Below are 114,521 nucleotides of genomic sequence, written 5' to 3'. Positions count from 1 at the left end.
GGTGAAGTTCGAGCCCGACCAGATCTTCACCCGCGACGGCAATGTCTGGACGTCGGCGGGCATCAGCGCCGGCATCGATCTCGCGCTCGCGATGGTCACGGAAGACCATGGCGAGGAGATCGCGCAACAGACCGCGCGACAGCTCGTGCTCTACCACCGCCGCAGCGGCGGTCAGTCGCAATTCTCCTCGCTGCTGGAACTGAAGACGCCGAACGGCCGCTTCAGCACGCTCTTGTCCTGGGCGCGCGAAAATCTCGACGCGCCACTGACGGTGGAGGATCTCGCCGATCGCGCCGGGATGAGCGCGCGGCACTTCGCCCGCGCCTTTGCCGCCGAGACCGGCGCGACGCCTTCCAAGGCGATCGAACGGTTGCGGCTCGAGGTTGCGCGCGAGCGCGTGCAGTCCTCGCGCGAGGCAATCGAGCTCGTTGCGGAGACGACGGGATTTCGCGACCCCGAGCGGATGCGGCGCGCCTTCATCCGCGCCTTCGGCCAGCCGCCGCAGGCGCTGCGACGCGCGGCGCGGGCGGGATAGGGACTGTCACTTGCCACGCGACGGAGGCAACGACGATGAGCGGGATGGAGTACAGCAATGAGAACGCGAGGCGGCTCCAGAGACTTTATCTCACCAGCGATGTGAAGGCCCAGCGCGCCGAGACGATCCGGCTGCTCAATCTGTCTGCCGGCGAGCGCGTTCTCGATATTGGATGCGGTCCGGGCTATCTCTGTGAAAGCATGGCGCGGCTCGTCGGGCCTGACGGTGCTGTCGTCGGCATCGATGTGTCGACCGACCTGATCGCCGTCTGCAACCGGCAGAAGGCTTCGGAGTGGATTTCATATGCGATCGGCAACGCGACCGAACTGGGCCAGTCCGATGCATCGTTTGACGCCGTCGTGTGCACTCAGGTCGCCGAGTACGTCCCTGACGTCGACCGCGTCCTCATGGAATCATTTCGCGTCCTGAAGCCGGGCGGACGGACGATTTTTGTCGCAACCGATTGGGATGCCGTGGTGTGGCATTCTGAAAACCGGGAGCGTATGGCCTCGGTCATGAAATCATGGGAAGCACATTGTGCCCATCCGCGGCTCCCCAGGTCGATGGCCTCCAGACTGATCAATGCGGGATTTCATCTGGACGGAGCATCCGTCTTTGCGATTCTGAATTTGCGGTACGATGACGACACCTACAGCAAGGGATTGGCGCAGGGAATCCGGGATTTCGTCAGCCGCAGGAACGACGTTTCGGCCGACGATCTCAACGCCTGGCACGGCGAGTTCGAGCGCCTGACCGGAGCGGGCCAATATTTCTTCAGCACCAGCCGCTACATCTTCAGTGCGTCGAAACCTGCGGGATAGCCGATATGAGAATGCGCCCTAAAGCGCGACGAGATTAGGATGAATCATCATCGCGCTTTAGGTAGTTGTTTGAGCATGATCTTTTCGGAAAACCGCTGCGCACTTTTCCGGATCATGCTTTAACTCGTGCTGTTTGCGGCCGCCGCGCCGGACGCCTCTGCCCGTGCCGTCAATCGCCGCGCGATCGGCGTCAGCAGATAGGGCGCAAGGTGAATCGGAAACTGCGTCAGCGCGAAGTAGAGCCAGGTCGTGGCCGGCAGCGCGCCCGCGGTCGCGGCCAGCATCAGGCCGAGATTGCGCTGTGACACCATCAGGCCGACCGCGAAGGCGCGCTCATAGCCGGCGCGGCGGAAGATCAGCGTCGTCACGGCGAGCAGGCTGAAATAGACCGCGAAGGCCAGCAGCGCGACGCCGATCGTGAACAGCGGATCGGCGACGAAGTCATGCGCGACGTCGCCCATCACCGCGGATGCGAACACCAGCAGGATGAGGATGTTGAAGCCGTCGATCGGCCGCTTGTGGCGCTGGATCGCCTCAGTGCCGAACGTCCAGCGGATCGCGGTCGCGCCGACCAGCGAGACCGCGAGGATGGCGAGCAGCTTGGTGCCGAGCACGAACGGGGAGATGCTGAGCATGCCGCCGAGAAACAGGCTGGCGAACAGCGAGGCCGTGAACGGCACCAGCGCGGTGGCGGTGACGAGCGTGACCAGCGGCAGCGTGGCATCGAGGCCGATCAGCGCTGCGAGCGCGGGGGCTGCCATCATCGGCGAGGCCATGCCCTGCAGCATCAGCGCGAGGAGGAGGCCGGGCGAGCGTGTGTCGAGCCCGGTGGCATGGGCGAGCAGCCCGACGATCAACGGCACGGCGATCGTGGTCCAGACCGTGGCGCTTGCGATCAGTGCCGGCCGGCGGAGATGGCCGTGGAGCGCGACGAGATCGACCCGCATGAAGGAGATGCAGAGCAGGCAGAGGATCGCCTCGGTGACGTAGGGGCGCAGCAACGCGCCGAGCGGCGGCACCGCGACCGCGATGAAGGCGATCGCCGCCACGGCGCGCGTGCCCTGGTCGCCGAGCGATGTCAGGGCGCGCAAGGGAATGGCGAAGACGGTTTTGAGGATGGACAGCATAGCGGTGAAGCGTCGGGTTACGTGACTATCGCAATCCCTTCAACCATGCGCCGATCTCGCCGATGGCGACGTCGGCCTGGCGGAGCAGCTTGCCCATGGTGACGAAGCCGTGGAACTGGCCGGGGAAGTGCCTGGTGGTGACGGGCACGCCGGCCTGCTTGAGGCGCGCGGCATAGCCAGCGCCTTCATCGCGGAGCGGATCGGCGCCGGCGGTGAGCACATAGGTCGGCGGCAGGCCGGCAAGGTTCTGCGCGCGCGCCGGCGAAGCGCGCCAGTCGTGGATGTCGGCGGCGCCATTGAGGTAATGGTCGCGAAACCAGCGGATCACCGAATGTGTCAGCAGCACGCTGGTCTCGGGCTCGCGGTGGGAGCCATGCGTCATGGCGAAGTCGGTTGCCGGGTAGATCAGCACCTGGCCCGCAATCGCGGGGCCGTCACCGTCGCGTGCGGTGAGTGCGACGACCGCGGCGAGATTGCCGCCGGCGCTGTCGCCGCCGATCGACAGGCGCGAGGCGTCGACGCCGAGCGCGTGCGCGTTGGCGGCAATCCATTGGGTCGCCGCGATCGCGTCATCGACGGCGGCGGGAAATTTGTGCTCGGGGGCCAGGCGATAGTCGACCGAGATCACGATCATCGCGCCTTCGATCGCGAGCTGGCGGCAGACGACGTCGTGGGACTCGAGATCGCCGATCACCCAGCCGCCGCCGTGGAAGAACACCAGGGCCGGCGAGACGCCGTTCTGCAGACGCGGCTCCTTCGGCACATAGAGCCGGGCCGGGATCGCCCCGTGCGGCGCCGGGATCGAAAGCGGCGCGACGCGGGCAAGCTCGGGCGGTTCGGGGTTGGTGGCAAAGCGGGCCTGCGCGTAAGAGGCGCGCGCCTCCGGCGCCGTCAGGGTCTCGTAAGCGGGGCGGTCGGCCTCCAGGAACGCCTTGTAGACGGCGGCGGCATCGGGATCGAGCACAACGGGCATGGCGGAGCGGCCTTGCGGTTTCGGGTGAGGGGCGGGCGTCGGTTATCGGGGAAATGCCCGTTTCGGCCCTGGAGAGACCCGTTCGGACTATTCCATCCGGGGGGAGGTCTGGCCAGCGGGTGGCGGGCAGGGCTGGGATGCCGCCCTTTCCGCGCCGCATTCGGCGTGTTAACCGGATGGCCTGCGAGCGGCGGTATCCCCTGTAGAATGTCCAACAAGCCCGATTCGCTGTTGAAGCCGCACGAGATGTTTAAAACCTTTACCCTGACAGGCCTTGCGGCGCTGCTGGCCGCCACCGCGCTGACGGTTGCGCCGCCGGCGCAGGCGCAGATCGGCACGATCTTCTCGGATCCGCCGCCGCGTCCGCCGGGTGCGATTCCGCGCGGCCAGCCACAGCCGCCACCTCAGGATGACGACGATGAGGAAGTGCCCGCGCTGCCGCCGCAGGGCCGCGTGCTGCCGTCGCGCCCGATGCCGCCGCCGCAGGGACGGCAGGGTAACGTGATGCCGGGACCGGTCGAGAGCCAGCCGCTGGCGCCGCCGCCGGGCTCGGCCGCCGCGCCGCCCAACCAGCCGCCCGTGGCGGTCGCTCCGCCCAATGCCCCGGGAGCCGTCCCGCCGGGCGCCCCCGGTCAGCGCCAGCCCCAGCAGAAGGGCGTGCCGGGCGGCCCTGTCCCGCAGACGCCGGCGAGCCTGCAGCCGGGCGACGAGGTCGTGACCGAGCCGCCGGCCCAGAAGATCGTGAACAAGAAGGCGACCTTCTCGGGCCTCGACAAGATCACCGGGCGCATCATCAATTTCGACGAGGATATCGGCGAGACCGTCCAGTTCGGCGCGCTCAGGGTCAAGACCGACGCCTGCTACACGCGGCCGGCGACGGAAGCCGCCAACACCGATGCCTTCGTCGAGGTCGACGAGATCACCTTGCAGGGCGAGGTGAAGCGGATCTTCTCGGGCTGGATGTACGCGGCAAGCCCCGGCCTGCACGGCGTCGAGCATCCGATCTACGACATCTGGCTCACCGACTGCAAAGAGCCGCAGCAGACCATCGCGACCGCTGCGCCCGATCCGGCGAACAAGCCCGCGCCTCCGCCGCCGCCTCCCGCGCAGAAGAAGGCCGCGCCGAAACAGGCCGTGCAGCAGCGTCCGCCGCAGCCTCTGCCGCCTCCGCCGCAGCAGCAGCCGGCGCCGCCACCGCCGCAGCAGGAGCAGCGGGGCCTGTTCGGTTTGCCGGGCTTCGGCGGCCGCTAAAGCGCGATCATCATCGCGCTTTAGCTCCTTGTTTGAGCATGATCTTTTCGGAAAACCGCTTCACACTTTTCCGGATCATGCTCTAGCCTCGTTTGCCTATTGCCGTGAGGCGATGATCTCGAGCGCGCGTGCGCCCGGGATCGCATCGCCGGGCGAGAGTCGCAGGAAATCGCCGGGACCGCCGGCGAGCGCCTTGTCGAGCAGCGCGGTGTAGCGCCGCCGCGAAATCTCGACCGCGCCAAAGCTCTTCAGATGCTCGGTGACATATTGCGTGTCGAGCAGCTCGAAGCCGCCATGGATCAGCCGCGCGACGAGGTGCACCAGGGCGACCTTGGAGGCATCGCGCGCGGTGTGAAACATGCTCTCGCCGAAGAAGGCGCGCCCGAGGCTCACGCCATAGAGTCCGCCGACGAGGTCGTCGCCCTGCCAGGCCTCGACGCTGTGGCAATGGCCGAGCTCGTAGAGGCCGCCATAGAGGTCGCGGATGCGCTTGTTGATCCAGGTGTCCTCGCGCCCTTCCTGCGGCGCGGCGCAGCCGGCGATCGTCGCCTTGAACGCGGTGTTGACGGTGACGCGAAACGTGTCCGAACGCACGGTACGCGCGAGTCGCGAGGCGACGCGAAAGCCCTCGAGCGGGATGACGCCGCGCAATTCCGGCTCGACCCAGAACAGGGTCGGATCGTCGGCGCTCTCGGCCATCGGGAAGATGCCGCAGGCATAGGCGCGCAGCAGCACGGCGGGCGTGATTTCAGACGAAGCGGAGTCGCGCGAAGTCATGGTGCGACAATAGCAGGATTGCATCGCGGTTGCGATGGCGGCGCGGATCAGCTTGCGGCGGCGTTGTTGGCCTTGCCCGGCGCCGTCGGCAAACGCCGGAACCTCAGGATGACGCGGGTTCCGTCGTGGGCCGGGTCGCGCTCTACGGTGGCATCCAGCTTGGTGGCCATCGCCGCGACGATGCGCTGGCCCATGCCGGTGGAACGCGGATCGGCCTTGACGTTGTCGCCGACGCCGTCGTCGGCGATCGACAGCTGGAGATCCTCGCCCTGCGAGGTCAGCTCGACATGGATGGGACCTGCGCCATCGGGATAGGCGTATTTCACCGCGTTCATCACCAGCTCGTTGACGATGATGCCGACGGCGACCGCGCGGTCCGGATCGATCTCGATCGGCTCGGCCTTCAGCGTCAGGCGTGACATCCGGTCACCTTCCGCCGAGCGGCGGAGATCCTCGAGCAGCGAGTCCAGGTACTGGTTCAGCACCACGCTCTTGAGGTCCTGCGAGGTGTAGAGGCGGCGATGCACCTGCGCGACCGCGGCGACGCGGCCCATGGCGTTGGTCAGCGCGGCCTTGACCTCGTCCTGCCCGGCGGAGCTCGCCTGCAGATGCAGCAGCGAGGCGATGATCTGGAGCGAGTTGCCGACGCGGTGGTTGACCTCGCGCAGCAGGAGCTCGCGCTCGGCGGCCAGCGCCGCATAGCGGTCGCGCGAGGCGTGGATCTCGGCCTCGGCTTCCTCGCGCGCCTTCTGCAATTCGGCCTGGCGTAGCGCACCGTCGGCGGCGACGTGGAGCAGGGGGATGAAGTCGCCCTTGACGTCCTTGACCAGATAATCGGCCGCGCCCGCCTTCAGCGCGGTGACCGCGATGCTGGAATCCTGCGAGGCCGTGACGAACACGACCGGGGGCGCGCCCGGGATCGCCATGATCTGCTCGAGCGTCTCCAGGCCATCGAGGCCCGGCATGTACTGGTCGAGCGCAACGACATCGATGCCGCCTTCGGTGCAGCTTTCGTTACTGCCTTGGGCGCAAGCCCGGCGGATGTGCTCGAGGCCTTCCTCGCCGCTGGCGGCATGAATGACCTTGTAGCCGCGCCGCGTCAGGCCGCGGTCGACCAGGCGCGCAAGCGCGTCGTCGTCGTCGATGTAGAGCAGCGTCGGCGTTGTCTGGTTCATGGGGCGGCAGGCGGGACCTGGATGACCGAGAAGAACAGCCCGAGTTGCCGGATGGCGTTGGCGAAATTCTCGTAGTTGACGGGCTTGGTGATGTAGACGTTGCAGCCGAGCTCGTAGCAGCGCTTGATTTCCTGGCTGTCGTCGGTGGTGGTCAGCACCACCACGGGCGACGCCTTCAGGTATTTGTTTTCCTTGATCTGCTTGAGAATGTCGATCCCGGTCATGTCGGGCAGGTTGAGATCGAGCAGGATCAGCAGCGCATTGCCCTTCTGGACGAGACCGCTGCCGTCGGCACCGAACAGGTGCCTGATCGCGTCGGTGCCGTTGGCGAAGGGGATGATCTCGTTGTTGACGCCGGACCTGCGGATGTTGCGCTCGATCAGACGCGCATGTCCCTCGTCGTCCTCGATCATGATGATGCTGACAGGCTGGGTCATCGATCTGCGTTCCGGTTGCTGGCGTTCCAGGCGATGGGCAGCGTGATGGTGAAGGTGCTGCCCGTGTTCAGTTCCGATGATACCGACATGGTGCCGCCGAGGCGGCGCACAAGTGCACGTACATGCGCAAGACCGATGCCCTGTCCGGGCTTGTCCTGGGTTCCCGCGCGGCGGAACAGGTCGAAAATCCGCTGATGATCCTTGGGATCGATACCGCGGCCGTTATCGCTGATCTCGAAGATGGCGTAGCCGAGCTTGGTGCGCCCGCGAATTCTGATCTCGCCGGGCACGCCGATCTTCAGATATTTGATCGCGTTGTCGATCAGGTTGGAGAAGATCTGCTCCAGCGCAAGGCGGTCGCTGACGACATTCGGCAGCGGCTCGATGTGGATCTCGGCCTGCGCTTCCGCCGCCTGATGCGCCAGCGTCGATACGATCGCCTCAACGAAGTCGCGCGTCTCGATCTTTTCCGGCTGGAACTCGCGCCGGCCCTCGCGGGTGAGGTTGAGGATCGCCGAGATCAGCCGGTCCATCTTGGCGATCGACGATTTGATGAAGCCGAGCGCCTCGGAGAAATCCGTTGAAAGCTGCTTGTCGGGGCCTTCGAGCGTGACCTCGCCCGATGGCAGCGGCGGCCCATTGGCCAGAACATGGGTGAGGCCGCCGATCCGGCGGAAGATGTCGCCGCCGAGCTCTTCGAGCTCGCTGGTGAAGCCCATGATGTTGACGAGCGGCGAGCGCAGGTCGTGGCTCACGATATAGGCAAAGCGCTGAATCTCGTTGTTGGCCTCGCGCAAATCCGCCGTGCGCTCGTCGACGACGGCCTCCAGATTGACGTTGGCATCGCGCAGCCGCGCTTCGGCATCGTCGCGCGCCTGCGCCGAGCGCCGCACCAGCCAGATCGAGATCATGGCGAGCAGGACGACCAGGCCGGAGCCGATGCCCGTCATCGATGCGGCTAAGGTCTGGCTGCTGTCGGCATTCGTCGAGCGCAACCGGAACAGCCGTTCCTCCTCCTGGATCATCGCGTTCGCCACGCTGCCGATGGTGGCCGTAGTATTGGCCGCGGCGGCCTCGCGAACCAGGGCTGTGGCCTTGTCGACCTGGCCCTGGGCGACGAAGTCCATTTCTCGGGAGAACTGGTCGAGCCGGGTCTCGATAGCTGCGCTCAGCTTTTCAACCCCCTCGCGCTGCGCCGGGTTGTCGCCGGAGAGGCGCGTCACCCGATCAAGCGCGGGGATGATCGCGGCGACCGCCTTCTCATGGTCGGCCTTGAAGGTCTCGTCCTGCGTCAGAAGGTAGCCGCGCGCACCGCTCTCGGCGCGCCGGATTTCGAGCAGCAGGGCGTTGACCTGGTTCTCCACCTCGATGGTGTGAAGCACCCATTTGCTGTCGTCGCGCGCCTTGTTGACGAGGTAGACCGAACCGGCACTGATCACGGTCAGCACCAGAAGCCCCGCTGCGAACAGCAGGATTTGCCAGAATGCGCGCCGTCGCTGCGCCTCGGCCGTCACGACGGATCCGCCTTGTCAGGCTGCTTGTCAGACTTCGTGGAGTTCAAAACGGCCCCTTGGAACTAACCCCAAGGTCGAGAACGCGATTGGGGCCAAGGGGTTCCATGGAGCGCGTGGATTATTTGGCGGCGGGCTCCGCCTTGCCGGCCAGGTACTGTTCCAGCCAGTGGATGTGGTAGTCGCCGTTGATGATGTCGTCCTGGCGGACGAGGTCGCGGAACAGCGGCAGCGTGGTCTCGATGCCGTCGACCACCATTTCGTCCAGCGCCCGGCGCAAGCGCATCAGGCATTCGGTACGGGTCTTGCCGTGGACGATCAGCTTGCCGACCAGCGAGTCGTAATAAGGCGGGATCTGGTAGCCCTGATAGACCGCGGAATCGATGCGCACGCCCAGGCCGCCGGGCGGATGGTACTGCGTGATGCGGCCCGGCGAAGGGCGGAAGGTCTGCGGGTTCTCGGCGTTGATGCGGCACTCGATGGCGTGGCCTATGATCTGCACCTCGCTCTGCTTGGCCGGCAGCTCGCCGCCGGCGGCGATGCGGATCTGCTCCAGCACGAGGTCGATGTCGGTGATGCTCTCGGTGACGGGATGCTCGACCTGGATGCGGGTGTTCATCTCGATGAAGTAGAACTCGCCGTCTTCGAACAGGAATTCGATGGTGCCGACGCCGAGATATTTCATCTCGCGCATCGCTTTCGCGCAGGTCTCGCCGATCTTGGCGCGCGCGGCTGCGGCCAGCACGGGCGAGGGGCCTTCCTCCCAGACCTTCTGGTGGCGGCGCTGCAGCGAGCAGTCGCGTTCGCCGAGATGGATCGCGCCGCCGCGGCCGTCGCCGAGGATCTGGATCTCGATGTGGCGCGGCTTCTGGAGATATTTTTCCAGATAGACCGAGGCGTCGCCGAAGGCGGACTTGGCCTCGTTGGCAGCGGTCGAGAGCGCGAGCTGCAGGTCGGCCTCGCTCTGGGCGACCTTCATGCCGCGGCCGCCACCGCCGGCTGCCGCCTTCACCAGGACGGGGAAGCCGATCTTCTTGGCGATCGCCATCGCATCGTCCTCGGGGCCGACGCCGCCGTCGGAGCCGGGCACGACGGGAATGCCGAGCCGCTTGGCGGTCTTCTTGGCCTCGATCTTGTCGCCCATCAGGCGGATGTGCTCGGCCTTGGGGCCGATGAAATGCAGATTGTGCTCGGCAAGGATCTCCGCGAAGCGCGCGTTCTCCGACAGGAAGCCGTAGCCGGGATGCACGGCGTCGGCGCCGGTGATCTCGCAGGCCGCGAGCAGCGCGGGCACGTTGAGATAGCTGTCCTTGGACGCCGGCGGGCCGATGCAGACGCTCTCGTCCGACAGCCGCACATGCATGGCGTCGGCGTCGGCGGTGGAGTGCACGGCGACGGTCGCGATCCCGAGCTCCTTGCAGGCGCGCAGGATGCGAAGGGCGATCTCGCCGCGATTGGCTATGAGGATCTTGTCGAACATGGTGCCTCAGCGGGCGAATAGAAAGGTGCGAATGGCGAGTGGCGAATAGCGAGTAGAGAACGGTGACGCCATTCGCTATTCGCTACTTCCCATTCGCCTACTCAATGATGACGAGCGGCTCGCCGTACTCAACCGGCTGGCCGTCCTCGACCAGGATCTGCGTCACCGTGCCTGATCGAGGCGAGGGGATCTGGTTCATGGTCTTCATGGCTTCGATGATCAGCAGCGTCTGGCCGACCGAGACCTTGCTGCCGACTTCGATGAACGGCTTTGCGCCGGGCTCCGGCGCCCAATAGGCGGTGCCGACCATCGGCGAGGTCACCGCGCCCGGATGCTTCGAGAGATCGGCTGCGGCCGCGGCGGGCGCAGCAGCAGCGGCGGCCGCGGGCAGCGCAACGGGAGCGGCCGCGACCGGCATCGGCATGGTCGCAGCGACGCTGATGTTGCGGGCGACGCGCAGGCGCAGGCCGGCGCGTTCGATCTCGATCTCGGTGAGGCTGGTCTCATCGAGCAGGAGAGCGAGCTCGCGAACGAGCGCGGAATCCTCGCTGGAAAACTTTGCGGCTGCTTTGTCGTCTGGCTGGCGCGCCATGTTGTTTGATCCGAATGTTCTGTTGAAGGGGAGCGTCAGGCTTTGGGCTTGATGGCAAGCTTGGCGGCAAGGCCCTGGATGGCGAGGCGGTAGCCCTCGATGCCGAAACCGCAGAGCGAGGCGAAGGCCGCGCGTGCGGTGTAGGAGTGGTGACGAAAACTCTCGCGGGCGTGGATGTTGGTGACATGCACTTCGACGGTCGGGATCTGCACCGCGAGCAGCGCGTCGTGCAGCGCGATCGAGGTGTGCGAATAGCCGCCGGCGTTGATGATGATGCCCTTCATCTTGCGCGCGTGCGCCTCGTGGATGAAGTCGATCAGCTCGCCTTCGCGGTTGGATTGGCGGCAGTCGGCCTTGAGGCCGTACGTCGCTGCAGTCTCCCGGCACAGCGCCTCGACGTCGGCCAGTGTCGCGTGGCCATACTTCTCGGGCTCGCGCGTCCCCAGCATGTTGAGGTTCGGCCCGTTGAGGACGAGGATCGTGTCGGTTGCAGGTTCGGCCATTCCAATCCCGGAAGAGGTGCTTCGGCGTGGCGGGGTTATAGGTAACAAAGCGCGTTAGGGGAAGCCTTGAAGGGCCTCCGGGGGTGGTTCAGGCACCTCATCCAGTGCGCAAAAACCTGTGCGGAAACTACGGAAATTGCTTGTTAACCAGTCCAAAGGATGGCTGACGGCCGAACGGCAAAGGGCGGGCATTGCTGCCCGCCCCGCAAGGTTGCCGTCATCCGGCCTTTAGGCGTTCAGGACCGCCACGATCTCGTAGGTGTCCGGATTGATGATCACGATCTCGTCCTTGACCAGGACGTACTTGTAGGTCCGCCACTCCGGATAGATCGTCACGACCCGAGACGGGAGGGCGTGCAGCTCGATACCCTCGCGCGGAATGCGGGTACCGACCGAGATCGAGAAGTTCACGTTGCTCACCGGACGCACGTGCTCCTCGCGGATCACAGAGGTGATCTGGGTGCGCTGCTCGGTCGAGAGCTTGGCGCCGGCGCCGGCCTGGCCGACCGTCGTGTTGGTGCTGCTCTGACCCTGCGCGTTCTGGTTGGTGCTGGTGCCGGTCTGGCCCTGAGCGTTCTGATTGGTGCGCTCGGTGCCCTTCTGGTTCTCGGCATTGTTGGTCGAGGTGCCGCTCTTGCCGCCCTCAGCCTTCATGTCCTTTTGCTCCTTGGCGCCGGACTTGGTGCTGTCCTGGCTCATGCTCTTGGACTTGTCCTGCTGACCCTGCGCACGTTCGTCGGTGCGCTGGCCCTTGGTGGCGCCGGACTTGTCTTCAGCCGCGTTCTTGTTCATCTCGCGGCCGGAATGCTCGTCCTTGGTTGCGCCCGAGGACTTCTCCTCGGCCGAGGTGCCGGACTTCATGCTGCTGGAGCCGCCAGCCTGGCCGACGGTGCCCTTCTCCTGGGTTGATTCCTTGCCCATCGAGCCGCCGCGCTCAGCCGCGCCGCCCTGGGGCTGCGAGTGCTGCATCTGCGCGCCACCGGCGCTGCCACCGCTGTCGCGGTTCATATTGCCCTGTGCGTTCGCCAGACCGGTGCCCGCCACGAGCGCAACTGCGGCAACCGAGATCATAAAGCGGTTCAACATCTACATTCTCCTCACGTGTTTTTACGTCATTGCCCGCGCCATCAACGAAAGGAGTTTTCAGTTGTTCCTGAACATGAAAGGAGTTTTCAGCTGTTCCTGAACATTGGGAGGTTCCGAGCTATTTGTTTCTTAAACGCGGGATGAACGCGCGCGCCGGATTCGCGCCGATATTCCGCCAACGAAAAAGGCCGGCTTTTCAGCCGGCCTCGTTGCATGCGTGAGTTGCGAGATGCGCGATCAGCAAGTCGCCTTGTCAGCAAGTCGCTTTGCCGCAGCGGGCAACGCCGATCTTTTCCTTGAGGCCTTCGAGGCCGACGGCGCCGATCACGATCTGCTTGCCGATGACGTAGCTCGGCGTGCCGTTCATGCCCATCGCCTCGGCGAGCTTGAAGTTCTCCTCGATGGTGGCGCGCACCTCGGGGCTGGCGATGTCCTTCTCGATCTTCGCGGTGTCGAGGCCGGCTTCCTTGGCCGCCTGCATCGCGCGCGCCTTGTCGGCCGCGCCGCGGCCGCCGAGCAGCTTCTGATGGAAGTCGAGATATTTCTTGCCGGTGGGATCCTGCATGCGCACGGCGACCGCGACCTGGGCGGCTTCGACCGAGCCCTGGCTCAGCACCGGAAACTCCTTCAGCACGACCTTCAGCTTCGAATCGCCCTTCATCAGGTTGAGCATGTCGTCCATGGCGCGCTTGCAGTAGCCGCAATTGTAATCGAAGAACTCGACGAACGTGACGTCGCCGTCCTTGTTGCCGAGCACGACCTGGCGCGGCGAGTTGAAGATCGCATCCGAATTCTGCGTGATGCTGGCCTCGTGCTTCTTCGTCTCCGCATCAGCCTGGCGCTTGCTGAGCTCGGTCATCGCTTCCTCGAGCACCTCGGGATGGGTGACGAGGTAGTTCTTGATGATCGCCTCGATGTCGGTGCGCTGGGCATCGGAGAAGCTGTCGGCCGACGCGGGGGCGGCTGCGCCGAACATGGCGAGCGCAACCAGCGCGGGGGCAAGCAGACGCAGCGAAGGCATAGGCAAATCCTCTTATCCAAAGCAGGTTTCGGAAAACGTCCCGGCGGACTTAAAGCTCGGTGTCGTGACGTCGTGGTGTCAGGCGTCGTTCTCGTTAGTTGCGCGGCGGCTTCGCCGCGACGATGTCGTCGGCCTTGACCCAACCGGGCGTGCCGACGGCAAAACGGGTTTTCGCGCGCGTGGCGAGCTCGCGGGCGGTCTTGTTGTCGCCGCGCAAGTAAGCGGCCTGCGCCGAAGCGAGATCCGCCTCGGCATAATCGCCCTTCCGGCCATAGGCCATCGCGAGCTGGCTGTAACCGAGGATGGCCTCGGGCTCCCGGGCCACCGCGGCGCGGAGAATCCGAACGGCGTCTTCCGTGTAGGCCTTATTATCGGTTCCAACCAGAGCCTGCCCAAGTAACATCTCGATGAGGGGGGCGCTGTTGGAGAGTACGACAGCCTTGCGCAGGGGCGCGATCGCCTCGGCGGCCTTGCCGCTCTCGAGCAGGGCCTGGCCGCGCACCTCGTAGAAGTACGGGTTGTTCGGCTGGACCGCGATCAGCGCGTCGATCTGGGTGAGCGCGCTGCGCAGATCGCCGTGCAGATAGGTGCTGATGGCGCGGGCATAGCGCGCCGGCAGGCTGTCGTTGGTCTGCGGATAGCGGCGATACACCAGCTCCGGGCGCTCCATGAAGGCGGAGATCTTGGCGCGCACCATGTCGTGGCGGAGCTGCAGCGCGGGATCGTCTTTCTTGTCCCAATAGGGGCTCGTGCTGGCGAATTCCTGGAGCGCGGCGACGCGCTCGGCGGGCATCGGGTGCGACTGCAGATAGGGATCGGCGCCGCGCGCGGCGAACAGGCTCTCGCTGGTGAAGCGCTTGAAGGTCTCGTACATGCCCTTCGGCGACTGCTGGGTCGCGGTCAGGAATTTCACGCCGGCACGGTCGGCGTTCTCCTCCTGCTGGCGCTGATAGGACAAGAGCGAGCGGCGGATCATTTCCTGCGGACCGGCGATCGCGGCCGCACCGGCGTTGGCAAGGCCATTGTTGCCGGCGCTGCTCGAGCCGCGGGTGCTGCCGACGGCGATCGCACCGGCGCCGAGCAGCATCGCGATGATCATCTGGGTCTGCGCGTTGGCGAGCTGCTCGCGGAGCTTGGACAGATGGCCGCCGGCCAGATGCCCGGTCTCGTGTGCGAGCACGCCGATGATCTGGTTCGGCGTCTCCGACTGGAGGATCGCGCCGTAATTGACGAAGATGCGGCGACCGTCCGCGACGAAGGCGTTGAACGAGGCCTCGTTGACGATCACCATCTGGATGTTCTGCTTTTCCAGACCGGCGACGCGCAGGATCGGACGGGTGTATTCGCGCAGCAGCTGCTCGGTCTCGGTGTCGCGCAGGACAGGCGGTCCCTTGGACTGCGCATGCGCGGCCGGGACCGGCAACAATGCGATGGCCGCGGCCGTGACCAGGGCGGTGAGGGCGGAGGCCTTCTTGCGCAATGCGATCTGAAGCAACATCAGGCGGTCTGGGTCAAACGGGCTTGATCAAGCAGTTTCGTGATTGGTTTTTGGCGATTGGCGGCGGACCGGATACGCGATATGCCCTATGAGCCGTACCCCTTATGAGCCGTACAATGCGGCCAGTCTGGGGCGCAAGCGCCCCGTTTCCCGGACCGGACGAACCGGTCCGCCAGCGAATAGCAGAAATCGATGCACGATGCGACCTTGAGGAACCGGTTGGGGCAGTGGCTCGAGCCCTCCCGCCGCAGTGATGTTCCCCCGTTCATGGTGATGGACGTTATGGCCGCGGCGGCCCGAATCGAGGCGGCCGGCGGCCATGTCATCCACATGGAGGTCGGCCAGCCCGCAGCCGGCGCGCCGAAGACCGCGATTGCGGCGGCCCATGCGGCGCTCGAGGCGGGGCGGATCGATTATACCTCGGCACTCGGCATCCCTTCCTTGCGCGCGCGGATCGCGCGGCATTATCGCGATGCCTATGCCTGTGACGTCAGCCCTGAGCGGATCGTGGTGACGACGGGCTCTTCGGGCGGCTTCATCCTGGCCTTCCTGGCGATGTTCGAGCCCGGCGACCGCGTCGCCGTAACGGTGCCGGGCTATCCGCCGTACCGTCACATCCTCACCGCGCTCGGCTGCGAGCCGGTGCTGATCGAGACCACCAACGACACGCGCCATGCACTGACCGGCGAGGCACTGCTTGCGGCGCATCGCAAGGCGCCGCTGAAGGGTGTGCTGGTCGGCAGCCCCGCCAATCCGACGGGGACGATGATGTCCCGCGAGGCGCTCGCCAGCCTTATGACGGCGGCGGAAGACGCCGGCATCCGCTTCATCTCGGACGAGATCTATCACGGGCTCGACTACGCGTTTCCCGCGGTGACCGCGGCGGCGCTGTCCGAGCACGCACTCGTGATCAACTCGTTCTCGAAGTATTTTTGCATGACAGGCTGGCGCGTCGGCTGGATGGTCGTGCCTGATATCCTGGTGCGCCCGATCGAGCGGCTGCAGCAAAATCTTTCGATCTCGGTGCCGTCGCTGTCGCAGATCGCGGCAGAGGCCGCCTTCGACGGCGCGGCCGAGATGGAGGAGATCAAGCACGGCTATCAGGAAAACCGGCGCATCCTGATCGAAGGATTGCCGAAGGCGGGCCTCAGCAAGTTCCTGCCGGCCGATGGTGCATTCTATCTCTATGCCGATGTCTCGGACTTCACCTCCGACAGTTTCGAGTTCGCCAAGCAGATGCTGGAACAGGCCCATGTTGCGGCCACACCGGGCGTCGATTTCGATCCCATCCATGGGCGCTCGTTCATACGATTCTCCTATGCACGCTCAGCTGACGAGATGCGGCAGGCAGTTGACCGGATCGCTCACTGGCTTAAATAGCCGCCAGTTTTCGACAGAATTCTGGAGTGCAACTTGTCTGACCGTTCCATCCCAACCGCCGCCACGCATTCTCCTCTCGCCGCACTGATGTGGCCGACTCGGCCGGGCGAAAAAGTCGGCGCATTGCGCGCCGTGGTGCTGATCGCGCTCGGCACCGCGCTGATGACGCTGTCGGCCAAGGTGAACCTGCCGCTGCCTTACGTGCCCATGACCTTGCAGACGCTGGTGGTGCTGATGATCGGCGCCGCCTATGGCTGGCGCCTTGGCAGCGCAACCATGATTGCGTACCTCGCTGAAGGCGCGATGGGCCTGCCGGTGTTCGCGGGTCCCGTCGGTGGAATTGCACCGCTGGTCGGCCCGACCGCGGGCTATCTGTTCGGCTTCATCGGTGCAGCCTTCGTCACCGGCTGGCTCGCCGAGCGCGGCTGGGATCGCAGCGTCGTGCTGCTGTTTGCGGCAATGGCCGTCGGCCACATCCTCATTCTCGCCGCCGGCTTCGGCTGGCTGGCCTTCGGCCTCGGTCTTGGCGCCGCCAAGGCCTGGCAGGTCGGCCTTGCGCCGTTCATCGCGGCTTCGCTGGTCAAGAACGCACTGGGCGCGACGCTGATGCCGGCCGCCCGCCGGATCGTCGATCGCCGCGGGTAAAGCACCAAGAACGAGCAGTTCCAATTGACAGAGCCGGCCAAGTTGATCTTGGCTGGCTCTGAGTTTGAGGGGGAGTGAAACAATGACGACGACAACGATGGCGGCGGCGCCTGTCGCGCCGGCCGCAGCAAAGCCGTGGTACAAGGTTCTCTACGTCCAGGTGCTGATCGCCATCGTGCTCGGCGCCATCGTCGGCTGGCTCTGGCCGACCGTTGCCACCAATGACTGGATCAAGGCGCTCGGCGACGGCTTCATCAAGCTGATCAAGATGGTGATCGCCCCGATCATCTTCTGCACCGTGGTCTCCGGCATCGCTCACATCCAGGACGCCAAGAAGGTCGGGCGCATCGGCGTCAAGGCGCTGGTCTATTTCGAGGTCGTCTCGACCTTCGCGCTGGTGATCGGCCTTCTCGTCGGCAATCTCGTCAGGCCGGGCGCGGGCTTCGGCAATGCCGCCGCCAACGCGCAGGCGGTCGCCAACTACGCCAAGCAGGCCGAGGCGCAGAGGTCGGTCGACTTCGTCCTGCACATCATTCCGGACACCGTGGTCGGTGCGTTCGCGCAAGGCGAGATCCTGCAGGTGCTGCTGTTCTCGGTGCTGTTCGGCTTCGCGATCATGGGCCTCGGCGAGCGCGGCCATGTGATCCGCAGCTTCATCGACGACGCCGCGCATGCCGTGTTCGGCGTCATCTCCATCGTGATGCGTGCGGCGCCGATCGGCGCGTTCGGCGCGATGGCTTTCACCATCGGCAAGTTCGGCACCGGTGCAATCCTCAACCTGATGGGCCTGATTGCGACGTTCTACCTGACCGCCGCGCTGTTCGTCTTCGTGGTGCTCGGGACCATCGCGCGGCTGGCAGGGTTCTCGATCTTCAAGTTCCTGGCCTACATCAAGGACGAATTGCTGATCGTGCTCGGCACCTCGTCGTCGGAAAGCGCGCTGCCGTCCTTGATGGAGAAGCTGGAACGTCTCGGCTGCTCCAAGTCGGTGGTCGGCCTCGTGGTGCCCACGGGCTATTCGTTCAACCTCGACGGCACCAACATCTACATGACGCTGGCGACGCTGTTCATCGCGCAGGCGCTGGGCTTCGATCTCACCTTCGGCCAGCAGCTCACCATCCTGGTCGTGGCGATGCTGACCTCGAAGGGCGCCTCCGGCATCACTGGTGCGGGCTTCATCACGCTGGCGGCGACGTTGGCCGTGGTCGACCCGCGTCTCGTGCCGGGCATGGCGATCGTGCTCGGCATCGACAAGTTCATGAGCGAGTGCCGCGCGCTGACCAATCTGTGCGGCAACGGCGTGGCCTGCGTGATCGTGGCCTGGTGGGAAGGCGAGCTCGACCGCGACAAGCTCAAGGCCAACCTCTCCAGGCAGATCGATCCGACGGACCTGGAAACCGCGATCACGACGGACTGATGCGGATCTAACGGCGCGGTGCGCCGTTAGACCTTGAAGTAATAGGGCTGGTCGAGATCCTCGATCAGCCCTTTTTCTTTCGGCTCCCAGCCGAGAGCCGCCCGCGTCTTCGCGCTCGAGGTCGGAACGTCGACGGCGGCAAAGCGCGCGAACCAGCCGAAATGCTGCTCGGCCTCCTCAGTGGATTTCGAGACCACGGGCACGCCGAGCCGTTTGCCGATTACTTCCGCGATCACCTTGAACGGCACGCCTTCCTCGGCGATGGCGTGATAGCGGCCGCTCGATGCGCCTTGCTCCAGTGCGAGGCGGTAGACGCGCGCGGCGTCGACGCGGTGCGCGGCGGGCCAGCGGTTCATGCCGTCGCCGATATAGGCGGCAGTGCCTTTCTCGCGCGCGATCGCGATCAGGCGCGGGACAAAGCCGTGATCGCCCTCGCCATGGGTCGTGGGCGGCAGCCGCACGATGCCGGCGCGGACGCCTTGCTGCATGAGATCTTCGGCGGTGGCTTCCGAGACGCGCGGGAAGTGGCGGGCCGCGGCGTCGTCCTCGGTCGCGAGGCGTCCGGGCGCGAGCAGCGCCACGCCTGATGTGACGATGAGCGGGCGCTCGGAGCCTTTCAGCTCCTCGCCGAGCGCGAGGATGGCCTGGCGGTCGAGCTCGCAATTGTCGGCGAACTTCGAGAAATCGTGGTTGAAGGCGAGGTGGAGCACGCCGTCGGACGCGGCAGCGCCGCTGCGCAGGGAGGCGTGGTCCTCCAGGGAGCCGCGATGGACCTCGGCGCCCAGCGCAGTGATTGCGGCCGCGCCTTCATCGGTGCGGGCAAGGCCGGTGACGCGGTGGCCGGCGGCAATCAGGTCGCGGACGACGGCAGAGCCGACAAAGCCGGTGGCGCCGGTGACGAATACACGCATGAGATATCTCCAGGGGGCGTCGAGAGGTTGGTGGAGACGAGCATCTGCGCTAGACTTATCCGGGTAAAGTAGTGACCTTATCAGGGTATAATGGCTAACAGGATGAGCGAGACCGCGACAGCCGAAAACCTGCTCGGCGCCTATCTGAAGGACCGCCGCACCCGGCTCGATGCCGCTGCGTTCGGCCTCAGCGGCAGCCGCAGGCGTACGCCTGGGCTGCGGCGCGAGGAGGTGGCGCAACGCGCCAATATCAGCCCGACCTGGTACACCTGGCTGGAGCAGGGCCGGGGCGGGGCGCCGTCGGCCGACGTGCTCGATCGCATCGCCGGCGCCCTGATGCTGACCGATGTCGAGCGCGAGCACCTGTTCCTGATCGGCCTCGGCCGCCCGCCCGAGGTGCGCTACCAGGCAACCGAAGGCGTCTCGCCGCGGCTGCAGCGGGTGCTCGATGCGCTCGCCTTCAGCCCGGCCTTGGTGCGGACCGCGACCTGGGACGTCGTTGCCTGGAACCGCGCCGCAACCGCGGTGCTGACGGATTATGGCGCGATCCCGCCGGGACAGCGCAACATCCTGCGCTTCATCTTCTGCGATCCGCGCGTGCGCGCCGCGCAATATGATTGGGACAGCGTGGCGCGTTTCGTGGTGGCGGCGTTCCGCGCTGATGCCGCGCGCGCCGGCGCGGTCTCGCATGTCGCCGATTTCGTCGATGAGCTCTGCCGCACCAGCCCGGAATTCGCGGCGCTCTGGCGCGACAACGACGTGCGCCATCATGGCGACGGCACCAAGCGGCTGAAGCACCCCGTGCACGGCACGATGTCGTTCGAATATTCGAGCTTCAACGTCGAGGGCCGCTCCGATCTCAGCATGATCGTCTACAACCCGGCAACGCCGGAGGACGCCGAGCGCATCAGGATGTTGCTGGCCGAACGCGCCGACTGACGGAATTTGCGAGCTCGCGCGTTTAACCCCCATCTCGGACTCGTAGGGGTGGGTGGTATCGTGGGCAGGGCGGCTGTGAATCCGATTGTGGTGGAGGCGGCGGAGCACTTTGCGGCGGGGCGGCCGGACCAGGCCGATGCGCTCTGCGCGGAGGTGCTGAAGACCGATCCGGATCACGTCCCGGCGCTGCATCTGGCGGCCGTGGCCGCCTTCGTCACCGACCGCGCCGCCGACGGTGCCGCGCTGCTCGGCCGCATTTTTGTGGTCGATCCTGACCATGCGCCGGCGCTGGTCACGCTCGGCGATGCGCTGGCGGTGAAGGGCGAGCAGGAGGGGGCGGTGGCGGCCTTCCGCCGCGCTCTGGTGCGGCAGCCCGATGATGCCGGCCTGCATAACAAGCTCGGTGTGGCGCTCGGCGAGCTATCGCGCTTCGACGAGGCGGAAGCTGCCTATCGCCGCGCGCTGGCGCTCGATGCGCATCTGACGCGAGCCTGCTTCAACCTCGCGGTCGTGCTTGCCGAGCAGGGCCGGCTCACCGACGCCGAAGAGGCCTATCGCGCCGTCATCGCGCGGGAGCCTTCGTACCGTGGCGTCTGGCTCAATCTCGGCAATCTCCTCGTGGATCAGGCGCGGCTCGACGAGGCGGGGGCGGCCTATCGCTACGCGCTCGACAGCGACCCTGATGATCCCGGAGTGCTCTGCAATCTCGGCGCCGTGCTCTATCGGCAAGGATTGCTCGAAGATGCCATCGTCCAGTTTCGCAGCGCGATCGCGCGCGCGCCGGGCGGTCCGGCGCTGCGGCTGCTCGGCCTCGTCCTGCACGAGGCCGGTCATTTGCAAGACGCGGCCGAGATCTACCGGCAGAGCTTTGCGCGTGATGCGTCGGACCATGTGATCGCCAGCAATCTCGGGGCCTGTCTCTCCGATCTCGGCGAGTTGGACGAAGCGATCGGCGCTTGCGAGCACGCGCTGCTGCTAAGGCCCGATCACGCGCCGGCCTGGACCAATCTCGGCATCATCTTCGAGAAGCAGGAGCGCACCGGTGATGCCGTCGCGGCGCATCGCTGCGCGGTCGTGGCCGATCCTGATTATGCCAAGGGCCACGCCAATCTCGCGGTCGCGTTGCGCAATGCCGGCGAGATCGATGAGGCGCTGGAAGTCTCGCGTCGCGCGATCACGCTCGATCCGGAGCAGCCGCTCGCGCAGTACAACCACGCGCATTTCCTGCTGATGAACGGCGACTTTGAAAATGGCTTCGAGGCCTATCGCTGGCGGCGCAAATGCAAGACGCTGTCGGACGGCGATCCCACCTTCACCGAGCCGGAATGGCAGGGCGAGCCGCTCGACGGCCGCACCCTGCTGCTGTTCGCCGAATACGGGCTCGGCGATGCCCTGCATTTCGTGCGCTATCTGCCGATGGTGACGGCGCTGGGCGGCAAGGTCATCCTCCAGGTTCAGCCCGCGCTGGCCGCGCTGCTGCAGCAACTGCCCGATGTCACTGTGATCCCGCGCGGCATGCCGCTGCCGGCGTTCGATCTGCAACTGCCGTTGATGAGCCTGCCGCGTCTGTTTGGCACGACGCTCGACACCATCCCGGCCGAGATCCCGTATCTGCATCCCGATCCAACAAGGCTGGCACGCTGGCGTGCAGCGCTTGTGGATGTGACGGCGCTGAAGGTCGGCGTGGTCTGGGCCGGCAATGCCAGGCACAAGGGCGACCGCCAGCGCTCGCTGCCGGCTGAGGCCGTGCTGCCGCGCCTCGTGATGCCGGGCGTGCAGCTTTACAGCCTGCAGAAAGAGCCGAGGCCAGAGGATGCCGAAATGCTGGCTGCGCTTGGCACGGACATCATCGATCTTGCACCCGCGCTCGGTGATTTCGCCGACACTGCGGCAGCCGTCGCAGCGCTTGATCTCGTCATCGCCGTCGACACGTCGGTTGCGCATCTTGCCGGTACGCTCGGACGTCCGGTGTGGATGCTGACGCCTTACGCGCTCGACTGGCGCTGGCTGCGCGATCGTGAGGACAGTCCGTGGTATCCGACCATGCGGCTGTTCCGCCAGCGCAGCCCCCGCGAATGGGAAGATCCGCTGATGCGCCTGTCGGCCGCGCTCGCGGTGCTCGCCGCGAACGCGGAAGGCTAGAACCGCTCCGGCCGGTAAGGCGCAGGGTCGATCGAAGGCGTCTCGCCGCTCATCATTTCCGCGAGCAGGCGTCCTGTCGCGGGCCCGAGCGTAAAGCCCTGGTGGCCGTGACCAAAGTTCATCCAGAGGCCGGGATGGCGCGGGGCGGGGCCGAGCACCGGGAGCATGTCGGGCGTGCAGGGACGGGTGCCGAACCACGGATCGGGCTCGGCGCGCTTGCCGAGATCGATCAGCTCGCGTGCGGAGGCTTCCGCGCTGGCGAGCTGCACCGGCGTTGCGAGCGCATCCGGTCCCGTCAGTTCGGCGCCGGTGGTGATGCGGATGCCCTTGGCCATCGGACCCATGGCATAGCCGCGGCCCTTGTCGACCAGCGGCAGATCGAGCGAGGCACCGGCGCTGTAATGCATGTGATAGCCGCGCTTGCGCACCAGCGGGATGCGATAGCCGAATTTGTAGAGCAGATCCGGCGACCACGGCCCGAGCGTCACGACGGCGTGCGCGGCGTCGATGCGGCCCTGGTCGGTGTTGACCGACCAGCCGGTTGCGGTCTGCTGCAGCGATTGCGCATCGCCGAGCACGATGTTGCCGCCGAGACGCTGGAACAGCTCGGCATAAGCGGTGACGAGCGCGCCGGGATCGGACACGGTCCAGGTGTCGAGCCAGTGGATCGCGCCGGGCAGATCGTCGCGCAGGATCGGCTCGGCCTTGGTGAGCTCGCTGCCCGACAGCACGCGAAAGTTCACGCCGAACTCGCGCTGATCTTCCTCCGCGGCCTTGATCGATTCATCGAGTGCAGCGGCGTCGCGATACAGCGCTCGATAGCCGGCGCGGCGAATGAGATTGTCGGCGTGGGCTTCGCGAATGAGGACGTCGTGCTCGCTCGTCGCGTAGGCGATCAGGCGGGCCCAGCCGACGATCGCCTCGCGATGCCGCTTCGGCGCGGAATGCCACCAGTAGCGCAGCAGCGGCTCGATATGGCGATGGAGCGAGGACAGGCTGTAGCGCACGTCGTTGGTGCGGCCGGTCGCGATCTTCACCAGCGAGGCGAGGTCGCGCGGCATCGGATAGGGGCGGACCGCTTCAGCCTGGATCATCCCGGCATTGCCGTAGCTGGTCTCGCGGCCGGGCTCCCTGCGGTCGACCAGCGTGACGGCCCAGCCGCGCTGCTTCAGATGCAGTGCTGCACCGACGCCCACCATGCCGCCGCCGAGAATGATCGCGCTTTGCATCGAAAAACTCTCCTGTCAGGCCGGCTTCGGCGCAAGCCTTGGCTGCGCCGTGTTGATGGTCGCGGCGACGACGACCGACAATGCCGTCATGGCCACGAGGAATCCGAAGGCGGCATCGAACGATCCGGTTCCGGTCACGATGAAGCCCATGATGGCCGGTGCGACGAAGCCCGCGCTCTGGCCGCCGAGATTGACCATGCCGACGCCGGACCCGATCTGGTCGTCGCGGAGCAGTTTGGTCGGGAGCGCAACCACCGAGGCCAGCACGAAGGATTTGAAGAAATAGACCACCGACTGGAAGACGATCAGCATCGCGATCGTCTCCGCCTTGTACATGGCGTAGAGGAAGATGCCGGTCAACGCGGAGCTGCCGATCAGCAGGTATTTTTCGCGCTCGGCGAAGAACGTCGTCATCACCCAGCCGCCCATCGCGGTCGCGTCGTCGCCATCACGAATGGGATCGGCGGCCTGGAGGTTGAAGTCCTTGCCGATCTGCGCCAGCGCCAGCGAGATTGCCGCGCGGTCGATATAGGAGATGCAGTAGGCGACGTAGAGCAGGAGGAAGGCGGTGACGCTGGTCTTCCTCGGCAGGTCCGTCATCGTCATGCTCATCTCCGATTTGCCGGCGATCCGGCGGTCAGCCTGCCAGGGCTATCTATTCCCAGGTGAGAAAGCCGGGTGCGGCCGACAGCGGCGGTGCGGCGGCGAGCCGCGCGAGGTCGGGCACCGGCCGGCACATTTGCGCATCGCTTGCGAACGCGGCCTCGATGCTCGCGGCGACCGCGAGCACGATGGCATCGCCGCCGCGCGGGCCGACGATCTGGAGGCCGAACGGCAGCCCGGCTTCATCGAGGCCGAGCGGAATGCTGATCGCGGGATGCCCTGCCAGGGTCACGGCGTAAGCGAGCGCGAGCCAGTGGAAATAGGATTTGGTCGGCACGCCGTCGATCTCGGCGGGATAGGGCTCTGACCAGGGCCGCGGGCTGAGCGTGATCGTCGGGCTGATCAGCACGTCGCAATTCGCGAAGAAGGTCTGGTAGGCGCGATAGATCCGCGTCTGCATCGTGGAGGCGCGGGCGTGGTCTTGAAGCGAATAGCCGAGGCCTTCCTCGACATTGGCGCGCACGTTGGGGCCGAGCATCTCGGGCCGCTCTTTGTAGTTCTTGCCATGCGTTGCCAGGAACATGCCGGCGCGCAGCACGGCGAAGGCATCGTCGGCGCCGGTGCAGTCGGGTGTGGCCTCGCGGCTTTCGGCGAACAGCGGTGCGAGCCTCTCGACGCGCGCGCGAAACACGCGGCGGATCGCCTGCTCGGTCGGGGCGAAGCCGAAATCTTCCGTGAAGGCGAGGCGCAGTCTGCCGAGCTCTGCAGGACGCGGCGCGGCCCAGCGCTCCGCGCGCGCACGCACCGGCTCGCCGGGCAAGGTGTAGGCGAGCGGATCGCGGGCATCATCGCTCGCCATCACCGACAGCATCAGCGCGACGTCGGCGACGTTGCGCGCCATCGGCCCGTCGGTCGACAGGCTGGACCAGCCGAAGACGCGCTTCTCGCTGGGCACGAGGCCGTAGGAGGGACGCATGCCGACGATGCCGGAGAAGCCGGCCGGATTGCGCAAGGAGCCGCCGGTGTCGGAGCCCGAGGCGAGCGGAGCCATGCCGCAGGCGAGCGCGACCGCCGAGCCGCCGGATGAGCCGGCCGCCGAGCGCGAGGGATCGAACGGATTGCCGGTCGCACCGAACACGGGATTGCGGGTATTGGCGCCGGCCGCCCATTCCGGCGTGTTGGTCTTGCCGAAGATGATGGCGCCGGCCGCGCGCAACCGGGCGACCGAGCCCTGGTCGGCCGCCGGCACGTTGTCGCGCAGCAGCGGGCTGCCATAGGTGGAGCGCATCCCGGCCGTGTCCTGGGTGTCCTTGATCAGAACGGGGAGTCCATGCAGCGCGCCGCGATCCTCGCCGCGCAGGATGGCCGCTTCGGCCGCCTTGGCGGCGGCGCGCGCGCCGGGTTCGTCCAAGGTCACGACGGCGTTGACGGCGGGATCGACGGTGGCGATGCGCGACAGGCAGGCGTCGAGCAGTTCGACAGGCGAGATCGTCCGCGCGGCCAGCAGGCGGCGCAGCTCAACGGCGCTGGAATCGCACAGGTCGGGCAAGGCCAATCCCTTTCAGATTATGAAAATGATTTAGTATATCGGAAAGTAGGAAGGGCGCACCAATAATCGTCAAACCGAGGCATTTCATGCGCAAATGCTGGCTCGGCTGCCCAAGAGGGTGCCAAACGGGCCGCGCTGGTGCCGCTTTCGCCGAAAAGACTAGACGGATAGGTCAACAATTTTTCCGTCATCGTGCTAGGATTGCTGTATGAGCGAGATCACGACGCCCGAAGGGGCCAATTCCCAGCTCGGCCAATGCCTCAAGGCTGCCCGCCAGGCGCGCGGCCTGACGCTCAAGCAGGTGGCGGAGCGGACCGGCATGGCGCTCTCGACCCTGTCCAAGGTCGAGAACGGCCTGATGTCGCTGACCTACGACAAGCTGGTGCAGCTCACCTCAGGCCTGAAGATGGAGATCGCAGAGCTGTTCAATCCGGCGGTGGCGGCGCCTGTGCAAGGTCGGCCGGTGACGGCGCGGCGGAGCATCAGCCGGGCCGGGCAGGGGCAGGTGATCACCACGAAGTTCTACACCTACACCTATCAATGCACCGACCTGATCGGCAAACGCATGGTGCCGATCGTGGCTGAGGTCCGCGCGCGCTCGCTGGAGGAATTCGGCCCGCTGCTGCGCCATGGTGGCGAGGAGTATTTCCTGGTGACGAGCGGACGTGTCGCCGTCCACACCGAGTTCTATGCGCCGGAGATCCTCGATGAGGGCGACGGTATCTATCTCGACAGCACCATGGGCCACGCCTACCTCAACGCCGGCGAAGCATCGTCCGCCAAAGGCGTCTGTCTTTGCACCAGCGAAGCGCCCGATCTTTACGACCAGCTCCGCCAGATCGCCTCGCGCGAGTAGCGCGCCAGCGAGTCCTGAAACGGAGTCGTGAAACGAAAAACGCCCGGCTAGGCCGGGCGTTTTCTGTTCTGGGTGCGGCTTATTCGCCGCCGCCGAAGCGGCGGGACCACCAGCCGGCACGACGCGGAGCGGCCGGCGTCTCGCTGGCTGCTTCCGGCGCAGGCGCGGGCTCAGGCGCGGACGGAGCAACCGGCTCCGGCGCTGCCGCAACCGGTGTTGCCGGCTCGCTCGGGCTGCTCGAGAGGAAGCTCACCTTCTCGCGGACGGTGGAGCGGCGTCGCGCCGCCTTGTCGTCGGATGCGGGCTCTTCCTCTGCAACAGCGGCAGAAGGCGCGGGCTGCACCGGCGTTTCGACCGGAGCCTGCCACTGAAACTCGGGCTGAGACGTTTCGACCGGCGCGATGTGCTCCGAGTGTGCAATCGACGGAGCAGCCTCGCTGCCGGAGCTATCGAAATCGGCCACCGCATCGGTTGCTTCCGACGGCGGATTGCCACCGAGCTCGTCGCCGATCGAGCCGGCGAGACCTTCCTCGCCGCTACCGCGCCGACGACGTCCACCCCTACGACCGCGCCGGCGCCGGCGCTCGCCGCTGCCCTGCTGGTCGCCACGGGCAGCCTGTTCCTCGCCTTCCTCGCCGTCCTGCTCGGTGTCGGCATCCTCGTCGCCTTCACCGGCCGCAACCGCCGCCTCGGGAAGGGTCGGAGCGCTGTCCTCGCGAAGCTCACCATCGCGCTGGCCACCGCGGCCGCGCCGACGGCGGCGGCGCTTGCGGCGCTGGCCGTCCTGCTCGGGGGACGCTTCGCCGCCGGCCTGCTCCTCGGCAAGGCCTTCGGTCTCCTCGGTCTCGACCTCGGATTCGAGTTCGGAATCGAACTCCTCGTCGTCATAGGCCTCTTCAGCCAGCGGCGGCGGGCTGGCAGCGGCCTGCGCGACCAGAAGCGCCTTGGCGGCTTCGAGCGTATGCACCTGCTCGCCGCGGTCGATCAGATAGGCCTGCGGACCGCTGACGCTGGGGTCGGCGATGACAGACAGCGTGACCTTGAAGCCGTTCTCGAGGTCGCGCAGATGGCCGCGTTTGTGGTTCAGCACGTAGAGTGCGACGTCGGTGCGGGTGCGGACCACGAGATTGTGGGTCGCGCCCTTCATCAGGATCTCTTCGAGGCCGCGCAGCAGCTGCAGCGCCACCGAGGACACCGAGCGGACATGGCCGGTGCCGCCGCAATGCGGGCAGGGATCGGTCGAGCTCTCCAGCACGCTGGCGCGGATGCGCTGGCGCGACATCTCGAGCAAGCCGAAATGCGAGATGCGGCCGACCTGGATGCGCGCACGATCCTGCCGCAGGCAGTCGGACAGCTTGCGCTCGACCGCACGGTTGTTGCGCTTCTCGTCCATGTCGATGAAGTCGATGACGATCAGGCCGGCGAGGTCGCGCAGGCGGAGCTGGCGGGCGACCTCTTCGGCCGCTTCCAGATTGGTCTTGAGCGCGGTGTCCTCGATGTGGTGCTCGCGGGTCGAGCGTCCGGAGTTGACGTCGATCGAGACCAGCGCCTCGGTCTGGTTGATCACGACATAGCCGCCGGAGCGCAATTGCACCGTCGGCGAGAACATCGCGTCCAGCTGGCTCTCGACGCCCATGCGCGAGAACAGCGGCTGGCCGTCGCGATACTGCTTCACCGCGCTGACATTGGCGGGCATCAGCATCTTCATGAAGTCGCGCGCTTCGCGGTAGCCGGATTCGCCGGCGACCTGAATCTCGTCGATCTCCTTGTTGTAGAGGTCGCGCAGCGAGCGCTTGATCAGCGAGCCTTCCTCGTAGACGAGGGTCGGGGCCTGCGACTTCAGCGTCAGGTCGCGCACCGTCTCCCACATCCGGATCAGGTACTCGAAGTCGCGCTTGATCTCGGGCTTGGTGCGGGAGGCGCCTGCGGTGCGCAGGATGATGCCCATGCCCTCGGGCACGTCGAGATCCTGCACCACTTCCTTCAGGCGGGAGCGGTCCTGGGCGCTGGTGATCTTGCGGCTGATGCCGCCGCCGCGCGCGGTGTTCGGCATCAGCACGGCGTAGCGGCCGGCGAGCGAGAGATAGGTCGTGAGCGCCGCGCCCTTGTTGCCGCGCTCTTCCTTGACGACCTGCACCAGCATCACCTGGCGGCGCTTGATGACTTCCTGGATCTTGTACTGGCGGCGCGGGCGGAAGGTGCGCTCCGGCACTTCCTCCAGCACGTCGTCGCCGCCGACGGATTCGACGACTTCCTCTTCGGCTTCTTCCTCGCCGTCCTCGTCCTCATCGTCTTCACCGGCCTCGGCAGCCTCGCCACGCGGCGCCTCGACGACCTCGCCATAGACGGCATCGGCCGGTTCAGCGGCCGACGTCACGGCCTCGGCCAGAGCCTCGGCGTGGTATTCGGCATGGGCTTCCGAGAGAGCTGCCTCGTGCGGCTCGGCATCGGCGGCAGCTTCGGTCGCAACGACGGGCTCGGCGCCAACTGCGGCGACAGGCGCGGGCGTCTCGCCGGCATGATCATGGTCGTGATGATCGTGCTCGCCATCATGATGGTGGTCGTCATGATCGTGGTGGTGATCGTCATCATGGGCGTGATGAAGATCGTCATGACCATGATCATCCTGGCCATGATCGTCGTGATCGTGCTCGTGATGATCCTGCTCGTGATCATGAGCTTCGTGCTCGTCGTGATGCCCGGCATCGGCGTGCAGATGCTCGCCCTCGTGCGGAACGCCTTCGGCGTGCACAGGCAGCGCGGCGCCCTCGACCGGCTGAGCCGCGGGATCGGCACCGGCGTCGAAGCCTTCGACGATGTCGCTGCGCACGCGTTCGCCATGACCGCGGCGGCGGGCGTTGCGGTGGCGCGAGCGGCGGCGGCCGTGGGAGCGGTTCTCGCTCTCTTCCTCGGCTTCGCGATGGGCCTGTTCCTCGGCCTCGATCAGTGCCTGCCGGTCGGCGACCGGAATCTGGTAGTAGTCGGGATGGATTTCGCTGAAGGCGAGGAAGCCGTGGCGGTTGCCGCCATATTCGACGAAAGCGGCCTGGAGCGAGGGTTCGACCCTGGTGACCTTGGCGAGGTAGATGTTCCCGCGCAGTTGCTTGCGTTGCGCGGTCTCGAAATCAAACTCTTCGACGCGATTGCCGCGGACCACGACGACCCGGGTCTCTTCCGGGTGGGTGGCATCGATCAACATCTTGTTGGGCATGTCTTAACTCTTGGCGGCGGCGGGCGCGACTCACCGTGGGCGCGATCTGCGCTGCCGGGTGACGCGACGGTCCACCTGATTCGGGGGTGAGGGGAAGGCCGAAACGCCGTCTCTCGCGCCTTGCCGAACCGGAAGCTTCAGGACCACGGCGGCGCGCGGGATTGTCACTCCGCAGCGTCGCGAATGGTCCTTCAGAATTCGTCGGCACAGTCTGGCGCATCAAGCGTCGGCCCGTATGAAACATTGGGCGGCGGGGCCGCCCCTCAATCAGTTGCTGCTGGCCAGGCATGGCGCGAGCGCGCTCGCCTTGGGGATCACGAACCGTCCCCTTGGGATCAAGGGACCGGGTAATGGGTTACGTCGCTGTCAGAACCGTCCCGGAAACGAGGTACCCGGAAACCGTCCGCCGCCGGGGCTTGACCCGCTCCACCTCGCTGCCGCGCACCGCGCTGGTCTTAGAGGGGAACGGAAAACGCTGGAATTCCCAAATCTTGGGAGCTCCGGCGCTGCACCGGGAGGCTGAATGCGACACAACCGAAAATATCGGCCGTCAGCATTCCGTACATACGAGGAATGGGCCATCCGTGCAAGGGAGCGTCGCACGGCGGTCACAGTCGGCGAGTTTCGTGATCTTGTCATTAAGGATCGATTAACCCTGTGGTTCTATTGCGTTAAAGAGCTGCTCGGAGGCACGGAATCGGTGGCGAGCCGCACAAATCGAAGCGTTTTGCTGGGATGCGTATTGTTGTGCGCTGCGGTATTGCCGTGCGCTGATTCCTCGCGCCTGAGCGCGGCGGAAAGCCAGCCGCAACCCACTGTTGCGGGAGCGAATTTTCCGGTTGCGACGGCGGCGCGCCTCGCCGGTGACGGCAAGCAGACCCGCTTCATCCTCGATATCGACCAGACCGTCACCTTCCGCGCGGTCACGCTCGCCGACCCCTATCGGGTGGTGGTCGACGTTCCCCAGGTCAATTTTCAGCTCCCGTCCGGCACCGGGGCCGGGGGGCGGGGGCTGGTCAAGGCGTTCCGTTACGGGCTGGTCATGCCCGGCGGCTCGCGAATCGTGTTCGACCTGACCGGGCCGGCCAAGATCGCCAATTCCTACGTGGTGGAGGCGGCGAACGGCCAGCCCGCGCGGCTGGTGCTCGAACTGGAGGAGGTCGATCGCGCCGCCTTCGTGCAATCGCTCGCCCCGGAGAACCGCCCCGATCTGCGGCCTGCGATCGCCGATGCGCCGCCGGCGACGATTCCTGCCAAGGCGGCCCCTGAATCTCCGCAGCAGAAGGCCGATAGCCGTCCGGTGGTGGTGATCGATCCCGGCCATGGCGGCATCGACAACGGCACGCAGTCCAGTGGTGAGAGCGAGAAGAACCTGGTGCTGGCCTTTGGCCTGGCGCTGCGCGACCGGCTGGAAAAGGCCGGCAAATACCGCGTGGTGATGACGCGGGACGACGACACCTTCATCCCGCTCAACGACCGGACCAAGATCGCGCGCAACCTGAAGGCCGCGCTGTTCGTCTCGATCCACGCCGATGCGCTGCCGCGCGCCGAGGGCGACGCGCAGGGCGCCACTATCTACACGCTATCGGACAAGGCCTCCGACGCCGAGGCCCAGCGTCTGGCCGACGCCGAAAACCGCGCCGACGCTATCGCCGGCTTCAATCTGGCGGAGGAGCCGACCGACGTCGCCGACATCCTGATCGACCTGACGCAGCGGGAAACCCGCACGTTTTCAAACCGTTTTGCTCATTTGCTGATGGGCGAAATGAAGTCGACGGTGCGGATGCACAAGCATCCCCTGAAATCGGCCGGTTTCCGGGTGCTGAAGGCGCCCGACGTGCCCTCGGTGCTGGTCGAGATCGGCTATGTCTCCAACAAGGGCGACCTCGAGCATCTGGTGTCCGAGGGCTGGCGGTCGAAGGCCGTGGGCGCGATGGCGCAGGCGATCGACGGATTCCTGGCCAAACGGATGGCGACGACCGCCGGATCGTCGAATTGACGACCGGGGATCATCGAATTGACGACCGCCGGATCGTCCGCTTGACGACCGGGGGAGCGTCGAATTGAAGAAGAAGGGTTTTTCCGTCCCGCCGCAAAAGCCCTAGTTTGGCCACAGCGGGCGATTTATAAAAACACCGCAGGGGGTTCCGGAATCGGAGAGAATCCCGCTCGGCAAGCGTCTTTAGGCCCGGCCCTGATGTGATTGCGTAGGCCGGTGAGTTCGCGACGTGAGGTTGGCGCCAGTTTCGGGTGCCAGTTTTTAGGTCCCATGGGGCTGATACTGGGCTGATCCAGAGTTTGAACGGATAAACACATAATGCGCTTGCTTGTGCGGTTCATGGGCTTCCTGTTCGCCGCGGGAACGGTGGTGTTCCTTGTCGGTGTCGGAGCCGTGGCAGGCCTGATCTGGCATTTCTCCAAGGACTTGCCCGATTACTCTCAGCTTCAGGATTACGAGCCGCCGGTGATGACCCGCGTGCATGCGGTCGACGGTTCGCTGCTCGGCGAATACGCCAAGGAGCGGCGGCTGTATTTGCCGATCCAGGCGGTGCCGAAGCTCGTGATCAACGCCTTCCTCGCGGCCGAGGACAAGAATTTCTACGAGCATGGCGGCATCGACTACACCGGCATGGCGCGTGCGGGCGTGCTCTATCTGCAGAACTTCGGCTCCAACCGCCGTCCGCAGGGTGCCTCCACGATCACTCAGCAGGTCGCCAAGAACTTCCTTCTGACCAACGAGGTCTCCTTCTCCCGCAAGATCAAGGAAGCCTTGCTGGCGATGCGGATCGAGAAGACCTATTCGAAGGACAAGATCCTCGAACTGTATCTGAACGAAATCTATCTGGGCCTCGGCGCCTACGGCATCGCGGCCGCCTCGCTGGTCTATTTCGACAAGTCGGTGAACGAGCTGACGGTGGCGGAAGCCTCTTATCTGGCGGCGCTGCCGAAGATGCCGGCAACGCTGCATCCGGTGCGTAACCGCGACCGCGCCGTCGAGCGCCGCAACTACGTGATCGACCGTCTGCTCGAGAACGGCTGGATCAAGCAGGCCGACGCCGACAAGGCCCGCAAGGAGCAGCTGGCCGTCACCAACCGTTCGGGCGGCGCCCATACCTTCGCCGGCGAATATTTCGCCGAGGAAGTCCGCCGCGACATCTTCGAGCGCTACGGCGAGAAGAAGCTTTACGAGGGCGGTCTCTCCGTCCGCACCACGCTCGATCCGAAGATCCAGGTCATGGCGCGCAAGACCATGGTCTCGGGCCTCGTGAACTATGACGAGCAGCAGGGCTATCGCGGCGCCATGAGCAAGCTCGATATCTCGGGCGATTGGGGCGTGAAGCTCGCCGAGATCAAGTCGCTGTCCGACATCTCGCCGTGGCGCATGGCGGTGGTGCTGGAGACCAGCGACCAGTCGGCGCGCATCGGCTTCCAGCCGAGCCGCGAGCTCGGCGGCGCCATCAGCAAGCAGCGCGAGACCGGCCTCGTCACGCTCGACGGCGTGCGCTGGGCGAGGGCGACGCAAGGCAACGCCAGGGGCAAGCAGCCGTCGTCGGTGGCGCAGGTGCTTGCCCCCGGCGACGTCATCTATGCCGATCCGCTCTACAGCAAGGAAGGACAGCCGGTCGAAGGCCAGTACCGTCTGCGCCAGATTCCGGAAGTCTCCGGCGCGATGGTGGTGATGGATCCCTGGACCGGCCGCGTGCTCGCGATGGTCGGCGGCTTCTCGTTCGACCAGAGCCAGTTCAACCGCGCCACGCAGGCCTATCGTCAGCCGGGCTCGTCGTTCAAGCCGATCGTCTATTCGGCCGCGCTCGACAACGGCTATACGCCCTCGACCGTCGTGCTCGACGCGCCGATCGAAATCGACCAGGGCCAGGGCGCCGGCGTGTGGCGTCCGGAGAACTTCTCCTCGGGCAAATTCCAGGGCCCGGTGACGCTGCGCAACGCGCTGCGCCAATCGCTCAACACTGTGACGGTGCGCCTTGCGCAGGACATCGGCATGCCCCTGATCGGCGAATATGCGCGCCGCTTCGGCGTCTATGACGAGCTGCCGAACTATCTGTCCTACGCGCTCGGCGCCGGCGAAACGACGGCGATGCGCATGGTCACGGCCTATTCGATGCTCGCCAATGGCGGCCGCCGCGTGAAGCCGACCCTGATCGACCGCATCCAGGACCGCTACGGCCGCACCATCTTCAAGCACGACCAGCGCGAATGCCGCGGCTGCGACGCGCCGGGTGGCTGGAAGAACCAGAACGAGCCGCAGCTGATCGACCGCCGCGAGCAGGTGCTGGACTCCATGACTGCCTATCAGATCACCGAGCTGATGGAGGGCGTGGTCCAGGCCGGTACCGCGACCGTGGTCAAGGAGGTCGGCAAGCCGATCGCCGGCAAGACCGGCACCACCAACGAAGCCAAGGACGCCTGGTTCGTCGGCTTCTCGCCCGACGTCGCCGTTGCCATCTACATGGGTTACGACAAGCCGCGCGCGCTCGGTAGGGGCAACGCCGCGACCGGCGGCCATCTGGCCGCGCCGATCGCGCGCGATTTCCTCAAGCTCGCGCTCGCCGACAAGCCCGCCGTTCCGTTCAAGGTGCCGGCCGGCATCAAGCTCGTCCGCGTCGTCGCCAAGACCGGCATGCGCGCCGGCCCCGGCGAGACCGGCGGAACCATTCTGGAAGCCTTCAAGCCGGGTACGGCGCCGCCGGATAATTACTCGGTCATCGGCGTGGCCGATGCCGATGGGCGCGGCGGCGGTGTGCCGGCCTCGCAGCAGCAGCAGCCGGATTCCGGCTTCTTCATGCGGCCGGCCACCGGTGGCCTCTACTAAGGCTTAGGACAAGACGGACGATCGCGGTTCCGGCGGTTGCGCTTTGCAGCCGCCACCGCTACATCCCCATCTGAATTGTACGCGGATTCCGCGAGACACGAGAACGACATGCGCGCCGAGATCGAACGGTTGGTAGAAGAGATCAAGCAGTCAGTCGGGCTGCTGAGGAGGCATCTTTGACGTCGAGAAATCGACGGCGCGCCTCGCCGAGCTGAACAAGCTCGCAGAAGATCCCAACCTCTGGAACGATCCCCAGAAAGCCCAGAAGCTGATGCAGGAGCGGACCTCGCTTGAGGATTCGCTTAGCGGCATCGGCAAGGTTGAGCAGGAGCTCGAAGACGACATCGGCATGATCGAGCTCGGCGAAGCCGAGGGCGATGCGGGTGTCGTGGCCGAGGCTGAAGCTGCGCTGAAGAACCTCAAGAAGGAAGTCGCGCGGCGCGAGCTCGAGGCGCTGCTCTCGGGCGAGGCCGACCGCTTCGATTCCTATCTCGAAGTCCATGCCGGCGCCGGCGGCACCGAGAGCCAGGACTGGGCGCAGATGCTCTTGCGCATGTACACGCGCTGGGCCGAAACCCACGGCTTCAAGGTCGAGTTCCTCGAAGAGTCCGAGGGCGAAGAGGCCGGCATCAAGTCGGCGACCATCCAGGTCTCCGGCCACAATGCCTATGGCTGGCTGAAGACGGAGGCGGGCGTGCACCGTCTCGTCCGCATCTCGCCGTTCGATTCCAATGCGCGCCGGCATACCTCGTTCTCGAGCGTGCAGGTGTTTCCGGTCATCGACGACAGCATCAAGATCGACATCAAGGAATCCGACGTCCGCGTCGACACCATGCGTTCGGGCGGTGCCGGCGGTCAGCACGTCAACAAGACTGAATCCGCGGTGCGCCTGACGCACATTCCGACCGGCGTCGCGGTGGTCTGCCAGGCCGGCCGTTCCCAGCACAAGAACCGGGCGCAGGCCTGGGACATGCTGCGCGCGCGCCTCTACGAGATCGAGTTGAAGAAGCGCGAGGAGAAGGCCGCCGCCGACCAGGCCGCCAAGACCGATATCGGCTGGGGCCACCAGATCCGCTCCTATGTGCTGCAGCCCTATCAGATGGTGAAGGATCTGCGCACGGGCGTGCAGACCTCCGACACGTCGGGCGTGCTCGGCGGCGATCTCGACGAGTTCATGGCCGCGACCTTGGCGCAGCGCGCCTTCGGCACCACCGGCGCTGACATCGAGGACGTCGACTAGCCATGACCCGCGTCGCCTTCATCGGGCTTGGACGGATGGGCCACGGCATGGCCGGCCGCTATCTCGATGCCGGCTTCACGGTGACGCTGTGGAATCGCAGCAAGGCCAAGGCGGAAGATTTGATCGCGCGCGGCGCGCACTGGTCGACCTCGCCTGAGGACGCCGCGATCGATGCCGACGCCGTCGTGACCATGGTCGCCGATGACGAGGCCTCGCGCGCCGTCTGGCTGGGGCTCAACGGTGCGGCCAAGACCGCCAAGGCCGGCACCATCGCGATCGAGTGCTCCACCGTCTCCTATGACCACGCCCGCGAGATGGGCCGCGAGCTCAATGCGCGCGGGCTGATCTACATCGACTGCCCCGTGACCGGGTTGCCGGATGCGGCAGCCGCGGGAAAATTGACGCTGCTCGCCGGCGCCGATGCGGCCGATCTCGAACGCGCGAGCCCGTTCCTCGAACCGATCGGCTCGACCATCCGCCATTTCGGCGCGGTCGGCTCCGGCACGGTCTACAAGCTCATCAACAATCTCATGGGCGCGATCCAGATCGCCGGGCTCGCCGAGGGCCTTGCCATCGCCGAGCAGGCCGGGCTCGACATGAACCTGGTGCTGGAGGCGATCCAGGCGGGCGTGGCCGCCAGCCCGCAGGTGCAGCGTCACTCCAAGCGCATGGTCGCCCGCGATTTCAGCGGCGCGACTTTTACGGCAGCGCTCCGGCACAAGGATGCCGCCTATGCCGTCAAGCTCGCGGAAAGCCTGCTCGCCGACAAGCCGCTGGTCTCGCGCGCCGCGGTCGAGTCCTACGCCCAGGCCAAGGCCGTCATGCCTGACGACGACGAAGGCAAGATGATCGAGCTGGTGTCGCGGCCGAAGAAGTCGTCTTAACTGGAATTCGAGATGGGGCAGCCTCGATCGGAACGCGGTCTCGGCATTGCCCTCGTTACCGCGGCGGCGATTGCCTGGAGCACGGCGCCGTTCTTCACACGGCTGCTGCCGTTCGATCCCTGGACCATCCTGTTCTGGCGCGGCCTGTTCGCGGGCAGCCTGATCTCGGTGCTTCTCGTCCTGATGCAGGGGCCGGGCGCGCTGAGGCAATTGGTGGTGCCGGGACGAGGCGGCCTGCTCGTGGCGTCATTGTCCGCGGTCGGCATGATCTCGTTCATTCCCGCGCTCCAGATGACCAATGTCATGAACGTCGCGGTGCTGATCGCGACGCAACCCTTCGTCGCGGCGGCGCTGGCGTGGCTGTGGCTCGGCGAAGCCGCGACCTGGCGTACGCTGATGGCAAGCCTCGTCGCGTTTGCCGGCGTGGTCATCACCGTCGGTGGCATCAGAGCCGGCGCCGATATCGGCGGCGTCGCCCTGAGCTGCCTGATGGTGCTCGCCATCTCCGCCATGACGGTGGTGGTCCGGCGCCATCGCGAGACCTCGATGGTGGCGGCGGCTGCGCTCTCGAATTTCATCGGAAGCCTCGTCAGCCTGCCGTTCGCCCGTGACATCGCCCATGTCGGTGGCCACGACGTCGCGATCCTCGCGGCGTTCGGCTGCCTCCAGGTCGCGCTCGGCCTGACCTTCTACATGCTCGGTTCGCGCCTGCTGCCATCAGGGCAGGCCTCCCTGATCGCGACGCTGGAGACGCCGCTGATGGCGTTCTGGATCTGGGTCGCCTTCCGCGAGATCCCCGCCATCCACGCGCTGATTGGCGGCGCCTTGGTGATCGGAGCGGTGGTCGCCGACATCGTGGGATCCACGCGAAAGCGGCAGCCCTCATGAGCAGATTTATCGGAAATCGGGTGGCACGGCCCGCTGCACTGTCCTAGGCGGCTAGCTCCGCCGCCGAGGTGAAACGATGTCCCCGAACGACAACCGGATTGACGCGCGAGACTGGTCGCTGCTCGCGGTACTGTCCGTCCTCTGGGGCGGCTCGTTCTTCTTCAACGGCGCGGCGTTGCGGGAATTGCCGCCGCTGACGCTGGTGTTTTTGCGCGTCGTGCTCGGTGCGGCCATTCTGCTGCCGCTGCTGCGCATGCAGGGGATCGGCTTTCCCAAGGGGGCAGCCGGCTGGAAGCCGTTCGTCGCGATCGGGCTGCTCAACAACGTCATCCCGTTCTCGCTGATTGTGATCGGCCAGACTTTCATTCCGAGCGGTCTGGCGTCGATCCTGAATGCGACCACGCCGCTGTTCACGGTGATGGTGATGGCCGCAGCTGGCGAAGAAGCGTTGCGGGCGCGACGGGTGGCGGGCGTGGCGCTCGGCCTTCTCGGCGTGATCATCCTGCGCGGATGGGGGATCGAGACGAGGGCGGGGCAGGGGCTCGGCATCCTGCTCTGCCTTGGCGGCGCGCTCAGCTACGGCTTTGCGGCACTCGTCGCGCGGCGGCTGCTGAAGGACTCGCCGCCGCTGGGCACGGCGGCATTTCAGCTGATGGCGTCGACCGTGATGATGGCGATCGTCGCCGGTGCGGTGGAGCAGCCCTGGCATCTGCCGATACCCAGGCTCACGACCTGGCTCGCGGTGCTCGGCCTTGCCGGTCTGTCCACCGCACTCGCCTACATCGTCTTCTTTCAGATCATCCGGCGCTCCGGCGCGACCAATGTGATGCTGGTGACGCTGCTCATCCCTGTCACCGCCATCCTGCTGGGATGGCTGGTGCTGGGCGAGCCGATCTCGGCGCGCGAGATCGCGGGCGCCATCGTCATCGGCAGTGCGCTGCTCGTGATCGACGGGCGCGTTCTCACTCTGCTGCGGCGCGTCACGTAAGTTCCGGACTCACCGTTTCACGCGACGGAAAATCGTCGCACTTGCCAGCGGCGAGCCTCCTTGCGACACTCCCCTGCAAAACAAGACTACAAAATAGGGGAGAGAACGATGCCGGGTCGTCGCGGAAACCTTGCTGCCCTCGCCATCCTTGCTGCCGGCGTGCTCGTCACGGCACCGGCCCTGGCGCAAAAGAAATACGACCCCGGCGCCTCCGACACCGAAATCAAGATCGGCAACATCATGCCCTATAGCGGGCCGGCGTCGTCCTATGGCGTGATCGGCAAGACCGAGGCTGCGTTCTTCAAGATGATCAACGAGCAGGGCGGCATCAACGGCCGCAAGATCAACTTCGTCAGCTATGACGATGCCTATTCACCGCCCAAGGCGATCGAGCAGGCGCGCAAGCTGGTCGAGAGCGACGAGGTGCTGCTGATCTTCCAGCCGCTCGGCACGCCGTCGAATTCCGCGATCATGAAATATATGAACGCCAAGAAGGTGCCGCAGCTCTTCGTCGCCTCCGGCGGCACCAAGTTCGGCGATCCCAAGAACTTCCCCTGGACCATGGGCTTCCAGCCCAATTACCAGAGCGAGGGGCGGATCTACGCAAAGTACATCCGCGACAATTTCCCGAACGGCAAGATCGCGGTGTTCTGGCAGAACGATGACGCCGGCAAGGACCAGTTCAAGGGCCTGAAGGACGGGCTCGGCGACAAGGTGAACATGATCATCGCCGACAAATCCTATGAGGTCAGCGATCCCTCGATCGACTCGCAGATCGTGGCCTTGCACGATTCCGGCGCCGACATCTTCTTCTCTTGGGCGGCGCCAAAGGGGTCTGCGCAGGCGATCCGCAAAGTGGGGGAGCTCGGCTGGAAGCCAAAGTTCTTCCTCGCCAACACGGCGACCTCGGTGGCCTCAGTGCTCAAGCCCGCCGGGCTCGAATACTCCAAGGACATCATCTCGACGGTCTATCTGAAGGACCCGACCGATCCGACCTGGGACAAGGACCCGGCCGTGATCAAATGGCGCGCCTTCATGGACAAGTATTATCCCGACGGCGACAAGGCCAACGCCAACAACATCTATGGCTATGTGCAGGCCGAGGCGATGGCGCAGGTGCTGAAGCAGTGTGGCGACAATCTCACCCGTGAGAACGTCATGAAGCAGGCCGCGAACCTGAAGGATTTCCACACCGATTTGATGCTGCCGGGCATCATGGTCAACACCTCGCCGGACGATTATTTCCCAATCGAGCAGATGCAGCTGATGCGCTTCAACGGGCAGGCCTGGGAGCTGTTCGGTGACGTCATCACCGGCGAGGTCGGCCACGAGCGCAGCCAATAGTCAGGAGCTGTCGTTCGTGCGTTCGGCTTTCGCCTTCAGCGCCATGCCGCCGGCGACGCCGACGCCCAGTACATACATCCAGCCTTCGTGAAAATCGAACAGATGCGAGTTCAGCAGCGAGCTCGCGATGTTCTGCACCACGACCACGAGGCCGATCCAGGCGGCAAGGCCGCCGCTCAAGAAGAGCCGCAGATGCGCGATCCACATCGCGTAGAGCAGGAGTACGCCGAGGACGCCCCACTGCACGGCGACGTTGAGGGTCTGGTTGTGGGGATTGCTGACGATTTCCGAATCGAGGCTGCTCCCGCCGCTGGCAGCGCGCTCGAACTGCCGCTTGATCGAGCCGGTGCCGTGTCCGATCAGCGGCGCCTCGGCAAAAGCGTGAAGCGACTTGCGCCAATAGGTCAGCCGCTGCGCGGTCGAGGCGTGGCTGATGTCCTCATGGCCGTGACGGTATTCGACGGCGATGTCGGCGATGCGCTGGCGCAGATAGGGCGATGTCGTCCAGGCAAGCGCGCTTGCGGCGACCGAGCCCGCGAGCAGGACCAGCGCCGCCCGCCGGCTCAGATGCGTCCAGGCAAACAGGCCGAGCAGCACCGCGATGCAGACCAGTGCCGTCCGAGCCGAGGCGACGAACACCATGTTGGTCGCGAACAACAGGATCAATGCGATGCATGCGGCTGCCGCGGTCCTGCGTCCGCCACGCCAGAAGGTCAGCGCGGGCAGCGCCAGCGCAAAGGCGCACAGCGTGAACTCCTGGCTCTGGTCGATGTAGTTCTTGACGGGAACACCTGCCGATGCCGTCGCGGCGAGCTTCCCGCCAGGATTGAACAGCACGATCCAGGACAACGCCGCAAGCAGCGCGCAGGAGGCGAGGAAGGCGAGGCAAACCCGGAGGCCGCGCTCCGACCTGCCGAAATGGTAGAGCAGCGGCGGAATCAGCACGAGCTTTGCGACCGGCTTGATTGCGTGCAGCCGGTCGGCCCAGTCACCGTCTGACCACAGGGTGCCCAAGAGCGCGAGCAGCAGGAAAGCGAACGGCAGGGCGAACGCGGGCCGCAGCAGCTCGCGCCCATAGGCGCGCCAATTGATGGTCGGGGTGACCGCGAGCAGCCAGAGCCCGACGAAGATCGATGGCGCCGTGGTGGACCAGGGCAGCGACGCCGCGATCAGAATGACCAGCACATCTGCCGTCCGGACCAACGCGGGCGACTGGCCGAGCGCCTGCCATCGGCTCCGGCGGCCCTGTTGATCAGCGGGACCGGACCACATCGCGGATTGGGTGGTCATCCGTACGATGCGAGCTGCGCGATGGAGAGGCTTTCAGCGGGAACATGATGCCCGAGGAAATCGCGGGCCTGGGTCTCGTAGCCGAAGCGCTCGGCAAGCTCGTGGCGCCGCGCGCGGATCCTGCCGCGGCACTCCTCCTGCCGTGTCAGTACGCGGGTGACGGATGCTGCGATGGAATCGGTCGAGAACGGGTCGAAATAGTCGGCGAGCTCGCCGGCGACCTCGCGGAACACCGCGATGTCGGAGCACAGCACCGGCGTGTTGGCGGCCAGTGCCTCGATGATCGGCACGCCAAAGCCTTCGGCAAAGCTCGGCATGATCAGGCCGTGCGCCTCCGCGATCAGGGCAGCCTTTTCGTGCTCGTCGACATAGCCGGCGAAGCGGACGTTTTGCGGCAGATTGCGCATCCGGCTGGTCTCGCCGGCATAGCCGATCACGATGAGATCGGCCTGGGGTACGCCGCGGAAGGCGCGGATGACGGTGGTGACGTTCTTGCGCGGCTCGTTCGAGACGATCACGACGAAGCTCGGCCGCCCCGGACGCCCCGACGGGGCTGGGAGGTGCAGGACATCCGGGGCGTCGAACCGGGTGCGGGGATACACGACCCGCGCCGGCAGGTGCGCAAATTGCGGCAACAGTTCCCTGAACCGCATCATGCTATAGTTTGAAACGAAGGCGAGCTCGTCGGCCTGGCGCAGGCTGGTGCGGATTCGCGCCAGGAACTGCCGCGTTGCGATGTCGCTCAGCTTAAGGTCGGTGAGTGGCAGCAGGTCGTGGACGACGCAGATCACCTTGGCGCCGGGCTTGCGCCTGATCGCCACCCGTGTCGGGGTGTCCACGACGATGACGTCGTAGTCGCGCGCGTCGATCCGCGGTGGCGGCAGCAGGAAGAAGGCCGAGGAGTCCTGATAGTTGAAAAATCCGGGCTCGAGCTGAAAGTCGCCGAACAGTTCGAGGTGGCTCAGATCCGGCGGAATGTATTCGAGCGCGGCGGGCCGGTTCTCGATCAGCCGCGCGTTCAGGCCACGCAGACCGATCGCGCGCAGCAGGCAGAGGACGTTGTCCCGCGACAGCAACAGGCCGGCCCTGTGGCGGAGCCAGTCGAATTTGCGGCGCGTGCCGCCGAGCGTCACCGGCCCGGTCACGTTGATTTCGTCAAGGAAGCGGTAGAGAGCAAGCAGCTCGATGTTGCGCGACTGCGCCGCGAACAGCTTTGTGCGTCGCTCGCGCCGGCACAGCTTGCGGTAACGCTTCGAGGTTTCCACCAACAGCGTGAGTTCGTGACCCTCCGCGGCGAGCGAACGTACCAATTCCCTGGTGAAGTGGAAGATGCCGCGCTTGTGATTGGGTTGTCCGAGCGACTCGGAGACGACGAGGATGTTCTGTTTCATGCGCGTTTCTCGCGAAGCTCGTAAGAGCGCGTAGCCGGCGGCTCGACCGCGACAGTCGAGGCGATGCGGCCGTGATCGAGATTGATGATGCTGGAGCAGGTGCGGCGCAGCAGCGGCTGGTCGTGCGAGGCGATGATCACGATCGCGGCCTGCGACACCAGGTTCAACAGGCGCTCCTGCGCCTTCTCGGCAAAATGCTCGTCGACCACGCTGAGCCATTCGTCGAGCAGGAGGATGTCGGCCGGAAAGGCGGTGGCGGTCGCGAACAGCACCCGCATCAGCATGCCCGAGGAGAACATCCGCAGCGGCAGCCGCTGCATGCGTGTCTCGAGCTCGGTGAAGGCCCAGATCTCGTCGATCACGGCGCGGGTCGGCTTGCGGCCGCTGATCCGCAGCAGCAGCGCGATGTTGTCCTCGGCCACGAAATCAAGATTGACGCCGGCGTTGAGGCCGAGCAGCGGCACGACGTTGCCCTGCACCGCGATGGTTCCGCTGCTTGGTGGATAGACGCCGGCGATCAGCCGCAGCAGCGTCGACTTGCCGGAGCCGTTGGGACCGGCGAGCCCGATGCGGCTGCCTGCCTCGGCCTCGATCGTGACGTTGTCGACGGCGCGGATGATCCGCGTCTCGCCCGGCTCGCGGACGAGATGGCCGAGCAGCCGCCGCTTCAGCGAGTAGTCGTAGGCGCCGTAGAGCGGGTAATCGAGACTGACGTTGCGTAGGCTGATCGAGACCATGCGTCAGATCCAGAATGCCGCTTTGCGCAGATGGACGAGCGTCAGGACGCTCGCGCCGCTCAGCAGCGCCAGCGCGACCAGCACGTAGATGATGCTGACGGGATCGACATGGCCGCCCGCCAGCGGGTCGCGCCACACCGCGAACAGATGCGTCAGCGGATTGATCCGCATCACCGTCGAGCGGTGGTTGATCATGTCCGACGACCAGATCACGGGCGAGGCGAGGAAGGCGAGCATCAGCGTGGATTCGATGATCGGCTTGAGGTCGCGGTAACGCGTCGCCATGGCGCCGAGGACGAGGCTCAGGGCGAAGGTGCAGGCCACGAACAGCAGCAGACCGGGCAGTGCCGCGAGCGCGTGAGAGAGGTCGTGCGGCGACAGGATCAGCCAGAGCAGCAGCGGCACGCAGGCATTATGAAGCGCGAACAGCGCCTGGCGGAACGTGCATTGCAGGAGGAAGATGACCGGCGGCAAAGCCCGGTCGCGGATCAGGCCCGCCGAGTTCTGCAGCGCCGTGGTGGCGTCGAGCACGACGCTGTTGAGAAAGGTCCAGGCCGTCATCGACAGCGCCAGCATCGGCAGCCGCGCCAGCATGTTGGCGTTCGACATCTGGCCGATCACCGAGCCCAGCACCACGACCACGATCGCCATCTGCAGCGACATCCAGAACGGGCCGAGCAGCGAGCGGACGTAGCGGTGCCGCATGTCGGACCAGGCCAGTGCCGCGGCGATCTTGACGGTGTCCAGCCAGCCGGCAGCCTGCGGCGGCTCGCTGGTCGGCGACCGCTGCTCGTTGGATGCGGCGACGGCGTCGCGGTAGACGGTCTCCATGCCCTGCCTGAAGGCGGCGGCCGAATAGCGGGTGAGGGCGCGGGTGCGTGCCGCAAGTCCCATGCGGCGGCGACGCTCGGGATCGCGGATCAGGGTGTCGATCGCCTCGCCCAGCTTCTCGGCATCGCCCGGCTGCACGGTGATCGCCTCCATGCCGTGGCGGGCGACGCGCGGCACCGCGGTGTCGAGCGCGGTGTTCACGACCGGGCGGCCGGCGGCCATGGCCTCGAGCTGGACGAGGCCGAAGGTTTCGGCATTGGTCACCGACGGCATCACGAAGACGTCGGCGAGGCACATCAGCTTGATGCGCTCGCCATCATTGAGCGAGCCGAGCAGGCGGACGCGTTCGCCGAGGCCGTGGAAGCGGATCAGTTCCTCGAGCCGCGGCCGCTCGACACCTTCACCGATGATCCAGACCTCGAAATTGTGCGCAGCCGCCGCGCGGATCAGCACATCAAAACCCTTGTAGGGTACGAGCCGGCCGCAGGCGAGCACGAGGCGGCCGCGATCGTTGACATGGTGCGGCTCGATCTTCGGCCAGTCATAGCCCGAAGTGTCGATACCGAACGGCACGACGTGGCACTTGTCCTCGAATTCGCGGAGCAGCGGCGTGTTGTCGACCAGCGCATGGTCGGAGACGATGATCGCCTTGGCGCGGCGCAGCGTTCGCCGCATCAGGGGGGCGATGAGCCAGCGCAGGCCGGAATGGGTGACGATGTCGGCGTGCCAGTGCACCACCAGCGGGCGCTTGGCGCCGAACCCGAAGGCGAAGACGAGGTCGGCGAGCGGGAAGGGAGCGTGGAGCGCGAGCAGATCGTGCTCGGCCATCCTGCGCCACAGGCGCCAGGGATAGGTGGGGGCTGCGGGCAGCGACATCACATTGCCGAACGAGCGCACGCGCTCGACCGGCACGTCGTTGACGACGATCTCGCGTCGCTCGGCCGATTTCGAACAGACCAGCACGGCGGAGGCGAAGGCGTCCTTCAGGCTCGCGCAGATGTCGCGGATCACCGTGAGCGTGCCGCCGAACAGGTCGGGATAGTAGATCTTGAAGATGTGCAGCACCGAGGGGCGGCGCGTGGTTTCATGGCTGTGATGCATGGTGGCGCTCAGCCTGCCAGAAGCGCTGCGACGAACGGTGCTGATAGCACCGAGATGAAGATCACGCCGCGCAGCAGCGCGGGCAGCATCGGCTCGATGGTGCCATGGCCCAATCGGGAGCCGGCACAGCACGCAGCGAAGTGGAATTGCGGACCAAGCGGTCAGCCATGGGTGAGTCCCTTTACGTCGCGCCCCTCAGTGGCGTTCCGTATATGTGGGAAAATTTACCACGTCAATCCGAAAGCAGGAAAATGTGGGATTGTGTCCCACGTGTGGCCCAGGTACAATTCAGACATGAATGCCAAGTCCGGGTCCAAAGCAGCGGCGCCGCAGCCGAATGCCGCCGCGAAGCTGCACGCGCCGCTGGCGCGGCTGCTGCGCCCGCTGGTGCGGCTCTGCATCCGCAGCGGCATGACCTTTCCGGCGCTGGCGCAGCTGCTTCGCGAGCTTTTCGTCAACGTCGCCGAGCACGATTTCGCACTGGAGGGAAAGGAGCAGACCGACAGCCGCGTGAGCCTGCTCACCGGCATCCATCGCAAGGAGGTGGCGCGGCTGCGCGGCGCGGGTGCGCCGGTGCACGAGGCGCCGGCGGCGGTGTCGCTGACCAGCGCCGTGATCGCGCGCTGGCTTGCTGCGCCCGAGTTCACCGACGCCAAGGGCGAGCCGCTGGCGCTGCCGCGTACGGCCGAGGGCGATGAGCCGTCATTCGAGCAGCTCGTCGCCTCCGTCACCAAGGACGTCCGGCCGCGCGCGGTGCTCGACGAATGGGTCGACCGCAAGCTCGTCACCATCAACGAGAATGACGAGATCGAGCTGGTCGAGGCCGCCTTCGTCCCATCGGGCGAGGACGACAGCAAATGGCACTATCTCGGCCGCAACCTGCACGACCACATCGCAGCCGCCGCGCAGAACGTCTCGGATGGCCCGCGCTACCTCGAACGCGCGGTGCATTACAACAACATCTCGCCGAAGCTGGCGCGGCGCCTCGAGGCGCGCTCGCGCGAGCTCGCGATGGACGCGCTGAAGACTGCCAACCGCGAAGCCAACCGTGCGCTCGCCAAGGACAAGGGCGGCGATGCCCGCTGGAACTTTGGCATCTACATCTACAGCGAGGACGCTGACGAGGAGGGCGACGGGAAAGAGGGCGGCAAAGAGAGTGGCCCCACATGAGCCGGCCGCCGCTGATCTCCCGCCGCCTGCTGCTGACCGGACTCTGGCTCGCCGGCACCGCGATCGCCCGTGCGCAGAGCGGGCGCGGCACCGATCAGGGTATCGGCGGCACGGGGCTCACGCGCGGTGATGATCACGGCATCGGCGGCACCGGCATCGTCGGCGTGATCCAGCGCTTCGGCAGCATTTACGTCAACGGCGAGCGCGTCACTTACGCCAGCGACGTTCCGGTCCGGATCGACGGCGAGGCGGCCAGCGTCAAGGCGCTGCGCATCGGCCAACTCGCGCGCGTGGTCGCGACCCGTCAGGCCGACGGCACGCTGGTCACGCGCAACATCACGATTGCGAGCGAAGTGTCGGGTCCGATCGAGCAGGTGAAAGGCAACGAGCTCACCGTGCTCGGTCAGAAGATCGTCGCGAGCGACAAGGAGACCAAGCTCCGCGCCGGCGCTCAGGTCGCCGTCTACGGCTTGCGCCGTACCGACGGCGTCATCGTCGCCAGTCTGGTCGAGCCGCGGCGCGATGCGGCGGCGCGCGTCACGGGTCTCGTCGAGCGCGGGCCTGACGGTCTGCATATCGGCGGGCTGAGATTGAGCGGCGTCGATCCGTTGCTGGTCGGACAGCGTGTCCAGATCGAGGGCAATGCGAGCCAGGGCGCGATGCAGGCCACGCGTACGCGGATCGACGATTTCTCGGATCTCGTCGGCGCGAGCCGGCTCTCGATCGAGGCCTATGTGCAGCGGGCGGGCGCAAACCTCCAGCTCGGCTCCGGGCTGGTCGCGCGTGAAAGCTCGCGGTTCGGGCCCGCGGCGGGCGAAGCACGCATGGTGGTCAACGGCGTGTTCGATCGCTCGCGCGGTCTGCAGCTCGACTCGGCGCAGGCCGTCGGCGGCCAGTTCCCGGGATCGCCGAAGCAAGGGCCTGGAGGTGCGGGCGGTCCCAACCGGTCGGGCGGCGGCTCGATCCTGCATCCGAATCGCACCACGCCGAATCCCGGCGGTGGACAGCCCGGCGCGCCAGGCGCCCCCGGCGGAGCTGCGCCTGGATCGAGCCCCGGTGCGAACCCCGGCTCGGCTCCGTCGGGTCGACCGTCAGGTCCGGGCGGCATGGGCTCGCCCGGCGGGCCGATGGGACCCGGCGGTGGAATGGGTGGTGGCGGCTTCGGAGGTCCCGGAGGCCCGGGAGGTGGAATGGGCGGCGGCCGGCGCTAAAGGGCCGTCTGTCTCGGAAAAGGAAATGGCGCGGGACTTAGCCCGCGCTGAGACGCACGCCGGCGCGCAGAAACTTCTGCGGGTCGACCGCTTCGCCGTCGATGCGGGTTTCGTAGTGCAGATGCGGGCCGGTAGAGCGCCCGGTGGAGCCGACGAGGCCGACGACCTGACCGATCTTCACAATCTCGCCGACCTTGACGCTGATCTCGGAGAGATGGCCGTAGCGGGTCGACAGCCCATTGCCGTGATCGACCTCGACCATGCGGCCGTAGCCGCCGGACCAGCCGGCCGAGACCACCTTGCCGTAGGCGGTGACGCGGACGGGATCGCCGGTGGCGGCGCGGAAGTCGAGACCGGTGTGCATCGCGGGCCGGCCGAGGAAGGGATCGCTGCGCACGCCGAAGCCGGAGGTGAACTCGACCTCGCCGATGACGGGCTTGCGATAGGGCACCAGCGCCAGCGTGCGATTGAGCCGGTCCATCTCGGCGCGGGTGACGTTGATGCGGTTGAGCTGCTTCTCGAACGGCCCGGCATTGGCCGTCAGCTTGACCGGCACGAACGGGCCCCCCATGGCGCTGCGCGGCACGGCGGCTTCGAGATTGGCGAGGTTCAGACCGAGATCGCTGACGACACCGCGCATCCGGCGCATGCGCGAATCCATGCCTTCCTCGACGGCGCTAAGCGCCGCAATCTGGCGACGCTCGACCTGGTCGAGAGAGGTCGTGAGCCGGACCAGGACATTGTCAAAACCCTGGTTCTTGGCGAACTGACTGGTCGGCGGCGCCAGCGCGGCCGGCGCGCGCGACTCAAGCCGCGCTTCGCGATCCGGCGGCGCTACGAAGATCACGGTGTCGCTGATCGGCGACGGTTTTGGCGTGCCCTGTGTCGTTGCCTGGCCGGCGTCGCCACGCTGCGGCGTCGTGCGGGGGATCGATCCGGTGACGTCGGGCATGGCGCCAAGCGCCGTCGCCCGGGACTCCAGCGCCGTCTGGCGCTTCATGATCTGGTCGAGCTTCTGGTCGAACTGCTCCTGGTCGAGCAACTGCCGGCTGGTGGTGCGGTCGACCTTGGCGCGCAGCTCGGTGATGCGGTCCTCATAGGCGTACTGCATCTCGGCCTGGCGGGCGATCAGCCGGGTCAGCACGTCGTCGCGGAAAGCGAAATAAGTGGCGGTCGCAGCCGACCAGAGACCGAGCAGCACGACGGTGCCGACCACGATCCAGAACACCACGGGTCCGAGGCGGACCTGCTTGCCGTGATGCACGATGGTGTAGGCGTCGTCGCCCGCGGGAACGGGGATCGCGGCGGCGACTGCGGCGGTAGGACGGCGCTGGAAGGCCCGTCCGTGGTCGTGGGGGTGATGTTGGGGGTACTGCGAGTATTGGGCAGAACTTTTCGACATCGGCACTCCCGCGCCGGTCGGATGGGTTCCTTGCGGCCTAATTGCCGCAGCAATCTGGGCCGGTCATGGTTAATTTTCCGGAAACGGAACCGTTGGAACTTAACGGGCTGGTTTAAAGACTTCTTGCCGCTTCCAGCACCTGATCGGCATGGCCGTCGACCCGGACATTGCGCCAGACCTTGGCTACTTTGCCGTCACTCCCGACCAGCACCGTGGTGCGAAGAATCCCGAGGAAGCTCTTGCCGTACATGGATTTTTCACCCCAGGCGCCATACGCCTGCAGCATCTCATGCTGCTCGTCCGAGATCAGGGGGACACCGAGGCTATGCTTGTCGCGAAACTTCTCCTGGGCCTTTAACGAATCAGCGGAGATGCCGAGTACGGCGGTGCCGGCGTCGGCGAAGGCCGGAGCAAGGCGCGTGAAGTCGATGGCCTCCCGGGTGCAGCCGGGTGTGTCGGCGCGGGGGTAGAAAAACAAGACGAGCTTCCGGCCGGCGTAATCCGAGAGCGTGGCCACGCTGCCGCCGTCGCGGGGCAGGCGGAAGGCGGGGGCCTTCTGACCCTCGGCCAGGGATCCCTTCGCCGCGGCGGCGGATTTGGAGGAATTTAACTGTTTCGATGTGGCCCCATGCGATGCTGTCTTTGCTATGGTCGCCTTTGATTTGCTGGCCGGCGCCCGCTGTGTCTTCGCGGATTTTGTTTGAGTTGATGCTCGCGCTTTCAGGGTCTTCTTTTTAGCGGTCGGACTGCCGGAGGGCGTTTTGGACGATTTCTTTCGGGATTTCTTGGACATACGCCTTCCTTTCGACGCTTTCGGCGGGTCAACCAAAGCGGTATTGCAGCTCTCGTCCGGCACGCCGGATTCGCGCCCCTGGCTGGGCAAGTCTGACGGCGCCGGAGTATGGTTACAAGGAATTCCACGCACCACCCCACTGCTCGTTGAACGCGCTCCCGGGGCGAAATGACGAACAGCAGGAATATTCGAGGTATGGCGGCAACGCCGGGGCGGGGCGCTTCGATCCCCGTCGACGGCTGCGGTCCGGGCGGCGCTCAATCCTATGATGGGCGCCTGTATCGAGAGGCAATGGCAAGGAATACGTCGCCCCAGGATCACAATCGGGATTTCGATCGGCGCGGCGGCCAGCAAGAACCGCCGGAGTGGGACGAGGCCGGTTGGGATCAAGATCAGGAGGACGAGGAGGCGGGTCATCGCGCACGCCGCCTCTTGTCGCGTTCCAATTCGCGCTTTCGCGTCGGCGGCTTCTCGTCGGTTCGGCGGTCGCTGCCGAGCGGGCGCTGGCTTCGTCGGATCGCAATTGTCGTCAGCGTCCTCGTCGTCATCTTCATGAGCTGTTTTGGCGCGCTGTGGTGGCGGCTCGGCGCCGGTCCCATCAATCTCGACATCGCAACGCCCTGGCTTGCAGCGGCGATCGAGGACAATATCGGCCACGGCAATACGGTTGAGGTCGGCGGCACCCAGATCGAGCGGGCCGGCCGGGTCCGCATCGCCGTCCGCATCCGCGACATCGTCGTCCGCGACCACGACCATGCCATCGTCGCCACCGCGCCGAAGGCCGAGGTGAGGCTGTCGGGTGCGGGCCTGCTGATGGGCCATCTGCGCGCCGAGAGCCTCAATCTTGTCGACGCCGAGCTTGCGATCCGGATTGCGCCCGACGGGACCGTCACCGTGTCCGCGGGCGACACGGCGAAGCCGCTGGCGACCGGCGTTGCCTCCAAGAAGGACGCGGGCCTGCCGCCGACATTCCCGCGCAACGGTGTCCCGCCGCCGCCCTTCGCCACCGCGCCGGTGGGCCCGGACGCGTCGCAAGCCGCGCCTCAGGCGACGGCGCAGAGCGGAATTCTCCAGGGCCTCGACTGGCTCGACAGTTTGAGCATGACCGGCCTCGACGGCCAGAACCTCAACGAGATCGGTCTGAAGAACGGCAACCTGATCGTCGACGATCAGCAGCGCGGCAGCAAATGGTCGTTTGAGAACATCACGCTCAGCCTGCGCCGGCCGACCCATGGCGGCGTCACGCTCAGCCTCGGCGAAGAGGGCGCGCGCCCTTGGTTGCTGCGTGCCACGATTGGCCCGGCCGAGAACGGCGTGCGCTCGGTCGATATTCGTGCCGACAAGGTCTCGACCTCCAACATCCTCCTCGCGCTGCGGGTCAAGGACCTCACCTATACCGCCGATCTGCCGCTAACCGGCGAGCTCAAGGGCGAGCTCGGCCGCGACGGCGTGCCGACCTTCTTCCGCGGCAAGGTCACGGTCGGCGCGGGCAACATCATCGACACCGACACGCCCGACTATCCGATGGCGATCGACTCCGCCGAGATCAATGTTGAATGGGACGCCAACCGGCGCGTGCTGGTTGCCCCATTCAAGATCCTCTCGGGCGCGAACCGCCTGACGCTGCTGGCGCATCTCGAGCCGCCGAATGGCAGCATCAACGATTGGCAGCTCGGCTTCAGCGGTGGATCGATCCTGCTCGGCGGCATCGACAACGAGCCGCCGCTCGTCTTCAACCGGATCGCGATCGGCTTCCGCTTCGACACCGACCACAAGCGCCTCCTGCTGACGCAGGCCGACATCTCCAACGGCGAGATCGGCGTCGCCGGCACCGGCGCCATCGACTATTCGGGCGAGCCGCGGCTGACGCTGGGCTTTGCGGGAACGCCGATGTCGGCCTCCGCGATGAAGCGGATGTGGCCGACGCTCGTCGTTCCCGAGTTGCGCGAATGGGTGATCGAGCGGATCGAGCGCGGCACGCTCCAGCGCATCGAGATCGGGATCAACTCGCCGACGAAGAACCTGCCGCGCAAGGGCCCGCCGATTCCGGACGACGGCCTGTCGGTCAACATCGTGGCGAGCGGCGTCGCGGTCCGCCCCGTGGACGGCATGCCTGTCGTGCATGATGCCGATCTGAAGGCGCACGTGACCGGGCGTACCGCGACCGTGACGATCGGGCAGGGCATCGCCGATACACCCGCGGGCCGCAAGATCACGATCTCCGACTTCACCTTCGAGGTGCCTGACATGGCGCCAAAGCCGTCGCCGTCGCGAACGAGATTCCGCGTCGACGGACCCGTGCCTGCGGCAGCCGAGATGCTCTCCAACGATCGCCTGAGCGATCTGTCGTCGACCGTGGTCGATCCCAATACCAGCAAGGGCACGTTCTCGGCAAACATCCAGCTCAACCTGCCGGTCAAGGGCGAGCTGACCAAGTCCGATACGGCTTACGCGGTGGCCGCCGACCTCAACGGTTTCTCCGCCGAAAAGTTGGTGATGAACCAGAAGCTGGAGGCCAACAACCTCAAGATCGCGGCCAACAACCAAGGCTATCAGGTCAAGGGCGACGTCAAGATCAACGGGCAGGCCGCCTCGCTCGACTATCGCAAGCCGGTCGAAGGCGACGCGGATGTCCGCTTGCAGGCGACGCTGGATGATGCGAGCCGCGCGCGCCTCGGCTTCGATCTCAGTCCCGCCGTCAGCGGCTCGTTGCCGATCAAGCTGTCGGGCAAGATCGCCGGCGGGCCCGACCAGACCACCAAGCTCGGCGTCGAGGCCGACCTGACCTCGGTCAAGCTCGACAACATCCTGCCCGGCTGGGTCAAGCTGCCGGGCAAGTCGGGCAAGGCCAGCTTCAAGGTGGTGCCGACTGCGCAGTCGACCCGTTTCGAGGACATCGTCATCGAAGGTGGTGGCGCTTCGATCAAGGGCTCGCTCGAGGTCGATCCAAACGGCGATCTCGTCAATGCGAACTTCCCGACCTATTCGCCATCCGACGGTGACAAGGCCTCGTTGAAGGTCGAGCGCAGCCAGGATGGCGTGGTCAAGGGCACGATGCGCGGCGACGTGTTCGACGGTCGCGGCTTCCTGAAATCGGCGATCTCGGGCAATTCAAAGGACGATGCCAAGAGCAAGATGAAGAACGTCGATTTCGACATCGACGTGAAGCTCGGCGCCGTCATGGGATTCAACGGCGAGGCGATGCGCAGCGTCGACGCCAAGATGTCGCGCCGCAGCGGCGCCGTGAAGGCCTTCACGTTGAGCGGCAAGATCGGCAACGACTCGCCTGTTGCGGCTGACCTGCGCGGCGGGCGCGCCCAGGGCAACCGCGAGGTGATTTACCTCCAGACCAACAATGCCGGCGCGCTGCTGCGCTTCACCGATACCTACACCAAGGCGGTCGGCGGCCAGATGGTGGTGGCGATGGAGCCGCCCACATCCGACCCGAACACGTCGCGCGAGGGCCTCATCAACGTGCGCGACTTCACGGTGAAGGGCGAGGCGCAGCTCGAGCGGGTGGCTGCAGGCGCTCCGAATGGTACCGGGAATGGCGTCTCCTTCACCGCGCTCCGCGCCGAGTTCACGCGGCAGAACGGCGCGCTGACGGTCCGCGACGGCGTGGTCAAGGGGCCGATGATCGGCGCAACCATCGAAGGGTCGATCGACTATCCCGGCAACCAGGTCTGCATGAGCGGCACCTTCGTGCCGATGTATGGCTTGAACAACATGTTCGGACAAATTCCAGTGCTCGGGTTGATCCTGGGTGCCGGCGATAAAGAGGGATTGATCGGCGTGACCTATGAGGTCATCGGCACGCCGGCCGCGCCAGTGATGCGCGTCAATCCGATCTCCGCGATCTTTCCCGGCGTGACCCGCAAGATCATGGAGTTCAACACCGGCAAGCAGAACTCGCCGTTCGAGGAATTCCCCTCGCAGTCGAATGACGGCTCTTCGACCGGATCGAGCCGTCAGCTCTCGAGCGGCTGCAGCCTCACGCGGCGATAGCCGGGGGGCCGGCGCGATCGGGCACTCGCTTGGGCTCCTGACGGTGGGGGCGGCCGAAATCACCTGAGACCTTGGATTGCGGACGTTTCCCCAGGCGTCATGGCCGCGCCCCGGCCATCCACGGCTCGCCGCGTGCCCCCAAAACGTAGATGCCCGGGACAAGCCCGGGCATGACGACAATCGGTTAGGAATATCTGCGGCGCTTACGCCGCGCGCACGCCGGCCAGGAAGGTCCCGACTTCGCCGGAGAGCTGCTCGGCCTGCTTGGAGAGGTTCGAGGCAGCGGCGAGCACCATGCCGGCGGCGTTGCCGGTCTCGTTGGCGGCGGTGCTGACGCCGCCGATATTGGTGGTGACCTCCTTGGTCGCCTCCGCGGTCTGCGAGACGCTGCGGGCGATCTCGGCGGTGGCGGCGCCTTGCTCCTCGATGGCGGCGCCGATCGAGGTGGCGATGCGGCTGACCTCTTCGATGGTGGCGGTGATGCCGCCGATCGCGTCCACGGCCTCCCTGGTCGCGCCCTGGATCTGCGCGATCTTGTCGCCGATCTCGCGGGTGGCTTCCGCGGTCTGGCTCGCCAGCGACTTCACCTCGGAGGCGACGACGGCAAAGCCGCGGCCGGCTTCACCGGCGCGGGCGGCCTCGATGGTGGCATTGAGGGCGAGAAGGTTAGTCTGCGCCGCGATGCTGGAGATCAGCTCGGCGACGTGCTCGATCTGCTGGGCGCCATCCGAGAGCGCGCGCACGATGGTGTCGGTGCGGCGTGCGCTGTCCACGGCGCGCCCCGTCACTTCGGCGGACTGCGCGACCTGGCGGCTGATCTCGGTGATCGAGGAAGAGAGCTCCTCGGCGGCGGCAGCGACCGTCTGGACGCGCTGGCTGGCTTCGGTGGCGGCCGAGCCGACCACGGCGGCGCGGCGGTTGGTGCCTTCCGCAGTGGACGACATCGACTTGGCGGTGGTCTCGAGCTCGCCGGAGCCCGAGGCCATCAGGCCGACGAGCTGGCCGACCGAGGCATCGAACCGGTCGGCGAGCGAGATCAGGGCGTCGCGCTTCTCCTGCTCGCTGCGGGTCTTGGCGGCGACCTGCTCGGCTTCGAGGTTGCGTGCCGTAAGCGCGGTCTGGCGCAGCACTTCGAGCGTCTCGGCCATGCGGCCGATCTCGTCGCCGCGGTCGGTCTCCTCGACCGGCTTGTCGATGGCGCCTTCGGAAATCTCCTGCATGCGGTTCTTCTGACGATCGAGCGCGCCGAGCACGTCGCGAGCGATCAGCCAGGACAGCGTCGCCATCAACAGCATCAGGCCGACACCGATCGCGGCGAGCTCCAGCGTCAGCGCGCGGACATCGGCGTCGATGTCGTCGACATAGAGGCCGTAGGCAATCGCGACGTTCCACGGCGCAAACTGGCGAGCGAACACCATTTTGCGAACCGGAACGGTCTCGCCCGGACGCGGGAAGAGATAGGACAGGGTGCTGCCTTCAGGTGTGAGCTTGCCGGCGGCCACCGTGGCATCGCCGATCACGATGCCATTGGCATCCTTGATGCCGTTGTTCTTGCCTTCGAGCTGCGGCGCGCCGCCATTCATCATGACGGTTGAATCGGCGGTGTAGACGACCGGATAGCCCTGGCCGCCGTTGAACTTCATCTGCCGGCCGCGCAGCTTGAACTGGGCTTGCGCATCGGCGAGCGTCATCTTGCCGGCCGTGACCTCGTCCTGGAGCGATTGCGCGAAGCCGTGCAGCAGGTCGACCGCCGTCTGCATCTGGTGCGCGCGATCGTCGAGCATGCGAGTCTTGCTGAGATAGCCTGAGGCGACAATGAGGGCGGTGACAGTGAGCGCTGCGAGTGCAACCATACTGGTGAGCTTGGTGCGAATCTTCAGGTGACTGAGCAGCGTCATGACGGCCTCGCGAACGGTTGTAGAATGCTTGTTCTCGCGTAGCCGTATCAGGAAGTCCTTACCATTCCTGAACGCATCGCATCGCGCGTTCAGGCGTGGCGCAATTCGCGCAGCCGTGGACACGCGGATGCAAACGAGACGCCGACACCTGCGTCGTCGTGTCCAGGAAAAATATGGATCGCGATGGTGTTTGCGCGACCGAATGCCGGTTCGATCGATGCATCGATTCGCCGATGCATCGCCGCGTTCGGCCCGCAGAAGTCGCGCGGCTTACGCCGCGCGCACGCCGGCCAGGAAGGTCCCGACTTCGCCGGAGAGCTGCTCGGCCTGCTTGGAGAGGTTGCTAGCCGCAGCGAGCACCATGCCGGCGGCGTTGCCGGTCTCGTTCGCGGCGGTGCTAACGCCGCCGATATTGGTGGTGACTTCCTTGGTCGCCTCCGCGGTCTGCGAGACGCTGCGGGCGATCTCGGCGGTGGCGGCGCCTTGCTCCTCGATGGCGGCGCCGATCGAGGTGGCGATGCGGCTGACCTCCTCGATGGTGGCGGTGATGCCGCCGATCGCGTCCACGGCCTCCTTGGTCGCGCCCTGGATCTGGGCGATCTTGTCGCCGATCTCGCGGGTGGCCTCGGCGGTCTGGCTCGCCAGCGACTTCACCTCGGAGGCGACGACGGCAAAGCCGCGGCCGGCTTCGCCGGCGCGGGCGGCCTCGATGGTGGCATTGAGGGCGAGAAGGTTGGTCTGGGCCGCGATGCTGGAGATCAGCTCGGCGACGTGCTCGATCTGCTGGGCGCCGTCCGAGAGCGCGCGCACGATGGTGTCGGTGCGGCGTGCGCTGTCCACTGCCCGCCCGGTCACTTCGGCGGATTGCGCGACCTGACGGCTGATCTCGGTGATGGAGGAGGAGAGCTCTTCGGCTGCGGCCGCAACGGTCTGGACGCGCTGGCTGGCTTCGGTGGCGGCCGAGCCGACCACGGCGGCGCGGCGGTTGGTGCCTTCCGCAGTGGACGACATCGACTTGGCGGTGGTCTCCAACTCGCCGGAGCCCGAGGCCATCAGGCCGACGAGCTGGCCAACGGACGCATCGAAACGGTCGGCGAGCGAGATCAGGGCGTCCCGCTTCTCCTGCTCGCTGCGGGTCTTGGCGGCGACCTGCTCGGCTTCGAGGTTGCGTGCCGTGAGTGCGGTCTGGCGCAGCACTTCGAGCGTCTCGGCCATGCGGCCGATCTCGTCGCCGCGGTCGGTCTCCTCGACCGGCTTGTCGATGGCGCCTTCGGAAATCTCCTGCATGCGGTTCTTCTGGCGGTCGAGCGCGCCGAGCACGTCGCGAGCGATCAGCCAGGACAGCGTCGCCATCAGCAGCATCAGGCCGACGCCGATCGCGGCAAGCTCCAACGTCAGTGCGCGCACGTCGGCATCGATGTCGTCAACATAGAGGCCGTAGCTGATGGTTGCGTTCCAAGGGGCGAATTTGCGCGCGAACACGGTCTTGCGAACGGCTTCGGTCTGGCCGGGGCGGGGATAGAGATAGGAGGTCACGCCGCCCTGGGCATTCTGGGCGGCGACGTTGATGATCGCGTCGGCGATCAGGACGCCGTTGGCGTCGACGGCGCCGGTGATCTTGCCTTCGAGCTGCTGGTTGGCGCCGTTCACGAGCAGCGAGGTGTCGGGATTGTAGACGACGGGGTAGCCCTGACCACCATTGAAGCTCATGCGCCGTCCGCGCATGTGGAACTGGGCCTTCGCCTCGGCCTGGGTCAGCTTGCCGGCAGTCACGTCGTCCTGGACCGACTGGGCGAGGTTGTAGAGCATGTCGACCGCGGTTCTCATCTGCTGGACCCGGTCCTCCATCATGCGGCTCTTGCTGAGGAAGGCCGATACCGCGATGATGGCTGTGACTGTGAGAGCCGCAAGACAGACCATGCTGGTCAGCTTGGTGCGGATCTTCAGATGGCTCAGCAGCTTCATCACAGCCCCTATGGAATGGTTGTTATTGTCAACATCGGTAGCATCAAGTTCTTACCAATCATGAACATAGCCATGCGGCAGCCCGCCGCGCGGGACAGCGTCCGCAGCCTTATGCGCAACCGTGCAGGCAAATCGCCATGCGCCGACGTGCCTCAGCGCGCGTGTCGGATAAGATCGACCTTGGACTTGGGTGGTCATCGAGCTCTGCCGGTGCGGCCATGAAGCGATTCGTTCATCGCCTCATCATGTCCGTGCTGCTCGTCGCGGCCCTCGTTCTGATCTGGAACGTGCTGGGCTCGCGGTAGATGGCACCGGCAGCGCCGGTGCCATCCGTTACTTGCGCGTCAATGGCGCGCGTCAGCGTCGCTGTTAGTCCTTGCCCATCGCCGCATCGGCGCTGACCGAGCCGCCGCCGGCTGCGGAGAGGTAGAGGCAGGCGAAGCAGAACAGGATCGCCGCGGTGCCGCCGTTGAGCAACGGCAGGAACACCGGCGTCTCGCCCTTGAACATGTGGCCCATGAAGTAGGCGAAGGCCATCTCGCCCGAGAGGATGAAAGCGGCGAGGCGTGTGAACAGGCCGATCATCAGCAGCGCGCCGAGCACGAGCTCAAGCGTACCTGCGGCGTAGATCAGCGGCGGGATGTTCGCGAAGTAGGGGAGCACCGGAAACTTGAACAGCTTGGCGACGCCGTACTGGAACAGCAAGAGGCCGGTGAAGAAGCGAAACAGGCTCAAGAGAACCGGCTGAAAGCGAACGAGATAGGGAAAGTTCATTGGTTTGTGCCCTCCATCCAATGCCTGCGACTAGGACCGCATTCAGTTCCACCCTGCAAGCTGCCCAGGCTCAATTCGAGCTGACATTTTTGTCATGTCGGACAAAACACCGCAGGCAGGACTTTCAGCCGCTCGCGATCCGCATTTTTTGCGGCCGCTCGCGTCACGCCCATCCGTAATTTCCCGGTGACGCGAATGCGCTCAGGTTACCCGTGAGAGACCTACTCCCGCAAGGCGGGGACAATCAGGAACGGAATCATTCCGAGGATCACGCTCGCAAGTGCGAAGACGAGCAGGAGATTGTATCCGTGGGTGGCGTCGTGGATCAGGCCGCCGCTCCATGAGCCGAACGCCGAGCCAAGGCCGCTGCCGATCGAGATGGTGCCGAAGATCGTCCCGACGCGCTTGCCGCGAAAGATCTTCATCGCGGTCGCGGTGATCAGCGGCCCGCGCGAGCCCATCATGCTGCCGAAGCAGACGACGAAACCGGTGAGCAGGATGACGTTCGGATAATACTGAAGCAGCCACAGCAGGACGATGCCGAGAATCGAGATCGCGTAGCTGAGCAGCACTGACGGCCGGCGCCCGATCAGCCCGTCGAGCGCGGAGACGCCGATCATGCCGAACACCAGCACGACGCCCGAAAAGCCCCAGGCGGTCGCGGCTTGGAGCGGCGGGAATCCGGCGTCGATCAGATAGGCCACGATCTGGGCGGCGATTGAATACATGCCGACCGCGGTGAAGAAGAAGGTCGAGAACAACGCCCAGAAGGCGTGGTGGCGCATCGCGCTGACAAGCGTCCAGCCGTTGTCGATGAAATCAGGATCGGTCTTCTTGGTGACATGCGGCGAGCCGGCCGAGAACATGCGCCAGGGCAGGAGCAACAACGGCACCAGAAAACCCAACGCGGCAAAGCCGAATAGCTGATAGGTCTCGCGCCAGCCGAGATGATCGATCAGCAATTGCGAGGCCGGCAGCAAAGCCAGCACGCCGCCGCCCATCGCCGAATAGACCACCGCCATTGCGGTCGGCAGCTTCGGGCCGAACCAGCGGCCGAGCAAAATCGAGTTCGGCACGTTGCCGATGAAGGCGACGCCGATGCCGACGCAGAGTCCGATCGAAAGCTGGAATTGCCAGAGCGCCTGCGCGTGCGCCGCAATCAGGAAGGCCGAGCCGAGCAGGAACAGTCCGAGTGCGTAGACGATGCGCGGTCCAGAATGGTCGAACAGCCGTCCGACCAGCGGCGCGGTCAATCCGCTGATCAGCCAGGTCAGCGAATAGATCGAGACGACCTGCGCGCGGTCCCAGCCAAAATTTTCGGAGATCGGCTTGAGGAAGACGGTGAAGCTCTCGCTTAGGCCGCGACCAAGAACCGCCAAAGTGAAGCACAGCGCGAGCACCACGAGCGCGGTGCGCACCGCGCCTTGCTGCGTCGCAGCTCCATGTTCCCTGGGCGTGTTCTGATCCATTGCAGTCAGGGAGCGCGCTTCGACGCGCCCTGACAAGCAGCGAAAAGCTCATACGCCTATGCAGGCTTGATGAGGATGTGCTTCTTCTTGCCGAAGGACAGCTTGATCACGCCCTCGGGCGTCAGATGGCCCGCGGACAGCGCCATCTTCTCGTCGGTGACGGGCTCGTCGTTGACGCGCAGGCCGCCGCCCTTGATCTGGCGCCGCGCCTCGCCGTTGGAGGCAACGAGGCCCGCCTTGACGAAGGCGTTGAGCACGCCGAGGCCGGCATCCAGCTCGCCGCGCGGAATTTCCACGGTCGGGAGACTCTCCGCCAGCGCGCCTTCCTCGAACGTGCGGCGCGCGGTTTCGGCCGCCTCGTTCGCGGCGTCGCGGCCGTGCAGCAGCGCGGTCGCTTCGGTGGCGAGCACCTTCTTGGCTTCGTTGATCTCCGAGCCGCCGAGTGCTTCGAGCTTCTTGATCTCGGCCATCGGCAGCGTCGTGAACAGCTTCAGGAACTTGCCGACGTCGGCGTCCTCGGTGTTGCGCCAGTATTGCCAGAAGTCATAGGGAGAGAACTGGTCGGCGTTGAGCCACACCGCGCCTTGCGCGGTCTTGCCCATCTTGGCGCCCGACGCGGTCGTCAGCAGCGGTGTCGTCAGCGCGAACAGTTGATGCGTGCCCATGCGGCGGCCGAGATCGACGCCCATGATGATGTTGCCCCACTGGTCCGAGCCGCCCATCTGCAGATGGCAGCCGGTGCGCTTGGCGAGCTCGACGAAGTCGTAGGCCTGGCAGACCATGTAGTTGAACTCGATGAAGCTCATCTCCTGCTCGCGCTCGAGGCGCAGGCGCACGGAGTCCATGGTCAGCATGCGGTTGACCGAGAAATGCCGGCCGACGTCGCGCAGCATCTCGATCCAGTTCAGCTTGGTCAGCCACTCCGCATTGTCGAGCATGATGGCGTCGCTCTTGGCATCGCCATAGCGCAGCACCTTTGCGAACACGCCGCGGATCGATTCCTTGTTGGCCTCGATCTCGGCAACGGTGCGCATCGCGCGCGTCTCGTCCTTGCCGGAGGGGTCACCCACCATGGTGGTGCCGCCGCCCATCAGCGTGATCGGCTTGTTGCCGGACTGCTGGAGCCAGTGCAGCATCATCATGGTCAGATAGTTGCCGATGTGCAGCGAGCGGGCGGTGCAATCGTAGCCCACATAGGCGATCGCCTCGCCCTTGGCGGCGAGGGCGTCCAGCCCCTCGAAATCGGAGCACTGGTGGATGAATCCACGTTCCTGCAGGGTGTTGAGGAAATCCGATTTAAATGCAGTCATCTGTCGGCGTGCCTGACAATTCTTGGTTTACTGTTTTGGGAGCAATTTAAGGGTCTTCCGTGGGAACTCGATTGCTGCCCGCCACTTGGCGCTGTGGCATTATAAGATGTGTCCCTCTGGCACAAGATCGGCATGCCGGAGGGGGAGTTTGAGGACGCTGATCCATGATGTTGACGGCACTCGGTTTGATGAGCGGCACCTCGCTGGACGGGGTAGATGTCGCGCTGATCGAAACCGACGGAAAGCAGGTGAAGGCGTTCGGGCCCTCCGGTTACCGCCCCTATAGCCCGGCGGAGCGCAATCTGCTGCGCCAGGCGCTGAGCGAGGCGGTGAACCTGACGCAACGCGATGCCCGGCCGGGCGTTCTGGCCGAGGCCGAGCGGGCGGTGACGCGCGCCCATGCCGAGGCGGTCGCCGCCTTCGTCGCCCAGAACCGGATGAAGCCGGAGGATATCGACATCGTCGGCTTCCACGGCCAGACGGTGCTGCACCGGCCCGAGCGGCGGCTGACGGTCCAGATCGGCGATGCGGCGGCGCTAGCGAGAGCGATCCATATTCCCGTCATGTATGATTTCCGTGCCGCCGACGTCGAGGCGGGCGGGCAGGGCGCGCCCTTCGTCCCGGTCTACCACCGGGCGCTCGCCAATTCGCTGGAGCGCGAAGGGCCGATCGTCGTGGTCAATATCGGCGGCGTCTCTAACATCACGTATATCGACGGCAACGACACGCTGATCGCCTGCGACACCGGGCCGGGCAATGCGCTGCTCGACGATTTCATGTACCGCACCATGAACCAGGCGTTTGATGCGGAAGGAAAGTTCGCGGCGCTCGGCAAGGCCGACGAGGCCTGGATCGCGCGAGCGCTGGAATTGCCGTTCTTCGCAGCTCCGCCGCCGAAATCTCTCGACCGCAACGACTTTGCCGCCTTGAAACTCGGCGACGTCCAGCCCGCCGACGGCGCGGCGACGCTGACCGCCTTCACCGCGGCCGCGATCGCCCGCGTCATCCCGCTGCTGCCGCGACGGCCGCGGAGCTGGATCATCTGCGGCGGCGGCGCCCGCAATCTCACGATGCTGCGGATGCTGCGGGAGCGGGTCGGCTCTGCCACCGTCGAGGCCGCCGAGATCCTCGGCTGGGCCTCTGATGCCATCGAGGCGCAGGCCTTCGGCTTCCTCGCCGCCCGCGGCCTGAAGGGTCTGCCATTGTCCTATCCCGCCACCACGGGCGTGCCGATGCCGATGACGGGCGGGGTGATCGCGCGGCCCTGAGGGTTCTGCATCAGCCCAGGTTGATGCAGCTGCATTGATCTTGACGGATATATGCAACTGCATCTATCTTGGATGCAGTTGCATCGAACCGCCGGGATCATGGCCATGACGACTTCGCTTGAAACGACCGCTTCACTGAAACTGATCAGCCACAAGCTTTGCCCGTACGTGCAGCGCGCAGTGATCGCGCTGAAGGAGAAGGGCGTTCCGTTCGAGCGGATCGACATCGATCTCGCCAACAAGCCCGACTGGTTTCTGAAACTGTCGCCGCTCGGCAAGGTGCCGGTGCTGGTGGTGACGACGGAGCAGGGCGAGGTCGCTCTGTTCGAGAGCAACGTGATTTGCGAGTACATCGAGGAGACGCAAGCAGGCCTCAAGCTGCATCCGGCGGATGCGTTGAAGCGCGCCGAGCACCGCGCCTGGATGGAGTTTGGTTCCGCAATCCTCGGCGATCTCTGGGGCCTGGAAACCACGACCGATCCGGCGATGTTCGAAAGCAAGCGCCAGGCGTTGGTCGCAAAGTTCGCGCGCGTGGAAGCGGCTCTCGGCGCCGGGCCTTATTTCGCCGGCGATGCGTTCAGCCTCGTCGATGCCGTGTTCGCGCCGGTGTTCCGCTATTTCGACCTGTTCGACGGGCTGACCGATCACGGCATCTTCCGCGAGGTGCCGAAGGTCCGCGCCTGGCGCGCCGAGCTCGCGCAACGTCCGAGCGTGCGCACCGCGGTCGGCGCCGACTATCCGCAATTGCTGCGCGCGTTCCTCGTCAGGCACGACGCGCATCTGCTCAAGCTCGCGGCCTGAGCGCGCGCCGATGTCGCAATCCATGGCCTGGCTGATGCTGGCGATCGCCGGTGCGCTCGATGTCGGCTGGGCGATCTCGATGAAATATGCGGAAGGCTACACGCGCGTCGGCTGGAGCATCGTTTCGCTCGTGCTGCTCGCGGCCTTCGTGTTCCTGCTCGGGCGTGCCCTGAAGGTGCTCGAGGTCGGCGTCGCCTATTCGGTGTGGACTGGCATTGGCGCGGCCGGCACCTTCGTCATGGGCGTGGTGCTGTTCGGCGAGACCTTGAGCGCGACGAAGCTTGCGGGCATCGCGCTGGTGCTGATGGGGATCGTCGCGCTCAAGCTGGCCTGAGCCGGGTGCCCGTAGCCCGGATGAAGCGAAGCGCAATCCGGGGTCTTCTTTCGGCCGATGGAGTTTCCCGGATTTCGCTTCGCTTCATCCGGGCTACACGACCTCTGGTACAAATCCTCAGCGCACGTTGGCGAGGCGCATGTCCAGATAGGCCGTGATGGTCTCCATCAGCGGCTCGAGCTTGGCGTCGAAGAAGTGGTTGGCGCCGGGGATGACCTGCTGGTCGATCACGATGCCCTTCTGCGTCTTCAGCTTCTCGACCAGCGTGTTGACGTCCTTCGGCGGCACCACCGCGTCCTTCTCGCCGTGCACGATCAGGCCCGATGACGGGCAGGGCGCGAGGAACGAGAAGTCGTAGAGGTTGGCCGGCGGCGCGATCGAGATGAAGCCCTCGACCTCGGGACGGCGCATCAGGAGCTGCATGCCGATCCAGGCGCCGAAGGAGAAGCCGGCAACCCAGCAGGCGCGCGCTTCGGGATTGATGGTCTGCGCCCAGTCGAGCGCTGCCGCCGCATCCGACAATTCGCCGGTGCCGTGATCGAACGAGCCCTGGCTGCGGCCGACGCCGCGGAAATTGAAGCGCAGCACCGAGAAGCCGCGATGTGCGAAGGCGTAGTAGCACTGGTACACGATCTGATGATTCATCGTGCCGTGAAACTGCGGATGCGGATGCAGGATCATCGCGATCGGCGCGTTCTTCTGCTTGGCCGGGTGATAGCGGCCTTCGAGACGGCCAGCGGGGCCGGCGAAAATAACTTCAGGCATCGATGATCTCTTGATTGATGTGCTGGAGCGAGGATCCTTGGCAATCAACCGATTGTGGCCTCATCGACAGCGATGCCGACGAAAGCGCGAATGGAAGGGTGAGAAGGCGTGCGCCTCGCGGTGATGCGCAAAAGGCGCGCGGTGACTTGACGGCCCGCGTTCTAACATGGGCGCAGGGGCAAAAAGCAAGCATCTTGAACATCGGCCAATGGGCTCAAGACGTTAGCCTGTCATGGCCGCGTCATCGCCGGCACCGGATTCGGAATCGCGGTTGCCAAGTGCGCGGCGGCGGCCCATGTCGGTCGAACGCGATGCGGGCGCAACGCCCCAATGACGTAAGGTAATATAGTAGTCGATGCCGAGCCGCGTTTATCTCGACTGGAATGCGACCACACCGCTCCGCGCCGAAGCCCGGGCTGCGATGCTGGCCGCGTGGGAGCTGATCGGCAATCCGTCCTCGGTCCATGCCGAGGGGCGGGAGGCGCGGCGGCTGGTCGAGGAGGCCCGCGCCACGCTTGCCGCGGCCGTAGGCGCGCTATCGCGGAACGTCGTCTTCACCTCCGCCGGAACCGAGGCCAATGCGCTGGCGCTGTCGCCTGGCCTGAAGGGGCCGTCCGGAGGTCCCGTCGAGCGGCTGCTGGTCTCGGCGATCGAGCATGCCTCGGTCCTGGCGGGCGGCCGGTTCCCGGCGGAGAGAATCGAGCACATCCACGTCAGCCGTTCCGGCGTACTCGACCTCGATCACCTCCAGGCGCTGCTCGCCGACGGCCCGCCGGCGCTGGTCTCGATCATGGTCGCCAACAACGAGACGGGCGCACTCCAACCGGTCACTGAGGCCGCGCGGATCGTCCACGAGGCCGGCGGCCTCCTGCACGTCGACGCGATTCAGGCGCTTGGCAAAATTGCGTTCAATATTAACGAGGTAGGCGCCGACCTCGCGACCTTTTCTGCGCACAAGATCGGCGGGCCCAAGGGCATCGGCGCCCTGGTGGTAGCGGAGGGGATCGCTGGACTGGAACCGGTGCTGCGGGGCGGCGGTCAGGAGCTGAACCGGCGCGCGGGAACCGAGAATGTCGCGGGCATCGCCGGCTTCGGGGCGGCGGTGAAAGCCTCGCTCCAGGCTCTGCCGGAGGATGCGGAGCGGATGGCAACCTTCAGAGATCGCTTGGAAAATGGTATCGGCGCCAGTGCCGGGGCGACGATCTTCGCAAGCGACGTGAAGAGGTTGCCGAATACCATCCTGTTCACGGCGCCGGGCCTGAAGGCCGAGACCGCCGTGATCGGCTTCGACCTCGAAGGCGTGGCGGTGTCGTCCGGCTCGGCCTGTTCCTCAGGGAAGGTCCAGCCCTCCCACGTGCTCTCGGCGATGGGGTTCGACCCGGCCGTGGCCCAAGGAGCGGTGCGTCTCAGTCTGGGCTGGTCCACGAAACCAGATGACATCAATAGGGCGTTAGAGGCTTGGCGAAAGCTCGGTAATACCCTACTTAGAGCGTAAGCGACGAAACACGGCTTGAACCGTTCTAAGCCAGTGCTTTCCGCAGAAAAACATCGTAATAATCGTCCGAGTTTGATCCACCGCGGTCCTTGAAACCGCGAGCGGAGGATGGAATGCCAGCCGTACAAGAGACGGTCGAGCGCGTGAAGCGCATCGACGTCGACCAATATCGTTATGGGTTTGAGACCCTGATCGACACCGAGAAGGCTCCCAAGGGGCTATCGGAAGAGATCGTAAAGTTCATCTCACAGAAAAAGAACGAGCCCGCCTGGATGCTCCAGTGGCGGCTGGAAGCCTATCGGCGCTGGCTGACCATGTCCGAGCCGACTTGGGCGCGCGTCGATTATCCCAAGATCGACTTCCAGGATCTCTACTACTACGCGGCACCGAAGCCGAAGAAGACGGTGACCTCGCTCGACGAGATCGATCCGGAGATTCTGAAGACCTACGAGAAGCTCGGCATTCCCCTGCGGGAAGTCGCCATGCTCGAAGGCATCGAGCCGAAGCCCGGCGAGGAAGACCCCGCGCGCCGCAAGATCGCGGTCGATGCGGTGTTCGATTCGGTTTCGGTTGCGACCACCTTCAAGGCGGAGCTGAAGAAGGCCGGAGTGATCTTCATGCCGATCTCGGAAGCCATCCGCGAGCACCCTGAACTGGTTCAGAAGTATCTCGGCTCGGTGGTTCCGACCTCGGATAATTTCTACGCGACGCTGAACTCGGCGGTGTTCTCCGACGGCTCGTTCGTCTACGTGCCGCCGGGCGTGCGTTGCCCGATGGAGCTGTCGACCTATTTCCGCATCAACGAGCGCAACACCGGCCAGTTCGAGCGCACGCTGATCATCGCCGACAAGGGCTCCTACGTCTCCTATCTCGAGGGCTGCACCGCACCGCAGCGCGACGAGAACCAGCTGCACGCCGCCGTGGTCGAGCTCGTCGCGCATGACGATGCCGAGATCAAATATTCGACGGTGCAGAACTGGTATCCGGGCAACTCGGAAGGCAAGGGCGGCATCTACAATTTCGTCACCAAGCGTGGTGACTGCCGCGGCGACCGTTCCAAGATCTCCTGGACCCAGGTTGAAACAGGTTCGGCGATCACCTGGAAATACCCGAGCTGCATCCTGCGTGGTGATAATTCGAGCGGCGAGTTCTACTCGATCGCGATCTCGAACGGCTTCCAGCAGGTCGATTCGGGCACCAAGATGATCCATCTCGGCAAGAACACGTCGAGCCGCATCATCTCCAAGGGCATCGCCGCCGGCAAGTCGCAGAACACCTATCGCGGTCTCGTCACCGCGCATCGCAAAGCGACCGGCGCGCGCAACTTCACCGCCTGCGATTCCTTGTTGATCGGCGACAAATGCGGCGCGCACACTGTGCCGTACATCGAGGCGAAGAACTCCTCGGCGACGTTCGAGCACGAGGCGACGACATCGAAGATCTCCGAGGACGTGCTGTTCTACTGCATCCAGCGCGGCCTCAGCCAGGAAGAGGCGGTTGGCCTCGTCGTCAACGGCTTCGTCAAGGACGTGCTGCAGCAACTGCCGATGGAATTCGCGGTGGAAGCGCAGAAGCTGATCTCGATCTCGCTTGAAGGGTCGGTCGGCTGATCGCCGACCCTCGCGGCGCGCTTCGGCGCTCCAACATCAATTGAATAGACTGGATACCAAGATGGCTTTGCTTGAAGTGAAAGACCTGAAGGTTCGTGTCGAGGAGCGTGAGATCCTCCACGGGCTGACGCTGACCGTGAACGAAGGCGAGATCCACGCGATCATGGGGCCGAACGGGTCCGGCAAGTCGACGCTCTCCCACGTCATCGCCGGCAAGCCCGGCTATGAGGTCACCGACGGCCAGATCCTGTTCAAGGGCGAGGACCTCCTGGAGATGGCGCCCGAGGAGCGTGCCGCCAAGGGCGTGTTCCTGGCGTTCCAGTATCCGGTCGAGATTCCCGGCGTTGCCACCATGACCTTCCTGCGCACTGCGCTCAACGCGCAGCGCAAGGCCCGCGGCGAGAGCGAATATTCGACGCCGGACTTCCTGAAGAAGGTCCGCGAGGTCTCGAAGTCGCTCAACATTCCGCAGGACATGCTCAAGCGCGGCGTCAATGTCGGCTTCTCCGGCGGCGAGAAGAAGCGCAACGAGGTGCTGCAGATGGCGCTGTTCGAGCCGAGCCTGTGCATCCTCGACGAGATGGATTCGGGCCTCGACATCGACGCGCTGCGCATCGCGGCCGACGGCGTCAATGCACTGCATTCGCCCAAGCGCGCGATGGTCGTCATCACCCACTATCAGCGGCTCCTGAACTACATCGTGCCCGACTTCGTGCACGTGATGTCGAAGGGCCGTGTCGTGAAGAGCGGCGGCAAGGAATTGGCGCTGGAGCTGGAAGAGTCCGGCTACGCCCAGTTCGAGGATGCCGCGTAAGGAATTTTGCGATGAACGTTGCTGTGGCAAAGACCGGAACCGGCCGCGCGGTGAGCGATCTCTTCGCCAGCGCCGAAGGCCGCCTGCCGGGTTCGCCTGATGTGATCGCGGTGCGCCGCGAGGCGTTCGAGACGTACGAGCGTCTCGGACTGCCGCATCGCCGGATCGAGGAATGGAAATACACCGACCTCCGCGCGCTGGTCGGCGAGGTGCTGCCGCTGGCAGCCGCGCCCGATGCGGCCGCGCTGAAGCGCGCCGCGGACGCGGTGAAGGCGCATGCGATCGAAGGCGCCCGCAAGCTGGTGCTGGTCGACGGCGTGTTCGCGGCCGATCTCTCCGATGTCAAGGCGCTCGCCTCTGAAGCGGGCTTCAAGACCCTTCGTGATACGCTGGAGAAGGATGCCGGCCTGCTGAAGACCGCGTCCACCGACGCGGTGATCTCGCTCAACGCGGCGATGGCGACCGATGGCGTGGTGCTATCGATCGCCGACGGCGCGCAGCTCTCCGCACCGATCCAGATCATCCACATCGCGACCGCCGCTTCGGCGTCGGCCTTCTCCCGTTCGCAGGTCGCGATCGGGAAGGGCGCTCGCGTCACCATCGTCGAGACCTTCGTTGCGGCCGGCGCCAAGGCCTATCAGGTCAACGACGCCGTGATCGTCACGGTCGGCGACGATGCCGACGTCGCGCATATCCGTCTGATGGACGATGCACCTGACGCCATGAACGTCTCGTCGCACTTCGTCACCGTCGGCGCCAATGTGAAGCTCAACTTCTTCAACATGACCACGGGTGCGGCCGTCAGCCGCCTGCAGGGTTTCATCACGCTGGCGGGCGAGGGCAGCGAGCTCTCGGCCAACGGCGTCAATTTGCTGCAGAAGACCGAGCATGGCGACACCACGCTGGTGGTCGACCACGCCGTGCCGAACTGCGTCAGCCGCGAAGTGTTCCGCGCGGTGATCGACGACCGCGCCCATTCCGTCTTCCAGGGCCGCATCATCGTCCGTCCCGATGCGCAGAAGACCGACGGCAAGATGATGACCCGCGCGCTGCTGCTCTCGGACGAAGCCGAGGCCGACAACAAGCCCGAGCTCGAGATCTTCGCTGACGACGTTTCCTGCGGCCACGGCGCCACCGCCGGCGCGCTGGACGACAGCCTGTTGTTCTACCTGAAGGCGCGCGGCCTGCCGGAGAAGCAGGCCCAGGCGCTGCTGATCCAGGCTTTCGTCGGCGAAGCGATCGAGCAGATCGCCGATGATAATCTGCGCGAGCACGTGATCGGCATTGCCGAGCGCTGGCTGGAGCGCCGGTCATGAGCACGCATCCCGCAGTCAAGAACGGTGCCTATGACGTTGCGCGGGTGCGCCAGGACTTTCCGGCGCTCGCCATGCAGGTCTATGGCAAGCCGCTGGTCTATCTCGACAACGCCGCCTCAGCGCAGAAGCCGAGCGCCGTACTCGACCGCATGACGCAGGCCTATACGAGCGAATACGCCAACGTCCATCGCGGCCTGCACTACCTCGCGAACGCTGCGACCGAAGCCTATGAGGGCGGCCGCACCAAGGTGGCGCAGTTCATCAATGCTGAGCGACCTGAGGAAGTGATCTTCACCCGCAACGCGACGGAGGCGATCAACCTGGTCGCCTCGTCCTGGGGCGGGCCGAACATCGGGGAAGGCGACGAGATCGTCATCTCGATCATGGAGCACCACTCCAACATCGTGCCGTGGCATTTCCTCAGGGAACGCCAGGGCGCCGTGATCAAGTGGGCGCCGGTCGACGACGAGGGCAATTTCCTCATCGACGAGTTCGAGAAGCTGCTGACGTCGAAGACCAAGCTGGTCGCGATCACGCAGATGTCGAACGCGCTCGGCACCATCGTGCCGGTCAAGGACGTCGTGAAGATCGCCCACGCCCGCGGCATTCCCGTGCTGGTGGACGGCAGCCAGGGCGCCGTGCATCTGCCGGTCGACGTCCAGGACATCGGCTGCGATTTCTACGTCTTCACCGGGCACAAGGTGTACGGTCCGACCGGCATCGGCGTGCTCTGGGCCAAGTACGACCACCTCGTCGCGATGCGCCCCTATAACGGCGGCGGCGAGATGATCCGCGAGGTCTCGCGCGAGATCGTCACCTATGGCGATCCGCCGCACAAGTTCGAGGCGGGCACGCCCGCGATCGTCGAGGCCGTGGGGCTTGGCGCCGCCATCGACTACGTCAATTCGATCGGCAAGGAGCGCATCGCCGCGCACGAGGCCGATCTCACCGCCTATGCGCAGGAGAAGCTGCGCGAGATCAACTCGCTGCGGCTGATTGGCACGGCGCGGGGCAAGGGCCCGGTGATCTCTTTCGAGCTCAAGGGCGCGCATGCCCACGACGTCGCCACCGTGATCGACCGTCAGGGCATCGCGGTCCGCGCCGGCACCCATTGCGTGATGCCGCTTTTAGAGCGGTTCAATGTGACCGCCACCTGCCGCGCCTCGTTCGGCATGTATAATACGCGGGAAGAAGTCGATCATCTGGCACAGGCGCTGCTCAAGGCGCGGGATTTGTTCGCATGAGTGACACGGCCGAAATCAAAGCCAATCCGATGGAGACCCTCTCGGCGCTGCCGCCGGAGGAGACCGAGCGTCTGACCACCGAGATCATTGCGGGCCTCAAGACCGTATTTGACCCGGAAATCCCGGCCGACATCTACGAGCTCGGCCTGATCTACAAGGTTGAGATCAAGGACGACCGCTCGGTCGACGTCCAGATGACGCTGACGACGCCGAACTGCCCGGCCGCCGGCGAACTGCCGACCATGGTCGAGAACGCGGTCGCCAGTGTTCCCGGCGTCGGCGTGGTCGACGTCAAGGTCGTCTGGGAGCCGGCCTGGTCGCCGGAGCGCATGAGCGACGAGGCCCGCCTCGTCCTCAACATGTGGTGACGCGTAACCTCGATATTGAATTCGCATCCCAACGGACCACATCACTGACATGACCCAGATTTCGTCAGGCTCGACCCCAGCATCCACTCCCAAGCCGCGGCGCCCGCGCCCGCAGGTGATGCGGCTGACGGACGCCGCTGCCCAGCGCATTACCGAGCTGACCCAGCGCGCCGACTCCGAGATCGTCGGCCTGCGCGTCGGGGTGAAGAACGGTGGCTGCGCCGGCCAGTCCTACACCGTCGAATACGCCCACGAGATCCGCCCGACCGACGAGGTCGTCGAGGACAAGGGCGTCAAGATCCTGGTCGACCCCAAGGCCGTGCTGTTCCTGCTCGGCACCGAGATGGACTATAAGGCCGACAAGATGCAGGCCCAGTTCGTGTTCAACAACCCCAACCAGATCTCCGCCTGCGGCTGCGGCGAGTCGGTCGAGCTGCGCCCGGCCAAGATCGACGGGTAGGCCGCCCAACGTTCCGCTCTCGTGTCCCGGACGCGCTGCGGTGCACTTGCGCTGCTGCGCAGAGCCGGGACCCACGCTATACTTTTAGTCGTAGAAGGACTGGGCCCCGGCTCAGCAGCGCACCGTTTCACGCTGCGCTGCGTCCGGGGCAGGAGAGAGCGCGCGTATGGACCGCGAATTCCTGATCGACCTGTTCGCCGATTTCGGCCCCGTCACCATCCGAAAGATGTTTTCCGGCTACGGCATCTCCGCCGACGGCATCAATTTCGCGCTGTCCCTGCGGGCCGGCCTGTTCTTCCGCGCCGACGAGGTGACCATTCCGGACTTCGAGGCTGAAGGCTCAAAGCCGTTTCAGTATTCGACCCGTGCCAAGACGGTGCTGGTGAACTCCTACTGGGAGCTGCCGGCACGCCTGTTCGACGATTCCCAGGAGCTTGCGCAATGGGCGAGGGCAGCGCTTGCCGCCGCCCAGCGCGCCAAGGTGAAGAAGGGCCCGAAGGGGAAGAGGGCGGCGAAGCCTGCGAAGAAAGTTGCGCCGAAGAAGTCTGTTGCGAAGAAGGCAGCCAAGAACGCAATCAAGACAACGGTGCGTAGGGTGGGCAAAGCGAAGCGTGCCCACCGTTCGAAATAATCATGCCGAGATCGTGGGCACGGCGCTACGCGCGTTTGCCCACCCTACGGGACCTCAATCCGCGGCCTTGGTCAGGCCGACCCGCAGATCCTTCGCGGTGAAGACGCAGACACCGTCCGCCAGCACACGCCCGTCGGCAATTCCGAGCACCAGCTTGCCGCGGCGGACCATGCGCATGGAGACCTCGTAGCGCACGCAGCGCGTCTCCGGCGTGACAAATCCCGTGGCCTCGACTTCGCCGACACCGATGGCGCGGCCTTTGCCGGGTGAGCCCGACCAGCCCAACCAGTAGCCGATCATCTGCCACATCGCATCAAGGCCGAGGCTTCCGGGCATCATCGCGTCACCGCGAAAGTGGCAATCGAAGAACCAGTGCCCCGGTACGATGTCGAGCTCGCCGACGATATGGCCCTTGCCGAACGCGCCGCCGTCCAGGCTGATCTCGGTGATGCGATCCATCATCAGCATCGGCGGGGCTGGCAATTGCGCGTTGCCCGGGCCGAAATAGCCGCCTTCGCTCGATCTCAGCAGATCGTCCTTGCTGTAGGACGGTTGCGGCGTGTGAAAGTCATGGGGATTGGGCACGGCGACAAGTCCTTTGCGGGCTCGGGTGCAGGCGGCCAATGTTGTCGCGTCAGATGTCGTTCGCCACGGAAGAATGTCAAGCGACGGTGCCGTAGGGTGGGCAAAGCGGCTCGTCCGCCGTAGCTCGCAGAGCGAAGGCGGAGCGTGCCCGCCAACGACATCGACCTGTCGGAAGCATTGCCGTGGGCACGGCGCTACGCGCCTTTGCCACCTTACGGCAGTCGGTGAAAAGCTACGCCACCCGCCCGTGCGACTCGATCGCGAATTCCGGGTCGGCCTCACAGATCACGCGGTTGCGGCCGTTGCGTTTGGCGGCGTAGAGGCAGGCATCGGCGCGCTCGATCAGCGCGTCGGTGTCGTCGCCCGGCTTGAGCATGGAGACGCCGACGGAGATGGTGACGCGGCCGAGGATCTCGCCGGTGGACTTCTTCTTCAATTCCTTCGCCATCACGGCGCGGCGGATGTGATCGGCCACCGTGAGGGCCTGGCGCAGTGCGGTGTTGGGCAGCACGACCGCAAACTCCTCGCCGCCATAGCGCGCGGTGATGTCCTGGCCCTTGATGGTCTGCTTCAAGGACAGGCCGACGAGCCGCAGCACCTGGTCGCCGGTGAGATGGCCGTAGGAATCGTTGAACGACTTGAAGTGGTCGATGTCGAACAGCAGCAGCGACAGCGGCTCGCCCGAGGCCAGCGCGCTCTGCACGGCCGTGCCGATCATGCGATCGAAATATTTGCGGTTGCCGAGGCCCGTGAGCGGATCGGTCAGGCTCTCGGCGCGGATCGCCTCGAGGCTCTGCTGCAGATTGCTGATCTCGTTCTTGGACAGCGTCAGGCGGTCTTCCAGCGCCTTGTTGGTCTCGCGCATCTCGCTGGTGGAGCGCAGCAGCGTCTCGACGATCGACTTGATCTGGTCGCGGCTCTTGGCGGACGACAGTTTCGCGGTCGCGCCCGACAGGCTCGCATCGTAGGCGCCGGTCATGCCGAGCGCTTCGCCGAGCACCTTCATCACGTCGTCGATCTCGCCGATGACGCGTGCGCCGACCTTGTCGATGCGGTCGGTGGTCTTGATGTGGGAGAGATAGGTCTCGTAGATCTGCTCGAGATCGCCTTCGGTCAGCTTGCCGTGACGCGCCAGCGTCTCGTTGATGATCTTGTTGAGCGGCGCGTTGTAGCCGGTGGCGTAGACGTACCAGATCTCGTAATTGCGGGGAATTGCAGTCTGACGGAGCGATCGGATCTGGCCGAGTGCAACTTCGGCGAACGCCATCGTGCGTTCGTGTTCGTCGAGGACCTTGACCACGGAACATACCCCACAACGATCGACGCGCCGTCGATCGCAGCAATGCTTAAATTATGTTCGCAGGCTAACGGACGTTCGTGAACGGCCAGTAAATATACGGTCGCCAATGTATCATAAAAAGTGTGGGTCGCCTCCGCTCAACCGAGCCGAGGCACCTCGCAGCATCAGGCGCCGGCGGGAGACGAACGCACGGGCCGGAGCAGGAATGCCGGCAGGTGCGAATGATCGCCCGGCTCGGTATCGACCTCGCGCTGGCGGCGCGGCTCGGGACGGCCGATCGAAGGGACATGCGAATTGTTGGTCTGCTGGCGCGCGCCGCCGCGGCGCGACTCGCCTGCGTGCTTCTCTTCGGAGCGATGCCGCGCCTCAGCGGGCTGTCTTGCTTCGGAGGAGTGCCGGGCCTCGGAAGAATGCCTTGCCTCGCCACGCGTTTCGCGCGGCTCGTGGCTGCGCTCACGGTCGCGGCCGCGCGGCGGCTTGCCGCGTCCGCCGCGGGAGCGCTCACGGCCGCGCTGCTCGCGCGGACGCTCGGCTGCATCGCCGGCCTCAGCATGGACTTCGTAGTCGCCTTCGGCGCGCGGAATGCTCTGGCCGATCAGCTTTTCGATCGCCACCATCGACTTCTGGTCGAGCGGCGTCACGATCGAGATCGCGGTGCCGGTCCGGCCGGCGCGACCGGTGCGGCCGATGCGGTGGACATAGTCGTCGGCGTGGTGGGGAACGTCGAAATTGAAGACGTGGCTGACCTCGGGAATGTCGAGGCCGCGGGCGGCGACGTCGGAGGCGACGAGGAGCGGGAGCTCACCCTTGCGGAACTGGTCCAGCGCCGCCATGCGGGCCGGCTGGTCCATGTCGCCATGCAGGGCGCCGACGCTGAAGCCGTGCTTCTGAAGTGACTTGTGAACGATCGCGACCTCGCGCTTGCGATTGCAGAAGATGATCGCGTTCTTGAGATCCTTGGCCTCGCGCAGCAGGCGGCGGAGCAGCTCACGCTTCTCGTGCGCCTCGCGTCCGGCGGGCACCTGGGCCTGCGTCACGGTGACGGCGGTGGTGGCGGGGCGGGAGACTTCGACCTTCTGCGGGTTGTGCAGGAAGGCTTCGGTGATGCGCCGGATTTCCGGGGGCATGGTCGCGGTGAAGAACAGGGTCTGCCGCGTGAAGGGGACGAGCTTGCAGATGCGCTCGATGTCGGGAATGAAGCCCATGTCCAGCATGCGGTCGGCTTCGTCGATGACGAGCAGCTCCACGCCGGTGAGCAAGAGGCCGCCGCGCTCGGTGTGGTCGAGCAGGCGGCCCGGGGTGGCGATCAGCACGTCGACGCCGCGCATCAGCTTGGCATCCTGGTCGCCGAAGGAGACGCCTCCGATCAGGAGGGCGACGTTGAGTTTTTGGCCGGCGCCGTAGCGGTCGAAGTTTTCCTTCACCTGCGCCGCGAGCTCGCGGGTCGGCTCGAGGATCAGCGTGCGCGGCATGCGCGCCCGGGCGCGACCCTTTTCGAGGATGGTGAGCATCGGCAGCACGAAGGCTGCGGTCTTGCCGGTGCCGGTCTGGGCGATGCCGAGCACGTCCTTGCGTGCGAGGACGTGGGGGATCGCCTGTTCCTGAATGGGGGTGGGGTTGGTGTAACCGGTGGCCGCCACTGCGGCGAGGACTTTTTCGGACAGTCCGAGATCTGAAAAGGACATTGAGCCTCTGGTCGAAACCGCCGTTCGGAATCGAGGGTAATAAGGCTGTCGCGTTCCACCCCGAAACGGCGCGCTCTCAAAGAAGCTGGGGGTGCTGACTCACGCGAACAAAGCGCAAGGCTCAGGAATCGCTCTTCGATCTGAGCCGCGTCGACCCGGAACATAGGCGGGAATTGGCCAAAGTCAATGGAGCAGGCGCGGGAAGACCCTAAAAACCCTGAGGTTTTTGCCCAAATCACGGGCGTGGCGGGGCTTTTTCGCCCGGTCTGGGGCAAGTCGCCGGTGATCCAGGGCCCCGGAGCCAGGGCGCCCTCGCGCGGAATTGTTCCACCTCCCAACTTCGCCTCCGGGTTGAGGCTGGTTAAACTCGCAGCCATCGTTGAAGCGGCGCCGGCATTTCGGATATTATGGAGCGGGGGAGACGAACATGAGGCTGCTCAAGTTCATCCGTGGTCCGCTCTTCGTAGCCGCGATGCTGGCGTCAGGGCACGGTGCCGGTGCCGATTCGGTCGGCCTTCGCCCTCTCCCCTCGGGGAGCGAGATTCGGGCCGCCATCGAGCAACTGCCGGCCCCGCAAAAATCGGTCATGCAAGCGGCCGCCGCTGAAACCTTTCCACTGTTTATCTTTGTCCCGGGGATCATGGGGTCGCGTCTGACCAAGACGCTGCCGGATGGCAAGACAGCCGTGATCTGGGGGCGCGCGGACGGAGTCTTCTCGAAGCCCAACAAGCTGCTTCTGTATGACGAAGCGGACAAGGTCGCCGCTGAGCCGTTGGAGGATTACTACGTCTTCAACAACGCATTCGACGTCTACGGAAGAGCCGTTGCCAAGCTCTCGTTCCTGGATCTTTCCGCCGGCAACAGCGTACGCAAGTTCGGCTACGATTGGCGCCAGCCAAATGGCAAGAGCGCGACGAAGTTTGCAGCATGGATGTGTGACAACAAGGCCGAGTTCGCGACGCGGCCTCTGGTCATCATTGCGCACAGCATGGGCGGACTGGTCGTCAAGTCGTGGCTGAAGGACATCTACGAATCGTCGGGATGCGCGTCTGGGGAAACGTTTGCCAATTGGGCGAAGATCAAGCGCATCATCTTCGTGGGAACGCCGCACTATGGAGCGCCGAAGGCGATCACTGCGTTCGCCGACAATTATTCGCTTTTCGTTGATCGCGACGACAGCACGTTCAATGCGGTCCTCGGATACGCAGATGCGACGACCTTCTCGAAGTCGCTGAACGCCTTTGGCGCAACCTTCCCAAGCGCCTATGAATTGCTGCCGATCGTCAACACGAACAAATGCTTCGCCGACCCCAAATGGCCATCGCAAGTTTTTGTCAAAGCGACGAACGGCACCACGTCCTCGCAGATCGACCTGTTCGAACCCAGCACGTGGAAGCTGCTTGGCTGGCCCAGGACGATCGATCCGTCGATCAATCGGGCTGATTTCGTGGATAAGCAATTGCCCAAGCTGTTGAGCTCCGCCCGTGATTTCGCCTGCGGCATCAGCCACTACCGGCCCGAGCAGAAGTTCGATGTGGTCTGGCTTTCGGGAATGCGTCGCAAGACCATTTGCGAGGTGACGATCAACCAGCCGGCGACCTTGAACGAGGCAGCGACGATCGACACGAAGCTGTGCGACGACGGCGACGGAACAGTGCCGAAATGGATCGCGTCGGAGCGCATGTACTCCACGGCGAATGCGTCTCGATCGACCGGTGAGGGGCATCTTCACCTGGTCGGATCGGACGAATTCATGGATTATCTAGACGACTATCGCGATGAGTTACATCGCGAGATGCAACGGAAATTCGCCGCCAAGACCGGAAATGTCGACGGCCTCGTCACGCTTTACGCGTCCTTGCATGCCGCCGTTCCCTCGCTCCCGGGTGACCCGAATGATGTGACGGTTCGAACGACCCAGGGTGTGCTGGCGGCGCTGAACGTCCAGCCGGACGATCTCCTCGCGAGGGCCACGGCGGAAAAGAATCCGCTTGCGCGCGCCAACGCGTACCGCTTGTTCGCTGACGTTGCGCAGAAAGACGACCAGCGTCGGGCGTGGGCGTTCAACAATTCGGCGCACATCTACCTCAAGCGAAACGATTCCGCGTCAGCGTTCAGTTTCGGGAAGCGTGCGCTGGCGGCCGGCGCGGCAAGCAATGCGGGCAATGACTTGATGCGGAAATCCGGATCAATTTCTGCCTATGCTGCCGAGCAGCTTGGCGAATGGGATTCCGCCAAGTCGCTGCGGGACCTTTCGGCGGGAAGAGTTGACTACCTCGCGATCCAGGGGAAGATCTAGCCGAATTCCCCCGTCAGCGCCCCTCGGACCCCCGGGCCCGGAAGTCGCCGGGGGCCATGCCGTAGGCGGCGTTGAAGACCCGGTAATAGGTCGCCAGGCTCTCGAAGCCGCAGGAGGTCGCGATGTCGGCGATAAGCCGGTCCGGCGCCTCGCGCATCAGGCGGCGGCTCTGCTTCAGCCGCTCGTCCGTCACGGTCTGTGAGAAGCTCTTCTCGGCGGTCTCGAACAGCATGTGCAGGTGACGCACGGAGACGGCGAGCTGGTCGGCCACCATCGTCGGCGCCAAATCCGGGTTCTGGAGATGGCGCGCGATCAGGCGCCGCGCCTGCGAGAGGCGGGCGGTCCGCAGCGCCCCCTGTCCGCGCCGGCTGCCGGGCCGCAGGATGCCGCGCTCGATCAGGGCCAGATGGGCCAGGGCCTGGACCAGGGAGGTCGCGTCCGTGACCCCGTCCTCCGCCGCGGCGGCCTCGCCGAGGTCAGCAAAGCAGGCGCTGAGCAGGGGCGCCAGGGTGGGATCGTCGAACGTCCGGGGCACAAGCTCGCGCACCCGCTTGTCCTGGGTGGGGAGGGCGCTGACGGGGATTTTCAGGATCCGCAGGTGGAAGCCGCCGGAGCCGAGCGGCGCGGTGCGATAAGGCAGGTCGGTATGGCTGGTGGCGAAGCTGCCATTGGCGATCGCGAAGTCGCTGGCGCGCATGCCGCCGAACCAGCCGCCGCTGCCGAGCTGCTGGTAGACGCAGATGGCGTCGCCGGGCGCGTAGGCGATGTCGGAAGTGCTGCGCTCGACCGTGTAGTGCGAGGCCTTCAGCTCGACGAGGCCGCCGCCGGCGAGCTGGCGCAGCGAGAATTCACCATAGAAGTCGCCGCGCCGTTCGCGTTCGAGCTCGGCAGTGACACCGAACAGGCCCTTGGAGCGGACCTCACGCCAATAGTCGAAGCGGTCGTGAGGTTCGACTTCGTCGGTACACCAGCGATACACGGCAGCCCCCGCTTGCAGCGCAATGGCCCTAGAAGAAGCAGATTCCGAGGGAATCTGCCATAGGCCTGACAATGGAACCGGACGTTTCGGCCTTGAACCGTCGGTATGGCTGGGCCGACTATCACATCAGCGGCAGCGGGTTCCATGAACCCCGGTTCGAGAGGACTGGCGGAGCGCCTTTCTGCAACGGGATTTTTACGATGACGCGTCGGCTTTTCAGAATTCTGGCGGCTCTTGGCCTCGTTGCGGGCCTGAGCGGCCTCGCGCTTCCTGCCCATGCCGAAAAGCGCGTCGCGCTCGTCGTGGGCAATAACGACTACAGGAACGTCCCGAAGCTGCTGAAGGCCGTCAACGATGCCCGCACCATGGGCGACACGCTGAAGCAGCTCGGCTTCTCGGTGATGGTCGCCGAGAACCAGAACCGCCAGCAATTCTCCGAGACGCTGCTCGCGTTCGACCGGGCGATCGAGCCCGGCGACACCGCGTTCTTCTTCTACGCCGGCCACGGCTTCGAGATCGCGGGCCAGAACTATCTGTTGCCGACCGACGTGCCGGCGGCGACCGAAGGGCAGGAAGAGCTGGTGCGCGACGCCTCGATCCTGGCCGACCGCATCGTCGAGCGCCTCCAGAACAAGAAGGCGCGGACCTCCATCCTGGTGTTCGATGCCTGCCGCAACAATCCGTTCGAACGATCAGGCACCCGCGCGGTCGCGGGCGGCGGCGGGCTCGCGCCGATGGTGCAACTGCCCGAGGGCGTGTTCTCGGTGTTCTCGGCCGGTCCCCGCCAGACCGCGCTCGATCGTCTCTCCAACGACGATGCCAATCCCAATTCGGTGTTCACGCGCACGTTCGCCAAGGAGCTGCTGCAGCCCGGCGAGAACCTCGTGCAGGTGGCGCAGCGCACCCGCCGTCTCGTCAGCGAGATGGCCGACACCGTCAAGCACCGGCAGGTGCCGGTCTATTTCGACCAGATGGTCGACGACGTCTTCCTCAGCGGCACCGCGAAGGATGCCGCCGCGCGTCCCGCCGATCTGCCGCCGCCGCAGAAGCTCGCGGCGCTGCCGCCGGTCTCCGTGCCGCGCGTGCCGAAGGAGGAAACCGCCAATGCGCCGATCGCCAGCTTCTCCCGCCATAATGGTGGCTGGAGCGTGGTGTTCTCCTTCGCCGACCCGACGCTCGGCATCTCCTGGCGCATGGCCGGCAGCGGCGATTTCCGCGAAACCGGCTTCATCGACACGCTCGATCCGCGCACGCGCAAGCGGATGCCGAACCCGTCGATCGAGCTGCCGCCGGATGCGCAGGCCGGCACCATCGAGGTCCGCTATGTCGACCAGGCCGGCGACATGCAGGGGCCGTTCCCGATCAAGTTCGATCCCGAGGCCGCGCTGATCCGCGACCAGCGCAAGATCCTCGACATGACCGCGACGAGCTGGCTGTCGTTCCGCGAGTTCAACGGGCTGCTGGTCTACTACACCCATCTGGTCTCGTATCGCTGCGCCATCCGTGAGGTGCGGATCGGGATCGACAGCGCCGTGCCCAACCAGGTGCTGAAGATGCCGGGCTGCGACATGCGTGATCCCAGCGCGATCAGTGCCGGCATGCCGCTCTACATGAAGCTCAACCCGGCCACGCAGTTCATTTCGGTGGAGCTGACCTATCGCGACGGCAGCGTGTCGGAGATCAAGAGCTTTCGCACGGCGAATCGCAGCAACAATTGAGCTGCCGGCAAGGCGCGCCGCGCACGCTACTCGCGGCGCTTCCTGATCATGCGCTTGATGGAATCGACAGCTTCGATCAGGGGCGGCGCCAGCGAGAAGAACGCGCCCATCGCAATCGAGATGATGACGTGGCGCAGCAGCAGCTTCTCCTGCTCCTCGAACGGATAGCCGTTCTGGTCGATCGGAACCGGCGCAAGCGTTCCCGTCTGCCGCGGACTTAGCTTCCGCGGCTTGCGCGGCGGGATCATGATCACGACGAAAAGCACGTTGATCAGTAGCCAGACGCCGAGCAGTATGAGGATCGTCCGCACCGCGATTTCCCTGAAATCAAGCGAAGTCTGCTGCGACGCTAACGGCCATTCACAACTGCTGCAAATGAATCCTGCTTGCTGCACTGCACAGAAAACTTAAGTCGTAAACAAGGATCCGGCCGTGAAACCCGATACGTCACAATCTTCGGCGGCATCCTCCGTGAAAGTCCGGTGCTGCGTCGTCGGCGGCGGGCCTGCCGGCATGATGCTCGGCTACCTCCTGGGCCGCGCCGGCATCGATGTCGTGGTCCTGGAGAAGCATGCGGATTTTTTCCGCGACTTTCGCGGCGATACCGTGCATCCCTCGACGCTCGAGGTGATGGACGAGCTCGGCCTGATCGACGGGTTCCTGAAGCTGCCGCATCAGCGCCTGCAGAAGATGGACGGCCTGTTCGGCGGCACGCCGGTGCGGATCGCGGATCTGAGTCGGCTCCATACCAAATACCCGTTCATCGCCTTCATGCCGCAATGGGATTTTCTGAATTTCCTGCGCGAGGCCGGCCAGCGCTTTGCGTCGTTGAAGGTGATGATGAACACGGAGGCCGTCGACCTGATCCGCCGCGGCGAGACCATCGCCGGCGTTCGGGCAAGGATGCCGGACGGCATCGTCGCCATCGAGGCCGATCTCACCATTGCCTGCGACGGCCGCCATCCGACCGTGCGCGAGCGCGCGGGTCTCGCGGTCGAGGAGATTGGCGCGCCGATGGACGTGCTCTGGTTCCGCGTCGGCCGCAAGGCGGACGAGACCGAGAACCTGTTCGCGCGCATCGAGCCGGGCAAGATGATGGTCACCTTCGATCGCGGCGACTATTGGCAATGCGCCTATGTCATCGCCAAGGGACAGTATGAGGCGGTGAAGGCGAGGGGCTTGCAGGCGCTGCTCGACGAGGTCGCGCGGATGGCGCCGGTACTCCGGAGCGGCATTGCCGACGTGAAGAGTTTTGACGACGTCAAGCTTCTGACCGTCGCGATCAATCGCATGCCGCGCTGGACGCAGCCCGGATTGCTCTGCATCGGCGACGCCGCGCATGCGATGTCGCCGGTCGGCGGCGTCGGCGTCAATCTCGCCGTGCAGGATGCGGTCGCGACTGCGAACCTGCTCGCCGACAAGCTTGCGCACGGCTGCCCATCCGAGGCCGAGCTCGATGCCGTGCGCCGCCGCCGCGAATTCCCGGTGAAGATGACGCAGGCCATGCAAGTGGTGGTGCAGAACAACATCATCAGCGGCGCCTTGCAGGGCGGCGAGCGGCCGCTGAAGGTGCCGCTGGTCCTGCGCCTCATCACCGCGCTGCCGTGGCTGCAGGGCATTCCGGCGCGCCTGCTTGCGCTCGGCGTGCGGCCCGAGCACGTGCATGCGAAGGCCGCGCAAAGCTCGTAGTTCAGCACTTCGGTAGGGATAATGCGGCGTTAAGTGGCGCGCGGCGCGTTGCGTGCGCGCAACAGCGCCAACGGATTCAAGGCTGCAATAAGCCAATCCGGCGTCTTAACTTTCTTCATTCAAATTTGAGTAAGAACTGCGTGTGAGCGTGCACCCATCAAAGGACACGGGATGTACCATGCGTAACAAATTGATTGCCGCCTTCGCTTGCACGACCGCTCTGGTTTCGACGGGTGCTGCCTCCGCCGCCGATCTCGGCGCGCGCTACACGAAGGCGCCCGCTTACGTCGAGCCGCTGTTCAACTGGACCGGCTTCTATGTCGGCGGCCATATCGGTGGCGCATGGACCAATGAACAGTTCATCAACAACGGCACGGGCGCTCCGTTCGGCGATCTTCTTCCGGGCCAGGGCTATCGCCAGCGCGGCTCGGGCATCATGGGCGGCGCCCAGATCGGCTACAACTGGCAGGCCAACAATTACGTGTTCGGCATGGAAGGCACCATCTCCGGCCTCGACAACAAGGGCACGGTCGTCAACACCGTGTTCGGTGCCGGTGACGACATCTTCACCTGGCGTGCGAACGTGCTGGCGACCGTCGTCGGCCGCGCCGGCTTCGCCGTGCAGAACAATCTGTTCTACATCAAGGGCGGCTATGCCGGCGTCAACAACCGTCTCAACGTCAGCGACACCGTTGCTCCGGCGACGGGCTCGGGCGGTCAGACCCACTGGGCCAACGGCTGGACCGTCGGCGCCGGCTGGGAATACGGCATCACCCGCAACTGGATCGTCGGCCTCGAATACAATTACGCGGCCTTCGGCGGCCAGACCTATCAGCTCGGCGGCACCTCGGGGAACTACACCTTCGATGCCAAGCCACGCGACATCCAGTGGGCCGTCGTCCGCGCGAGCTACAAGTTCGACGCGCCGGTCATTGCCCGCTACTGAGTGCGTCAACGAACGACCAAGCAAGCGACAAGAAACGATCACTGCCAAAACTCAAAAGCCCCGGCGCAGGCCGGGGCTTTTTTCATGCGCGGAGAGGCGCCCTACGCCATCACCGAGAACCCGCCGTCGACGGGGATCGCGGTGCCCGTGACGAAGTTCGAGGCGGGCGAGGCGAGAAACACCGCGATGCCGGCGAAATCGTCGATGTCGCCCCAGCGTCCCGCCGGCGTGCGCGCCAGCACGCGCTCGTGCAGGCCCGACACCTGTTTCCGCGCGCCGCGGGTGAGGTCGGTGTCGATCCAGCCCGGCAGGATGGCGTTGACCTGGATGTTGTCGGGCGCCCACGCATTGGCGCAGGCGCGCGTGTACTGCACGATGCCGCCCTTGCTCGCCGCATAGGCCGTCGCGAAGCTCGCACCGAAGATCGACATCATCGATCCGATGTTGATCACCTTGCCGTTGCCGGACGCCTTCAGCGCCGGATAGGCCAGCTTCGAGCAGACGAAGGCGCTGGTGAGATTGGTGTCGATCACCTTGTTCCACTCGTCGAGCTCGAGCTCGTGCGGCGGCTTGCGGATGCTCATGCCGGCGTTGTTGATGAGGATGTCGATCCGGCCGAGCTCCTTCACCACGCGGTCGATCATGGCCGCGACCGCGGCCTTGTCGGTGACGTCGGTGGTGACGGAAATCGCCTTGACGCCGCGCGCCTTCAGATCGGCGACGGCGGCGGCCGACTTGGTTTCGTTGCGTCCGACCACGGCGATATCGGCGCCGGCGTCGGCGAGGCCGTGCGCCAGCCCGAGACCGATGCCGCCATTGCCTCCTGTGACGATCGCGACCTTGCCGCGGAGATCGAACCGGTTGGATGTCATGCTTGCACTTCCTGGTTTCTTCTATTGGTTGCTCTGCCAGATCAGCACCAGCCCGAAGCCGGCCATGGCGGCGCCATAGCCGGCCCATTGCAACTGGTTGACCATGAAGCTCGATCGCGGCCAGGCGACGATACCCGTGCCCTGTCCGATCCAGAGCAGTCCGACGGCGAGGGCAAACAGGCCTGCGATCAGCAGAAATCTGCGCATGCGTTCCTCCCCATCGGTCTGCCTCTGTCGCGCCCCGGCATCAAAGATTGCCGCGACCACGAGAACTTATGGCCAGACTAGCCGTAGCTTCGGTTCGGATACAATGGCTCCGGATGCAGGGCCGCCGGGAGGACGCATGTCCATGCGCAAGACCGTCCTGGGGAGCGCGGCTGCGGCTGCGGTTGCGCTGGTCGTGGCCTATGCCGTCATTCCCCGTCATGCGGATCTGCGGGCGTTCGATCCGGCCGGGATGGCACGGCTGGAGACCGCGATGTGGCGCGACTATTACGACAAGCGCTATGCCGCGCTGTTCTACCATCTCTACGAATCGACGCGGACGCAGTTCGGCTTCTCACCGCTTCAGAGCCTGCATATCGCGCTCAGCGCGGCGGAGGCCGCCAGGACGTTCCAGCCGACGCACTCGCTCCTGGAGGCCGACATGGCTCTGCCGGCCCTCGTGACATACTACCAGGCGTTTGCGCTTGCTGCGCCCGTGACGTTCGACGCGGAGGAGGCGGCTCGCCTCGAGCTCGACTGGTGGCAGGCGCGTCGGGAGGCATCGGCTCCGCGCGACTACGGCCTGACCATCGCACGCGTGGCGGCGCTGACCTATGGCAAGAGCACAGACCATGCCGGTATCAGACAGTTCGGCCTCGCGCGGGCCGAAGCAATGGCTTATCGCGATGCGCGCGGTGAGGAGATCACTGATGCTGACTGGGCCGCCATCGAAACCCAGCTCGCTGGCGCCTATCGGACGCTAAGGGCGAGCGTCGCGCACTAACAAGGGCCTCACAACGAAAAAGCCCCGGCGGCTGCCGGGGCTTTGACATCTGAAAGTCGAGTGCAGATCAGATCAGTACTTCGCGACGACCGGACCGGTCCAGTTGAAGCGGTAGACCAGCGAGGTCGAGATCGTCTGGTTCCAGCTGTTGGCGCGGACGCTGTTGGCGAGCGGCAGGTTGCCGACGTCGGTCAGCTCGGTCTGGGTCTTGGCGTTGTAGAAGGCCGAACGATACTCGGTCTTCATGAACCAGCCGGGCGAGGAGATGCCGAAGATGTTCAGGCTGTTCTCGACGCCGCCGCCGACGAACCAACCGTTGCGGTTGTAGCTGCCGAGGTGAGCACCGACCGGCACGCCAGCCAGGGTCATGAAATTGGTCTGGCCGAAGTGAGCGCCGGAGTAACCGCCGTTGACGTAGGAGAGAACGTTCGGGGCGACCAGCCAGCCGAGGCGAACACCAGCGGCCCAGGAGTCTTCCAGCTTCTGGTTGCCGGTGATGCCGAACAGCGGATCCTGAACCGTGGAGCGGATGCTGCCGAACTGACCGTCAGCGAACACGCCGGCGACCCAGGTGCTGTTGAACTGCCAGTCGTAGCCGAGACCGACGGTGCCGAACCAGCCCGAACCACCTTGGCGCTGGGCAATGGTCAGCGGAACCGCGCCGACCGTCGACTGGATGGACTGGTCGGAGTTGGAGAGGCCACCGCCGCCACCGCCGAAGATGTAGAAGCCGGTCCAGTTGGCGACGGGCGCAGCAACCGGGGCCTTCACGTACGGACGGGCCGCCAGGTCAGCCGCCGAGGCCGAACCGGTCATCGCCGCAACCGCGGTCAGTGCGAGTACAATCTTCTTCATGATAAAATCCCCAACGTGGTCCGTAGCAGGCGCGAGCGCTCTGAAGTCCGTGTGATCTGATGCCCGGACTATAGACGTTTCCCGCCCAAATGCTGTTGCAGGGCAGGCACAGTCGCCGGAAAACGCCCTCTGGTCGTGGTTTCGGGTACCGTCGCCGAGTTCGTAAAAAGCATCGTAATATCAATATTTTGTATGAAATTCCGAGGTGCCCGCCTGGGTAAGTTTTCGTTAGGAAATCGCCTTTGTCCGAAATGGAGGCAATCCTGCCTCAGCCTTGGCTTGCCGGCAGGCCCCGTGAGTCGTTGGCCGAGTCGTGCCTTCGGGGAAGCGGATTTCCGCGGCTCAATCTTCGGTAAAGGCCTGAACGGTCACCACAAATGAAAAAGCCCCGGCCTCGGGCCGGGGCTTTTCAGCGGGAATCGCCGCTTCAGACGTCCAGCAGCTCCTCGCTGGCAAACTCGGCCTTGTCCGAGATGAAGGCGAAGCGTGCTTCAGCCTTGGTCCCCATCAGCCGCTCGACCGAATCGGCCGTGGTGTCGCGGTCGTCGGGCAGCAGGACCACCTTGAGCAGCGTCCGCTTGCCCGGGTCCATGGTGGTTTCCTTGAGCTGCGCCGGCATCATCTCGCCGAGGCCTTTGAAGCGGTTCACCTCGACCTTCGCATTGGCGTTGAACGCGCTCTTGATCAGCTCTTCCTTGTGCTTGTCGTCGCGCGCGTAGACCGACTTGGTGCCGTGAGTGAGCTTGTAGAGCGGCGGCACCGCGAGGAAGAGATGGCCTTCGTCGATCAGCTTCGGCATCTGCCGGTAGAAGAAGGTGATCAGCAGCGAGGCAATGTGCGCGCCGTCGACGTCGGCGTCGGTCATGATGATGATGCGCTGATAGCGCAGATCCTCTTCGCGATACTGCAAAAGCTGGCCGCAGCCGATCGCCTGCACCAGATCCGAGAGCTGGGCATTCGCCGTCAGCTTGTCCTTGCCGGCCGAGGCGACGTTGAGGATCTTGCCGCGCAGCGGCAGCACCGCTTGCGTCTTGCGATCACGCGCCTGCTTGGCGCTGCCGCCGGCCGAGTCGCCCTCGACGATGAACAGCTCGGAGCCTTCGGTGCCGGCATCCGTGCAGTCGGCGAGCTTGCCTGGCAGGCGCAACTTCTTGCCGGCTGTCTTGCGCGCGGTTTCCTTCTCCTGACGACGGCGCAGCCGCTCCTCGGCGCGGTCGATCACGAAGTCGAGCAGCCGGTTGGCCATGTTCGGATTGCCCGACAGCCAATGGTCGAACGGATCCTTCATCGCCTGCTCGACGATGCGCTGCGCCTCTGCGGTGGCGAGGCGGTCCTTGGTCTGGCCCTGGAATTCAGGCTCGCGCACGAACACGGACAACATCACGGCCGCGCCCACCATCACGTCTTCCGAGGTGATGGAGGAGGCGCGCTTGCCCTGACCGACGCGCTCGGCGTGATCCTTCAGGCCGCGCAGCAGCGCGCTGCGCAGGCCGGATTCGTGCGTACCGCCGTCGGGCGTCGGCACCGTGTTGGTGTAGGACGACAGGAAGCCGTCGGCATCCGCGGTCCAGGCCACGGCCCATTCGCAGGCGCCGTGCGCGCCGTTGCGGCCCGACTTGCCGGAGAAGATGTCGGGATGCACCAGCGTGTCGGCGTGGATCGCCGCCGCCAGATAATCCTTGAGGCCGCCGGGGAAGTGGAAGGTCGCTTCCGCAGGTACGTCCTCGATGCCCTTGAGCAAGTCGGGCGCGCAGTTCCAGCGGATCTCGACGCCGCCGAACAGATAGGCCTTCGAGCGCGTCATCTTGAACAGGCGCTGCGGCTTGAACGCGGCCTTGGCGCCGAAGATGTCGGTGTCGGGCTTGAAGCGCACGCGCGTGCCGCGGCGATTGTTGACCTTGCCGAGATCCTCGAGCTTGCCCTTGGGGTGCCCGCGCTCGAACGACATGCGGTAAAGCTTCTGGCTGCGCGCGACCTCGACCTCGAGCCGCGAGGAGAGGGCGTTCACCACGGAGATGCCGACGCCGTGCAGGCCGCCCGAGGTCTCGTAGACCTTGCTGTCGAACTTGCCGCCCGAGTGCAGCGTGCACATGATGACTTCGAGCGCCGACTTCTTCGGAAACTTCGGATGCGGATCGATCGGGATGCCGCGGCCGTTGTCGGTGACGGTGAGGAAGCCGTCCGCGCTGAGCTCCACGCCGATGAAGGTCGCGTGCCCGGCCAGCGCCTCGTCCATCGAGTTGTCGATGACTTCGGCAAAGAGGTGATGCAGCGCCTTCTCGTCGGTGCCGCCGATATACATGCCGGGCCGGCGCCGCACCGGTTCCAGGCCTTCGAGCACCTCGATGTCGGCCGCGGTGTAGTCGGCTTCGCCGCCGCTTCCGCGCGGCGCCGCCTTGGCGGGCGCGCGGGACTTCGACTCTTCGCCACCGAAAAAGTCGTCTTTTGCTTTTGGCTTCAATTGCTTGGACATATGTCTTGATGTGTTTTGAGGGCCGCGCGAGCGGCGAATCGGTTAGGCGGACTATGCCACGGCTCGCCTTGAAAGGTCACCGCGTCCCGGCCGGACGGCTGTGCGTGGTGGCCAATCCCGGCGATTTTACGCCGCAGGCCCACCAATTCCCGGCAATTTGACGCCTTGGCCCGGTTTGGGCCGGGCTTTGTGACTTGATGTCACACAAGTCCTTGGCTTACCAGTCTTTTTATCTGACAGGACCGTGACGGGGCGGGGAAGGCAATCTGGAATGGAGCAGTACGCGCACGCACTGGCCGAATTCGTGCGTGCTCACCAGGTTTGGGCGGCCCCGATCGTGTTCCTGCTCGCCTTCGGAGAGTCGCTGGCCTTCATCTCGCTGCTGATCCCGGCCTGGGGCGCGCTGGTCGCCATCGGCGCGCTGATCGGGGTGAGCGGCATCAGCTTCTACCCGGTCTGGATCGCCGGCGGCGTTGGGGCTGCGCTCGGCGACTGGGTCTCCTATTGGTTCGGCTATCGCTACAAGGAGCAGGTCGCCCAGATGTGGCCGCTCTCGCGCTATCCGGAACTGCTGCCCAAGGGCGAGGCCTTCGTGCGGAGCTGGGGCGTGCCCAGCATCTTCATCGGCCGCTTCTTCGGCCCCTTGCGCGCCTCGGTGCCGCTTGCCGCCGGCATCTTCGAGATGCCGTATTGGAGCTTCCAGGCCGCCAATTTCGTCTCGGCGCTGGTCTGGTCGGCCGCGCTGCTGCTGTTCGGCGACGTGATCGCGAAGCTGATGGAATGGATCTGGCGCCTGATCTGACGCCAAAACCTTGACGGGAACCGGATCTGGCCTTATAGCCGCGCGCCATGATCAACGCCGCGACCATCCTGTTCGCCCGTCGCCGCCGCCGCATCTTAGCGGTTTGGGCGGTCGATCGCGTTTGAGATCATCGTCTTTGCCGCTGGATCCGATCCGCGGCATTCTCTCTCCTGTCAGCGCGATCTGATCCGGCGGCCCCCGAGGAGGCCCAGCAGGAGACCACGATGTACACGCCACCCTTTTTCAAGCCGGATCGCGCCGCGAGCCTGAAATTCGCCGAAGAGCGCGGCTTCGGCACGATGTGCGCCTTCGACGGCCACAAGCCGATCGCCTCGCCGCTGCCGTTCTATTTGACCTATGCCGATGACGGCACGCCGCGGGCCGCCTTTCATGTCGCCCGTCACAATCCGCTGGTAAAGCTTGCGGACGGGGCGACGTCCTGGCTGCTCGCGGTCAACGGACCCGATGCCTATGTATCGCCGGACTGGTACGTCTCGCCGGATCAGGTGCCGACCTGGCTCTATCAGTCGGTCCATCTGACCGGACCGGTGAAGTTGTTGTCGGACGGTGAGCTGGCAGTGCAAATCGATACGCTCAGCGACAAGTTCGAGAGCTGGCTGCTGCCGAAGAAGCCGTGGACATCGGGCAAGATGACGGCGGGCCGGCTCGAGGCGCTGAAGAAGGGGATCGTGGGTCTGGTCATGACGGTTGAAGAGGTCGAAGGCAGCTTCAAGCTCAACCAGCACAAGTCCGACGCCGACTACACGGCGATCGCCAATGCGCTCGGCGTCCAGCCCGCCGCCGACGCCAGGGAAATCGCGCAACTGATGCAGGACGTGAGGCCCGACGCCTTCGCGGCCGAAACCAACAAGCTCGAAAGGAGCCTGCCATGAGCCTCACGGAAACCACCAAAGCCCCGTCCACCGGCGCAGCCAGGAAGCCCGCCACCATCTTCGTCGATGGCGGCTCCGGCACCACCGGGCTCGGCATCAACGAGCGGCTGAAGCTCCAGAACGACGTGGTCGTGAAGACGATCGCCGACGACAAGCGCAAGGATCTCGCCGCCAAGAAGGCGCTGATGGAGGAGGTCGATCTCGTCATCCTCTGTCTGCCGGACGACGCCGCAAAGGAAACGGTTGCGCTGGTCGACAGCATGGGCGCTGCGGGACCGAAGGTGCTGGACGCTTCGACCGCGTACCGGGTCGCGCCCGACTGGGCCTACGGCTTTCCGGAGATGACGCCGGACCAGGCCGGCAAGATCAAGGCCGCCAAGAAGGTCTCCAATCCCGGCTGCTATCCGACCGGCGGCATCGCACTGCTGCGGCCGATCGTCGATGCGGGTCTATTGCCCCCGGACTATCCCGTCACCGTCAACGCGGTGAGCGGCTATTCCGGCGGCGGCAAGTCGATGATTGCAAGCTTCGAGGGCGGCAGCGCGCCGTCCTTCGAGCTCTACGGCCTCGGCTTCGAGCACAAGCATCTGCCGGAGCTGCAGCTCTATTCGAACCTGACGCGGCGGCCGATCTTCATCCCCTCGGTCGGCAATTACCGGCAGGGCATGCTGGTGTCGGTGCCGCTCCAGCTCGACACGCTGCCGGGCAAGCCGGGCGGCGCCGATCTGCAGGCCGCGCTCGCCAAGCGCTATGCCGGCTCGAAGTATGTCTCGGTGATGCCGCTTCAGAACGAGGCATCGAAGGCCGGCCGGCTCGAGCCGGAAGCGCTCAACGAGACCAACATGCTCGAGCTCTACGTCTTCGCCAGCGACAAGTACCATCAGGCGGTGCTGGTCGCGCGGCTCGACAATCTCGGCAAGGGTGCCTCGGGCGCAGCAGTGCAGAACATGCGGCTGATGCTGGGACTTGCCGATCAGTAAAACAGTCTTGTGCTCCGGACGCAGCGCAGCACTTCTTCAGTGATGCGTTGCAGAGCCGGGGCACATACTTCTTGCTTCGCTTCTGTAGCCTTCCGGGTCCCGGCGCTGCGGCGCGTCCGGGACACCAAGCCTCAGTACTTCGCGATGAGCGGGCCGCCGAAGCGGTAGTTGATGCGGGCCGTGATCAGGTCGACGTCCTGGCCGATACGGTCGGTGCGCGAGAATGCGCCGGCAGGCACGAACGGTGCCAGCACGCCGTTGGCGGTGAGCGTGACGTCGCGGTGTCCCATGAACAGGTGGTCGTATTCGAGGCCGACCGACCAGTTCGGGGCAAAGCCGTATTCGAAGCCGACGCCGATCGTGCCGCCCCAACGGGTGTCGTCGGCGCGATCGAACTCCGCTCCGCCCAGACCGCCCGTACCGAGGCCGCTGTAACGGTTGCGGGTCACAGCGCCGCCGCCCTTCACGTAGAGCAGTGCGTTGTTCCAGGCGTAGCCGACCTGGCCGGTGAACAGGCCGAAGGCGTCGATGCGGGTGCGGTTCGCGACGCCGAACACGGTGCTGGCATTCCGGCCCGAGAGGTCGGCCCAGTCGCCCTGCGCTTCGAGGCCGAACACGAAGGCGCTGCTCTGCCAGCGATAGCCGACCTGGCCGCCGGCGACGGCGCCGGTCGCATCATGGCAGCCTTCGGCGATGCCGGCCGGGAAACCGGCGGTTCCATCCCAGCAATTGCGCGACGAGCCATAGCCGCCGTTGGCGCCGATGTAGAAGCCGCTCCAATCGTAGATCGCCGCGATCATCGGCGGAGCCTTGGTGTAGGGACGGGCGGCGAGATCAGCGGCACCAGCCTGGGTCGTAACCGCTGCGAGCGAGAGCGCGCCGAGCGCGAATGCAATCTTTGAATTCATGTCTGTTCCGAATCAAGCAATTGCGATGCGCTAATATACGTGTGGATAGACGACAATTTGTAGGTGTGAGCCGGAACGTTGCTGATTCTCTCGCACTGTCATCTTGCGGCAACACCTGTGGTTGATGGCTGCCGCCAGAATGGGCAGATTGCTCCTTCTTACTTGCGTCCAGGAATTTGCGTCCAGGAACCTGCCGGCGCCGGCTACGCGGCGATCCATTCCAGCAGGGCGTTCTGTGCGTGCAGGAGGAAAGCCTTCGCCATCGTGCTCTGGCAGGCGGGGTGGCTCATCGCATCGGCCGTGACCTCCTGGCCCCTGGTCACCGGCGGGCAGGGCAGAAAGATCGCATCGCGGCGGCATTGGTCGAGCAGCGTTGCGGATATCCGGTAGCCTGCGAGCTGATCGTCATGCGTCCCATTCGGCCAGCAATCCGTGATGATCACGTCCGCATCGCGCAACAGGTCGAGATCAGTGCTTGCGGTGAATCTCGGACTTGCGATGTCCCGGATATGCCAGTCCGCCGGATAGATCTGCATCACCTCGATCGGCAAGGCGATCGACGCTTCAACCCAGGAGCGGAGGATGTTGGCATCGGGGGCGACGCCGACGACCTTCAGGCCCTCGAGCGCTCCCCGCTTGCCGCTGACATAGGCGAGATCGCCAAGCGTCTCGCAGGGGTGATTTGATCGCGTTCTGGCATTGACGACCGGCGCTTTGGCGTGTGCTGCAAGCTCTCGCAGGGTCGACAATTCGCGGGTGCGCACGACCAGGATGTCGAACCAATTGTCGAGATATCCTGCGAGATCAGCCGTGCTCTCATGGACATTGAACCTGACCGGAGGCTGCACGCTGATGCCTCCCATCGCCTTCACGCCGAGGTCGAACGCGGTCGTGTTCCGCCATCCGCCGTCGTCGGCGATGACGGCCACGCGCTTGCCGGCAAGGCATTGCGGCATGGAACGATCCTGCCACGCCGCAGCCAAGACCTGCGCACGGGCGAGGATGGAGAGGATCGCGTCCGCGCCGAGATCGTGGAATTCGACGAAATCCCGGCTGGCTTCGCTGCGCATGGCCGAGCGTCGAGGGTGCGAGCTCAAAACACCTTGAAGATCGCCAGCGCCAGCACCGCCTGGGCGAGGAAGCCGACGGTGAAGGCCAGGGTGCGGAACACCGGGATGCCGAGCGCATAGACGATCAGATGCGCGACGCGGGACCAGAAATAGACCGCGCAGGCGAGCACGGTCCATTTGGTGGAATAGTCGATCGCGTTGAGGATCAGCACCAGCGGCGCGAACAGCACGAGGTTCTCGACCGCGTTGTCATGCGCGAACATCAGGCGGTTCGCCCACTCCGACTGCGGCTTGTCGCCGCGCGAGGGATTGGCCAGGGCGCCACTGAGGCCGCGAACCTGGCAGCGGTTGATGGTGTAGGGAATCCAGAGGATCCCGGTCAGGATCACCGTACACGTCAGCCAGAACAATTCGCGCGTCATAGTCCAGTCCCCTCTGTCGTCGCCGTGCTGAGAGCGAGTCTATACAAGAGCACGCGAGAGTCCGCCACGCGCAAGCGCGCTTTGGTTCTTGTTTGCGTATGATCTTCTCGGAAAACCGCTTCGCACTTTTCCGGATCATACGCTATGCGCGAACCCTGACATAGCTGCCGGGCGCGTCCTCGATCGCGGGCAGCGCCTCGCTGCCGACCACGCGCGCCGGCACTTCCTCCGGATCGAGCGCGCCCAGCCATTCGCGCCAGTCCGGCCACCACGAGCCCTTGTGCTCGACCGCGCCCTTCATCCAGTCGGCGACGCTGATGTCCTTGATGTTGTCGTTGGTCCAGTACTGGTACTTGTTCGAAGCAGGCGGATTGACGACGCCGGCGATATGGCCCGAGCCCGACAGCACATATTTCACCGGCCCGCCGAAGAATTGCGAGCCGTACAGCACCGATTCCGCCGGCGCGATGTGGTCCTCGCGGGTGGCGAGGTTGTAGACGGGCACCTTGACCTTGGAGAGATCGAGCAGCGTGTTGTCGAGCACCATCGTGCCCGTCGACAGCCGGTTCTCCAGATAGCAGTTGCGCAGGTAATAGGAATGGTTCGACGCGGTCATGCGCGTCGCATCCGAATTCCAGTGCAGGAGGTCGAACGCGCTCGGCTGCTGGCCCTTCAGATAATTGCTGACGACATAGGACCAGATCAAATCGTTCGAGCGCAGCATGTTGAAGGCCATCGCCATCTTCGAGCCTTCGAGCACGCCGGCGGCCTTCATGTCATGCTCGAGCGCGGCGATCTGCTCCTCGTCGACGAACACGAGGAGATCGCCGGCATGGGTGAAGTCGACCTGGGCGGCGAAGAACGTCGCGGACGAGACGCGCTGGCGGCGCTTCTCGGCAAGCCAGGCCAGCGTGGTCGCGAGCATGGTGCCGCCGACGCAATAGCCGGCGGTGTGCACCTTCATCTCGCCGGTGACCTTCTCGATCACGTCCATCGCCGTGAGCGGGCCTTCCTTCATGTAGTCTTCCCAGCTCTTGTTGCCGAGCCGCTTGTCGGGATTGACCCATGAGATCACGAACACGGTGATGCCCTGGTCGACGCACCACTTGATGTAGGATTTCTCCGGCTTGAGATCGAGGATGTAGAACTTGTTGATCCAGGGCGGCACGATCAGGAGTGGGGTGCGCAGCACCGTCTCCGTGGTCGGCGAATACTGGATCAGCTGCATCATCTCGTTCTGGTAGATCACCTTGCCCGGCGTCGTCGCCATGTTGACGCCGACGACGAGATTGTCCGGATTGGACTGGCGGATCTTCAGCATGCCCTTGCCGGCGGCGATGTCCTCGGCCAGCATCTTCAGGCCGCGCGCGAGGTTCTCGCCGCTGCTCGACACCGTCTCGCGCAGCACTTCCGGATTGGTCAGCACGAAGTTCGACGGCGACAGCGCGTTGGTGACCTGCTGGACGTAGAACTCCGCCTTGCGGCGGGTGTGTGCATCGAGGCCGTCGGCGTCGCGCACCAGCTCCTGCGCCCATTTGGTCGTGAGCAGATAGAGCTGCATCACGAAATCAAAGAACTGGTTCGACTTCCATTCGGGATCGGCAAAGCGCTTGTCGCGCGGCGAGGGCGCGATCGCGGGCTCAGCGTCCTGTCCGGCCATGCGGCGCGCCGCCGAGCCCCAGAGGTCGAGATAATCCTTGGCGAGCTTGGTCTGCAGGTCCGACGCGCGCGAATTGTCCGACAGCCAGTATTCGGCGACCGAGGTGAAGGTCTTGACCACTTCCGCAAGCTCGGCCGGCGGGCGGTCCTGCACCTCGCCGCTCTCGCGCGGCTTGAGGTAGGCGGCCAGCGCCTTGCCGCCGCTCTCCATCGCCCGCGCGACATTCATCGCGAAGGCTTCCGCATCGAACTTCGTTTCGGATCGGGGTGCGTCAGTCGTGGCGGTACTCATGGGCAGAACAGTAACGAGTCATTCCGTATTCGTCACCGCGAAGCTCGCAAGTTTGGCGTTAAACACGCTCCAAGATGTGCTGCATTGCGATAAGATTTCCCGGTTCCGTCATAATCAGGCCGCACGGCTCGGCTTGGTGGCGCCGGGGCGCTTTTTCTCGCTCGCACCATTGGGGCAGCAATGGTTTGAGCTTGGGCGCGGTGTCGGGTAGCCTTGCCCGGGGCCGTGCTTTGGGACGAGTGGGGGATTTCCCAAGTGTTGGCGTTATGGGACCTGCAAAAGTCGCTGCCGATTTGTGGCGCGCTGCTGATGGCGGCGCTTGCACTCGGTGGCTGTTCGAGTCAGCTCGCCGATCTCACGCCGGCGGATGCCCAGGCGCATCCGAAGGAGCCGGGCGCCTATCTGCCGGTGCACGATCTGCCGCCGGAGCGTGATCAGGCGGTCATTCCGCCGGATCAGCGGGCCAAGATCGAGGCAGAGCTTGCCGCCGCGCGCGACCGCCAGGCCGTTGCCGCCAAGGACGCGAAGTAAGGCCGCGAAGGTGCGCAGTGCAAGGTAATCGCTGGCGCCTCCGCGATGCCGTGCTAAAAGACCTGAGTTCAGCCGAGAGTCAGGGCGAACGACTTCAGCCTCTGCCGTCGAAGATTGCTCTAAGTATTTGATTTTGAGTGATTTTAACGGGGCCGTTCCCTTTCGGAGTGGCCCTTGTGGCCAGTCGATTCTGTCCTGACCGGTTGCCCGGAGCCCAGAGAGCCATGGACGAGTTTTACCGCATCCGCCGCCTTCCGCCTTACGTGTTCGAGCAGGTCAACCGGGCCAAGGCGGCTGCGCGGAATGCCGGCTCCGACATCATCGACCTCGGCATGGGCAATCCGGATCTGCCGGCGCCGCCGCATGTGCTGGAGAAGCTGAAGGAGACGCTCGGCAAGCCGCGCACCGACCGCTACTCGGCCTCCCGCGGCATTCCCGGCCTGCGCCGCGCGCAGGCTGCCTATTACGCCCGCCGCTTCGGCGTGAAGCTCAACCCCGACACCCAGGTGGTGGCGACGCTCGGCTCGAAGGAGGGCTTTGCCAACGTGGCCCAGGCGATCACCGCGCCGGGCGACGTCATCCTCTGTCCGAACCCGAGCTACCCGATTCACGCCTTCGGCTTTTTGATGGCGGGCGGTGTGATCCGCTCGGTGCCCTCGGAGCCGACGCCGCAATTCTTCGAGGCGGTGGAGCGCGCGATCGTGCATTCGATCCCGAAGCCGCTCGCGCTGGTCGTCTGCTATCCCTCGAACCCGACCGCCTATGTCGCGAGCCTGGACTTCTACAAGGACCTCGTTGCGTTCGCGAAGAAGCACGAGATCCTGATCCTGTCGGACCTTGCTTATGCCGAGGTCTATTTCGACGAGAACAATCCGCCGCCCTCGGTGCTGCAGGTACCCGGCGCGATCGACGTCACCGTCGAGTTCACCTCGATGTCGAAGACCTATTCGATGGCCGGCTGGCGCATGGGCTTTGCGGTCGGCAATGACCGCGTGATCGCAGCGCTCGCCCGCGTCAAATCCTACCTCGACTACGGCGCCTTCACGCCGGTGCAGGTCGCTGCGACCGCGGCGCTGAACGGCCCCGACGATTGCATCAAGGAGATGCGCGACACCTACCGCAAGCGTCGCGACGCGCTGGTGGAATCGTTCGGCCGCGCCGGCTGGGAGATCCCTCCGCCGGAAGCCTCGATGTTCGCCTGGGTGCCGCTGCCGGAGGCTTTCCGCAGCGTCGGCAGCATGCAGTTCGCGACCCTGATGGTGGAGAAATCCGGCGTTGCGGTCTCGCCCGGCGTCGGCTTCGGCGAGCATGGTGAAGGATATGTCCGCATCGCCATGGTGGAAAACGAGCAACGGATCAGGCAGGCCGCGCGCGGCGTGCGCCGCTTCCTTGAAAGCGGCATCGAAACGTTGCACAACGTGGTTCCGCTCGCCAACCGGCGCTAATTCTCTTCGACAGGTTTTCTAAAAGCATCATGGTTGCACCCCTGAAAGTGGGCATAGCGGGGCTCGGCACCGTGGGTGCCGAAGTCGTCCGTTTGATTGAAACGCAAAGCCGCGTGCTCGCCGGCCGTAGCGGCCGTGGCATTCGCGTCGTCGCCGTCACCGCGCGCTCGAAGGCCAAGAAGCGCAGCGTCGATCTGCGTGGCGTCGAATGGGTCAAGGATCCCATGGCGCTGGCGACGCATCCCGAGGTCGATTGCTTCGTCGAGCTGATGGGCGGCGCGGGTGATCCGGCGCTGTCGGCGGTGGAAGCCGCACTGAACGCCGGCAAGTCGGTCGTCACGGCGAACAAGGCCTTGCTCGCCAAGCACGGCATCAAGCTGGCCAAGGCCGCCGAAAAGCACGGCGGCGCGCTGAATTTCGAGGCAGCGGTCGGCGCCGCTATCCCCGTCATCAAGACGTTACGCGAGGGCCTCGCGGGAACCGGCGTCAGCCGTGTCTACGGCATCCTCAACGGCACCTGCAATTACATCCTGACCCGGATGGAGCAGGAGGGCCTGTCCTTCGCCGAATGCCTCAAGGATGCGCAGCGGCTCGGCTATGCCGAGGCCAACCCGTCCTTCGACGTCGACGGCCACGACACGGCGCAAAAGCTCGCCATTCTCGCCAGCCTCGCTTTCGGCACGAAAGTTGCTCAAAGCGCGGTGTATGTCGAAGGTATCTCCTCCATCGCGCCGGAAGATTTGCGCGCCGCTGACGATCTCGGTTACCGGCTCAAGCTGCTCGGCGTTGCCGTCCGCACCGCCAAGGGCATCGAGCAGCGCGTGCATCCGACCATGGTTCCCAAATCCTCCTCGATCGCGCAGGTGATGGGTGTCACCAATGCTGTCACGATCGATGGCGAGGGCATTCCGCCGATCACGCTGGTCGGCCCCGGCGCCGGCGGTGCGGCCACCGCATCCGCAGTCGTCGCCGACATCGCCGACGTCGCGCGCGGCATCCGCGCCAATCCGTTCGGCCGGCCGATCGCGCATCTGCACGACACCAGGAAGGCGCCGATGGAGCGCCACGAGGGCGGCTACTACATCCGCCTGCTGGCACGCGATTTCCCGGGCACTGCGGCCGCGATCGCGACCCGGCTCGCGGAACAGAAGATTTCGATCGAGTCGATCGTGCAGCGCCATCCCAATGGCGGCGTCGCGCCGGCAAATGGCAAGGCCGTGCCTGTGCCTGTCATCCTGATCACATACGCTACCCATGAGGACGCCGTGCGCCGCGCGCTCGCGGCCGTACAGAAGGACAAGGTGATCAGCGGACGGCCGCAGGTCATACGGATTGAGAAGAACTGACACGGTTCGAACGAACTGTGGGTGTTACGAGTTGATGCGGGCAGGGCATCCTGTCCAGAACGGTTTCGAAGGAGTTAGCCGATGTCGACCCATATTGAAGTCCCCCCGCACGCCTTGCTCGAGCGCATTCTCACGCTGGAGATCGTGCGTGTGACGGAGCGGGCGGCGGTGTCGTCGGCGCGACTGCGTGGACACGGCAACGAGAAGGCGGCGGACCAGGCCGCCGTGGACGCGATGCGCCGCGAGCTCAACAAGCTGCCGATCCAGGGCACCATCGTGATCGGCGAGGGCGAGCGCGACGAGGCGCCGATGCTCTATATCGGCGAGCAGGTCGGCCTCAAGGCCGGCCCCCAGGTCGACATCGCGGTCGATCCGCTCGAAGGCACCACGCTGTGCGCCAAGAACATGCCGGGCTCGATCGCCACCATGGCGATGGCCGACGGCGGCACGCTGCTGCACGCACCCGACGTCTACATGCAGAAGCTCGCGATCGGTCCCGGCTACGACAAGGGCGTCGTCGATCTCGACGCGAGCCCTGCCGACAACGTCCGCCGTCTCGCCAAGGCCAAGGGCGTCAAGCCGGAGGGCATCACCGTGCTCGTGCTCGACCGCCCGCGCCACGCCAGCATCATCGAGAGCGTGCGCTCGACCGGCGCGGCGGTGCGCCTCATCACCGACGGCGACGTCGCCGGCGTGATCCACTGCGCCGACCCCGACAACACCGGCGTCGACATGTATCTCGGCACCGGCGGCGCGCCGGAAGGCGTGCTCGCAGCCGTGGCGCTGCGCTGCATCGGCGGCCAGATGCAGTGCCGCCTGATCCTCGATTCCGACGAGAAGCGCGAGCGCGCCGCCAAGATGGGCGTCAACGATCCCAAGATGATCTACGGCATCGAGGACATGGCGCGCGGCGACTGCCTGTTCGCCGCCACCGGCGTCACCACGGGCTCGCTGCTGTCGGGCGTGAAGTTCCGCAAGGACGGCGTGATCGAGACCGAGACGGTGGTGATGCGCTCGGTGACCGGCACCGTGCGCTACATCAAGGCCGAGCACCGCGAGCTCGCGAAGTTCCATCTGGACTGAGCAATGGAATAACAACTGCCGTCATTCCGGGCCTGGCCCTGCGAGCCATCCCGGAATGACGAGCGTGGAGGAAGCGCACATGTCCGATCTCACCGCCGTCAAAGCCCTCGTCTTCGACGTGTTCGGCACGGTCGTAGACTGGCGCACCAGCCTGATCACCGACTTCATGTGGTGGAGCAGGCAGCGCGGCATCAGCGCCGACTGGACGGCCTTGGTCGACGGTTGGCGCGGCATGTACGTCGCGTCCATGGATGACGTGCGCAAGCATCCCGAGCGCGGCTACGTCATGCTCGATGACCTGCACCGCCGCTCGCTGGAAAAGCTGGTCGAGAAATTCGAGATCAAGGGCCTCACCGACGCCGATCTCGACCACCTCACCAAGGGCTGGCATCGCCTCAATCCCTGGCCTGACAGCGTCGCCGGCCTGACGCGTCTCAAGACCAGGTTCGTGATCTCGCCGCTCTCCAACGGCAATGTCGCGCTGCTCACCAACATGGCGAAGCACGCAGGCCTGCCGTGGGACCTCGTCATGTCGGCCGAGCTGTTCGAGCACTACAAGCCCGATCCCGAGGCCTATCTCGGCGCAGCGAAGCTGCTTGGCCTGAAGCCGGAGCAGATGATGATGGTCGCCGCCCACAACGGCGATCTTGCCGCCGCGCAAAAGAACGGGCTGAAGACGGCATTCGTTGCACGGCCGACGGAGTATGGTCCGCTTCAGAAGGTGGATTTCGAAGCCACCGGCAACTGGGACATCGTCGCCAAGGATTTCGGCGGGGTCGCCGACAGGCTGGGGTGCTAGGCTCCAGCCCTGATGTCTTGAGGGTGACCGAATGAGCCGACCCGCAGCCATCACGTCTGCCGATGCGATCAGCACCTATATTCTGGCGAAGGATGGCAACCGTCCGCAGTTGATGACGCGCGCGTTCGCGGACGACTGTGAGCTCGAAATGATCGTCAAGACCGACGCCATCTCATTTCCGAGCGCGGCGAAGGGACTTGAGCAAGTGACCCAGGTGCTGGTCACCGGCTTTGGCGAGCAATATGAGAATGTGCGCACATTTTGCCTGTCGCGTCCCGGCTCGGATTACCTGCCGCATGTCCGTTGCGACTGGCTGGTCGGAATGTCGGCGAGGCAGGGCGGCGCGGTTCGCGTCGGGTGCGGACATTATGACTGGCATTTCGGCTCCGGCGATGGCCGCGTGACCAAGCTCGTGATCGAGATCGAGGCCATGTCCGTGCTTCCCGCCGCGGACGCCGGACCGATCATGGGCTGGCTGGCGGCCTTGCCCTATCCATGGTGCACGGGCGTCCAGGCCGGCGAGACCGTTCCGGATATCGATGCCTTGCGGCCCACCGCGCGCTTTCTTGGCCGCCGGAACTGAACAGCGCGACCGTGCTCTTGTGGGATGGCGTGAGCTTGCGGCTTAATCGCCGCCATCCTCAGGTGCACAGAACGTCGCAATCGCAAGATCGATCCGCCGCTCCAGCACGCGGCGGTTGAGCCGAAATCCGGTGTCGGTGAGCAGCCTGAAATGGTCGTGGCCGAACACCATGCCGAACAGCATCTCGGCGACAAGGCGCAGCGGCAGGCCCTCGAAACGGGGCGCGAGGCGAACCGCCTTGAGCAGGTCGATGATGTGCTCCGTGCCGCTCTCCATGATGACCTCGGCGAACATGCGCCCGAGCTCCGGCGAGGCCTGACGTTCACCGATAATCAGGCGCTGCAGCGCGATCTCGCCCGGCGACAGCGCCGTGTCCGCCCCCTCATGGAGCATGTTGCGAAGCCGGGTCACGGGCGATCCGTTCGAAGGCGCGTCGGCGTAATTGGCCTGGGGCAGGCTGCGCAGCAGCATGGCGCGGAACAGCTCGGTCTTGCTCTCGAATAATTTGTAGAGCGTCTTCTTCGACATGCCCGCGGCACCGGCGATGTCGTCCATCGTGGTCGCAGCAAAGCCCTTGCTGGTGAAGGTTTCCTTGGCCGCCGCCAGCAATTGCAGCATGCGCGCGTCAGGAGCAGGAGCATTGATGCCCTGTTGATCCCGTTTCAGGGGCGGATTGCCGCTGGTCTCTTTGCGGCTCGCTGGGTTCCTCGCCATGCAAAACCTGTCGATCAGTTGGGAGCGGTTCACGACTGCTTGAGCTCGATGATGCCGGCAGCCTAGCACTTGACTTTAGAGAAGGAAACTCCCAAGTTTCCTCATGGAAACTGCATAGTTTCCAAATATGTCAAATGTAAATGGCCCCCCGTGAAGACCACCATGGATCGTCATCATGCGCCCCCCGATCGTCCGCGCCGTTCCGTTGATTGCCCTGCTGCTGCTCGCAGGTTGCGGCGAGCAGAGCTCGGCGCCGGCCGCGCAGCAGATGGCGCCAGAGGTCGGCGTGATCACGTTGAAGCCGCAGGAGGCCAAGATCTCGACGGTCCTGCCGGGCCGCGTCGTGGCCTACCAGGTCTCCGAGGTACGGCCGCAGGTCACCGGCATCCTGCTCAAGCGCGACTTCGTCGAGGGCGCCGAGGTGAAGGAGGGCGATCTGCTCTATGAGATCGATCCGGTGCAGTACAAGGCGGCGCTCGCCAGCGCCGAGGCGGCGGTGCAGCGGGCCGAGGCGACGCTGGTCAGCGTCAAGCTCAAGGCCGCGCGCAAGACCCAGCTGCTGCAGACCAATGCGGCGAGCCAACAGGACGTCGACGACGCGGTTGCGGCCTACAAGCAGGGCGAGGCCGACCTGAAGGCCGCAGAGGCCAACCGCGATACCGCCGCGATCTCGCTGGACCGCACCAAGGTCACCGCGTCGATCTCGGGGCGGATCGGCAAGTCGACCATCACGCCGGGCGCGCTCGTCACCGCGAGCCAGACCACCGCCATGACGACGGTCCAGCAGCTCGATCCGGTTTACGTCGATCTCGACCAGTCGACCTCCGAGATGGAGCGCCTGCGCAGCCAGATCGCGAGCGGAAAGCTCAAGCGTCCGGCCGAGGGCGTGCAGGTCGAGCTGCTGATGGAGAGCGGCAAGACCTACGGCCACAAGGGCAAGTACGGCTTCACCGATGCGAGCGTCAATGAGAGCACAGGCTCGGTCTCCTCGCGCGCGATCTTCGCCAATCCCGAGCGCGTGCTGCTGCCAGGCATGTATGTGCGCGCCCGCGTCGTCGCCGGCGTCGATGCGAATGCGATCCTGGTGCCGCAGCGGGCGGTCTCGCGCAATCCGCTGGGGCAGGCGGTCGCGATGTTCGTCGACAAGGACGGCAAGATCGAGCAGCGGACGCTCGATCTCGGCGAGGAGGTCGACAGCAACTGGCTGGTGCGTTCTGGCGCCAAGGCGGGTGACCGCCTGGTTGTCGATGGCACGCAGAAGGCCCGTCCCGGCGCTCCCGTGAAAACGGTCGAAGTCGCGGTGGATCCGGCGACCGGCCTGACCATGAGCCCGACGCGGCAGGCCGATGCACGGCCGGTGCCCACGACCAGCGAGCAATAAGCGTCATGTCGCATTTCTTCATCAAACGGCCGATCTTCGCCTGGGTCATCGCGATCCTGATCATGCTGGGCGGTGTGCTCGCGATCATGCGCCTGCCGATCGCGCAATATCCGCAGATCGCGCCGACCGTCGTCACCATCACGGCGACCTATCCCGGCGCCAACGCCGAGACCGCGGAGAACTCGGTGACCAAGGTCATCGAGCAGAACATGACCGGCCTCGACTATCTCCAGTACATGTCGTCGTCGAGCACCTCGACCGGCGTCGTGCAGATCTCACTGACCTTCACCAACGAGGCCGACGCCGACATCGCCCAGGTGCAGGTGCAGAACAAGCTCCAGCTTGCCACCCCGCTGCTGCCGCAAGTGGTGCAGCAGCAGGGCATCAAGGTCGTGAAGTCGTCGGCGAGCTTTTTGATGGTGCTCGGCTTCGTCTCCGAGGACGGCCGGCTCGGTGCCAGCGACATCGCCGATTACGTGGCGTCCTCGATTAACGACCCGATCAGCCGCGTTGCCGGCGTCGGCCAGGTCCAGCTGTTCGGCTCCGAATATGCAATGCGGATCTGGCTCGATCCCGACAAGCTGGCCAAATACAATCTGATGCCGGGCGACGTCACCACGGCGATCCAGGCCCAGAACACCCAGGTCACCGCTGGCCAGCTCGGCGGTCTGCCGGCCGTCGGCGGCCAGCAGCTCAACGCCACCATCACCTCGCAGAGCCGCCTTCAGACCGTCGAACAGTTCAAGGACATCATCCTGCGCACCGCGTCGTCGGGCCAGACGGTTCGCATCGGCGACGTCGCGCGGGTCGAGCTCGGCTCGAAGTCCTACGATTCCACGGCGCGCTACAACGGCAAGCCTGCCGCCGGCATGGGCATCAGCCTTGCGACCGGCGCCAATGCGGTTGCGACGTCGGAGGCGGTGAAGGCGCGCATTGCCCAGCTCAGCACGACCATGCCCGAGGGGCTGCGCGTCATCTATCCCTACGACACCACGCCGTTCGTGAAGCTGTCGATCGAGAAGGTGATCCACACGCTGTTCGAGGCGATCGCGCTCGTCTTCGTCGTGATGTTCGTGTTCCTGCAAAGCTGGCGCGCCACCCTCATTCCGACCATCGCGGTGCCCGTGGTGCTGCTCGGAACCTTCGGCGTGCTCTCGCTCGCGGGCTATTCCATCAACACGCTGACGATGTTCGCGATGGTGCTGGCGATCGGCCTGCTGGTCGACGACGCCATCGTTGTGGTCGAGAACGTCGAGCGTGTGATGGTCGAGGAGAAGCTCGGCCCGCGCGAGGCGACCGAAAAGTCGATGCGCGAGATCACCGGCGCGCTGGTCGGCATCGGCGTGGTGCTCTCGGCCGTGTTCATCCCGATGGCGTTCTTCAACGGCTCGGTCGGCATCATCTACCGGCAGTTCGCGCTGACCATCGTCACGGCGATGCTGTTGTCCGTGCTAGTGGCGCTGGTGCTGACGCCGGCCCTGTGCGCCACCATCCTGAAGCCGCCGAAGCATCACGGCAGCCTGCGCGGCTTCTTCGGCCTGTTCAACCGCGGTTTTGACCGTATGGCCGACGGCTACCAGCGCGGGGCGGGCGCCGCCATCAAGCGGATCGCTGCCGTGATCATCGCCTTCGTCGCGATCGTCGCTGGGATGGTCGTCCTGTTCCAGCGGCTGCCCAGCTCGTTCCTGCCCGAGGAGGACCAGGGCACGATCATGACCCTGATCCAGCTTCCGGTCGGCGCCACCTCGGCGCGCACCCTCGATGTCATCAAGCAGGTCGAGCATCACTATCTCGACAGCGAGAAGGACGCCGTGGAAGGCGTGTTCGCGGTCAGCGGCTTCAGCTTTGCCGGCCAGGGCCAGAATGTGGGCCTTGCCTTCGTCAGCCTGAAGCCGTTCGACGAACGCAAGAGCCCGGCGGCCTCGGCGCAGGCCGTGGTCGGCCGCGCCATGGGCGCCTTCGCCAGGATCCGCGACGCCATGGTGTTCGCGGTGCTGCCGCCCTCGATCCCCGGCTTCGGCAATGCCGGCGGCTTCGACCTCTATCTCCAGGACACCGGCGGCAACGGTCATGAGGCGCTGATCCAGGCGCGCAACCAGCTGCTCGGCCAGCTCGCCGCCGACAAGCGCGTCGCACAGGCGCGGCCGAACGGCCAGGACGACACGCCGCAATTCAACCTCGACGTCGACCAGGCCAAGGCGACCGCGCTCGGCGTGAACCTCAGCGACCTCAACACCACGCTGTCGGCGGCCTGGGGCGGCGCCTACGTCAACGACTTCATCGACCGCGGCCGCGTCAAGCAGGTCTACGTCCAGAGCGATGCGCCGTTCCGCATGGATACCAGCGACATCGGCCGCTGGTATGTCCGCAACACCGCCGGCTCCATGGTGCCGTTCTCGGCGCTGGCCACCCATCGCTGGAGCTTCGGCTCGCCGCGGCTCGAACGCTACAACGGCGTGGCCGCCGTCGAGCTGCAGGGCCAGGCCGGGCAGGGCATCAGCTCGGGCGTCGCCATGCAGGCGGTGGAGGAGCAGATGGCGAAGCTGCCCAAGGGCTACGGCCACGAATGGACCGGCCTGTCGTTCCAGGAGCGGCTGACCGGCAGCCAGACGCTGTATCTCTATTCGATCTCGCTGCTGATCGTGTTCCTCAGCCTGGCCGCACTCTATGAGAGCTGGTCGGTGCCGTTCGCGGTGATGCTGACGGTGCCGATCGGCGTGCTCGGCGCACTGGTTGGCGCGACGCTGTTCAGTCAGGCCAACGACGTCTATTTCCAGGTCGGCCTTCTGACCACCATTGGTCTTGCCTCGAAGAACGCGATCCTGATCGTCGAGTTCGCGCTGGAGCAGATCGCTTCCGGCCGCAGCCTCGTCGAAGCCACGCTGCACGCGGCACGTCAGCGCCTGCGCCCGATCCTGATGACGTCGCTCGCATTTATCCTCGGCGTGCTGCCGCTGGCGGTCGCGACGGGGGCTGGCTCCGCCAGCCAGAACGCGGTCGGCATCGGGGTTGCCGGCGGCATGATCGCGGCGACGGTGCTGGGCATCTTCTTCGTCCCAGCGCTGTTCGTGCTGGTCAAGCGGATCTTTCCGGGTACGAGGACGGATGCGCCCAGCCCGAAATCTCTGCCCGTCGCGGAGCCCGCGGAATAGGGGACTGAGGTGAGGGCGGCACACAGGCCGCCCGCACCTGATTACGCCGGCTACAGCGTCATCTGCATCGGCTCGGGATAATAGTGGAAGCCGTCGCCGGCCTTGGCGACGTGGCCGTAGCCCGGCCAGGCGAAGTGATAGGACATCACCGGGATCTTGTTGGCCGCGAGCATGGTGAGCAATTTGACGCGCGATTCCGCCGCCTGTGTCGGATCGGTGTCGTAGGAGAATTCCATCCGCGGCCGCTCCAGTAGCAGCACGGAATGGTGCGAGAGGTCGCCGAGGAAGGCGAACGACTTGCCGGCCGAGGAGACCATGAAGATGGTGTGGCCGACGGTGTGACCGGGCGCCGCGATGGCCTGGACGCCGGGCAGGAATTCCTGGCCGTCCTTGAAGAACACGATGCGGTCGCGCACGGGCAGCAGGTTCTTGCGGGCGTGCACGATGAAATCCTTGACCGGGCTCCCCATCTTGCCTTCATCGGTCCAGAAGTCGAAATCGGTCTGGGAGATGTAGATCTGCGCATTGGGAAACAGCGGCTTGCCGCCGTCGTCCACGATGCCGCCGATATGGTCGATGTGGGCGTGCGAGCAGACCACCGCATCGATGTCTTCAGGCTTGATGCCGGCCTCGGTCATACTCTTCTGCTGCCGGCCGGTGGTCGGGCCGAACAGTTTCGAGCTGCCCATGCCGGTGTCGAACAGGATCAGCTTGTCGCCGGTGTTCACGATCGGCGAGTTCTGCTCGAGCACGACATTGTCCGGCGACAGGAAATTGTCGGCCAGCATCTTCTTCACCTCTTCCTTCGGCACGCCGGTGAACGTGCCGGAGGGATCGCCGAGCGGCAGCGGTCCGTCGGAGACGATGGTCACTTCGGCATCGCCGAGAATGAAGCGGTGCCAGTAGGGCGTCTGGGTGCCGAGCTTGGGCGCGCGTGCGATCGCCCTGCTGCCGAGCATCGTGCTGGCTCCCAATCCTGCGCCAAGCGCGAGCAGGGATCGACGTGAGACGTTGAGTGTCATTCGTTTCCTCCACTTTTTCTTTTGAGCTGCGCGACTTTGTCGCGCGTCATGTCGGCCTGAAGCCAGCGGTGAGATGCTGCGCCGGTTCAGACAAGCTAGCAAGTGGAATTGGTTCGCGCGCGTGCGCGGCGTATCAGAATTCGAAATGCAATTCCGGCGCACGACAAAACACATCGCCTGCCGACGTGTCGTCGTCAGGATGATCCGGTCAACGCTGCCGCAATGCAATCAATGATTGTGACGCGATTGTGTCTGCCGGCGGCGCGAGACAGTGGGACTCGCAGAATCTTTTCACGTCACGCCGGCGCGCGTTCCCAGGCGCTCGACGAAGCGCAGGAGGTAACCGTCCGGATCCTGGACCAGGAATTCGCGCTGGCCGACTTCGAGCTCGCCGACCCGGTACCAGGCTTCGTTCGGCGGCTCGTAAAGCGGCCAATTGGCCTCAGTGAGCGCGTTGAGCATCGGCGCGATGCGATCGACGACCATCTGGAAATTGACGCCGCGTCCGAACGGACGCTGCATTTCGGCCGGCTCCCAGCGGCCGTTCAATTCGCACAGCATCACCTGCACACGCCCTCGGACCAGATAGGCAAACCGGGCAGCAGGGCGGTCATAGGCGATGTCGAAGCCGAGCAGGTCCCGCCAGAATGACAGGCTGTTCTGGAGATCGGATACGCCAAGCTCGGGCACGAGATCGGCAAAGCCGCCTTGCGGTGCGCTGCCCGTGCTGCCGGAGCTCGCACGCGCGACGGGGTCTGAGAGCTTCGGTTGGTTCATTGCAGCGTCGCCCGATGTCGTGACCGATATGCGGGGGCGTTATTGCAGGGAAGTGCTGCGATGGCCAGACGCGGAACGCGAATGCCGCCGGCAACGCCGCTCACGCGATCCGCAGCGCGACGTCGCTTGTCTCAGTCTCGGCAAAGCCGGCCTGCAAAACCTCCTCGCGCTTGTGGCGCAGATGCGCACGCAGGATGTGCGAGAGGCCGGCACCGTCGCGCCGCTGCAACGCGTTGAGGATCGCCTCGTGCTCCTTCACGGCGAGCGCCCAGCGCTGCGGCGTCATTGGCGTGACATAGCGCGCGCGGCGGATGCGCGCGGTCACGGAGGCATAGAGCCCGGTCAGCGCGGGATTTCCGGCCGCCGCGACGATGCCCTCGTGAATGGCGCGGTTGCCGCGATAGTACTGGATCAGATCGCCCTTGCGATAATTCTGCACCATCTCCTCGTGCGCGGCGGCGATCGCGCCGATCTCGGCGTCGCTGATACGCTCGCAGGCGAGCTCGCCGGCCAGCGCTTCCAGTCCCTGGCAGACCTCGAACAGGTCGCGCATGTCCTTGTCGGTCAGCTTGGCCGCGCGTGAGCCGCGATGGGGCAAGAGCTGCACCAGCCCTTCGGCGGCGAGCACCTTGAGTGCCTCGCGCAGCGGCGTGCGCGAGATCTGCAGCCGGTCGCACAGCTCACGCTCGGGAATCCGCGCGCCGGGCGGGATTTCGCCGTCGAGCAGGATGGCGCGGATGCGGCCGACGACCTCCTCGTGAAGCATGGGAAGCGCTCCGCTTTGAATGCAAAAATGAGAATATCGACCGATATTCGGAAGTTCCAGCTTGATAATCACGAATTTTGCATTCAAAAATGTGAAAAACAAGAGGAGCTAAGGAAATGGACCAGGCTGCGGAGGCGGAAGACCTCGTTTTTGAATGCAAGGACGGCATCGGGCGGATCACCTTCAACCGCCCGCAGGCCCGCAATGCCTTCACCTTCGCCATGTACGAGCGCCTCGCGGCGATCTGCGAGGAAGCCAACGGCGATCATGCGATCAAGGTGCTGGTGTTGCGCGGGGCCGGCGACAAGGCCTTCGCCTCGGGCACCGACATCAACCAGTTCCGCGAGTTCAAGACACCGCAGGACGCCATCGATTACGAGAACCGGATTGATCGGGTGCTCTCCACGCTGGAGCAGTGCCGGGTCCCGACCATCGCGGCGATCAACGGCTTCTGCACCGGGGGCGGGGCAGGCATTGCCGCCGCCTGTGACCTGCGCATCGGCACGGCCAGCACGAAGATCGGATTTCCGATCGCCAGGACGCTCGGCAATTGCCTGTCGATGTCCAATGTCAGCCGTCTCACTGCTTTGATCGGCGCTGCGCGCGTCAAGGATCTGATCTTCACCGCGCGCCTCGTTGACGCCAATGAAGCCGCCAGCGTCGGGCTGCTCGGTGAGGTCGTCGCGGATATCGCCGCGCTCGACACGCGCGCCGACGAGGTCGCCCGGCTGCTCGCCGGCCATGCGCCGCTGACACTGACGGCAACCAAGCAGGCGGTCGCCCGGCTGCAACGGCGGCTGACGCGGGACGAGGGCGAGGACCTCATTCTGATGTGCTACACGAGCCAGGACTTTCGCGAAGGGCTCGATGCTTTCCTCAACAAGCGCGCGCCGCAATGGCGCGGGCAATAGGACGCCCCCCGATGCAAAGCTCGCAATCCGCTTCTCGCCGTTCCGGACCGCTCGCCGGCCTCAAGGTCGTCGATCTCACCCATGTCATGGCGGGGCCGACCTGCACCCTGATGCTCGCCGACATGGGCGCCGACGTCATCAAGATCGAGAAGTCGCCGAACGGCGACGACACCCGTCATTCGGTCCCGCCGAAGATCGGCGACGAGGCGGCCTCCTTCCTGATGATGAACCGCAACAAGCGCGGCATCGTGCTGGATCTCAAGACCGATGGCGGCAAGCAGGTGCTGCGGCGGCTGATCGCGACCGCCGACGTGCTGGTCGAGAACTTTGCGCCGGGCGCAATGGAGCGCCTCGGCTTCGGCTACGAGGAGCTGCACAAGCAGCATCCCGCGCTGATCTATTGCTCGCTGTCGGGGTTTGGCCGCACCGGCCCCTACAAGCACCGCCGAGGCTTTGACCTCGTCGCGCAGGCCATGAGCGGCATCATGAGCTTCACCGGCGAGCGGCCGGACGGCCCGCCCGTCAAATGCGGCCCGCCGCTGTCCGACATCACCGCCGGCCTGCTCGCGAGCATGGGCATTCTGGCCGCCTATACCCACCGGCTCAAGACCGGCGAAGGGCAGTGGGTCGAGACCTCGCTCTACGAGGCCGCGCTGGTGCAGACCTATTGGCAATCCACCATCGCGCTCGCCGCCGGCACCGCGCCGCGCGCGATGGGCTCGGCGCATCCACTCAACGCGCCATACCAGGCTTTCGAGGCCTCGGATGGCTGGCTCGTCGTCGGCGGCGCCAACAAGAAGCATTGGCTGCTGATGCTCGAAGCGCTCGGCGCGAGCGAGCTCGCCGCCGATCCGCGCTTCGTCAACGGTTCCGACCGGATGGCGAATTTGAAGGAGCTCGAAGCCGTCCTGAGCGAGCGCTTCCGCACCAAAACGCGGGCACATTGGCTCGCGGCACTGGACGAAAAGGGCGTGCCGTGCGGTCCGGTGCACAACATGCTGGAGGCGCTGAGCGATCCGCAGACGCTGGCGCGCGAGATGGTCGTCGAGGTCGAGCATTCCACGCTCGGCCCCGTCAAGACGATCGGGCTTCCCGTCAAGTTTTCGGAGACCCCGGGCAAAGTGCTGTCGGGCGCGCCGGTCTACGGTGAGCATACCCGCGACGTGCTGGCCGAATACGGGTTCGACCCAAAGCAGATCGAAGCGCTCGAGCAGGAAGGCGCAATCGTGCTGGCCGAAGGGAGGCGCACGGAACGCGTCGCCTGACCGGACGTCGATAGAACAAACGAAACAAGACAAAACATAAAAGCTGGAGGAAATCATGGGTGGGACGTCAAAGTTTCTGCTGTCTGCGGCTGCGGCCGTGCTCGCCGGCACCATGCCGGCGCTCGCCGCCTGGCAGCCGCAAAAGCCGATCGAGTTCGTGGCGACGGCAGGGCCGGGCGGCGGCACCGACAATCTCGCCCGCGCGGTGCAGAACATCATCACCAAGTACAAGCTGACCGAGCAGCCCATCGTCGTCGTCAACAAGGGCGGCGGCAGCGGCGCCGAGGGCTATGTCTACGGCAAGGCTTCCGCGGGCGATCCCTACAAGGTCATCTTCGGCACCTCGAACGCCTGGCAGCAGCCGCTCGTCTCCAAGGTCGCCTTCAACTACACAGATCTGACCCCGATCGCGGCGATGGCGCAGGACGAGTTCCTGCTCTGGGTCAAGCAGGACGCGCCCTACAAGAATGCGGGCGACTATCTGAAGGCGGCCGCATCAGGCGAATTCAAGATGGGCGGCGCGCAGTCCAAGGACACCGACGAGGTGCTGACGCGCATGATCGAGAAGGCCGGCAAGGTCAAGCTGACCTACATCCCCTTCAAGAGCGGCGCCGAGACCGCCGTGCAGCTCGCCGGCGGGCATCTCGACTCCCACGTCAACAATCCCAGCGAAAGCATCGGGCAATGGCGCGGCGGCACGCAGCGCCCGCTCTGTGTCTTCAGCCCGAAGCGCCTGCCGCAAGGTGCCAAGGTCACCGCGACCGAGGGCTGGAGCGACGTTCCGACCTGCGTCGAGCAGGGGCTCGACATCAAGCAATATGAGCAGCCGCGCACGGTGTGGCTGCCCGGCAAGATCACGCCGGACCAGGCCGCGTACTATGTCGACCTCATGAAGAAGGTGCAGGCGACGCCGGAGTGGAAGGACTACATCGAGAAGACCTCCCAGGTCGACACGTTCCTGACCGGCGCCGAGCTCGACAAGTTCATCAAGGAGGACCTCGAGCACGTCAAGCAGGTCGCCGGCGAGCAGGGCTGGCTGGTGAAGTAGGGCGGGCACCACGCCATGATCTCGCGTCGAGCGCTTGAGCTTGCGACTGCCGTCCTCACCGGCAGCTTTGGTGTCGCCGTGGTGGTCCAGAGCCTGGACAACGGCATCGGCTGGTCGAGTGCGGGCGTGGACGCCGGCACGTTCCCGTTCCTGACCGGCATCATCATCGTGGCTGGCAGCCTCTACAATCTGGTGCGGGGCGTGCTGCCGGCTGTGACGCTGGCAAACGTGCCGATCGCCATCACGCCGATCGAGTTGCGCCGGCTCGCCGGCCTGTTCGTGCCGGCCGCGATCTTCGTGGCCGCGATCCCGCTGCTCGGCATGTATCTCGCCTCGGCCCTGTACGTCTTCGCGGTGCTTGCGGTCCCCCGGCATCAATCCGTGCCGCGCGCGCTGGCCATGGCCGCGGCGACGGCACTCGCGCTTTATGTCGTGTTCGAGCGCATGTTCCAGGTCAGCCTGCCGCACGGCGCGCTCGCCGCCGCGTTCGGCTTCTGAGGGCGACGCCGATGGAAAATCTCCAGGAACTTCTCCACGGCTTCACCATCGCGGTCACCGTGCCGCATCTGGCCTTGATGGCGGTCGGCGTGCTGCTCGGCATTCTCGTCGGTGTGCTGCCGGGGCTGGGCGCGCCCAACGGCGTGTCGCTACTGCTGCCGCTGACCTTCGGCATGCAGCCGGTGTCGGCGATCATCCTGCTCTCCAGCATGTATTGGGGCGCGCTGTTCGGCGGCTCAGTCACCTCGATCCTGTTCAACATCCCGGGTGAGCCATCCTCCGTCGCGACCACCTTCGACGGTTACCCCATGGCGCGCGATGGCCGGCCGACGACGGCACTCGCGACCGCCTTTGGCTCGGCCGCGTTCGGCGCGCTGATCGGCGTCATCCTGATCACCTTCCTGGCGTCCTGGGTGGCGCAGGTCGCACTCGCCTTCGGGCCGCCGGAATATTTCGCCGTCTACTTTCTGGCCTTCGCCAGCTTCGTCGGCATGGGCGGCGCGGCGCCGATCAAGACGGTGGTGGCGCTGGCGATCGGCTTTGCCATCGCTGCGATCGGCATCGACACTGTCTCCGGCAGCGTCCGCCTCACCATGGGCGTGGACGAGCTGGTCAAGGGCGTGAACTTCGTCGTCGCGGTGATGGGACTGTTCGGCATCGGCGAGCTGCTGGTCGCGGTCGAGGAGGAGTTTCATGCCCGTGCCGTCTCCTCCAAGATCGATTGGGCCGAAGTGTTTCGCGCGGTCGGCCGGCTGCCGCGCCACAGCGTTGCGCTGCTGCGGAGCGCTGCGATCGGCTGCTGGATGGGGATCACGCCGGGTGGCCCGACCGCGGCCTCCTTCATGAGCTACGGCATCGCCCGTCGCTTCTCGCGCCGCGGCCGCTATTTCGGCACCGGCGAGGTCGAAGGCATCATCTCCCCGGAAACCGCCGATCATGCCGCCGGCACCAGCGCGCTGCTGCCGATGCTCTCGCTCGGCATTCCCGGCTCGGCGACCGCGGCCGTGATGATGGGCGGGCTGATGATCTGGGGTCTCAATCCCGGACCGATGCTCTTCGTGGACCAGAAAGACTTCGTGTGGGGCCTGATCGCCTCGATGTATGTGGGCAACATCGTCGCCGTCGCGCTGGTGCTGCTGACCGTGCCTGTGTTCGCCGCGTTGATGCGGATTCCCTTCGTCGTCATCGCGCCGCTGATCGTGATCATCTGCGTCGTCGGCGCCTATTCTGTGTCGAACTCCTATCTCGACGTGGTGATGATGCTCGGCTTCGGGATCGTCGGCTATCTCTTCAAGAAGCTGTTCTATCCCCTGGCGCCGCTCGTGCTCGCGATCGTGATCGGCGACAAGGCCGAGGATGCGTTCCGGCAGTCGATGCTGATGTCGAAGGGATCGCTCGGGATCTTCTTTGCCAACAAGCTGGTGACCTGCCTGATCGTCGGCGGCATTGCGCTGCTCCTGCTTCCGCTCGTGCTGCAGCTTGCGCGCC

General features: G+C 65.3%; 98 protein-coding genes (2 of these 98 only partly in view). 52 read left to right on the top strand and 46 right to left on the bottom strand.

From position 1 onward, the window contains the following. Together RAD16_RS05900 and RAD16_RS05895 are read left to right on the top strand one after the other, a co-directional pair. Positions 1-535, top strand: partial view of a GlxA family transcriptional regulator gene (locus RAD16_RS05900; protein WP_458156924.1) — the 3' portion only. Its footprint begins 404 nt before the window's first position; the window shows 535 of its 939 coding nt (coding positions 405-939); the start codon falls outside the window, past its left edge; its stop codon occupies positions 533-535. A gap of 35 nt (positions 536-570) precedes the next feature. Beyond that, positions 571-1,356, top strand: coding sequence for a methyltransferase domain-containing protein (locus tag RAD16_RS05895; RefSeq protein WP_458156923.1), 786 nt, complete (start codon positions 571-573; stop codon positions 1,354-1,356). Positions 1,357-1,475: 119 nt separating this feature from the next. Here the strand turns inward: RAD16_RS05895 and RAD16_RS05890 are convergent, their stop codons facing one another. Both RAD16_RS05890 and RAD16_RS05885 read right to left on the bottom strand, forming a co-directional pair. Then, complete coding sequence (locus tag RAD16_RS05890) at positions 1,476-2,483, bottom strand: Na+-dependent transporter (protein ID WP_458156922.1); 1,008 nt, start codon at positions 2,481-2,483, stop codon at positions 1,476-1,478. 25 nt (positions 2,484-2,508) lie between these two features. Beyond that, positions 2,509-3,456 (bottom strand): alpha/beta hydrolase, encoded by a 948-nt coding sequence (locus RAD16_RS05885; RefSeq protein ID WP_458156921.1) that lies wholly within the window; start codon positions 3,454-3,456, stop codon positions 2,509-2,511. A gap of 207 nt (positions 3,457-3,663) precedes the next feature. On the opposite strand from RAD16_RS05885, the gene RAD16_RS05880 reads away from it, so the two are divergent. Continuing rightward, positions 3,664-4,707 (top strand): DUF2155 domain-containing protein, encoded by a 1,044-nt coding sequence (locus RAD16_RS05880; protein ID WP_458156920.1) that lies wholly within the window; start codon positions 3,664-3,666, stop codon positions 4,705-4,707. A 96-nt stretch (positions 4,708-4,803) separates the two neighbouring features. Here the strand turns inward: RAD16_RS05880 and aat are convergent, their stop codons facing one another. The 10 genes from aat to RAD16_RS05830 form a co-directional block, all read right to left on the bottom strand. Then, positions 4,804-5,484, bottom strand: a complete 681-nt coding sequence (gene aat / locus RAD16_RS05875) for a leucyl/phenylalanyl-tRNA--protein transferase (RefSeq protein WP_458156919.1) — start codon at positions 5,482-5,484, stop codon at positions 4,804-4,806. Between the two features lie 47 nt (positions 5,485-5,531). Continuing rightward, complete coding sequence (locus RAD16_RS05870; protein ID WP_458156918.1) at positions 5,532-6,659, bottom strand: sensor histidine kinase; 1,128 nt, start codon at positions 6,657-6,659, stop codon at positions 5,532-5,534. Next, positions 6,656-7,096, bottom strand: coding sequence for a response regulator (locus tag RAD16_RS05865; RefSeq protein WP_458156917.1), 441 nt, complete (start codon positions 7,094-7,096; stop codon positions 6,656-6,658). The genes RAD16_RS05870 and RAD16_RS05865 overlap by 4 nt, the downstream gene beginning before the upstream one ends. Further along, positions 7,093-8,610 carry a sensor histidine kinase gene (locus tag RAD16_RS05860; protein ID WP_458156916.1) on the bottom strand — a complete coding sequence of 506 codons (1,518 nt, stop codon included), beginning with the start codon at positions 8,608-8,610 and terminating at the stop codon, positions 7,093-7,095. Before RAD16_RS05860 ends, RAD16_RS05865 begins: the two co-directional genes overlap by 4 nt. 118 nt (positions 8,611-8,728) lie before the next feature. Beyond that, on the bottom strand, positions 8,729-10,087 hold the full coding sequence (gene accC, locus RAD16_RS05855) for an acetyl-CoA carboxylase biotin carboxylase subunit (protein WP_458156915.1): 1,359 nt from the start codon (positions 10,085-10,087) through the stop codon (positions 8,729-8,731). A 97-nt stretch (positions 10,088-10,184) separates the two neighbouring features. Then, positions 10,185-10,679: an acetyl-CoA carboxylase biotin carboxyl carrier protein gene (accB, locus tag RAD16_RS05850; protein ID WP_458156914.1), complete on the bottom strand. Its 495-nt coding sequence runs from the start codon at positions 10,677-10,679 to the stop codon at positions 10,185-10,187. Positions 10,680-10,714: 35 nt separating this feature from the next. Beyond that, complete coding sequence (gene aroQ / locus RAD16_RS05845) at positions 10,715-11,182, bottom strand: type II 3-dehydroquinate dehydratase (RefSeq protein ID WP_326898958.1); 468 nt, start codon at positions 11,180-11,182, stop codon at positions 10,715-10,717. Positions 11,183-11,410: 228 nt separating this feature from the next. Next, positions 11,411-12,268, bottom strand: coding sequence for a DUF1236 domain-containing protein (locus tag RAD16_RS05840; protein ID WP_458156913.1), 858 nt, complete (start codon positions 12,266-12,268; stop codon positions 11,411-11,413). Between the two features lie 253 nt (positions 12,269-12,521). Then, positions 12,522-13,289 (bottom strand): DsbA family protein, encoded by a 768-nt coding sequence (locus RAD16_RS05835; RefSeq protein WP_458156912.1) that lies wholly within the window; start codon positions 13,287-13,289, stop codon positions 12,522-12,524. 94 nt (positions 13,290-13,383) lie between these two features. Continuing rightward, positions 13,384-14,787, bottom strand: a complete 1,404-nt coding sequence (locus RAD16_RS05830) for a M48 family metalloprotease (RefSeq protein ID WP_458156911.1) — start codon at positions 14,785-14,787, stop codon at positions 13,384-13,386. A 192-nt stretch (positions 14,788-14,979) separates the two neighbouring features. On the opposite strand from RAD16_RS05830, the gene RAD16_RS05825 reads away from it, so the two are divergent. The 3 genes from RAD16_RS05825 to RAD16_RS05815 all read left to right on the top strand — a co-directional run bounded on the left by RAD16_RS05825 (position 14,980) and on the right by RAD16_RS05815 (position 18,229). Continuing rightward, a complete protein-coding gene (locus tag RAD16_RS05825) occupies positions 14,980-16,167 on the top strand; it encodes a pyridoxal phosphate-dependent aminotransferase (RefSeq protein WP_458156910.1) in 1,188 nt (395 codons plus the stop codon). A gap of 87 nt (positions 16,168-16,254) precedes the next feature. After that, on the top strand, positions 16,255-16,812 hold the full coding sequence (locus RAD16_RS05820) for a biotin transporter BioY (protein ID WP_458156958.1): 558 nt from the start codon (positions 16,255-16,257) through the stop codon (positions 16,810-16,812). Positions 16,813-16,894: 82 nt separating this feature from the next. Then, complete coding sequence (locus tag RAD16_RS05815) at positions 16,895-18,229, top strand: dicarboxylate/amino acid:cation symporter (protein WP_458156909.1); 1,335 nt, start codon at positions 16,895-16,897, stop codon at positions 18,227-18,229. A 26-nt stretch (positions 18,230-18,255) separates the two neighbouring features. Here RAD16_RS05815 and RAD16_RS05810 read toward each other — a convergent pair whose 3' ends face one another. Next, positions 18,256-19,140: an SDR family oxidoreductase gene (locus tag RAD16_RS05810; RefSeq protein ID WP_458156908.1), complete on the bottom strand. Its 885-nt coding sequence runs from the start codon at positions 19,138-19,140 to the stop codon at positions 18,256-18,258. A 102-nt stretch (positions 19,141-19,242) separates the two neighbouring features. Here RAD16_RS05810 and RAD16_RS05805 point away from each other — a divergent pair, with 102 nt between their 5' ends. Both RAD16_RS05805 and RAD16_RS05800 read left to right on the top strand, forming a co-directional pair. Continuing rightward, positions 19,243-20,079 carry a helix-turn-helix transcriptional regulator gene (locus RAD16_RS05805; RefSeq protein ID WP_458156907.1) on the top strand — a complete coding sequence of 279 codons (837 nt, stop codon included), beginning with the start codon at positions 19,243-19,245 and terminating at the stop codon, positions 20,077-20,079. Between the two features lie 75 nt (positions 20,080-20,154). Next, positions 20,155-22,221 carry a tetratricopeptide repeat protein gene (locus RAD16_RS05800; protein ID WP_458156906.1) on the top strand — a complete coding sequence of 689 codons (2,067 nt, stop codon included), beginning with the start codon at positions 20,155-20,157 and terminating at the stop codon, positions 22,219-22,221. Here RAD16_RS05800 and RAD16_RS05795 read toward each other — a convergent pair. From RAD16_RS05795 to RAD16_RS05785, 3 genes are read right to left on the bottom strand one after another with little or no spacing between them, the layout of a single operon-like run. After that, positions 22,218-23,450, bottom strand: coding sequence for an NAD(P)/FAD-dependent oxidoreductase (locus RAD16_RS05795; RefSeq protein ID WP_458156905.1), 1,233 nt, complete (start codon positions 23,448-23,450; stop codon positions 22,218-22,220). The two genes, RAD16_RS05800 and RAD16_RS05795, sit on opposite strands and share 4 nt — an antisense overlap. A gap of 15 nt (positions 23,451-23,465) precedes the next feature. After that, on the bottom strand, positions 23,466-24,056 hold the full coding sequence (locus RAD16_RS05790) for an MFS transporter (protein WP_458156904.1): 591 nt from the start codon (positions 24,054-24,056) through the stop codon (positions 23,466-23,468). A 49-nt stretch (positions 24,057-24,105) separates the two neighbouring features. Then, positions 24,106-25,602, bottom strand: coding sequence for an amidase (locus RAD16_RS05785; protein ID WP_458156903.1), 1,497 nt, complete (start codon positions 25,600-25,602; stop codon positions 24,106-24,108). Positions 25,603-25,810: 208 nt separating this feature from the next. On the opposite strand from RAD16_RS05785, the gene RAD16_RS05780 reads away from it, so the two are divergent. Beyond that, positions 25,811-26,458 (top strand): helix-turn-helix domain-containing protein, encoded by a 648-nt coding sequence (locus RAD16_RS05780; RefSeq protein WP_458156902.1) that lies wholly within the window; start codon positions 25,811-25,813, stop codon positions 26,456-26,458. 79 nt (positions 26,459-26,537) lie between these two features. Here RAD16_RS05780 and RAD16_RS05775 read toward each other — a convergent pair whose 3' ends face one another. Next, positions 26,538-28,835 carry an Rne/Rng family ribonuclease gene (locus tag RAD16_RS05775; RefSeq protein ID WP_458156901.1) on the bottom strand — a complete coding sequence of 766 codons (2,298 nt, stop codon included), beginning with the start codon at positions 28,833-28,835 and terminating at the stop codon, positions 26,538-26,540. 21 nt (positions 28,836-28,856) lie between these two features. Here RAD16_RS05775 and RAD16_RS05770 point away from each other — a divergent pair, with 21 nt between their 5' ends. The 8 genes from RAD16_RS05770 (at position 28,857) to RAD16_RS05735 (ending at position 39,844) form a co-directional block, all read left to right on the top strand. Continuing rightward, positions 28,857-29,759 (top strand): hypothetical protein, encoded by a 903-nt coding sequence (locus RAD16_RS05770; protein ID WP_458156900.1) that lies wholly within the window; start codon positions 28,857-28,859, stop codon positions 29,757-29,759. Positions 29,760-30,369: 610 nt separating this feature from the next. After that, the gene (locus RAD16_RS05765; RefSeq protein WP_458156957.1) at positions 30,370-31,668 is read left to right on the top strand and encodes an N-acetylmuramoyl-L-alanine amidase; all 1,299 of its coding nucleotides are present in this window, start codon (positions 30,370-30,372) and stop codon (positions 31,666-31,668) included. Between the two features lie 318 nt (positions 31,669-31,986). Then, positions 31,987-34,500: a penicillin-binding protein 1A gene (locus tag RAD16_RS05760; RefSeq protein WP_458156899.1), complete on the top strand. Its 2,514-nt coding sequence runs from the start codon at positions 31,987-31,989 to the stop codon at positions 34,498-34,500. Between the two features lie 108 nt (positions 34,501-34,608). Beyond that, a protein-coding gene (prfB, locus tag RAD16_RS05755) for a peptide chain release factor 2 (protein WP_458156898.1) occupies positions 34,609-35,740 on the top strand; the annotation gives its coding sequence in 2 pieces (ribosomal slippage) (positions 34,609-34,677 and positions 34,679-35,740; 1,131 coding nt in all). Between the two features lie 2 nt (positions 35,741-35,742). After that, complete coding sequence (locus RAD16_RS05750; RefSeq protein WP_458156897.1) at positions 35,743-36,624, top strand: NAD(P)-dependent oxidoreductase; 882 nt, start codon at positions 35,743-35,745, stop codon at positions 36,622-36,624. A 12-nt stretch (positions 36,625-36,636) separates the two neighbouring features. After that, complete coding sequence (locus tag RAD16_RS05745; RefSeq protein ID WP_458156896.1) at positions 36,637-37,512, top strand: DMT family transporter; 876 nt, start codon at positions 36,637-36,639, stop codon at positions 37,510-37,512. A gap of 76 nt (positions 37,513-37,588) precedes the next feature. Further along, on the top strand, positions 37,589-38,500 hold the full coding sequence (locus tag RAD16_RS05740) for a DMT family transporter (RefSeq protein WP_458156895.1): 912 nt from the start codon (positions 37,589-37,591) through the stop codon (positions 38,498-38,500). 108 nt (positions 38,501-38,608) lie between these two features. Continuing rightward, on the top strand, positions 38,609-39,844 hold the full coding sequence (locus RAD16_RS05735; RefSeq protein WP_458156894.1) for an ABC transporter substrate-binding protein: 1,236 nt from the start codon (positions 38,609-38,611) through the stop codon (positions 39,842-39,844). Here the strand turns inward: RAD16_RS05735 and RAD16_RS05730 are convergent, their stop codons facing one another. Genes RAD16_RS05730 through RAD16_RS05715 form a run of 4 tightly spaced genes read right to left on the bottom strand, consistent with a single transcriptional unit; the run spans position 39,845 to position 45,194 of the window. After that, positions 39,845-41,134 carry an O-antigen ligase family protein gene (locus RAD16_RS05730; protein ID WP_458156893.1) on the bottom strand — a complete coding sequence of 430 codons (1,290 nt, stop codon included), beginning with the start codon at positions 41,132-41,134 and terminating at the stop codon, positions 39,845-39,847. Then, positions 41,131-42,525, bottom strand: coding sequence for a glycosyltransferase family 4 protein (locus RAD16_RS05725; RefSeq protein WP_458156892.1), 1,395 nt, complete (start codon positions 42,523-42,525; stop codon positions 41,131-41,133). The genes RAD16_RS05730 and RAD16_RS05725 overlap by 4 nt, the downstream gene beginning before the upstream one ends. Then, positions 42,522-43,262 (bottom strand): ABC transporter ATP-binding protein, encoded by a 741-nt coding sequence (locus tag RAD16_RS05720; RefSeq protein WP_458156891.1) that lies wholly within the window; start codon positions 43,260-43,262, stop codon positions 42,522-42,524. The genes RAD16_RS05725 and RAD16_RS05720 overlap by 4 nt, the downstream gene beginning before the upstream one ends. A 3-nt stretch (positions 43,263-43,265) precedes the next feature. Beyond that, the gene (locus RAD16_RS05715; protein ID WP_458156890.1) at positions 43,266-45,194 is read right to left on the bottom strand and encodes a glycosyltransferase; all 1,929 of its coding nucleotides are present in this window, start codon (positions 45,192-45,194) and stop codon (positions 43,266-43,268) included. Between the two features lie 294 nt (positions 45,195-45,488). On the opposite strand from RAD16_RS05715, the gene RAD16_RS05710 reads away from it, so the two are divergent. Continuing rightward, complete coding sequence (locus RAD16_RS05710; protein ID WP_458156889.1) at positions 45,489-46,364, top strand: DUF6502 family protein; 876 nt, start codon at positions 45,489-45,491, stop codon at positions 46,362-46,364. After that, positions 46,361-47,575, top strand: coding sequence for a DUF5666 domain-containing protein (locus RAD16_RS05705; RefSeq protein ID WP_458156888.1), 1,215 nt, complete (start codon positions 46,361-46,363; stop codon positions 47,573-47,575). The genes RAD16_RS05710 and RAD16_RS05705 overlap by 4 nt, the downstream gene beginning before the upstream one ends. A 37-nt stretch (positions 47,576-47,612) precedes the next feature. On the opposite strand, the gene RAD16_RS05700 is transcribed toward RAD16_RS05705, so the two are convergent. Both RAD16_RS05700 and RAD16_RS05695 read right to left on the bottom strand, forming a co-directional pair. Continuing rightward, positions 47,613-48,977 carry a peptidoglycan DD-metalloendopeptidase family protein gene (locus RAD16_RS05700; protein ID WP_458156887.1) on the bottom strand — a complete coding sequence of 455 codons (1,365 nt, stop codon included), beginning with the start codon at positions 48,975-48,977 and terminating at the stop codon, positions 47,613-47,615. A 112-nt stretch (positions 48,978-49,089) separates the two neighbouring features. Beyond that, on the bottom strand, positions 49,090-49,770 hold the full coding sequence (locus RAD16_RS05695; protein WP_458156886.1) for a peroxiredoxin: 681 nt from the start codon (positions 49,768-49,770) through the stop codon (positions 49,090-49,092). A 195-nt stretch (positions 49,771-49,965) separates the two neighbouring features. Here RAD16_RS05695 and RAD16_RS05690 point away from each other — a divergent pair, with 195 nt between their 5' ends. After that, positions 49,966-53,775: a YhdP family protein gene (locus tag RAD16_RS05690; protein ID WP_458156885.1), complete on the top strand. Its 3,810-nt coding sequence runs from the start codon at positions 49,966-49,968 to the stop codon at positions 53,773-53,775. A gap of 203 nt (positions 53,776-53,978) precedes the next feature. Here the strand turns inward: RAD16_RS05690 and RAD16_RS05685 are convergent, their stop codons facing one another. From RAD16_RS05685 to tyrS, 5 genes are all read right to left on the bottom strand, one after another. Further along, positions 53,979-55,673 carry a methyl-accepting chemotaxis protein gene (locus RAD16_RS05685; RefSeq protein ID WP_458156884.1) on the bottom strand — a complete coding sequence of 565 codons (1,695 nt, stop codon included), beginning with the start codon at positions 55,671-55,673 and terminating at the stop codon, positions 53,979-53,981. Positions 55,674-55,943: 270 nt separating this feature from the next. Next, complete coding sequence (locus RAD16_RS05680) at positions 55,944-57,638, bottom strand: methyl-accepting chemotaxis protein (RefSeq protein WP_458156883.1); 1,695 nt, start codon at positions 57,636-57,638, stop codon at positions 55,944-55,946. A gap of 369 nt (positions 57,639-58,007) precedes the next feature. Beyond that, the gene (locus RAD16_RS05675; RefSeq protein ID WP_458156882.1) at positions 58,008-58,412 is read right to left on the bottom strand and encodes a DoxX family protein; all 405 of its coding nucleotides are present in this window, start codon (positions 58,410-58,412) and stop codon (positions 58,008-58,010) included. A 221-nt stretch (positions 58,413-58,633) separates the two neighbouring features. Then, complete coding sequence (locus RAD16_RS05670) at positions 58,634-59,881, bottom strand: MFS transporter (RefSeq protein ID WP_458156881.1); 1,248 nt, start codon at positions 59,879-59,881, stop codon at positions 58,634-58,636. 56 nt (positions 59,882-59,937) lie between these two features. Beyond that, positions 59,938-61,191: a tyrosine--tRNA ligase gene (gene tyrS, locus RAD16_RS05665; RefSeq protein WP_458156880.1), complete on the bottom strand. Its 1,254-nt coding sequence runs from the start codon at positions 61,189-61,191 to the stop codon at positions 59,938-59,940. 164 nt (positions 61,192-61,355) lie between these two features. Here tyrS and RAD16_RS05660 point away from each other — a divergent pair, with 164 nt between their 5' ends. The 3 genes from RAD16_RS05660 (at position 61,356) to RAD16_RS05650 (ending at position 63,594) form a co-directional block, all read left to right on the top strand. Beyond that, complete coding sequence (locus RAD16_RS05660; RefSeq protein WP_458156879.1) at positions 61,356-62,459, top strand: anhydro-N-acetylmuramic acid kinase; 1,104 nt, start codon at positions 61,356-61,358, stop codon at positions 62,457-62,459. Between the two features lie 105 nt (positions 62,460-62,564). Next, on the top strand, positions 62,565-63,260 hold the full coding sequence (locus tag RAD16_RS05655) for a glutathione S-transferase family protein (RefSeq protein WP_458156878.1): 696 nt from the start codon (positions 62,565-62,567) through the stop codon (positions 63,258-63,260). Positions 63,261-63,270: 10 nt separating this feature from the next. After that, the gene (locus RAD16_RS05650; protein ID WP_458156877.1) at positions 63,271-63,594 is read left to right on the top strand and encodes a DMT family transporter; all 324 of its coding nucleotides are present in this window, start codon (positions 63,271-63,273) and stop codon (positions 63,592-63,594) included. 117 nt (positions 63,595-63,711) lie between these two features. Here RAD16_RS05650 and RAD16_RS05645 read toward each other — a convergent pair whose 3' ends face one another. Further along, a complete protein-coding gene (locus RAD16_RS05645; protein ID WP_008143006.1) occupies positions 63,712-64,359 on the bottom strand; it encodes an alpha/beta hydrolase in 648 nt (215 codons plus the stop codon). Between the two features lie 355 nt (positions 64,360-64,714). Here RAD16_RS05645 and RAD16_RS05640 point away from each other — a divergent pair, with 355 nt between their 5' ends. The 8 genes from RAD16_RS05640 to RAD16_RS05605 all read left to right on the top strand — a co-directional run bounded on the left by RAD16_RS05640 (position 64,715) and on the right by RAD16_RS05605 (position 72,297). Beyond that, the gene (locus RAD16_RS05640; protein WP_458156876.1) at positions 64,715-65,854 is read left to right on the top strand and encodes a cysteine desulfurase family protein; all 1,140 of its coding nucleotides are present in this window, start codon (positions 64,715-64,717) and stop codon (positions 65,852-65,854) included. A 113-nt stretch (positions 65,855-65,967) separates the two neighbouring features. Continuing rightward, the gene (gene sufB, locus RAD16_RS05635; protein WP_458156875.1) at positions 65,968-67,464 is read left to right on the top strand and encodes a Fe-S cluster assembly protein SufB; all 1,497 of its coding nucleotides are present in this window, start codon (positions 65,968-65,970) and stop codon (positions 67,462-67,464) included. A 61-nt stretch (positions 67,465-67,525) separates the two neighbouring features. Next, on the top strand, positions 67,526-68,278 hold the full coding sequence (gene sufC / locus RAD16_RS05630) for a Fe-S cluster assembly ATPase SufC (protein WP_458156874.1): 753 nt from the start codon (positions 67,526-67,528) through the stop codon (positions 68,276-68,278). Between the two features lie 11 nt (positions 68,279-68,289). Beyond that, positions 68,290-69,594: a Fe-S cluster assembly protein SufD gene (gene sufD, locus RAD16_RS05625; protein WP_458156873.1), complete on the top strand. Its 1,305-nt coding sequence runs from the start codon at positions 68,290-68,292 to the stop codon at positions 69,592-69,594. Continuing rightward, positions 69,591-70,838: a cysteine desulfurase gene (locus tag RAD16_RS05620; RefSeq protein ID WP_458156872.1), complete on the top strand. Its 1,248-nt coding sequence runs from the start codon at positions 69,591-69,593 to the stop codon at positions 70,836-70,838. The genes sufD and RAD16_RS05620 overlap by 4 nt, the downstream gene beginning before the upstream one ends. Next, a complete protein-coding gene (locus RAD16_RS05615) occupies positions 70,835-71,206 on the top strand; it encodes an SUF system Fe-S cluster assembly protein (RefSeq protein ID WP_458156871.1) in 372 nt (123 codons plus the stop codon). Before RAD16_RS05620 ends, RAD16_RS05615 begins: the two co-directional genes overlap by 4 nt. A gap of 49 nt (positions 71,207-71,255) precedes the next feature. Further along, positions 71,256-71,666 (top strand): HesB/IscA family protein, encoded by a 411-nt coding sequence (locus RAD16_RS05610; protein WP_194476088.1) that lies wholly within the window; start codon positions 71,256-71,258, stop codon positions 71,664-71,666. A gap of 166 nt (positions 71,667-71,832) precedes the next feature. Further along, positions 71,833-72,297 carry a TfoX/Sxy family protein gene (locus RAD16_RS05605; RefSeq protein ID WP_458156870.1) on the top strand — a complete coding sequence of 155 codons (465 nt, stop codon included), beginning with the start codon at positions 71,833-71,835 and terminating at the stop codon, positions 72,295-72,297. Positions 72,298-72,351: 54 nt separating this feature from the next. On the opposite strand, the gene fabA is transcribed toward RAD16_RS05605, so the two are convergent. From fabA to RAD16_RS05590, 3 genes are all read right to left on the bottom strand, one after another. Continuing rightward, a complete protein-coding gene (gene fabA, locus RAD16_RS05600) occupies positions 72,352-72,882 on the bottom strand; it encodes a bifunctional 3-hydroxydecanoyl-ACP dehydratase/trans-2-decenoyl-ACP isomerase (protein ID WP_458156869.1) in 531 nt (176 codons plus the stop codon). A gap of 232 nt (positions 72,883-73,114) precedes the next feature. Further along, on the bottom strand, positions 73,115-74,182 hold the full coding sequence (locus RAD16_RS05595) for a GGDEF domain-containing protein (protein ID WP_458156868.1): 1,068 nt from the start codon (positions 74,180-74,182) through the stop codon (positions 73,115-73,117). A 164-nt stretch (positions 74,183-74,346) separates the two neighbouring features. Continuing rightward, positions 74,347-75,867, bottom strand: coding sequence for a DEAD/DEAH box helicase (locus tag RAD16_RS05590; RefSeq protein ID WP_458156867.1), 1,521 nt, complete (start codon positions 75,865-75,867; stop codon positions 74,347-74,349). A 427-nt stretch (positions 75,868-76,294) separates the two neighbouring features. Here RAD16_RS05590 and RAD16_RS05585 point away from each other — a divergent pair, with 427 nt between their 5' ends. Next, positions 76,295-78,166, top strand: a complete 1,872-nt coding sequence (locus tag RAD16_RS05585) for an esterase/lipase family protein (RefSeq protein ID WP_458156866.1) — start codon at positions 76,295-76,297, stop codon at positions 78,164-78,166. Between the two features lie 13 nt (positions 78,167-78,179). On the opposite strand, the gene RAD16_RS05580 is transcribed toward RAD16_RS05585, so the two are convergent. Then, positions 78,180-79,145, bottom strand: a complete 966-nt coding sequence (locus RAD16_RS05580; protein WP_458156865.1) for a helix-turn-helix transcriptional regulator — start codon at positions 79,143-79,145, stop codon at positions 78,180-78,182. 200 nt (positions 79,146-79,345) lie between these two features. Between RAD16_RS05580 and RAD16_RS05575 the strand changes: the two genes are divergently transcribed. Next, a complete protein-coding gene (locus RAD16_RS05575; RefSeq protein ID WP_458156864.1) occupies positions 79,346-80,863 on the top strand; it encodes a caspase family protein in 1,518 nt (505 codons plus the stop codon). A gap of 26 nt (positions 80,864-80,889) precedes the next feature. On the opposite strand, the gene RAD16_RS05570 is transcribed toward RAD16_RS05575, so the two are convergent. Continuing rightward, positions 80,890-81,174: a hypothetical protein gene (locus RAD16_RS05570; RefSeq protein WP_458156863.1), complete on the bottom strand. Its 285-nt coding sequence runs from the start codon at positions 81,172-81,174 to the stop codon at positions 80,890-80,892. 121 nt (positions 81,175-81,295) lie between these two features. Between RAD16_RS05570 and RAD16_RS05565 the strand changes: the two genes are divergently transcribed. Together RAD16_RS05565 and RAD16_RS05560 are read left to right on the top strand one after the other, a co-directional pair. Next, a complete protein-coding gene (locus RAD16_RS05565; RefSeq protein ID WP_458156862.1) occupies positions 81,296-82,552 on the top strand; it encodes an FAD-dependent oxidoreductase in 1,257 nt (418 codons plus the stop codon). 178 nt (positions 82,553-82,730) lie between these two features. Further along, on the top strand, positions 82,731-83,498 hold the full coding sequence (locus RAD16_RS05560) for an outer membrane protein (RefSeq protein WP_458156861.1): 768 nt from the start codon (positions 82,731-82,733) through the stop codon (positions 83,496-83,498). 101 nt (positions 83,499-83,599) lie between these two features. On the opposite strand, the gene RAD16_RS05555 is transcribed toward RAD16_RS05560, so the two are convergent. Together RAD16_RS05555 and RAD16_RS05550 are read right to left on the bottom strand one after the other, a co-directional pair. Further along, complete coding sequence (locus tag RAD16_RS05555) at positions 83,600-84,370, bottom strand: SDR family NAD(P)-dependent oxidoreductase (RefSeq protein WP_458156860.1); 771 nt, start codon at positions 84,368-84,370, stop codon at positions 83,600-83,602. Between the two features lie 21 nt (positions 84,371-84,391). Beyond that, entirely contained in the window at positions 84,392-84,577 is a 186-nt protein-coding gene (locus tag RAD16_RS05550) for a hypothetical protein (protein WP_458156859.1), read from the bottom strand. A 142-nt stretch (positions 84,578-84,719) separates the two neighbouring features. Between RAD16_RS05550 and RAD16_RS05545 the strand changes: the two genes are divergently transcribed. Beyond that, on the top strand, positions 84,720-85,358 hold the full coding sequence (locus RAD16_RS05545) for a hypothetical protein (RefSeq protein WP_458156858.1): 639 nt from the start codon (positions 84,720-84,722) through the stop codon (positions 85,356-85,358). A 72-nt stretch (positions 85,359-85,430) separates the two neighbouring features. Here RAD16_RS05545 and RAD16_RS05540 read toward each other — a convergent pair whose 3' ends face one another. Then, on the bottom strand, positions 85,431-86,213 hold the full coding sequence (locus RAD16_RS05540; protein ID WP_458156857.1) for an outer membrane protein: 783 nt from the start codon (positions 86,211-86,213) through the stop codon (positions 85,431-85,433). Positions 86,214-86,640: 427 nt separating this feature from the next. Further along, a complete protein-coding gene (gene parE, locus RAD16_RS05535) occupies positions 86,641-88,686 on the bottom strand; it encodes a DNA topoisomerase IV subunit B (RefSeq protein ID WP_458156856.1) in 2,046 nt (681 codons plus the stop codon). A 271-nt stretch (positions 88,687-88,957) separates the two neighbouring features. Between parE and RAD16_RS05530 the strand changes: the two genes are divergently transcribed. From RAD16_RS05530 to argC, 3 genes are all read left to right on the top strand, one after another. Then, on the top strand, positions 88,958-89,488 hold the full coding sequence (locus RAD16_RS05530) for a DedA family protein (protein ID WP_458156855.1): 531 nt from the start codon (positions 88,958-88,960) through the stop codon (positions 89,486-89,488). Positions 89,489-89,712: 224 nt separating this feature from the next. Then, the gene (locus tag RAD16_RS05525; RefSeq protein ID WP_458156854.1) at positions 89,713-90,381 is read left to right on the top strand and encodes an FMN-binding negative transcriptional regulator; all 669 of its coding nucleotides are present in this window, start codon (positions 89,713-89,715) and stop codon (positions 90,379-90,381) included. Continuing rightward, positions 90,378-91,361: an N-acetyl-gamma-glutamyl-phosphate reductase gene (gene argC / locus RAD16_RS05520; RefSeq protein WP_458156853.1), complete on the top strand. Its 984-nt coding sequence runs from the start codon at positions 90,378-90,380 to the stop codon at positions 91,359-91,361. Before RAD16_RS05525 ends, argC begins: the two co-directional genes overlap by 4 nt. Before the next feature lie 131 nt (positions 91,362-91,492). Here argC and RAD16_RS05515 read toward each other — a convergent pair whose 3' ends face one another. The 4 genes from RAD16_RS05515 to RAD16_RS05500 all read right to left on the bottom strand — a co-directional run bounded on the left by RAD16_RS05515 (position 91,493) and on the right by RAD16_RS05500 (position 95,712). Further along, positions 91,493-92,269 carry an outer membrane protein gene (locus RAD16_RS05515; RefSeq protein ID WP_458156852.1) on the bottom strand — a complete coding sequence of 259 codons (777 nt, stop codon included), beginning with the start codon at positions 92,267-92,269 and terminating at the stop codon, positions 91,493-91,495. Positions 92,270-92,472: 203 nt separating this feature from the next. Continuing rightward, a complete protein-coding gene (locus tag RAD16_RS05510; RefSeq protein WP_458156851.1) occupies positions 92,473-93,339 on the bottom strand; it encodes an ornithine carbamoyltransferase in 867 nt (288 codons plus the stop codon). Between the two features lie 23 nt (positions 93,340-93,362). Further along, positions 93,363-93,761, bottom strand: coding sequence for an MAPEG family protein (locus RAD16_RS05505; protein WP_458156850.1), 399 nt, complete (start codon positions 93,759-93,761; stop codon positions 93,363-93,365). 142 nt (positions 93,762-93,903) lie between these two features. Further along, positions 93,904-95,712, bottom strand: coding sequence for a PHA/PHB synthase family protein (locus RAD16_RS05500; protein ID WP_458156849.1), 1,809 nt, complete (start codon positions 95,710-95,712; stop codon positions 93,904-93,906). 255 nt (positions 95,713-95,967) lie between these two features. Between RAD16_RS05500 and RAD16_RS05495 the strand changes: the two genes are divergently transcribed. From RAD16_RS05495 to RAD16_RS05470, 6 genes are all read left to right on the top strand, one after another. Continuing rightward, on the top strand, positions 95,968-96,243 hold the full coding sequence (locus RAD16_RS05495) for a hypothetical protein (RefSeq protein ID WP_458156848.1): 276 nt from the start codon (positions 95,968-95,970) through the stop codon (positions 96,241-96,243). A 224-nt stretch (positions 96,244-96,467) separates the two neighbouring features. Continuing rightward, positions 96,468-97,688: an LL-diaminopimelate aminotransferase gene (locus RAD16_RS05490; protein WP_458156847.1), complete on the top strand. Its 1,221-nt coding sequence runs from the start codon at positions 96,468-96,470 to the stop codon at positions 97,686-97,688. Positions 97,689-97,717: 29 nt separating this feature from the next. After that, a complete protein-coding gene (locus RAD16_RS05485) occupies positions 97,718-99,034 on the top strand; it encodes a homoserine dehydrogenase (protein WP_458156846.1) in 1,317 nt (438 codons plus the stop codon). Between the two features lie 81 nt (positions 99,035-99,115). Beyond that, on the top strand, positions 99,116-100,117 hold the full coding sequence (gene glpX / locus RAD16_RS05480; RefSeq protein WP_458156845.1) for a class II fructose-bisphosphatase: 1,002 nt from the start codon (positions 99,116-99,118) through the stop codon (positions 100,115-100,117). Between the two features lie 79 nt (positions 100,118-100,196). After that, positions 100,197-100,916: a haloacid dehalogenase type II gene (locus RAD16_RS05475; protein WP_458156844.1), complete on the top strand. Its 720-nt coding sequence runs from the start codon at positions 100,197-100,199 to the stop codon at positions 100,914-100,916. Between the two features lie 31 nt (positions 100,917-100,947). Continuing rightward, on the top strand, positions 100,948-101,499 hold the full coding sequence (locus RAD16_RS05470; protein WP_458156843.1) for a hypothetical protein: 552 nt from the start codon (positions 100,948-100,950) through the stop codon (positions 101,497-101,499). A 42-nt stretch (positions 101,500-101,541) separates the two neighbouring features. On the opposite strand, the gene RAD16_RS05465 is transcribed toward RAD16_RS05470, so the two are convergent. Beyond that, positions 101,542-102,213, bottom strand: a complete 672-nt coding sequence (locus tag RAD16_RS05465; protein WP_458156842.1) for a TetR/AcrR family transcriptional regulator — start codon at positions 102,211-102,213, stop codon at positions 101,542-101,544. A 175-nt stretch (positions 102,214-102,388) separates the two neighbouring features. Here RAD16_RS05465 and RAD16_RS05460 point away from each other — a divergent pair, with 175 nt between their 5' ends. Both RAD16_RS05460 and RAD16_RS05455 read left to right on the top strand, forming a co-directional pair. Then, entirely contained in the window at positions 102,389-103,594 is a 1,206-nt protein-coding gene (locus RAD16_RS05460; RefSeq protein WP_458156841.1) for an efflux RND transporter periplasmic adaptor subunit, read from the top strand. A 5-nt stretch (positions 103,595-103,599) separates the two neighbouring features. Continuing rightward, on the top strand, positions 103,600-106,746 hold the full coding sequence (locus RAD16_RS05455) for an efflux RND transporter permease subunit (protein WP_458156840.1): 3,147 nt from the start codon (positions 103,600-103,602) through the stop codon (positions 106,744-106,746). A 50-nt stretch (positions 106,747-106,796) separates the two neighbouring features. Here the strand turns inward: RAD16_RS05455 and RAD16_RS05450 are convergent, their stop codons facing one another. The 3 genes from RAD16_RS05450 to RAD16_RS05440 form a co-directional block, all read right to left on the bottom strand. Beyond that, positions 106,797-107,768: an MBL fold metallo-hydrolase gene (locus RAD16_RS05450; RefSeq protein ID WP_458156839.1), complete on the bottom strand. Its 972-nt coding sequence runs from the start codon at positions 107,766-107,768 to the stop codon at positions 106,797-106,799. A gap of 291 nt (positions 107,769-108,059) precedes the next feature. Continuing rightward, positions 108,060-108,545, bottom strand: a complete 486-nt coding sequence (locus RAD16_RS05445) for a bleomycin resistance protein (protein WP_458156838.1) — start codon at positions 108,543-108,545, stop codon at positions 108,060-108,062. A gap of 100 nt (positions 108,546-108,645) precedes the next feature. Next, on the bottom strand, positions 108,646-109,311 hold the full coding sequence (locus RAD16_RS05440) for a GntR family transcriptional regulator (protein WP_458156837.1): 666 nt from the start codon (positions 109,309-109,311) through the stop codon (positions 108,646-108,648). A gap of 116 nt (positions 109,312-109,427) precedes the next feature. Here RAD16_RS05440 and RAD16_RS05435 point away from each other — a divergent pair, with 116 nt between their 5' ends. The 5 genes in view from RAD16_RS05435 to RAD16_RS05415 are tightly spaced (at most 55 nt apart) and all read left to right on the top strand, a layout consistent with a single transcriptional unit that may run on beyond the window. Then, positions 109,428-110,222, top strand: coding sequence for an enoyl-CoA hydratase/isomerase family protein (locus tag RAD16_RS05435; RefSeq protein ID WP_458156836.1), 795 nt, complete (start codon positions 109,428-109,430; stop codon positions 110,220-110,222). 11 nt (positions 110,223-110,233) lie between these two features. Continuing rightward, entirely contained in the window at positions 110,234-111,487 is a 1,254-nt protein-coding gene (locus RAD16_RS05430; protein ID WP_458156835.1) for a CaiB/BaiF CoA transferase family protein, read from the top strand. Between the two features lie 55 nt (positions 111,488-111,542). Further along, positions 111,543-112,535, top strand: coding sequence for a Bug family tripartite tricarboxylate transporter substrate binding protein (locus RAD16_RS05425; protein ID WP_458156834.1), 993 nt, complete (start codon positions 111,543-111,545; stop codon positions 112,533-112,535). A 15-nt stretch (positions 112,536-112,550) separates the two neighbouring features. After that, a complete protein-coding gene (locus tag RAD16_RS05420; protein WP_458156833.1) occupies positions 112,551-113,033 on the top strand; it encodes a tripartite tricarboxylate transporter TctB family protein in 483 nt (160 codons plus the stop codon). An 11-nt stretch (positions 113,034-113,044) separates the two neighbouring features. Beyond that, positions 113,045-114,521 carry the 5' portion of a tripartite tricarboxylate transporter permease gene (locus RAD16_RS05415; RefSeq protein ID WP_458156832.1) on the top strand. 74 nt of this gene lie beyond the right edge of the window, so only the first 1,477 of its 1,551 coding nucleotides appear in the window; the start codon lies at positions 113,045-113,047; its stop codon lies beyond the right edge, outside the window.

The organism is Bradyrhizobium sp. 18BD, assembly GCF_054185225.1.
Note: the sequence above shows the minus strand (reverse complement) of the source record. Positions and strands in the feature narration are given on the sequence as shown.

Excerpts from the sequence above, each read along its gene's own strand:
- RAD16_RS05895 (WP_458156923.1), top strand. The coding sequence starts at position 571 with ATGAGCGGGATGGAGTACAGCAATGAGAACGCGAGGCGGCTCCAGAGA.
- RAD16_RS05890 (WP_458156922.1), bottom strand. The coding sequence starts at position 2,483 with ATGCTGTCCATCCTCAAAACCGTCTTCGCCATTCCCTTGCGCGCCCTG.
- RAD16_RS05885 (WP_458156921.1), bottom strand. The coding sequence starts at position 3,456 with ATGCCCGTTGTGCTCGATCCCGATGCCGCCGCCGTCTACAAGGCGTTC.
- RAD16_RS05880 (WP_458156920.1), top strand. The coding sequence starts at position 3,664 with ATGTCCAACAAGCCCGATTCGCTGTTGAAGCCGCACGAGATGTTTAAA.
- aat (WP_458156919.1), bottom strand. The coding sequence starts at position 5,484 with ATGACTTCGCGCGACTCCGCTTCGTCTGAAATCACGCCCGCCGTGCTG.
- RAD16_RS05870 (WP_458156918.1), bottom strand. The coding sequence starts at position 6,659 with ATGAACCAGACAACGCCGACGCTGCTCTACATCGACGACGACGACGCG.
- RAD16_RS05865 (WP_458156917.1), bottom strand. The coding sequence starts at position 7,096 with ATGACCCAGCCTGTCAGCATCATCATGATCGAGGACGACGAGGGACAT.
- accC (WP_458156915.1), bottom strand. The coding sequence starts at position 10,087 with ATGTTCGACAAGATCCTCATAGCCAATCGCGGCGAGATCGCCCTTCGC.
- accB (WP_458156914.1), bottom strand. The coding sequence starts at position 10,679 with ATGGCGCGCCAGCCAGACGACAAAGCAGCCGCAAAGTTTTCCAGCGAG.
- aroQ (WP_326898958.1), bottom strand. The coding sequence starts at position 11,182 with ATGGCCGAACCTGCAACCGACACGATCCTCGTCCTCAACGGGCCGAAC.
- RAD16_RS05840 (WP_458156913.1), bottom strand. The coding sequence starts at position 12,268 with ATGTTGAACCGCTTTATGATCTCGGTTGCCGCAGTTGCGCTCGTGGCG.
- RAD16_RS05835 (WP_458156912.1), bottom strand. The coding sequence starts at position 13,289 with ATGCCTTCGCTGCGTCTGCTTGCCCCCGCGCTGGTTGCGCTCGCCATG.
- RAD16_RS05830 (WP_458156911.1), bottom strand. The coding sequence starts at position 14,787 with ATGTTGCTTCAGATCGCATTGCGCAAGAAGGCCTCCGCCCTCACCGCC.
- RAD16_RS05825 (WP_458156910.1), top strand. The coding sequence starts at position 14,980 with ATGCACGATGCGACCTTGAGGAACCGGTTGGGGCAGTGGCTCGAGCCC.
- RAD16_RS05820 (WP_458156958.1), top strand. The coding sequence starts at position 16,255 with ATGTGGCCGACTCGGCCGGGCGAAAAAGTCGGCGCATTGCGCGCCGTG.
- RAD16_RS05815 (WP_458156909.1), top strand. The coding sequence starts at position 16,895 with ATGACGACGACAACGATGGCGGCGGCGCCTGTCGCGCCGGCCGCAGCA.
- RAD16_RS05810 (WP_458156908.1), bottom strand. The coding sequence starts at position 19,140 with ATGCGTGTATTCGTCACCGGCGCCACCGGCTTTGTCGGCTCTGCCGTC.
- RAD16_RS05805 (WP_458156907.1), top strand. The coding sequence starts at position 19,243 with ATGAGCGAGACCGCGACAGCCGAAAACCTGCTCGGCGCCTATCTGAAG.
- RAD16_RS05795 (WP_458156905.1), bottom strand. The coding sequence starts at position 23,450 with ATGCAAAGCGCGATCATTCTCGGCGGCGGCATGGTGGGCGTCGGTGCA.
- RAD16_RS05790 (WP_458156904.1), bottom strand. The coding sequence starts at position 24,056 with ATGACGATGACGGACCTGCCGAGGAAGACCAGCGTCACCGCCTTCCTC.
- RAD16_RS05780 (WP_458156902.1), top strand. The coding sequence starts at position 25,811 with ATGAGCGAGATCACGACGCCCGAAGGGGCCAATTCCCAGCTCGGCCAA.
- RAD16_RS05760 (WP_458156899.1), top strand. The coding sequence starts at position 31,987 with ATGCGCTTGCTTGTGCGGTTCATGGGCTTCCTGTTCGCCGCGGGAACG.
- RAD16_RS05750 (WP_458156897.1), top strand. The coding sequence starts at position 35,743 with ATGACCCGCGTCGCCTTCATCGGGCTTGGACGGATGGGCCACGGCATG.
- RAD16_RS05745 (WP_458156896.1), top strand. The coding sequence starts at position 36,637 with ATGGGGCAGCCTCGATCGGAACGCGGTCTCGGCATTGCCCTCGTTACC.
- RAD16_RS05740 (WP_458156895.1), top strand. The coding sequence starts at position 37,589 with ATGTCCCCGAACGACAACCGGATTGACGCGCGAGACTGGTCGCTGCTC.
- RAD16_RS05735 (WP_458156894.1), top strand. The coding sequence starts at position 38,609 with ATGCCGGGTCGTCGCGGAAACCTTGCTGCCCTCGCCATCCTTGCTGCC.
- RAD16_RS05730 (WP_458156893.1), bottom strand. The coding sequence starts at position 41,134 with ATGACCACCCAATCCGCGATGTGGTCCGGTCCCGCTGATCAACAGGGC.
- RAD16_RS05725 (WP_458156892.1), bottom strand. The coding sequence starts at position 42,525 with ATGAAACAGAACATCCTCGTCGTCTCCGAGTCGCTCGGACAACCCAAT.
- RAD16_RS05720 (WP_458156891.1), bottom strand. The coding sequence starts at position 43,262 with ATGGTCTCGATCAGCCTACGCAACGTCAGTCTCGATTACCCGCTCTAC.
- RAD16_RS05715 (WP_458156890.1), bottom strand. The coding sequence starts at position 45,194 with ATGCATCACAGCCATGAAACCACGCGCCGCCCCTCGGTGCTGCACATC.
- RAD16_RS05710 (WP_458156889.1), top strand. The coding sequence starts at position 45,489 with ATGAATGCCAAGTCCGGGTCCAAAGCAGCGGCGCCGCAGCCGAATGCC.
- RAD16_RS05705 (WP_458156888.1), top strand. The coding sequence starts at position 46,361 with ATGAGCCGGCCGCCGCTGATCTCCCGCCGCCTGCTGCTGACCGGACTC.
- RAD16_RS05700 (WP_458156887.1), bottom strand. The coding sequence starts at position 48,977 with ATGTCGAAAAGTTCTGCCCAATACTCGCAGTACCCCCAACATCACCCC.
- RAD16_RS05695 (WP_458156886.1), bottom strand. The coding sequence starts at position 49,770 with ATGTCCAAGAAATCCCGAAAGAAATCGTCCAAAACGCCCTCCGGCAGT.
- RAD16_RS05690 (WP_458156885.1), top strand. The coding sequence starts at position 49,966 with ATGGCGGCAACGCCGGGGCGGGGCGCTTCGATCCCCGTCGACGGCTGC.
- RAD16_RS05685 (WP_458156884.1), bottom strand. The coding sequence starts at position 55,673 with ATGACGCTGCTCAGTCACCTGAAGATTCGCACCAAGCTCACCAGTATG.
- RAD16_RS05680 (WP_458156883.1), bottom strand. The coding sequence starts at position 57,638 with ATGAAGCTGCTGAGCCATCTGAAGATCCGCACCAAGCTGACCAGCATG.
- RAD16_RS05675 (WP_458156882.1), bottom strand. The coding sequence starts at position 58,412 with ATGAACTTTCCCTATCTCGTTCGCTTTCAGCCGGTTCTCTTGAGCCTG.
- RAD16_RS05670 (WP_458156881.1), bottom strand. The coding sequence starts at position 59,881 with ATGGATCAGAACACGCCCAGGGAACATGGAGCTGCGACGCAGCAAGGC.
- tyrS (WP_458156880.1), bottom strand. The coding sequence starts at position 61,191 with ATGACTGCATTTAAATCGGATTTCCTCAACACCCTGCAGGAACGTGGA.
- RAD16_RS05660 (WP_458156879.1), top strand. The coding sequence starts at position 61,356 with ATGATGTTGACGGCACTCGGTTTGATGAGCGGCACCTCGCTGGACGGG.
- RAD16_RS05655 (WP_458156878.1), top strand. The coding sequence starts at position 62,565 with ATGACGACTTCGCTTGAAACGACCGCTTCACTGAAACTGATCAGCCAC.
- RAD16_RS05650 (WP_458156877.1), top strand. The coding sequence starts at position 63,271 with ATGTCGCAATCCATGGCCTGGCTGATGCTGGCGATCGCCGGTGCGCTC.
- RAD16_RS05645 (WP_008143006.1), bottom strand. The coding sequence starts at position 64,359 with ATGCCTGAAGTTATTTTCGCCGGCCCCGCTGGCCGTCTCGAAGGCCGC.
- RAD16_RS05640 (WP_458156876.1), top strand. The coding sequence starts at position 64,715 with ATGCCGAGCCGCGTTTATCTCGACTGGAATGCGACCACACCGCTCCGC.
- sufB (WP_458156875.1), top strand. The coding sequence starts at position 65,968 with ATGCCAGCCGTACAAGAGACGGTCGAGCGCGTGAAGCGCATCGACGTC.
- sufC (WP_458156874.1), top strand. The coding sequence starts at position 67,526 with ATGGCTTTGCTTGAAGTGAAAGACCTGAAGGTTCGTGTCGAGGAGCGT.
- sufD (WP_458156873.1), top strand. The coding sequence starts at position 68,290 with ATGAACGTTGCTGTGGCAAAGACCGGAACCGGCCGCGCGGTGAGCGAT.
- RAD16_RS05620 (WP_458156872.1), top strand. The coding sequence starts at position 69,591 with ATGAGCACGCATCCCGCAGTCAAGAACGGTGCCTATGACGTTGCGCGG.
- RAD16_RS05615 (WP_458156871.1), top strand. The coding sequence starts at position 70,835 with ATGAGTGACACGGCCGAAATCAAAGCCAATCCGATGGAGACCCTCTCG.
- RAD16_RS05610 (WP_194476088.1), top strand. The coding sequence starts at position 71,256 with ATGACCCAGATTTCGTCAGGCTCGACCCCAGCATCCACTCCCAAGCCG.
- RAD16_RS05605 (WP_458156870.1), top strand. The coding sequence starts at position 71,833 with ATGGACCGCGAATTCCTGATCGACCTGTTCGCCGATTTCGGCCCCGTC.
- RAD16_RS05590 (WP_458156867.1), bottom strand. The coding sequence starts at position 75,867 with ATGTCCTTTTCAGATCTCGGACTGTCCGAAAAAGTCCTCGCCGCAGTG.
- RAD16_RS05585 (WP_458156866.1), top strand. The coding sequence starts at position 76,295 with ATGAGGCTGCTCAAGTTCATCCGTGGTCCGCTCTTCGTAGCCGCGATG.
- RAD16_RS05575 (WP_458156864.1), top strand. The coding sequence starts at position 79,346 with ATGACGCGTCGGCTTTTCAGAATTCTGGCGGCTCTTGGCCTCGTTGCG.
- RAD16_RS05560 (WP_458156861.1), top strand. The coding sequence starts at position 82,731 with ATGCGTAACAAATTGATTGCCGCCTTCGCTTGCACGACCGCTCTGGTT.
- RAD16_RS05555 (WP_458156860.1), bottom strand. The coding sequence starts at position 84,370 with ATGACATCCAACCGGTTCGATCTCCGCGGCAAGGTCGCGATCGTCACA.
- RAD16_RS05550 (WP_458156859.1), bottom strand. The coding sequence starts at position 84,577 with ATGCGCAGATTTCTGCTGATCGCAGGCCTGTTTGCCCTCGCCGTCGGA.
- RAD16_RS05545 (WP_458156858.1), top strand. The coding sequence starts at position 84,720 with ATGCGCAAGACCGTCCTGGGGAGCGCGGCTGCGGCTGCGGTTGCGCTG.
- RAD16_RS05540 (WP_458156857.1), bottom strand. The coding sequence starts at position 86,213 with ATGAAGAAGATTGTACTCGCACTGACCGCGGTTGCGGCGATGACCGGT.
- parE (WP_458156856.1), bottom strand. The coding sequence starts at position 88,686 with ATGTCCAAGCAATTGAAGCCAAAAGCAAAAGACGACTTTTTCGGTGGC.
- RAD16_RS05530 (WP_458156855.1), top strand. The coding sequence starts at position 88,958 with ATGGAGCAGTACGCGCACGCACTGGCCGAATTCGTGCGTGCTCACCAG.
- RAD16_RS05525 (WP_458156854.1), top strand. The coding sequence starts at position 89,713 with ATGTACACGCCACCCTTTTTCAAGCCGGATCGCGCCGCGAGCCTGAAA.
- argC (WP_458156853.1), top strand. The coding sequence starts at position 90,378 with ATGAGCCTCACGGAAACCACCAAAGCCCCGTCCACCGGCGCAGCCAGG.
- RAD16_RS05515 (WP_458156852.1), bottom strand. The coding sequence starts at position 92,269 with ATGAATTCAAAGATTGCATTCGCGCTCGGCGCGCTCTCGCTCGCAGCG.
- RAD16_RS05510 (WP_458156851.1), bottom strand. The coding sequence starts at position 93,339 with ATGCGCAGCGAAGCCAGCCGGGATTTCGTCGAATTCCACGATCTCGGC.
- RAD16_RS05505 (WP_458156850.1), bottom strand. The coding sequence starts at position 93,761 with ATGACGCGCGAATTGTTCTGGCTGACGTGTACGGTGATCCTGACCGGG.
- RAD16_RS05500 (WP_458156849.1), bottom strand. The coding sequence starts at position 95,712 with ATGAGTACCGCCACGACTGACGCACCCCGATCCGAAACGAAGTTCGAT.
- RAD16_RS05490 (WP_458156847.1), top strand. The coding sequence starts at position 96,468 with ATGGACGAGTTTTACCGCATCCGCCGCCTTCCGCCTTACGTGTTCGAG.
- RAD16_RS05485 (WP_458156846.1), top strand. The coding sequence starts at position 97,718 with ATGGTTGCACCCCTGAAAGTGGGCATAGCGGGGCTCGGCACCGTGGGT.
- glpX (WP_458156845.1), top strand. The coding sequence starts at position 99,116 with ATGTCGACCCATATTGAAGTCCCCCCGCACGCCTTGCTCGAGCGCATT.
- RAD16_RS05475 (WP_458156844.1), top strand. The coding sequence starts at position 100,197 with ATGTCCGATCTCACCGCCGTCAAAGCCCTCGTCTTCGACGTGTTCGGC.
- RAD16_RS05470 (WP_458156843.1), top strand. The coding sequence starts at position 100,948 with ATGAGCCGACCCGCAGCCATCACGTCTGCCGATGCGATCAGCACCTAT.
- RAD16_RS05465 (WP_458156842.1), bottom strand. The coding sequence starts at position 102,213 with ATGGCGAGGAACCCAGCGAGCCGCAAAGAGACCAGCGGCAATCCGCCC.
- RAD16_RS05460 (WP_458156841.1), top strand. The coding sequence starts at position 102,389 with ATGCGCCCCCCGATCGTCCGCGCCGTTCCGTTGATTGCCCTGCTGCTG.
- RAD16_RS05455 (WP_458156840.1), top strand. The coding sequence starts at position 103,600 with ATGTCGCATTTCTTCATCAAACGGCCGATCTTCGCCTGGGTCATCGCG.
- RAD16_RS05450 (WP_458156839.1), bottom strand. The coding sequence starts at position 107,768 with ATGACACTCAACGTCTCACGTCGATCCCTGCTCGCGCTTGGCGCAGGA.
- RAD16_RS05445 (WP_458156838.1), bottom strand. The coding sequence starts at position 108,545 with ATGAACCAACCGAAGCTCTCAGACCCCGTCGCGCGTGCGAGCTCCGGC.
- RAD16_RS05440 (WP_458156837.1), bottom strand. The coding sequence starts at position 109,311 with ATGCTTCACGAGGAGGTCGTCGGCCGCATCCGCGCCATCCTGCTCGAC.
- RAD16_RS05435 (WP_458156836.1), top strand. The coding sequence starts at position 109,428 with ATGGACCAGGCTGCGGAGGCGGAAGACCTCGTTTTTGAATGCAAGGAC.
- RAD16_RS05430 (WP_458156835.1), top strand. The coding sequence starts at position 110,234 with ATGCAAAGCTCGCAATCCGCTTCTCGCCGTTCCGGACCGCTCGCCGGC.
- RAD16_RS05425 (WP_458156834.1), top strand. The coding sequence starts at position 111,543 with ATGGGTGGGACGTCAAAGTTTCTGCTGTCTGCGGCTGCGGCCGTGCTC.
- RAD16_RS05420 (WP_458156833.1), top strand. The coding sequence starts at position 112,551 with ATGATCTCGCGTCGAGCGCTTGAGCTTGCGACTGCCGTCCTCACCGGC.